The following is a 114,258-nucleotide window of genomic DNA, read 5'->3' on the forward strand; positions in this document are numbered from 1 at the left end:
CTGATCTGGACGCTGATCTGGAGACGGATCTGGACGCTGACCCGTGGGCGATCTGCGCACCGCTGATTCCGCTGACATAGGGTTGCAGCAGAGAACCCGCGCAGCCGAATGCGCTGCCCGCCCGAACCAGAGGAGCCCCATGATCAGAATTCTGCTCGTCCGCCATGGAGAGACCGATTGGAACAAGGCCCACCGGCTCCAGGGACATTCGGACATCTCGCTCGCCGAGTCCGGGAAGCTGCAGGCGCGCACCACCGGGGCCTTCATCCGCGCGCAGAACCCGGCACAGGCGCATGTCTCCAGCCTGGTGCGCACCCAGCAGACCTTCGCCGAGTTCGGACTGGACCTCCAGCCCCGGATCTGGGACGAGCTGCGTGAGCAGAACCTGGGGGAGTGGGAGGGCGCCTACGCCGCCGATATCCGCGACGCCGAGCCGGAGAACTTCGAGGGCTGGCGCGCCGGCAGCTACACCCCCGCCGCGGGAGAGGCGCACGCGGATCTGCAGGCGCGGATGACGGGCGCCTTCAGTGACATCGTGCGCGGCACCGCGGAGATCGCTCCCACCGCCTCGGCGGATCTGAGCTTCGAGGTGCGCACCGCCGTCGTCGTCTCACACGGGGCTGCGCTGCGAGTGCTCTTCGAAGGACTCGGGCTGCTGGATCGACGCCAGTTCATCCCGCTGACCCCAGCCGCGGTCACCGTGCTCGACATCCCGCTGACCTCAGGCTCGGTGTCCTCCTCGCTGCCGAACTCCGGGCTGGACGATGAGCACGACGACGACGCCGAGGCCCGCGCGATCCGGGCGCTGAGCAACGAGCAGATCGCCGATCACGCACGGCTGCGGCTGATCAACCTCTCCCCGGAGCTGCTGAACCCCGAGCTGTCCCACCCGGTGGCGGAGACCCCGGCGATCTGATCCGGAACAACCGGCATAAAAAACGAGTGTGCAATCTGTGCAGCTTTTCCACCCCGAACGGGGAAGAAACCTGCACAGATTGCACACTCGATGTGTGAGTGGCTGGGCGGAACCCGCCCAGCGCGAAGGATCTAGGCGTTCGACGCCTTGATCAGATCCGCACAACGCTCACCGATCATCATGGTGGTGATGTTCGGGTTCACCGTGGTGAGCTCGGGCATCACCGAGGCATCGGCCACCCGCAGCCCCTGCACGCCCTTGACCCGCAGCTGGGAGTCCACCGGTGACATCGCGTCGTCGTCGGCGCCCATCCGCACGGATCCGGCCGGGTGGTAGACCGTGTTGTGCGTGCGGGTCACGTAGTCCGCCAGCTCCTCATCGGTCTGCGTGTCCTGACCGGGGAACAGCTCGCGTCCGGCCCACTCCGACATCGCCGGCTGCGCCGCGATCTCACGGGCCAGCTTGATGCCCTCCACGGCCACGCGCATGTCATGGCCCTCCGGGTCGGTGAAGTAGCGCGGATCGACCTTGGGCTTGTCCCGGTAGTCCTTCGAGCGCAGCCGCACCGTCCCGCGGGACTTCGCGTGGGTCACGTTCGGGGTCAGGCAGAAGGTGTTGTCCGCGCTCGGGTAGCCCTGGCGCAGCGTGTGCATGTCGAAGGGCACCGAACCGTAGTGCATCATCAGGTCCGGGCGGTCCAGGCCCTCACGGGTGGAGGCGAAGATCCCGATCTCCCACCACTGGTAGGAGTCCTCGGTCATGGGCTGCTTGGCCTCCCAGGCGATGACCGCCTCGGGGTGGTCCTGCAGGTGCTCGCCCACACCGGGGGAGTCCACGCGGGCTTCGATCCCGAACTCCGCCAGGTGCTCGGCGGGTCCGATCCCGGAGAGCATCAGCAGCTTCGGCGAATCGATGGCGCCCGCGGAGAGCACGATCTCCTTGTTCGCGCTGATCCGCCGGGCCCGGCCGAACGCGTTGTCCACAGTGTCCACGCCCACCGCGCGATCGCCGTCGAAGATGATCTCGCGCACCCAGTTGTCCGTGAGGATGCTCAGGTTGGGACGGTCCAGGATCGGGTGCAGGTAGGACACCGAGGAGGAGGAACGGGTGCCGTCTTCCTTGCGGTTGATCTGGAAGAAGTTCGCGCCCTTGAGCACGGTCTCTCCGGTGTTGAACTGCACTCGGGGGATGCCGTTCTCCTCACAGGCGTCCAGCAGCGCCACCCCGCAGGGGTCCTCCGGGGGGATGGTCATCAGGTTCACCGGGCCGCTGCGGCCATGGTGGTCCCCGGGGGCGTCGTTGGTCTCCAGGCGCTTGAACAGCGGGTAGGTGGACTCGGCGTTCCAACCGGTGGCGCCCATCGCCTCCCATTCGTCCATGTCCTCGCGCAGCGCCCAGAAGGCGATACAGGAGTTGTGCGAGGAGCAGCCGCCGAGCACCTTGGCGCGGGCGTGACGCATGAAGGAGTTCCCGTTCTCCTGGGGCTCGATGAGGTAGTCCCAGTCGTAGCCGGATTCCAGCAGCTCCATCCAGCGGTTGAGCTGGAGCACCTCGGGCTTGTCCGCGTCGGTGGGTCCTGCCTCCAGCAGGGCCACCGTGACGTTGGGGTCCTCGGACAGGCGAGCGGCGACGGCGGCGCCGCCCGAGCCGCCGCCGATCACGATGTAGTCGTAGGTGGTGTTCTCCACGGAATCTCCTTATTTCTCCGGCATGCTGAACCAGCCGCTGACGGCGGGCTCGGTGTTCTCGTAGATGTGCTTGGCCTCGCGGTACTCATCCAGACCCATGTGGCCCAGCTCCCGGCCCACGCCGGACTGCTTGAAGCCGCCCCATTCCGCCTGCGGCAGGTAGGGGTGGTAGTCGTTGATCCAGATGGTGCCGTGGCGCAGCCGGGAGGACACCCGGTGCGCGGTGCCGCTGTCCGAGGTCCAGACCGCCCCGGCCAGGCCGTAGATGGTGTCGTTGGCGGTCTCGATCGCCTCGGCCTCGGTGGTGAAGGTCTCCACCGTGATCACCGGGCCGAACCCCTCTTCCTTCACCACGTGCATGCCGCGCTTGACGTCGTCGAGCACGGTGGGGGCGTAGAAGTAGCCGTTGCGGTGCTCCTCGCCGCCGAAGTGGTGTCCGGTGCGCAGCGTGGCGCCCTCTTCGATGCCGCGCTGGGTGTAGTCATAGACCTTCTGGCGGTGCTCCGCGGAGATCAGCGGCCCGGTCTCGGCGGCCTCCTCGAAGGGCCCGCCCATCCGGATGTTCTCGGCACGGCGGACCAGCTCGGTGACGAACTTCTCCTTGATGGACTCCTCGATGATCAGCCGGGTGCCTGCGGAGCAGACCAGGCCGGAGTCCACGAAGCCGGCGTTGAGCGCGTTGTCCACGGCGGCGTCGAAGTCGGCGTCGGCGAAGACCACGTTGGGGTTCTTACCGCCGAGCTCCAGGGCGACCTTCTTCACCGTCTCCGCGGCCGTGGCGGCGATCTTGCGACCGGTGACCACGCCTCCGGTGAAGGAGACCATGTCCACATCCGGGTGGGAGGACAGCGGAGCGCCGGCGGTGGCGCCGGGCCCGGTGATCAGGTTCGCCACACCGGCGGGCAGACCCAGGGAGTCATAGACGTCCATGATCAGCATGCCGGTGTGCGGGGTCAGCTCCGCGGGCTTGAGGATGAAGCTGTTGCCCGCGGCCAGGGCCGGTGCCATCTTCCAGGCGGCCTGCAGCAGCGGGTAGTTCCACGGGGTGATCATCCCGCAGACCCCGACCGGTTCGTAGACGACCCGGGAGATCACGGTGGGGTCCCCGGCGTCGACCAGGCGGCCGGCCTCGACGTCGGCGAGCTTCCCGAAGTGCCGGTAGCAGCCGATGATGTCGTCCATGTCGATCTGGGCCTCGACGAAGCGCTTGCCGGTGTCCAGCGCCTCGGCGCGGGCGAACTCATCCTTGCGCGCCTCGATGGCGTCGGCCACCGCGAGCACGAACGCGCCGCGCTCCGCGGCGGGGGTGTCCGCCCAGACGTGGGAGTCGAAGGCTTTGCGTGCGGCGGCGATCGCGGCGAGGGTGTCGGCCTCGCCGGCTTCGGAGACCACACCCACTTCGGAGCCGTCCGCGGGACAGTGGATGGTGCGCGTCTCACCGGACTGGGCGGGGACCCATTTGCCGTCGATGAAAAGCGTGGAGACCTGTTCTGCTGTGCTCATTGATGCTCCTCAGCTTCCGTTGGTGCGGTCGTGATCCCAGTCATCTGGGATGTTGCTTCCGGCGTGCAGCGAGCCGGACTGGCCACCTTCCTCACTCATGGTGAGGAAGGTCAGGTGACGCTCGTAGGAGTCCAGGACATCGGCGATGACCTGCTCCCGGGTGTAGCCCATGAGGTCGTGTCCCTCGGAACCGGTGGCGGAGAACGTCTCCACACGGTAGTAGGTCTCCTCGGTGGGACGCATGCTGCGTGCAAAGCTCGGCACGGAGTAGGCGACCGGGTAGACCTGGTACTTGAACTCGGTCTGCTCGCCGAAGTAGACGTGCAGATCGATGTGCGGGATGTCGGTGTCCGGCACCAGGCCGCGCTCGCAGCTGACCTCGGCGCCCTGTTCCTTGAGCTCCGTGGCGACGTCCTCCACCGCAGGGGCTGCCACCGTCTCGATGAACTCGGTGGCCTGCTTCGCGGAGGGGAAGTGCATGCCCCGGGCCAGACGACGGCGCCAGCTCATGCCGCCGCGGTCGCCGGAGCCCTGGCTGCGTTCGGAGACCATCCAGGGCAGGGTGGCCTCCCGGGAGTCCCGGTTGTAGCGCTCCATGCGCAGCGCCCGCCAGACCCCGATCATCAGCAGGTACATCACCACCGAGAACGGCAGACCGATGATGACCGTGGCCATCTGCAGGGTGTAGACCCCGTCGAGCATCAGCACCGCCAGGGTGAGCGCGCCGGTGGCGAGTGCCCAGAAGACGCGCAGCCAGGGGGCGCCGTCGTCGGAGGCGCTGAGGGACTTGGAGGTGAAGTTGGACATCACCAGGGCACCGGAGTCCGCGGAGGTGATGTAGAAGAGCAGCCCGGTGAGCACCGAGAGCCCGATGGTGAAGGTGGCGCCGGGGTACTGCTCCAGCAGCAGGTAGTAGCTGGCCTCCGGGCTCTCCACCGCGTTGGTGATGAAGTCGGTGTTCCCGCTGAGGAACTCCCAGATGGCGCCGTTGCCGAAGATCGAGATCCACAGCAGGATGAAGCCGAACGGGATGATCAGGGTGCCGACGACGAACTGGCGCAGCGTGCGGCCGCGGGAGATCCGGGCCAGGAAGAGACCCACGAAGGGGGCCCAGGCGATCCACCATGCCCAGAAGAACAGCGTCCACCATTCCAGCCACTGGCCTTCGGGCGGGTTGTAGGCGAAGGTATCGAAGAGCATGGACGGGAAGAAGGCGGCGAAGTCGCCGACGTTCTTCACCAGCGCGTTGAGCAGGTAGGTGGTCTCCCCGGCGATCAGCACGTAGAGCAGCAGGACCACGGCGAAGACCACGTTGAGCTCCGCCAGGCGACGGATGCCCTTGTCCACCCCGGAGACCGAGGAGAAGATCACGACGATCACCGCGAGCACGATCAGCCCGATCTGGGCGCCGGTGCCCTGTTCGATCCCGAAGAGCCATTCCAGGCCGTAGTTCAGGAAGACCACGCCGATGCCCAGGCTGGTGGCGATCCCGAAGATGGTGCCGATGACGGCGGCGATCTCGATGCCGTCGCCGGTGGCGCCCTGGGCGCGCTTGCCGATGATCGGGTAGAGCGCGCTGCGGATGCTCAGCGGCAGGTGGTAGCGGTAGGCGAAGAGGCCGAAGGCCATGCCCATCAGGGCGTACATCGCCCAGCCGGGGATGCCGTAGTGGAACAGGGTCCAGAGCACGGCCATCTCGGTGGCGCCGGAGGAGCCCGCCTCATTGCCCGGTGCGGTGGTGAGGTTGGTGGCGGGTCCGGAGATGGCGAAGAACATCAGGTCCACGCCGATGCCGGCGGCGAAGAGCATCGCCGTCCAGGTGAAGAGGTTGTACTTCGGGGTGGAGTGATCCGGTCCCATCTTGGTCCGGCCCACCCGGGAGAAGGCCACGATCAGGACGAAGACCACCACGGTGCCGGCGGTCAGGATGTAATACCAGCCGAGGTTCGCGCCGATCCAGAGGAAGACGGATTCCAGGGTGGTGTAGGCGGTGTCTGGCGCGAGCCAGGCCCACAGGGTGAAGGCGATGATGATGATCGCGGAGCCGATGAAGACCGGCAGATTCACTTTTGAGCGTGCAGGAGTGCCTGACGAGCCGTCCCCCTGGACATCGCTCGGGACGTCGCTCGGGACGTCTTGAGTGGCCGATGCCATGAAATTATGTTCCTTCCGGTGCTGTGTCAGTTCGCTTGAGTATCAGTGTTCGGCGAGTGATGAAGCCTCAGGCATCCTAGGCACGTGTTCATCGTGTTCAGGATGCGAGGAGGCACGGTATGTGAGTCGGATCTCCTGGAACCTAGAAGAACCGTTCCACATAGTGAACGGAGCCTCATTCTACGGCGAAACACGGAAGGGTCCTAAGGCCCTCGGAAGTCGCCGGAGAGTCCGTCGGGGCGGTAGGTTAGGTGACCGTGGCTTTGACTATCGGAATCGTAGGACTTCCCAATGTGGGCAAGTCGACCCTGTTCAACGCGCTGACTCGTCAGTCGATCTTGGCGGCGAACTATCCGTTCGCCACCATCGAGCCCAATGTGGGGATCGTGAATCTCCCGGATGAGCGGCTGGACGCGCTGGCGAAGATCTTCGGCTCGCAGCGGATCCTCCCGGCGACGGTGTCCTTCGTGGACATCGCCGGGATCGTCAAGGGCGCCTCCGAGGGGGAGGGGCTGGGCAACCAGTTCCTGGCGAACATCCGTGAGGCCCATGCGATCGCCCAGGTGGTCCGCGTGTTCGAGGACGAAAACGTCATCCACGTGGACGGCAAGGTGGACCCGACCTCGGACATGGAGACCATCAACACCGAACTGGTGCTGGCGGATCTGCAGACCCTGGAGAACGCGGTGCCCAAGCTGGAGAAGCAGGTCAAGGGGCGCAAGGCCGAGCAGGCCACGCTGGACGCCTACCTGGTGGCTCAGAAGACCCTGGAGCGCGGGGACACCATCTTCAGCTCCATCGAGAAGGACAAGCTGGACATGGAGCAGCTGGCCCAGCTGAACCTGCTCACCGCCAAGCCCTTCATCTACGTGTTCAACGCCGACGAGGGCGTGCTGAACTCGCCCGAGAAGCAGGCCGAGCTGGCCGAGCTGGTCGCCCCGGCCGACGCCGTGTTCCTCGACGCCAAGCTCGAAGCCGACCTGGTGGAGCTCTCCGAGGAGGAAGCCCGCGAGATGCTGGAGCTCAACGGCCAGGAAGAGTCCGGGATGGACCAGCTGGCCCGCGTCGGCTTCTCCACCCTCGGGCTGCAGACCTACCTGACCGCAGGGCCGAAAGAGACCCGCGCCTGGACAGTGAACCAGGGGGCGACGGCGCCCGAGGCGGCCGGCGTGATCCACACCGACTTCCAGCGCGGCTTCATCAAGGCCGAGATCGTCTCCTTCGATGACCTGGTGGCCGCCGGGTCGATGGCCGACGCGAAGTCCGCGGGCAAGGTGCGGATCGAGGGCAAGGACTACATCATGAAAGACGGCGACGTGGTGGAGTTCCGCTTCAACGTCTAGTACGAGCCCCTGACCTCAGCACGATAAGTGCCTGACCTCCGGGGTCAGGTGAGGGACGTGACTTCATAGGTATGGCCTGCCGCGCGCAGCCGCTCAACCAGAACGTCACCGAGGGCGGTCGCCGGGGTCAGTGATCCTGTGGCGGGCGGCAGACGGTCCCCGTCGAGGGCAAGTGAGAGCGCTGTCTCCCCGGCCATCACGGCGGTGGCGGCGTATCCCGGATCGCCGGGCCCGGCTGCGATGGCGCGATAGCGCCGGCCGCTCTCCGTGGAGGCCGTCACCTGGGAATGGAACCAGCCTGAGCGCCGGGCGGCCTCGCTCGGGCCCGCGCCGGGCGAGGGGAGGACACGGTCCAGCAATTTCCTCGTGGGTGGTAGAGCCAGTGCGGCTCCGAACACCCGCAGGCCAAGCGCCGTCGCCCCGGCGGTGACGGCGCCGACGGGCCCTCGCCCCATGCCCATCACTTCGCCGTACCGCAGGGACCTGCCGTAGGCCCAACCCTGCAGGGCATTGCTGCGACGCACGATCCGCGTGTTCGCCGACGCCATGATGAACGGCGCGGCCCATGGGCCGTCATCTGCACGGCTGACCCACCCCAGATCCGGAGGCTGCGGGGTCTCGGGCTCCGCCGTCCGGTCTGGACTGAGGGAGTAGGGATCGCCCGCAAGCGATCGCAGCACCGGGTCCGTGCGGATGCCGTCGAGCTGCCCACGCATGGAGTCGATGGTGCCGCCGCTGACACCGCCCTTCGCCGTGGCGACGAGCTGCACCTCGGTCAGTCCGCCCGCGCCATCAGCCTGCGCGGCCTGGTGCAGGAGCAGCACCGCTAGGTCCGACGGGACGGAGTCGTAGCCGCACGCATGGACGATCCGTGCAGCTGTAGTCCTCGCCAGGGCATCGCAGCGGTCGATAGCTTCACGGACGAAGGACACCTCTCCCGTCAGGTCCCCGTAGTGGGTGCCGGCGCGGGCACACGCCTCGACAACAGGCAGCCCATATTTCGCGTAGGGGCCCACCGTGGTGAAGAGAACTCTGGTCCCCGTGGCCAATGCCTCGAGCGAGTCAGGGCGCTCCGTATCGGCCTCAATGATGGCCCAGTCATGAGCGGCGACAGGCAGTCTGGACCGTACGGCTTCGAGCTTCGCCCTCGACCTCCCCGCGAGGCCGACCCGCAGGTCCGGCGGAGCGTGGTGCGCAAGGTATCCAGCGATCAGTTCCCCGACGAAGCCGGTCGCACCAAAGAGGACGATGTCGTGTTTGCGCGTGGGAGCCTCCATGCCGGCAGTCTTCCACAGCAGAGGCTATTCGGTGACGCAACGTGGTGGAGTTCCGATTCAATGACTGATTCCGCGGGTTCTCCGCCCGTCCTGGCTCCGACTTGTACGGCGTGGCCTGTCGCCGGTGATCTAGGGTCTACCCATGACTGATCTTCAGGGTGCGGTTGTTCTGGTCGTCGGCGCCACCGGCGGGCTCGGCTCGCGGATCGCCGAGCAGCTGGAGGATGAGGGTGCCATCGTGGCCCGGTCCTCGAAGTCGGCGGGGCATGATCTGCGGGAACCTGCTGCGATCGCGGAGGTGCTGGAGGGTGTGCAGGCGGAGCACGGGCGTCTCGACGGGCTGGTGGTTGCCTCCGGAGTCGTCGCCTTCGGTGCGGCTTCCGAACTTGAGGCCGCCACTGTGGAGGAACTGTTCGCGGTGAACACCACCAGCCCTATCCAGCTCATCACTCAGAGCCAGTCCTACCTCGCGGCCTCGGCAGCTGACGGGCGGGAGCCCTTCGTGGTGACACTGAGCGGCGTCGTCGCTGAAACACCCGTCGCGGGACTGGCCGCCTATTCGGCGTCGAAAGCCGGGCTCGCGGCCTTCATCGTTGCAGCCGCGCGCGAGTATCGCCGCGCAGGGATCCGACTGGTCGATGCCCGCCCGGGTCACACCGGCACCTCGCTGTCCGAGCACCCGATCGCCGGGTCGGCGCCGCGATTCGGAGAGCCGCTGGATCCCGACCGGGTGACAGCTCGGATCATCACGGCGATCACCGACGGCGAGAAGGACCTGCCCAGCACCGCGTTCTAGGCTCAGCAAGACGGCGGTGAATAGCCAGCCTGTGACCTCGGCGCGAGGGTGAAAGGGTTGGGCGCGGCTACTATGAGAAGCATGGAAAAACTCTTTGACTCCATTCGTGGCATCGGTTACCGGCGTGGACCTGGACGCGTAGTTGCAGGCATCGGGGGAAGCCTCGCCGCGAAGTTCGGACTCAACGTGTGGTTGGTCCGCCTGCTGATCTTCGTGTCCTTCTTGCTTCCAGTGTTGGGAGTCGGTGTGTACCTGTTGGTATGGGTTCTCACACCCTGGCAGGACGGCCGCATCCCGTTGGAGCGGGCATTAGAAGGCCGACGCTAGAGCTCAGCCTGACGACGTGACGACGCTGAGGCGTTGTCCGGATGTCTCGAAGCGAGCCTGTCTCAGGAGACCTAGGTTTCTGAGACGGCCGGACATGTGTCTGCCGTTTTGGGGCAATTGAGGGATGCGGTCAGGACTTGAGCGTGGTTGCCTCCGCTCGAGCCCAGCTCTCGGAGTCTGCAAGTGAGGCGAGCGTGAGTTCGCCTGGGGCATCGTGGACCTCCACGACGCGCTGCACGATCTCGACGATGCTGAGAAAGCTAATGGCGCGATCATGGAAGGCGTGGACGGCGACCTCATTTGCCGCGTTGTAGACGGCCGGGTAGGTCGCCCCCGCTTTGCCGACCTGCTTGGCGAGCTCTACCGCGGGGAACAGTTCATTATCGAGTGGTTCAAACGTCCAAGAACTCGACGTCGTCCAGTCCAGCATCGGGGTGACCGGTTGCATTCTCCGGTTCGGGTCAAGACCTAGCGCGATTGCAAGCCTCATATCTGGCACCGAAGCCTGCGCGATCGTTGAGCCGTCGATGAACTCGACCATCGAGTGCACAATCGACTGCGGGTGGACGACGACGTCGATGGCGTCATAGTCGATGTCAAAGAGTAGATGCGCCTCGATCACCTCGAGCCCCTCGTTGACGAGCGTGGCGGAGTTCGTGGTGATGACCTGCCCCATGTTCCAGGTCGGGTGGGCCAGCGCGTCGGCGGGCATGACTTCGCCCAGCGAATCGCGGGTGCGTCCGCGGAACGGGCCTCCGGAGGCGGTGACGATGAGTCGGCGTACCTCGTCGTGGGTACCCGCGCGCAGAGCCTGAAGGATCGCGCAATGCTCTGAATCGACCGGCTGGAGCTGCCCTGGTCGCACTTTTTCACGCACTAGGGCGCCGCCGACGACGAGCGATTCTTTGTTGGCCAGTGCTAGCCGGGCGGGGGTGTCGAGCGCAGCGAGCGTCGCGGAGAGCCCTACCGAACCGGTGATCGCGTTGAGGATGACGTCCGCGGCAACGTCGTGGATCAGGTCGATTGCACCATCGATGCCGAGGGCGGTGCGGGCCGCAGGGAACCGTGCCGACTGCTGCGCGAGCAATGCGCGGTTTGACCCTGCCGTGCCACCTCGCCCTGATACAGCTCAGCGGCCCAGTGAGTCCAGTGCCGCTGAGGTGATCGTTCCGGCGTCGATGCCGTGCAGGGCATGGGCCTCCGGCAGGGAGGAAGACTGCCCATACTCGGTCACCCCAAGCGTCCTGGTGCGGTCTCCGCGCACGCCGGCGAGGAAGGACAGTGCATGCGGGTGACCGTCTAGCACCGTGATCAGTGGAGCGGGGTGCGCTGTGGGAAAAAGCTGCTCCAGGATCGCGGTCCCTGGACCCGGTTCAAGGGAGTCCCGGGCACGCATCGCTTGGAAGAGCCGGGAAGGGCTGGTGACGTTGACGATGCCGGCCTTGACACCGTGGATGTCCAGGGTCTCTGCGGCCTCGCAGAGGTTGGGCATCACCGCTCCCGCACCGACGAGCACCACATCATCCTTCTCCGCTGGGTGGGTGCTGATCCGGTAGCCCCCGGCCAGGGCTTGGCGGCGCCGTCGTTCCCAAAGGGCCGGGTCTTCGGGGAGCGCAGCGAGGGACTGTTCTACCGGACGGGTGGAGAGCCGGAAGTAGGCGGACCGCCCGCCGGGCCGACCCAGGTGGGAGATGGCCTCGAGCAGGCTCCACTCCAGGTCCTGGGCGAAAGCCGGCTCCCAATAGTCCAACCCAGGCGTGGAGATTCCGAGGGAGGGCGTGTTCATCGACTGGTGAGCGCCGCCCTCTGGGGCCAGGCTGACCCCAGACGGGGTTCCGACGAGGATCGACTGGCCACCGGCATAGGTGCCGAACATCCATGGCTCCAGGGCCCGCGGGACGAAGGGGTCATAGAGGACCCCGATGGGGGCGAGGGGCTCGCCCCATCGGGACCAGGTGGCGCCCAGCTCGCCGATGAGGCTGACCAGGTTGACCTCGGAGATCCCCAGCTCGATGTGCTGACCGTGCGGGTTCTCCTGCCAGTGCAGCACGGTCTCGTCGTCGTCGGAGAACCAGTCTCGGCGTTCGCTCAGTGACCACACGCCGGTCTTATTGATCCACCCGCCCAGGTTGGTGGAGGAGGCGACATCCGGGCTGACGGTGACGATGCGGCGGGCGTTCGCGGGGTCGGCGCGCTTCAGGTCGGAGAGCAGCCGGCCCAGCGTGGCCTGGGTGGAGGTCAGTTGTTTGTGCTTCCACTTCAGCTCCTTGGGCACCGGAATGCCGCTGGTCTGCGGCACCGGAGTCCGGCTCAGCCGTCCCGCGGTCTCGGAGCAGAGCGCAGCCTCCTCCGTCCCCTCGGGGAATCGCCCCCAGGGGGAGTCGAGGTCTGTCCCGGAGAGCGCGGCAAGCTCACGCATCTGTTCCTCGGTCAGCTGCGCGGCGTGGTTGCTGGGGTGGCCTTCGGTGGCCAGGCCGCGGCCCTTGATGGTGTAGGCGAAGATGACGGTGGGCCGGGTGTCGTCGATCTTCTGGTAGGTGGCCAGAAGCTCCTGGATGTCGTGACCTCCGAGGTCCCGCAAGGCCTCTGCCAGGTCACGGGGCTCCAGGCTGGAGACCAGCTCGGCCAGCTGTGGGTCCGGTCCGTCTCCGAGCAGCCTGGCCGCGGCCTCGTCCGGGTGGGAGCGCAACAGTCGCTGGTACTCCTGGTTAGGCATCTCTTCGAGCCGGCGCCGCAGCAGCTCCCCGCCGGGCTGGCTGAAGAGCCGTTGCAGGCGCCTGCCCCAGGTGCAGGTCAACACCTGCCAGTTGGCGGCTGCGAACATCCCCTGCAGGCGCTGAATCTGCACGTCGGGGATCACCCGGTCCAGCGACTGCCGGTTCAGATCGACGATCCAGACCACATCTCCGAGCTGGCGGACCTCGGGATCGATGATGGCTTCCCAGACGGCCCCCTCGTCCATCTCGGCATCGCCCAGCAGGCTGTAGAACCGGCCGCCCTCCGGGAGCTGGAAATGGTCCTGCAGATAGCGCCGCGACAGTGCCGCCCACACCGGCGCCGTGGCGCCGATCCCGACGGATCCGGTGGAGAAGTCCACCGTGTCCGGGTCCTTGGAACGGCTCGGATAGGACTGCAGCCCACCCTTGGCACGCAGGGTGGGCAGATACTCCTCGTCCAGGTCTCCCAGCAGATAGTTGATCGCATGCAGCACCGGGGATGCATGAGGCTTCACCGACACGCGGTCCTTCGAGCCCAGCTCGGCGAACCACAGGGCCGTCATGATGCCCACCATCGACGCTGAGGAGGACTGATGGCCCCCGACCTTGATGCCACCGGGAGTCTCGCGGCCCCGATTCGCGGCGTCGATGATCGCGGTGGAGAGCCACAGCACCCGCTGGGCCACGGCGTCGAGAGTGGACCCGCTGAAGGAGGAAGCCGCGGAGAGCGGACGCTCATTCACGCTCGGTGCGGGATGGCGCTGAACGCTGGTCTCGAACTGGCGGTCTTCCTCGTCGACGCCGCTAGGGCCCTGCCTGTCGGGATTCTGCATGGTGGGTCACTCCTCAGATGATTCCGGAATACGCATTCAGGGCAGGCTGCCCGCCCAGATGGGCGTAGAGCACGTTGGAGTCAGGGCCGATCTCGCCCTCGCGCACCAAGTCGATCAGCCCCGCCATCGACTTGCCTTCATAGACGGGGTCGATGATCATCCCTTCCAGCTGAGCGGTGGTCCGCATGGCCTCCAGCGTTGACTTCACCGGAATCCCATAGAGGTCTCCGGCCCAGCCCTCGAGCACAGTGATCTCATCATCACCCAGACTCCGGTCCAGCCCGATGAGCTCGGCGGTATGTCGTGCGATCTTCGCCACCTGGCCCCTTGTCTTCTCGATGGTGGCTGAGGCGTCGATCCCGAGCACCCGGCGAGGCCGGTCCTGTCCAGCGAACCCGGCGATCATCCCCGCGTGGGTGGAGCCGGTCACCGTGCAGACCACAATGGTGTCGAAGAAGACCCCTAGCTCTTGTTCCTGCTGTTCGACCTCATAGGCCCAGTTGGCGAAACCCAGTCCGCCGTATTTATGCTCGGAGGCCCCCGCCGGGATCGGATAAGGAATGCCTCCGGCCTCCTCGACCTCGGAGATGGCCTCCTGCCAGCTCGACCGTATGCCGATGTCGAATCCCGCGGGACTGAGCGTCACTTCGGCGCCCATCAATCGGGAGAGCAGGATGTTGCCGACCTTGTCATTGACGGCGTCGGGCCAGTCGACCCACTTCTCCTGGACCAGCCGGGCCTTCAGGCCGAGCTTCGCGGCCAGGGCGGCCACCTGGCGGGTGTGGTTGGACTGGTAGCCCCCGATGCTGACCAAGGTGTCCGCGCCCGAGGCAATGATGTCCGGAGCGATGTACTCCAGCTTCCGGGTCTTGTTTCCCCCGTAGGCAAGGCCCGAGTTCACGTCCTCGCGTTTAGCCCAGATCTGCGCTCCGCCCAGATGCTGCGTCAGCCGCTCCAGACGGTGTACGGGGCTGGGGCCAAAGGTCAGCGGATAGCGTTCAAAGTCGGACAAGGCCATGGCGGCCTCCTTAGCTTGTTGGTATCAGTGGCTGCCACCGGTCTACTCACTCGTTCCCGGGTTGCAATATATTGCATATTGCGGAGTGTGGGATGTCAACGGGTCGCATAGGATTTCTCTATGCCAGTACCCAACACCAGCCCCGTGCGACGCCGCTCCCTCTTGCGTGAGGACGTCTACCGGGCCATCCGCGACGCCATCGTTCGGGGTCAGATCGCGCCGGGGGAGAAGCTGGTGGACGGTGAGCTGCAGGAGTGGTTGGGAGTCTCCCGGACCCCGATTCGCGAGGCGCTTCTGCGTTTGGAGCGCACTGGTCTGGTCACCGCTGTGCCGGGCAGGTCGACCATGGCTACGCCCTATGAGCCGGAGGCTGTCGAGCAGGCGCGGGTAGTCGCCGCTGAACTGCATGCTCTGGCGGTGAAGCTCGCGGTGCCGAGCCTGTTGCCCGCGGACCTGGAGGCCTTGCGTGAGGCGAACTCGTCCCTCTCCCGTGGCGGGCAGGCGCCGAGTTCGGAGGACTGCGTCGCCGCCGATGACGCCTTCCACCAGGTCTTCATCGACCGCAGCGACAACAAGGTGCTTGCCGCTCAGCTGGAGCAGGTGATGCCGGTACTGCGCCGTGCCGAGCATCTGCATTTCGACTCCGCCCAGGCGGAGGCGTCTGTGCTCCAGCATGAGGAGATCATCGCGGCGGCTGGCTCGGGGGACGCAGAAGGCACTGCCGCCTTGGCCAGAAGGAACTGGCTCGCATTGGGCGCTCGCTGAAGGTCAGATTTCAGGCGCAGACAAGCACCTACGGACGGTCATGCGGAGCTGCACCGCGCACGCACTGGTGCAGCGCTCAGAACAGCGGCCAGGGGACCGGGGACATCCCACCGGCGGGAGCTGGGAACCGTCCCGCCTCGCGCAGCTCGGCGCAGCGCGCAGCGAGCGCCGCGATCTCCTCCGCGCTGAGCAGATCTGCCAGGTCTCGGCCCAAGTCATTCTGCAGTCCATCGGCGACGCGATCGACGCCGGCGAGTTCCTCGTCGGTCAACGCGTCTCCCAGCCATCCCCAGAGCACCGTGCGCAGCTTCGGCTCATGGTGGAAGGTCAGTCCGTGGTCCACGCCGTGCCGGTGTCCGTCAGCCATGGCAAGCACGTGGTCGCCCTTGCGGTCGGCGTTGTTCACCAGCACATCGAAGACCGCCATGCGCCGCAGGGCCGCTGAGTCTTCGTGGATGAGCGTGACGATTCGTCCGTCTGCGTCCCGTCCCTCCAGCACGTGCATCCAGCCTGTCTCCGGCACGTCGTCTGCTGCCACGAGGTCCACGGCTGTCTGATCCTCGTCTTGGTCCTGCCAGCGCTGGACCATGCCCTCGCCCAGAGGGCCATCGCGCAGCCAGGTGTGTGGGACCACGCCCCAGCCCAGGGCCTCCGAGACCAGGTAGGCGGCCACCTCGCGGTGGGCCAGGGTGCCGTCGGGGAAATCCCAGAGCGGACTCTCCCCAGCCATCGGCTTATAGACCACGGAGACATCGCCGATGCTGCCCAGGAACGTCGCGTTCGACGCCGTCGTGATGCGTCCGGTGAGCGTGAGTTCTGCGGTCACCAGGTCCGTGGCCGACATCAGCCCTCGGCAGCGGTGCAGGTATGCCCGTCGGCGTCGATGGGGTAACCACAGAGTGGGCAGGCCGGTCGCCCGGCGCCCACGATCTCCCGGGTGCGCTTGGCGAATGCCCGGGCGGTGCCCACCGGCATGCGCACCAGCAGCATCTCGGTGTCCTGGGAGTCGTCCTCCTCAGGCGAAGCCTCGTCATCCTCGTCATCGGGCAGAGAGTAGGCCTCGATGATCACCTGGGCCGTGGCCGGGTCCCAGCCCAGGCTCATGGCGCCGGTGCGGAAACGCTCCTGGACCGTCTCCAGCTGGTCCTCATCGTCCAGCTCCGGGGGAATGCTGGTGGGAACGCTGAAGGGATTGCCCTCCACGGTGATCAGCTGGTCCAGGATCTCGTCGATCTTCTCGGCGAGCAGGGCCGACTGCTGCTTCTCCAGGGCGATGCTCACGAGGTCTTTGCCGGAGCGCACCTGCAGGTAGAACGTGCGCGCCCCCGGAACCCCGATGGTGCCGATGACGGCCCGGTCCGGCCAGTCAAACTCGTGAACACGTGTAGGCATGTCAGTATTCTAGGCGCTTGCGGTTCATGGCGTCTGGTGTCCTGCCCCGCCGCCCACCGCCGCATCCCCAGATTGGATGCCCTTCGCGAGCCAGGAGAGATCCCCGGCGTCGGTGTTGGTCGCGTGGACACTGGTGCGGCCTGCGCCGTAGCGCACGATCGAGACCGAGGCCGGGCCCGCATTTATGCGCTGGAACAGGTCGAGGTGCATTCCGAGCGCGTCGGCGAGGATCGACTTGATGACGTCACCATGACTCACCGCCGCCCACACCGCCTCGGGTCCATGCTCGGCCTCCACGCCGGCATCGTGGCGCCGAATCGCCGCCACCGAGCGCGCTTGCATGGCGGCCATGGACTCCCCGCCGGGAAAGACGACGGCGGAGGGTTGGGACTGCACCAGCGGCCACAGGTCTTCCTTGGCGAGGTCGGTGAGCATGCGCCCCTGCCACTCTCCGTAGTCGGCCTCGGTGAGTTCGGGGTCGATCGGCGCGCGTGGCGCGCCGGTCTGGCGATCAAGGATGTGCTGGGCGGTCTGCTGGCAGCGCTCCAGCGGGCTGGAGACCACCGAGACCAAGGGAACGGCCGCGAGCCGGTCTCCTGTGAGGGCCGCCTGGTCACGCCCGGTCTGGTCCAGGGTGACCCCGGCGGCCCTGCCGGCCAGCTGACCGGTGGCATTTGCTGTGGTGCGGCCGTGCCGCACAAGAAGAACTGTCGCCATCCGCTCAGCCTAACCATCCCGGCGGGGAGGGCGTGCGCGCAGGCTCTCAGGCACCTCGAGATGCGAGTGTCGCAGCCTCAGCGCAGCAAGGTGCTCTGCAGGGTGCGCGTGAGCCAGTCGCTGTACTGCTCATCGGTCCATCCGCGGTCGGTGGTGAGTTGAAAATAGACCTCCGGGGATCCGATGCTCCACATCGCGTCGGCTGCGTGGGCCACATCCAGGCGTGGGTCCAGGTCTCCCGTCGCCGCCACCGCCTCGATGATCCGGGTGAAGTCGGCCAGCCGTTCTCGGCCCGCCACATCGGCGATCTTCTGCAGCTCGGGCTCACCGGCTCGCCCGGCGACCAGCACGCTCGCCAGGAGCGGGCCGATGCGCATCAGGATGCGGGTGGAAGCCACCACGAAGGCATCGATGATCCGGTCGCCCGCCCCTTCGTGCAGGGCCGCCTGCATATCGGGGCGCTCGATCAGGGCCACCTGCTCGTCGTCCCCTGAGACCGCGGCGCCCAGGGCCTGCCGGACGAGTTCGGGCTTGTTCTTGAACGCCTTATACACCGTCTCGACGGAGACGCCCGCCGTCCTGGCCACCTCAGCCAGGGTCATGGAACTGTATCCCTGCTCGACCAGGAGCCGTGCGGTGGCGTCCAGCACGCTCCTGCGATTGGCCGCCGCCTGCGCCGCTCGATTCGAATTGTCATACGACCGAGCATTGACCTTCGGTGCCGCTTTGATTACAGTCTCCTTGTATTCGATACAGTCTGTTGGTCACCAATACTAGGGGATGATTCAGATGACCACGAGCACTGATGCAGATGTCGCCGTCGCCTCGCTGCACGCCATGGGGTCAGGCACCAAGGCGGACTTTCGTCCGCTCTATACCGAGGATGCAGTCAACCGGGAGGCTCTGGCGGAGCCACCGGAGGCCCGTGGGACGGGGCCAGCTGCCCTGTTCGCCTCCGCCTTGTGGCTGCGGGCCGCCTTCAGCGACCTGGCGTGGGAGATCCATGAGGTCGTCCACGACGGCGAGCTTGTAGTCATCCACAGCACGATGTCCGGGCGCCAGACAGGTCTCTTCGTCAGCTACGGGCCGGATGCCAAGGTCGCCGCTGCGTTCCCGCCACGGGGCCGGTCGTTCGCGGTCACTCAGACGCATTGGTTGCGCATGAGGGACGGCAGGGTCGCAGAGCACTGGGCCAACCGTGACGATCTCGGTATGGGTCAGCAACTTGGGTGGACCCCGCCCACGCCGCTGTATCTGGGGCGCATGCTTCTCGCGACCCGCCGCGAACGGTCGAAGGCGGCCGCCTAGCTCCAGGGCCAGGCCCCAGGTGTTCAGGCACCCAGGCACCCAGGCGCCCAGGCACCCAGGCACGCTGGCCCCAGCTGCTCAGGCACCGGGTGCTCAGGTGCGTCCGCGAGCCGTCTTGGTTCAGGACACGCTCTAGAGTCAAGGGATGGACCCCACGCCCGTGACTCTCTCCGAGGCAGCGCGTAGCAGAACCGTGTCCGCCTGGGTGAGTGCGCTCGGCGGGTCTCCTCAAGACATCGCCAAGAACGAGTGGCTATTCGTTGAGCGGGCAGACCTTTCGGCAGTTGTCGCCGCGCAGGTTGACGGGTTTGGTGTCCTCGCGGCACCGGGAGCGGCCCTGGACCTGATCCGCGACGCCCCTCCAAGAACACTGCTGGATGCGGACGCGCTGGCGAGCCTGCTCCCCGCAGGCGCCGACCCGATCGGCAGCGCGGACCTGCTCTTCGCCGAACACGGTCCTCGACTGGGTCCGCTCCACGCCGCGGCCGCCGGCCCGGGGGATGCCGCGGCGGTGCGCACCCAGGTGAGGCCCGCGGAGTGGGAGGAGAGCGGCGTCGATCAGGCGAAGCGCCTCTGGACCGCATTGACCCCGGAGGGCACTCCTGCCGCCGTCGCCGGCTTCCAGCCGTGGCACTCCGAGCTTGCTCAGATGGCGGTCCTCGCCGGGCGAGGGCACCGGGGGTCGGGCTTTGCCTACGCCGCGGCAGCGCTGGCCATACAGGAGGCGCTCGCGGAGGGCCTGGTCGCGCAATGGCGAAGCCGTCAGGGCAACGAAGCCTCTCTCGGGCTCGCTGGGAGATTGGGATTCACTCAGCTCGGTGTCCAGGCCGCGGTGCGGCTGAGGAGTTGAAAGGTCACTGACCGCCGGTCCCGAAGTCTCGCGGTCCCGGTGGAACTCGAGGCTCCCCGCCTGGCGGCGAGGTCAGCAGGGCTTTTGCGACCAGCCCCACCCCCAAGAGGGCAACCGCCAGCAACACGAACAGCAGGGCGGTCTCGGCGGAAGTGGCAGGACAGGCGGTGGAACTGTCATCGATCTCTGGGCAGCTCTTCCACGGTTGCAGCAGCATGACCAGGCCTCCGACCGCACCCACCAGTCCCAGAGCGAATCCCCAACCCATGAGCAGGGTTCTCTTCCGAGCAGCCATATCGATTCCTCTCACCTGATCCCAGGCCCCGCGTGGGCCCCGGCGACTCTGCTGAAGCCTAGTGGTACGTGGCAGGCTTGACCCTGACACAGTGTCAGACGGTGAGGTGGGGACGTGCTATCCATTGGAGGCTTCGCGCAGATCGGCCAGGTGACCCACCGCATGCTGCGGCACTGGGACCGGACCGGTCTCCTGGTGCCCGCACACACCGACCCCTTCAACGGCTACCGCTCCTACGATCCTGAGCAGCTGCAACGGCTGCATCGGATCGTGGCGCTGCGGCAGCTAGGTTTCAGCATCGAGGAGACCTCGTCGCTGCTGCGAGACGGCATCGATGCGGAGCAGCTGACCATCATGCTGCAGCGGCGCCGGGCCGAAGTGGAGAAGGAACGACGGACCGCGGCCGCCAGGCTGGCCGACGTCGAGCGGAGGCTTCAGCTCATCGAAGGGAAGACGACCGTGTCAACAATAGAAATCGTCCAGAAGCCGCTGCCGGCGGTCCAGCTCGCCGCGATCACGGTGCGCGTGAACGAACAGCCAGAACTCGCCGGCGTCGTCGGTCCCAGCTTCGACGCCGTGGCGGAGATCATCGGGGGAGTCCGCGGCGCGCTGGACACGCCAATCGCTGCCTACACCGCGCACCAGGAAGGCATCGAGGCCAGCATCGGCTACGCGTATGACGGAGCCGAGCAGGCGGGCTTCGAACTGGTGAAGCTGCCCGCCGCGGAGGACGCCTTCGCCGCGGTTCACCTCGGCGAGATCAACGGCATCCGCACCAGCTGGCAAGCCCTGCATCAGGAGATCATCGCCCGCGGCTTCGAGCCGGCTGGGCCGTGCCGGGAGCTCTATCTCCGGGCGGATGAATCAGGGCGCACCGACGAGTTCGTCGTCGAGCTGCAGCAACCGGTCCGGGAGACCACCGCGAGCCCGGGCCCGAGTCAGTAGCCGCGCGGCGGCGGGGCACGCGACGTCGGCGCGGGAAGACCAGGCTCACCGTCGCGTCGCGCGCCGCGGCGTCGACCCAGGCTCATAGCTCGCCAGCATCCCCGCCACTGTCTACAGTGAACCCATGATGCGCCGCCAAGGTCACCCAGCTGCTAATGGAACACGTCGATGACCGGTGAGCTGCTGGTCAACATCGCCCTCGTGCTGGTGTTCGTCCTGATCGGAGGGGTGTTCGCGGCGACCGAGATGGCGCTGGTCACGCTGCGCAGCAGCCAGGTCAACGCGATCGCCCAGCGCGGGCGACGCGGAGCCAAGGTCGCCGCCCTGGCGCGGAACCCCAACCGCTTCCTCTCCGCGGTGCAGATCGGGGTGACGGTGGCCGGGTTCGCCTCGGCGGCCTACGGCGCGTCCTCGATCGCGCCCTCGCTGGTGCCCTGGCTCTCCTCCTGGGGGCTGGGTGCGCAGGCCTCGCTGACCGTGGCCACTATCCTGCTCACGCTGATCATCGCCTACCTCTCACTCGTCCTGGGCGAGCTGGCGCCGAAGCGGCTGGCGATCCAGCGCAACGCCCAGTTCGCCTACGCGGTGGCGCCGGTGCTCAACGGCTTCGCGCGGCTCATGCAACCGGTGATCTGGTTGCTCTCGGTCTCGACCAATGCGGTGGTGCGGGTCCTGGGCGGGGATCCGAACCGTGCCGCGGAGGAGCTCTCCGAGGAGGAGCTGCGGGACATCGTCACCACACACGAAGGCCTCCCGGCCGATGAGCGCCGGATCCTGGACGACGTGCTCTCGCTGCGCAACCGGCAGCTCAGCGAGGTGATGCGCCCTCGGCCCGAGGTCATGGCGCTCCCCGGCGGGAGCACCGTGGCGGAGGCAGTGGCTCACATCCAGCAGCTGCCCTTCTCCCGCTACCCGGTGGTGGACCAGTCCATCGATGACATCACCGGCTTCGTGCACGTTCGGGACCTCTACGACGCGGCCGCGAAGGATCCCGGCACGGCGCTGGAGAAGGTCATGCGACCGATACCGTACCTGCCCTCCACCGCCAGAGTGCTGCCCACCCTGACCAACCTTCGGGCAAGCAACTCCCATATCGCGGTGGTGGTGGATGAGTACGGCGGCACGGACGGGATCGTCACCCTGGAGGACCTGGTGGAAGAGGTCGTCGGGGAGATCTTCGACGAGCGTGACACCGATGAGGCCCCACCAGTGCTCACCGAGGGAGGCGGGGTCGTCGACGGTCGGCTGAACCTGCAGGACTTCACCGAGGCCACCGGGATCGAGCTGCCCAGAGGGACCTGGGACACCGTGGCCGGGTTCGTGCTGGAGCGCCTCGGGCGACTGGCTCGGGAAGGCGACACCGTCGACGTCGACGGCGCCACCTTGCAGGTGACCCGGATCGATCGCCGCCGGATCGCTGAACTCCTGGTCAGACCGACGCCGCCGGCAGCCGACCCGGAAGACGACTGACCGCCAGATCTCGCGTTCAGTCCTCCAGCTGCTCGTAGTGGCGCGACATCGTGGGGTAGTAGTCCTTCCAGGCCACCTGATCCGGGTCCCGGTCGGCGAGGACCGCGGCGAGCCGGTCCAGGTAGTACTCCCAGCCTGGACCGATGCTGCCCAACGGCTCATCCCCGGTCCGCTGGGCGAAGAGCAGGGTCGTGGTGCCCTCGGCGTGATCAAGCGCCAGGCGCAGATGCCAGATGTTCTGCCCGGAACTGGTCTCCAGGGTGAGGCTTCTGGGCGGGGTGCAGTCGAGGATCCTGCATTCCTCCGCAGGAGCGTCCTGACCCTCTGCGGTCATCAAGAACGTGACCCGGCCGCTGGCAGGATCACCCTCCCAGCGGCCGATCCACCGCTGAAGCTGAGCGGAGTCAGTCAGGGCCGCCCAGATGGTCTCGGGAGGTCCCGGGAAGCGACGCCGGAGCTGAAGCTCGGTGCCGTGGGAGCTGTGGCCGATGGTCCCGGTGGGTTCTGGGGTGTGCGCCATCTTCAAGTCCTCCCTTATTTCAGGCCGTCCGAGCGTGCGGGTAGCCCGGCTCACGGTGCTGGAAGCTCAGGATCTTGGGGTTCTGGATCACGCCGTCGTGGATCTCGATGGCACGCGAGATGATCGGATTTTTCGACCACGCGGCCGGGCCCTCCATCACGGTGCGCAGGAAGGGCAGGAGTGCCGCGCTGACCTCCCAGGTCGCGGAGTTCCAGAGGTAGGAGGGGGTGTGGTCCACGGCGTAGTAGTTCACGTTCTCCCCGACGGTGAACATGGGCTCCTCGAACGTGGTGGTCTCCGCCCATTCGAAGCCCATCCCCGGGTCGCAGGAGACGTCGATGATCAGGCTTCCGCCGCTGAAGCGCTCCAGGTCCTTGGTTCGCAGGTAGGTCAGCGGTGCGGTGACGTCTTGGAGCGTGCAGTTGACCACGATGTCGTGTGAGGCCAGGAACTCCGGCAGCGGGACGTCCCCGGCGGAGGTGATCACCTCGCTCTCCGGCGTGGTCCCGGCCGCGGTCTTGAGCTGCGTGATGTGCGCGGTGTGAATCGGGGAGCCCACGGCGGTGGCGCCGCGCTGGGTGAGCACTTGGATGTCGTGGATTCCCTGCGCCTTCAGCGCGGTCACCGCACCTCGAGCCGTGGCGCCGAACCCGATCACCACGGCGCTGCGCCGGGGCCCGTAGTCGCCGGTGGATCCGATCAGGCTCAGCGCGTGCAGCACCGAGCAGTAGCCGGCAAGCTCGTTGTTCTTGTGGAACACGTGCAGGCTGAAATCCCCGTGACGGGTCCAGTGGTTCATCGCCTCGAAGGCGATCAGCGTCAGCCGGTGATCGATGGCGGTCTGCGTCAACCCGCCGTCCTGGACACAGTGCGGCCAGCCCCAGAGCACCCCGCCCTGGGGGACCGCCGCCACGTCTGCGGCCTGCGGCTTGGGCAGGAGCAGCACATCGGCGGACGCCATGACCTCGGCGCGCTCGGCGACCCGGCCCACCCGGGACTCGATGTAGCCGGCGTCGAGCTGGAAGTCAGACCCGTAGCCACGTTCCACGATCATCCGAGCCCGGAGGGCCGGGTCGATCTCATCGAGGTGATGGGGGTGGATCGGCAGCCGCCGCTCGTTCTCCATCGAGGAGTTCGCGAGCAGCCCGAGGCTCAGCAGCGTGCTGCTCGAGGCGGAAGTGTCAGAGAGCTCGGCTGGATCAGCGGAGAAGGAGGTGGTGCTGGACATCGATATTCCCATCATGAGGGAACCATGGTCGGCTCCTGTCCTGACTGTACGCCGCCCCACCAAGCAGGATCACCGGTTGCTGGCCTCAGTCCAGACAGCGTCGTCCGCGACTTGCCTTGATCCCATCGCACTCACGCCCGCCCCGGGCGTCGACGGCGGTGTTTGCCACTGGGCGGCTCGGATGCGCCATTGCGGGGCCTCTGGAGCGGCGTCTCAGAGCCACTGCGAAACGGGCTCATCCCAATCGGGGGTGTAGGAGTTGGGGTCTGAAGCCGCCGGTCTCGAGCAGGCTTCGGGCGATGTAGTTGGTCAGGTTGCGGAACCCGAGTGCGGAGCCGCGCAGGTGTTCGAGCCGTCCGTTGAGTGCCTCGGTCGGCCCGTTGCTGGTGCCGGGTCGTTCGAAGTAGGCGAGCACGTCGGCGGCTCGCTTCTTCAGGGTCCGGCCCAGGGTGGTGAGCTCGGTGAGCACCTTGGGGACGCCGGCGCTGAGGTCGGTGATCAGCTTCTCCATGAGCTCGCGGCCACGTTGCCGGTCCTCGTGGCGATAGGCGGCGATCATCCGCTGGTAGACACCCCAGGTCGCCTCGACCTCGACGTGAGCGTCATCAACGAACAGCGCGCGTAGCCTGTCGCTCTGCTTGTCGGTGAGCAGGTCCGCGCCGGTGTGCAGCGTGCGCCGCGACTTGTAGAGCGGATCGTCCCTGAACCCACGGTGCCCGTGGATCGCGAGTTGGACCCGGCGCCGGCACCTGTCGAGGGCGTCACCGGTCAGGCGCACGACGTGGAAGGGATCCATCACCGTGACCGCGTCCGGGATCTCCTCCGCAGCGGCGGTCTTGAACCCGGTGAAGCCGTCCATCGCGACCACCTCGACCGCGTCACGGAAGGCGTCGTCGCGGTCGGCGAGCCAGGTCTTGAACGCCGCCTTCGACCGGCCCTCGACCATGTCCAGCAGCCTTGCTGGGCCGGCGCCATCGCGGACCGGGGTGAGGTCGATGATCACGGTGACGTACTTGTCGCCACGCCTGGTGTGGCGCCAGACGTGCTCATCGACGCCAATGACCTTCACGCCCTCGAACCGAGTGGGGTCGTTGATCAGCAGCCGCTTGCCTTCGGCCAGGACCGCGTTGTTGGCGGTGTCCCACGCGACCCCGAGTCCCTCGGCGACACGGGCGACGGTGAGGTGTGCGACCACGATCCCTTCCAGCGCCCACCGCAGCCCGGTGCGCGAGAGCTTCGCGCGTGGCTCCGCCGCGGCGCTGCTGTCTTGGCGCCACACGTGTCCGCAGTCGGCACAGCGGTAGCGGCGCACTACAACTTCCAGCACGGTCGGTCGCCAGCCCAGCGGCTCGTGGGTCAACCGCCGGATCACGGTGTCACGAGCGGCGCCTTCGCTGCCGCACCGTCGGCACCACTGATCTGGTTCCACCACGCGGCACGCGAGGACCGCACGATCCGGTTCAAGTCGTTGCCCGATCACGCTCAGACCGAGGCCGTCGAGTCGAGCGAAGGCGGTTAGGTCAGGGCGGCCGAAGCCGGCCGGCGGGGTAGCGTCGGACACGTCGAGGTCTCTCGGATGGATGGCGTAGGAACCTCCATCGTCGGGAGACCTCGACGTCTATCTGCGGACCGACTCGGCGGGGCGCGATCGTCTCGTGCGTTGGCGGACTACGGGAGCTTGGACGCGAGGACGTCGGCCGCCAGGATCTCGGGTGCTGCGCCGAGGAGGTGCTGGTTGGCCATCAGGGCTGCGACGATGGCGCCGTTGGCGTGGGCGTCGCGAGCGGCCTCGTCGGGGAATGCATCGAAGATCCAGAAGGTGTCGGCGTGGGTCCTAGCCGCGAACCAGACAATCGTTCCTACTTCTTCGTTGGCGAGTGCGACAGCGCCGGCGAGCAGATCGGCGAGCGCGTCGTGCTGTCCATCGGCCGCGACGATCTTGGCGACGAAGGCATACGGAAGTGATGCGGGTGTGGACATGAGGGGTTCTCCTTGAAGTCGGGGTTCTTCGTGGGGCGAGTTCAGCATATGACGAGCGAGGGCCGATGGGGAGTGGCGTATACGGCAGTATTGCTATTATTCACGCCATGCGTATCGGACTGATCGCGATCGACGGCTGCTTCGGTTCGGCGGTCGCGTCGGTCATCGACATCGTGCGGGTGGCCGACGGAGCCCGCGGCGATGTCGACCCGCGGATCGACCCGATCGAACTCGCCATCCTCGGACCGAAACGGCGAGTGACCACGACGGCATCGATGACCCTGTCGGTGGACCACCCGCTGGCGGAGTCCGGAGAGTTCGACGTGGTCGTCGTCCCCGCGCTTGGAACCCTCACGGCCGCCGCGACCCACGACGCCCTCCAGAGCCGAGATGCTCGTTCGGTCATCGCCTCACTCGGGCGCCTCGACGACGCGACCACCCGGATCGCCGCGGCGTGCACCGGCGTGTTCGCCGTCGCCGAGACCGGACGGATGCATCATCGGCGGGCGACGACCAGCTGGTTCCTGGGGCCGGAGTTCCTGAAGCGCTATCCGACCGTCGCCCTCGATCTCGACACCATGGTCGTCGTGGACGGGAACCTCGTCACCGCCGGCGCCGCCTTCGCCCACATCGACCTCGCGCTCTCACTCGTGCGATCGATCAGCCCCGACCTGGCCCAACATGTCGCCAAGCTCCTCATCATCGACGAGCGCCCGTCGCAGGCGGCCTTCGTCGCCTACGAACATCTCCGGCACGAGGACCCGATCGTCGTCGAGTTCGAACGCTTCGTGCGCGCCCGCCTGGACGAACCGTTCAACGTCGCCTTCGTCGCGCAGTCGCTCGGCACCAGCCGGCGCACCCTCGAACGACGAGTCCGTGCGGCGCTCAACCTCACTCCGCTCGGCTTCGTCCAACGGCTTCGCATCGAACGAGCTCGGCACCTCTCAGCAACCACGGACCTCACCTCCGCCGAGATCGCGCTACGGGTCGGCTACGCGAACGCCGAGACTCTGCGCTCCCTCCTGCGCAGGGAGCGACGCCGTTCCTGACCTATCGCCATGCCTGTAGCCGGTGTCCTAGCGCCCGGTTGGAACCACCTCTCAGCACGTCGCGTCGACGCTCCTGCGTCGCCCCTGGACGACCCACTCGACACGCCCGAAGCACAGGCCATGGGACGTGCCCCGGCTTCCCGGACGGTCGGGGTTGGGTGGCTGTGATGTCGCTGCGTTCTCGTCGAGAGGGTCAGCAGACCCGATCAGGGTCGATTGGGATGAGACGCGAAGGCGGTCAGGTCAGGGCGGCCGAAGCCGGCCGGCGGGGTAGCGTCGGACACGTCGAGGTCTTTCGGATGGATGGCGTAGGAACCTCCATCGTCGGGAGACCTCGACGTCTATCTGCGGACCGACGCGCCCGGCCGACCTACACTCTCATCTGGGAAGAGCCGCGAAACGTCATATATGTATCCTTTACCGGAGAACCTCAACGTGCTAGCGAATGGCGCCAATTGTGAGCGGTAAAAAAGAGACCGATCCGGAGAAGACTCTCGAAAGTGGATTCGATTCTCCCGTCGAACCTTTCAGTGGTGCCGCTCCATCAGAGGAAGAACCTGAACCCGGGCTGCGTGCGACCATGGACGATCAGAATAGAGAGGCCGAGCAGTTTGCAATTGATTTTCTCAAGGCAGTGCTGCGCCTTCGTGGTGTTCGCATCGGTAGGCGGCAGTTTCTCCGGTCTGAGTTTCGTCGAAGAGGCTTAGATGACGCTTTGATAGATGACGCTTTGGCTTCGAATCCTGCCGCTGCCGGTATTTCATTGGCGACATTGGACGAGATCGCGCGGGGTGCAATCGAGTTTGAGACCCGAAAGTCCACTGCTCTCTCTTTTGCCGCGGGCTTACCAGGGGGCTTCGCCATGCTGGGAACCGTCCCTGCGGACATCACACAGTTCTACGTGCATGCCTTCAGAGTCATGCAGAAGATCGCCTACCTGTACGGCTGGCAGTCTTTCCTGGAAGATCTCGAAGACATCGATGACGAGTCTCTCGGCAAGCTCGCGGCGTTTTTGGGTGTCATGATGGGAGTGGGAGGCGCATCTGCGTCCGTAAGTGCTTTCGCCGTTCAGGTTGCTCGCCCTGCGGTCCAGAAGAAGATAGCCAGTGTCGCTCTGACCAAGTCTGCCTGGTATGTGCCGATGAAGCAGACGCTCCGCGTCATCGGCGTCCAGGTCACCAAACAGAGTTTCGCGAAGACGGTGACAAAAGTGGTTCCGGTTGTGGGGGGAGTCGTGTCGGGAGGTCTCACCTTCGTCACTCTTCGTATTCAATCGAAGCGACTTATGACGCACCTCAGGGAGCTGCCCCCGCCCAACACTGATGCCGAGACCTACCTTGCTGACGTTCGAAGAGCAGACGAAGCGAGTTCGAGTGGTTCTAGATCTCCGTTGATTTCAGGGGCGCGCGATTTGGGTGATTCGATGGCGACGAAAGCCAGCCTAGTGGGTTCCAACGTGACCGGTTTCTTGCGACCGCGAAAGAAGTAGTCAGAATCTGCGCGTCGCGACGAATCCCGCGGATCAGTCACCATTTCACCGGGTTTTGTTCCACGAGGCCATTAGATCGGGGCTGAGTTCCCGCGGCGTGATGAGGGAGCCCCTACGCGATCCGTCGGATTGCGAAGTTCTGACTATGGGGCAACAGCGCATCGAGATGCCGTGGCGGGTGCATGCGATGAGGAGACCGTGAAGTGTCGGTCCCGAGCCCGCCGCTGAAGGCGATGGTATGCGCCGACGGGTTGCTGGCCTCAGTCCAGACCGGGCCGTCGTCGGTTCTGCTTGATCTCCGCTCGCTCTCGCTTGCCCTGGAGGCGCCGACGGTGTGAACATCGGGTCGCTCGGGTGGGGCGCCGCGGGACCGGGGGAGCGATCGACTCGCGTAGCAGCTCGGCGAGGCGCTCCCGGGCCGCGGTCCGATTCCGGCGCTGGGAACGGTGCTCGGCCGCGTTGATGGTGAGCACCGTGCCGGCCAACCGAGTCTGCAGCCGCTCCAGAGCCAGGCGTCGCTGAACCTCGGTGAGCGACGTCGTCGTCGCCAGGTCCAGACTCAGCTGCACCCGGGAGTCGGTGGTGTTGACCCCCTGGCCGCCGGGCCCGGAGGCGTGGGAGAACTGTTCGCGCAGCTCACCTGCCGGGATGAGCAGCCCATGGGGTGCCCCAGGGCCCGGGGGTACGCGCAGATTCTCCACGCCCCTAGTCTGCCGCACCGCCACCCGGCCGCACGGTCGCCCTGCCACAGAGCCACCTGGCCGCGCAGCCGTTGACCGCAGTCTTGTCGCCCGGCCAGGGGTCCGGCCAGGGGTCCAGTCGGGGGTCCGGTCAGACCAGTCCTTCCACGATCCGCACTGCGGTCCCGGCGCCGTCCTCCTGCGCCATGGATCCGGCCGCCGCCTGCACCGCAGCGCGATAGTCTCCCGCGCTGCTCAAGGCGGAGCTGAGCCCGGCCGCAGTGAGTCGCCGCTGCGGAATTGGTTCTGGAGCCAGCCCCTTCTCGCGCAGCCGTGCACCCCAGAACGGCTGATCGGCGATGAACGGCACCAGCACTGAGACGGTGCCGGCCGCCGTCGCTGCGTGCACCGTGCCAATCCCGCCATGGTGCACCGCGGCCGCCGCTTTCGGCAGCACCGCGTTGTGCCCCACCGAACGGGTCACCAGCAGGTCCTTCCCGCGCAGCTCCTGCGGAACCTCCAGCCCGCCGAGGCCCGTCGCCAACAGCGCCCTGAACCCGGCGCCGCGAATCCCGGCGAGGACCTCGCGGGCCCGCGCCACCGAATCTCCTGAGGCCATCGACCCGAACCCGGCAAAGACGAAGTCCCCGGCCTCGATGAATGCCGCCACCTCGGCGGGAACCGCCTCCGAGGCGTCGCCGGGCCCCGAGCCGGCACTGGTCCAAGCGCCGGTCAGGTGCACCGAGTCGCCCCAGTCCGCGGGACGGTGCAGCAGCGCCGGGCTGATCGGCAGCAGGGTGGCCGCCGGCGGGGGTGTGCGGCGGCTGAAGCTGCCGACCAGCCGGGAGACCTCCCGGAGGTCCCGGCGGAACATCGCCTCACCACCACTGGCCAGGCGGTAGGTTACCCGGTTCAGCGCACCGAGATCCCGGGTGAGCGTCCCGGCGGCGGGGAAGCTGCTGGTGGGGGTCACGGCCGGCACGATCTCGACCAGCACATGCGGGATCCCGAGCGCCTCGGCCACCAACCCCGCAGAGAGAATCTTCGGATGCGCCAGCAGCACATCGGGTGCGAACTCCATCGCCGCCCGCGCAGACTCCAGGAGCACCGCGCGCATCAGCGGCTGGATGACCGAACGGTAGGACCGCAGCGCCGCCGCCACGGAGACCCCCTGCTGGGTGATCAGCGCCGTGTAGTCCACACCCATGCTTGCGACGTCGATGCCGGTCAGGTCCACCCCGGAGTTCTCCGGCACCACCAGGCGCACCTCGTGTCCGACGGCGGCTGCCCGGCGCGCCAGCGCGGCGAAGGGGGCCACGTCCCCGCGAGATCCCGCGGTCACCAGCAATATCCGCATCCTGCTCACCTGCTCCCTCTCCGATCCAGCGCCGCCCGTTGGGTCGCCTCGCCCGCCGAGTCACCCGGCCTGTTCGGACCCGACCCGCCGCGACTCCCGGCGCGGTCCGCGCTGCGGGGTGGTGAACACCGTGGTCACCTCCGAGGCGTAGAGCACCGAGTCCGGGGCCCGCTCGGCGAGCCCGGGGAAGCCGGCGGCGCCCAGCAGCCCGTCCTGCAGGTGCACCAGCTCGGCCTGCTGCAGGGGCCAGGGCTCGTGGCTGTTCCGGCAGTAGAGGGTGCGCCCCCAGTGCTGTTCGTGGAACCCCCAGCGTGCGGTCAGGAACTCCGCCAGCGGGTCATGCTTCAAGGCCGCGTCGGCTGCGTCGTCGTGGCCCGGACGCACGCGCAGCGTGGAGGAGGCAGCGCGCTGCCCGTGCCGTCGGGTGGTGTACTCCACCTCGCCGTCGTGCTGCTGGATCCGCATCGACGCCCACTGATAGCGCAGCCCGAACACCGCCCGCGCCACCAGCACCGGGATCAGGTGCGAGGCCTCCAGACTGCGGAAGACCACCCCGCGGCGACCCTGCTCGTCCACCGAGTAGAGCCGGACGTTGACCTCCGGGAAGTCCCCGAGCCAGGGCACCGCGGGCCCGCCGAAGAAGGAGCTCTTCGACATCTGGAATCCGATCAGGCCCACCCAGGAGCTGCCGTCGAAGACATCCGGGGAGCAGCCCGGGGGCATATAAGGGGTGACGACGCTGGGGTCGACCCGCCAATGCAGGAAGGACACCTCACTCCACCGCTGCCGCAGGACGGCCGGACCGCCCAGCGGCGGGGCCTCGGGGGAGAGCGCATGCACAGCCATCAGGACACCTCGTCGTCGCGGCAGGAAGCTCGGCGCTCCGCAGAGCGGCGGCCGTTGATCAGCATCATATCCAGCCCGGATCACCCCGGGCGCCGGTGTCGCGCGTCTGCGCAGAAGACGGCGTAGATTGATCCAGTAGTGCAGGGGGTCGACAAGCTGACGTCCCCGAACAGGCGGCGATGGTGTCAGAACAAGGCGAGGTGGTTTCCCGATGAGCGGTGAGAACGCGAACCCGAGCGAGCCTGCCAAGCCCATCACCGTCTCAGTGGTCATCCCGGTCAAGGATGACAGCGCCGCACTGACGGTCTGCCTCGCCGCCCTGGCCGCGCAGACCCGGACCGCAGAGGAGATCATCGTGGTGGACAACGCCTGCACCGACGACTCGGCCGCAGTGGCGCTCGCCGCGGGCGCCACGGTATGCAGCTGTCTGCAGCCGGGGATCCCCGCCGCCAGCGCCACCGGCTACGACGCCGCCACCGGTGACCTGATCCTGCGGCTCGACGCTGACTGCGTGCCGGGACCTGAGTGGATCCACGATGTCATCGCCGCCTTCGAGGAGCAGCCAGAGGCCGGGGCGCTCACCGGAGACGCGGAGTTCATTGACGGGCCGGCCCTGCTGCGACGACCGCTGGTGCGGGCCTATCTCTTCGCGTACATGAACTTCTGCATCCCGGCGCTGGGTCACCGGCCGCTGTTCGGCTCCAACCTGGCCATGCGCCGGGAAGCATGGGACACGGTCCGGCTCTCGGTGCACCGCGATGACCCCGAGGTCCACGACGACCTCGACCTCTCCTTCCATCTCGGCGAGCACTATCGGCTGGGCGCCATCCGCGGCGAGCCGATGGGCATCTCGATGCGTCCGTTCTCCGACGCCCGAGCCTTCCGACGCCGGATCAGGCGCGGATTCCGTTCGGTGACCGTGCATTGGCCGCGCGACCTTCCACCCCGGAGATTCTCACGCCTCGCCCGACGCCGCTCCGCTCAGAGCGGCCAAGCGCGTCCACCCGGGCCTCAGGAGACTCACCCATGACCCCAGAGCAGGCAGGCGCGCCCATGGACTCCGCCGGCTCGCCGGGATTCGGCGTGGGGGCCCAGGACTCCAGGCTCCGCTCGGAGTCCGCGCTGATCGGGCCCGTGCCCGCGCCGGGACTGCATGTGATGAGCTGGAACATCCGCCGGCGAAGCTTCGCGCTGCATCCGCGCCGAGCGGATCGGTGGCGGCGCCGCGCCCCAGGGGTGCGCAGCCTGCTGAAGACCGAGCGTCCGGCTCTGCTCGGGGTCCAGGAGGCCCTCGCGGACCAAGCAGGTTTCGTCGCCGAGTCGCTCGGGGGCGGACACCGGTTCGTCGGGCACGGCCGGGGCCCGCGCGGGCACGGCGAGGCCTCACCGATCTACTACGACACCGAGCGACTGGAGCTCCTCGACTGGGAGCAGCGTGCCCTCTCCGACACCCCGCACCACCCGGGATCCCGGTCCTGGGGGAACCTGATCCCGCGCATCATGGTCGTCGCGAGATTCCGGGACCGCGCCACCGCCACGACCTTTCTCGCCGTGAACACCCATCTGGACCATCTTTCGCTGAGCTCCAGGTTGAGCTCGGTGGAGAGCATCCGGGAACTCATCACCGGCAGTGAGCTGCCGGGGGTGGTCCTGGGGGATATGAATGCCGGTCCCCGCAGCGCCCCGATCCGGGAGCTGCTGCGCGGGCAGGCGCTGGTCGATGCCTGGGCGGTCGCCGAGCGTCGCGAGAGCCCGGAGTGGGGAACCTTCGCGAACTACCAGGAGCCGCGCCGCGACCGAGCCCGGATCGACTGGATCATGGCCACACCTCAGGTGCGCGTGGGCCGCGCCGTGATCAACACACGGCGCGGCCCACGCGGCTGGGCCTCGGATCATCTCCCGGTCCAGGCCGTGCTGCACCTCGACGAGGCCGGTGGTGCCCGGTGATGGAGAACTTCCTGCGAGCCCCGCAGAGCATCGCCGAGGTCGCCGCCGACGTGCTGCGCGTAATCGGTCTGTTCAGCGTGATCCTGGCGGCGATGTTCCTCGCCCCCACCGATGCCGGCATCCTCGCGTTCGCGCTGCCCGGACTGGTGGCGCCGCGCTTCCTGGGCCTCCCCGCCGCGGCGGACATCACGGTCTCAGCGACGCTGCTGATTGCCGCCTGGAGCAACGTCTTCGACCTCTACACCCTGATCCCCAACTGGGACCTGCTGGTGCATTTCTTCTGCACCGCAGTCCTCGCCGCGGGACTCTACGTCATGCTGCTGCGCTCCCAGACCGTGGCGGATCCCCGCTCGCACCGACGTGCCGCATGGATCGGGGTGCTGCTCACCGCCACGCTGGGGCTCGCACTGAGCGCGGTCTGGGAGATGGTGGAGTGGCTGGGCTTCAACTTCGTCACCCCCGACATCTTCGTGACCTACACCGACACGATCTCAGACATGGCCGCCGGCGGGCTCGGATCGCTGGCAGCTGGCGTCATCATCGTGCGTCACCTGCGTTCGAACCGACGCGTGTCCCAGGCCCCGCCTAGACTGAGCCACACGCGACGGGATGGAGATTCATGGACACCGACGTCATAGTCATCGGCGCAGGGCTCGCCGGACTGCAGTGCGCGCGCCGGCTGCAGCGCAACGGACACCGGGTCATCGTGCTCGAGGCCGCCGACGCCGTGGGCGGGCGGGTGCGCACCGACCTGATCGACGGATTCCGGTGTGACCGCGGCTTCCAGGTGTTGAACCCGGCCTATCCGGCTGTGCGGGACTGGATCGACCTCGACGCACTCGGGCTGCAGAAGTTCGGGGTCGGAGCGGTGATCCGCACCTCCAGATCCACCACCACGCTGGCGCACCCGCTGCGGCACCCGCAGCACGCGCTGGCCACACTGGGCAGCCGACACACCCCGCTGCAGGACCTGCTCGGCCTGGCGCGCTGGATCGCCCCGAGCCTGCGGCAGCCGCCCACCGGTCCACGACCGCAGCAGGACCAGACGCTGAGCGCCTCCTTCGACGCGGCGGGATTCACCGGCAGGCTGCGCCGAGATGTGCTGGAGACCTTCCTCGCCGGGGTCCTGGCGGACAGCAGCGGGCAGAGTTCGGCGAATTATGTGCGCCTGCTGGTCCGCTACTTCGCGCTGGGCACCCCGGGGCTGCCCCGGGAAGGCATGCAGGCGCTTCCCGAGCAGATGGCGCAGTGGCTGCACGACCCGGTGCGGCTGCACACCCCCGCCCGGGAGATCACGCACACCGCCGACGGGGTGCAGGTCGGCACGGATGCTGGGGCGCTGCGGGCCCGGGCCGCCGTCGTCGCCGTGGCGCCACAGCAGCTGCACGAGCTCACCGAGGCCCCAGCGCTGCCCACCCACGGGCTGACCACCTGGTGGTTCCGCGCCCCGGAGCTGCCACAGCCCGGAGAGTTCCTGATGCTCGACGCGACGCGGCGCGGGGGAGGCCCGGCCGGACCGATCTGGAACACCGCAGTGGTCTCCCAGGCCGCGCCCTCCTATGCGCCCGAGGGGCAGCACCTGGTGCAGGCCACCACCTTGCTGGACCGGCCCGACGGGCTGGCCGAGGAGGCCGTGGTGCGCCGAGACCTGGAGCGGCTCTACCAGGTGTCCACCGCGGACTGGGAGCTGCTCACCCACCACATCGTGGAACATACGCTCCCGGTCCAGCCGCCGCCGCTGCGCGAGGCCAGCCCGCAACAGGTGGGGGAGCGGGTGCTGATCGCCGGGGACCATCGCGATCACGGCTCCCTTCAGGGTGCGCTGGTCTCCGGTGACCAGGCGGCGCAGTCGGTGACCCGACTGCTCACCGGCTGAGCCCATGGCCACTTCTCCTGCGCTGCGGCTGGTGCTGCCGCATCAGCTCTTCGAAGAACACCTCGACGCCGACCCGCAGACCGGGTTCGTGCTGATCGAACACGACCTGCTCTTCCGGCAGTACCAGTTCCACGCCCAGAAGCTGGTGCTGCACCGGGCATCGATGGATCGCTTCGCGCGCCGCCTGCGCTCCCGCGGCCACCAGGTCTCGGTGCTGCGCAGCCAGGCCGACCGCAGCTCGGCCGCCGCGCTGAGCGAGCTGATCCGTGACCTCGCCCCGGCCGAGGTCACTCTCTTCGACGTCGTCGACGACTGGTTGGAACAGGACCTGCGCGCCGCCCTGGAGGAAGGCGGCTACTGGCTGCGTGCCCAGGACGTGCTGGAGACCCCGAACTTCCTGACCAGCCGCACCCACGTCGATGACTGGTTCGCCTCCCATGACGCCCGGATGCATGAGTTCTATGTCTGGCAGCGCCGCCGGTTCGGTCTGTTGCTCGACGCTGACGGGGAGCCGGTCGGTGGGAAATGGTCCTTCGACGCCGAGAACCGCAAGAAGCTCCCGCGCGGCTACACGCCTGCCACGGTGCGGCGCTTCGCGAGCCACCCGGTGCTGCAGCAGGAAGCGATGTTCGACCTCGACGCGCTCGGCGGCGGGGACAGTGCCGGCAGCGAGGCCGGTACCGGGGGAGGTGAGAGTGGCGCGGCCGGTGGTGATCGCGGTGACGCCGTTGAAGCGCGCACGGGTGAGGCCGGCGCGGCCGACGTGGAGCGGGCCATCGCCTGGGTCCGCGAGGAGTTCCCCGAGGCGCCGGGCGACCCGGGGTTGTTCGCCTGGCCCACCAGTGCCGAGGAGGCCCGCGAGCACCTTCGTGAATTCGTCCGGGAGCGACTCAACGACTTCGGCCCCTATGAAGATGCGATCTCCGCGGAACACCCCTTCATCGCACACGGTCTGCTGACCCCTGCGCTGAACATCGGACTGCTGAACCCCCGCGAGGTGGTGGACGCCGTGCTGGAGGCCGCCGATGAGGACACTCCGTTGGCCTCGGTGGAGGGGTTCATCCGGCAGGTCATCGGTTGGCGGGAGTACATGCGCGCCACCTACCGGACCCGGGGGCGTCAGCTGCGCACCGCGAACCGGCTGGAGCACCGGAACGCGCTGGGAGCGGGCTGGTGGGATGCCAGCACTGGACTTGCCCCGGTGGACCTGGTGATCTCCCGCGTGCTGGCCACGGGATACACCCACCACATCGAGCGTCTGATGGTGCTGGGCAACGTGATGTCGCTGCTGCGGATCCACCCGGACGCGGTCTACGAGTGGTTCATGGAGCTCTTCATCGACGCCTACGACTGGGTGATGGTGCCCAACGTCTACGCGATGAGCCAGTTCGCGGCGGGCGAGGCCATCACCACCAAGCCCTATGTCTCTGGCAGCAACTACCTGCGCAAGATGTCGGATCTGCCCAAGGGCGACTGGGCCGAGGAGTGGGACGCGCTGTACTGGACGTTCATCCGGGATCACCGCGAAGTCTTCGAAGCCAACCCGCGGGCCCGGATGGTGGTCTCACTCCTGGAGAAGATGGACCAGCAGAAACGCCGGGGCCATCACGATCGCGCGCAGCGGCTGCTGGAGCCCGGGCCGGAGAGCCGGCTGCTTTTGAAGCAGCGGTGAGCCCTGCTCAGCTGGCGTCGGATCCGGCCGTGCCCGGCTCGACCCCGTCCTGCTGCAGAGCGGCGTTCCAACTGCCGTAGCTGTTGCGGATGCTCGGCCCTGAGGGCAGATCGCTGCGTCCACTCTGCTGTTCGCGCTTCCGCCAGTCCACGTAGCTCTGGTAGCTGGTGGTGAAACCGGCCCGACCGCCGTTGGCGGTGAAGTCCCGCAGCGCTGCCCGAAACTGCTCCTCGGTGAACCGTGCGCTGCCGAAGCCGGAGGGCCTGGCACGGCTCGAGGCCGCCAGTCCTGCCTTCTGCAGCGCCGCACTCCAGGAGCCGGAGGCGCGTTTGAGGATCGTGCTGGCACCCACGGGCCAGACGTTCCTGCCCCGGCCAGGCGCCGTCCCCTGGGCGTCCAGGAACTGGGCGCGCAGCTGCGCGTACTTCTGCGCCGAGAGGCTCAGAGACGGATCCGCGGCGACGGCGTCCCGGCCTGCCTGCACGGCCTCGAGGGCCTGCGGGATCTTCTCCGCCGCGCCCTGGTCCTGCAACATCTGGGTGACGCTGTCCAGCAGCTCGAGGGCTAGCGGCGCGGACTGCGGGTCGCGGTTTCGCCCGAGCCCGATCGCGAAGAGCAGGCTGGCGGTGATCGCGCTGTCACTCACCGAAGGTGCGGCCATGGGCTTCACACGTCACTTTCATCGGTCATCAGGTATCAGTCATCGGTCGTTGGCGATTGTTCATTCAAGTCTTGGTCACCGAGCCGGGCCGCTACGGTGTCAGTGGGCCGGCGAGGACTGCGGCGGCTGCCCGCGCATCACCGCTGACGGTGAGCCCGGTTTCCTCCAGACGGCCCCAGAGCAGCAGGGCGAGCTCGTCGTCGCAGGCTCTGATCACCGCGGCCGGTTCAGCGGAAGACCCGGCGGGGACCCGCCACTGCCTGCCCGAGCTCTCCGAGATCAGCAGCAGGGAATCCTGGGGATCTTCCGCGCGGCCCAGGCCTAGCTGCCGGGGATGAAGCACCTCCACCACCTCCGCCACACAGTCCTCCCAGACTGCCGACTGGACCTCGGGCATCGCAGATCCCAGCGCCTGAGACAGGTCCCAGAGGTGGATCAGCGTCTCGTGGATCTGTCGTCGCTGCCAGAACGACGCCGGCCCCAAGCCGGTGAACGTCTGACATGGCTGATCAGTGGGCACCGAGGACAGCGTGGTGCGCAGCAGCTCCGCGTCTGCCCGGTAGCGGGATGCCAGCGAACGGTCGTCCGAGGCGCCGTCGCGGGCAGCCGCAGCACCGGGACGTTCCAGCCTCTCGCCGAGCACCTTGCCAGCGGCCCAGACGTGCACCGACCCCAGGTGCTCCGCCAGCTCCCGCACGGACCATCTGCCGCAGCTCGGCACCGGGGACTCCGGGTCGGCACCTGCCAGCGCAGACTCGAAGGCGCGCTGCAGCTCGGCAAGCTGCGCCAATGGCAGTCCCGGGGAGGCGGTGGGCTCGTCGTCGACCATTCGCGGAGTCTATAGGCTGGGCCGATGGTGGAGATGGAGGCGCTGAGCTGGGTGCTGCTGGGGGCGGGCGCCCTGGTCGTGGGACTCTCCAAGACGGCGCTTCCCGGGGCTGGCACGCTCGCCGTCGTCCTCTTCGCCATGGCCCTGCCGGCCCGCGAGTCCACCGCGGCGCTGCTGGTGCTGCTGCTCGTCGGCGATCTCTTCGCGATCTCGATGTACCGCAAGACTGTGGACTGGGCGATTCTGCGCCGACTGATCTGGCCGGTGCTGCTCGGCGTGGCGGTGGGCACGGTGTTCCTCGGGATCGCCTCCGATTCCGCGGTGCGCCGCGTGATCGGCGTGATCCTGCTGGGACTGCTGGTCTTCACGCTGCTGCGGCGCCGCGGTGCGACAGACCCGCGGTCAAGCCGGCAGACCCCGACGCGGCAGCCCTCGACGAGCCCGCGCCGTGCAGCCCGCGCGGCCGGGTTCGGCTACGGCTGGCTGGGCGGGTTCACCACGATGGTGGCCAATGCCGGGGGACCGGTGATGAGCATGTATCTGCTGGCCATGCGCCTGGACGTCAAGACGTTCCTGGGCACCGCCGCCTACTTCTTCTTCGCGGTGAACCTGCTGAAGGTGCCGTTCCAGATCGGTCTGGGGCTGCTGAACACCCAGATCCTGAGCATCGTGCTGGTGCTGGTGCCGCTGGTCGTGGTGGCGGCGTTCCTCGGCCGTTGGATCGCCGGACGAATCTCCCAGACCGTGTTCGAGCGTCTGGTTCTGGGGCTCACGGCCGTCGGTGCCGTGAACCTGCTGCTCTGACCTGGGACGACTCTGTCGGGCTGAACAGGCCCTGGAAGGTTGCGTTTGTCGACGATCTGGGTGCCCGGTAGGTTGCGAGAATGCATCTTTCCCGTCGCAAACTGATCACGGCAGCGGCCACGGGCGCGACCGCCGCAGGCGTCACCCTCGTGTCCGCCCTGCCGGCCTCAGCGGCGCCCCGCCGCCGGTACCGCACCCGGCCGAGCCCGCGGATGCGGCGCCAGCCCACCGAATATGACCGGTCGCGGAAGCAGCAGAACCCCGCCAACAGCCTCGGCTGCCCGCTGGGGAGGGGATTCTGATCTCCGCGTCAGAGCAGCACGGCCCCAGGAACACCCTGGGAGCCAGCGAGATCGAGGTCTCCGGCCTGTGCCTGGGTGCGAACACCTTCGGCTGGACCAGTGACCGAGAGGCTTCCTTCGAGGTCCTTGATGCCTACCTCGCAGGTGGCGGGAACTTCGTGGACACCGCCGACAGCTATTCGGTCTGGGTGCAGGGCAACAGCGGAGGCGAGTCCGAGACGATCATCGGGCAGTGGCTGGCCGCCCGAGGCAACCGGGACGAGGTCGTCCTGGCCACCAAGGTGAGTCAGCACCCCGACTTCAAGGGGCTCGCCGGTGCAAACGTCGTCGCAGCCGCCGAGGCCTCGCTGCGACGGTTGGGGACCGAGCACATCGACCTCTACTACGCGCACTTCGACGACGAGCAGACGCCGCTGGAGGAGACCGTCGAAGCCTTCGAGACCCTCGTGGCGGCAGGAAAAGTCCGCGCGATCGGACTCTCGAACTACACACCGGAACGGATCCGTCAGTGGTTCGAGATCGCTCGTGCCACCGGGGCGAGCCTGCCCGTGGCGCTGCAGCCGCATTACAACCTGGTCCACCGGGGTGACTATGAGACCGGCAAGAGCGCGATCGCGCAGGAGAAAGGACTGGCCGTGATGCCCTACTTCGCTCTGGCCTCTGGCTTCCTGTCCGGAAAGTACCGTCGCAGAGAAGACCTCGAGGGTGCAGCTCGCGCCGGAATGGCCGGGAAGCATCTCTCCGAGTCCGGGCTCAAGGTCTTGGAAACCGTGGAGGAGATCGCGCAGCGCCTCGAGGTCGGCATGCCTGCTGTGGCGCTGGCCTGGCTGCGGACCCGCCCGCAGGTGCTGGCTCCGATCGCCAGCGCCCGCACCACCGAGCAGCTCCCGGCCCTGCTTGCCGGAGCTCAGCTTGAACTCTCTCCGCAGGATGCGCAGGCGCTCACCGCCGTCTCACAGGAAATGGAGCACTGACCCGTGTCTCAGAACGTCATCTGGAAGACCTCACCGAACTTCAGCACCGGCCGGGGTGGCACCGCGGTGGACCGCATTGTCATCCACTACATCGTCGGGACCCTGGCCGCCTGTGACGCCACCTTCCTGAACCCCGCCTCCCAGGTCAGCGCGCACTACGGGATCGGCGAGGGCCGGATCCACCAGTACGTGAGCGTGCACAACACCGCCTGGCACTCCGGAAACTTCGCGTTCAATCAGCGCAGCATCGGCATCGAGCACTCCGCCGACCCGAATCGGGCGCCCACCACGCAGACGCTGAACATGTCGATCGAACGTTGCGTGACCCTGTGCCGGCAGTTCAACCTGAACCCGCTCACCGCCATCGTCCCGCATGAATCCGTGGTCCCCACCGCCTGTCCGGGCACCGTGGACTGGGAGTACATCCGGGACCGCACCGCAGCCCGGATGTGATCCCACACCGGGCGGAGCTCCAACGAGGAGTTCACCCGGTGAAGGTGTCCGGGTGGCCGCCGCGGCGGCCCTCCTCGCCCTTATCCAGAGTGGCGATGGCCGCCATGTCCTGCTCGCTGAGTTCGAAGCCGTAGATGTCTCGGTTCGTCGCGACCCGCTGCGCCGAGTTGGTCTTCGGGATCGCGACCACTCCGCGCTGCAGGTGCCAGCGCAGCATGACTTGGGCCGGGGTGACCCCGACGCGCCGGGCCAGCTCGGTGAGCACTGGATCCTCGAACTGATCGGTGCGCGCCAGCGGGCTCCAGGCCTGCACCACGATCCCGCGCTCCTGAGCGAACAGGCGCGCCTGATCATTGGCGAAATACGGGTGCATCTCGATCTGGTTCACCGCCGGGGCCAGCCCGGTGGCCTCGATCAGACGCTGAAGCTGGGCGGGCTGAAAGTTCGAGACGCCGACGGCGCGCGCCCGCCCGTCCTGGGTGAGCTCCAACATCGCCTTGTAGGTGTCCACGTAGTCGACCTCGAGCATGGGCATCGGCCAGTGCATCAGGAACAGGTCCACGTCGTCGAAGCCCAGCGTCTGCAGGGACTGCGCGAAGGTCTCCCGGACCGCCTGCGGATCATGGTTGCCGTTGTTCAGCTTCGTGGTGAGAAAGACCTCGGCGCGGTCCACCCCGGAGCGTCTGACCGCCTCGCCGACCTCTGCCTCGTTGCCGTACATCTGCGCGGTGTCCAGGAGGCGATACCCGGCGTGCAGCGCAGCCACCACCGCCTCGGTGGTGGTGCCGCCGGTGCCGAAACCGATCTCCGGCATCTGATGTCCTGTGTTGAGCTCGATCATGGGGCGATCCTACGCGCAGTGTCCGTGCGCACCTGATACTTCTGCCGTGGGATCCCTGCGACGCCGGGGATCATCACCGGGAAGGAATAGAAGGTGCTCATCGCAGGGTTGCCATGACCATGCGTGCAATGAGCTATTCCGAATACGGCGACCCTCAGACCCTCGAACTGACCGACCTCCCGCTGCCCAAGGTGGCGCCCGGAGCGGTCCTGATCAAGATCGAACGCGCCTCGGTGAACCCCGTGGACTGGAAGCTGATGTCCGGCGGGCTTGACGGGCTCATGGACGTCGTCTTCCCTGTGATCCCCGGCTGGGACGTCTCCGGGGTCATCGAGACCACCGGCCCCGATGTCCCGGAGTTCTCTGCCGGTGACCGTGTGGCCTCCTATGCCCGGAAGGACTTCGTCCACGGCGGGACCTACGCCGAGTACGTCTCGGTGCCCGCGGCCTCTGTGGCCCGGATCCCCGATGGTGTGGATTTCGACTCTGCGGCCGGGCTTCCCCTGGCCGGACTGACAGCGCTGCGCTCCCTGGAGACCCTGGAGCTCACCGCGGAAGACACACTGCTGATCCATGCCGCCTCCGGAGGGGTGGGCCATCTGGCCGCACAGCTGGCGGTGGAGCGCGGTGCCACGGTGCTTGGCACCGCCTCTGAGAAGAACCACGCGAAGCTGCGCGAACTCGGCGTGACCCCGCTGACCTACGGAGAGGGACTCACCGACCGGGTCCGCGAAGCCGCTCCCGGCGGTGTCACCGCGGTCGCCGACTTCGTGGGCGAGGTGCTCCAGTACACGCTGGCAGTGCTCAACGAGGGTGGCCGGCACATCTCCGTGGCCGATCCCTCGGTGGAGGAGCACGGCGGGCACTGGATCTGGGTCCGCCCGGACGGGGAGCGGCTGCAGACGCTGCTGGAGAAGGTCGCAGCGGACACCCTGCGGGTCTCCGTGGACCAGATCTTCCCGCTCGAGGAGTCTGCCGCCGCGATGCAGGCCAACCAGTCAGGCTCCAACGGCAAGATCCTCATCGATACCACCCGCTGAGAGCAGGTGCTCGACAGCCCGCGTTCCGTGCTGGCTGTCGATCACTTGCCAGCGGGACTAACCTGATCACGTGCGGTCTCATCTCAGGGGGAGAGGACCACAAGGTTCTTCTGTGACACCGACTCTGGTCGAACACCACAGAGAAGAGTTGCGATGAATGACATCCACATCCCCGGCGCACCGCAGGCCGAGCCCCCCACCGAGGGTCAGCCGGTTCAGCCGCGTCGGCGACTCCCACCGAAACAGGACCAGCGCGCCGCAGCCCCGGTGAGCCCGACCGGCGCCGAGGTGCCCGGAAGCGACACCGGGCGGGTGCAGCAGGGCGAATACCTCACCACCGCCCAGGGCGCCCGCGTCCGCGACACCGATCACTCGCTGAAGGCCGGCAGCCGAGGGCCGGTGCTGCTGCAGGACCATCACCTGCGCGAGAAGATCATGCACTTCGATCACGAGCGCATCCCGGAGCGGGTGGTCCACGCCCGCGGCGCCGCCGCGCACGGGGTCTTCGAGTCCTACGGCACCGCGGGTCACCTCACCCAGGCCAAGTTCCTGGCCGAGAAGACCACCACCGAAGTGTTCACCCGGTTCTCCACGGTCCTGGGCAGCCGGGGCTCGGCGGACACGGTCCGCGACACCCGAGGCTTCTCCACGAAGTTCTACACCGAAGAGGGCAACTACGACCTCGTCGGGAACAACATCCCGGTGTTCTTCATCCAGGACGCGATCAAGTTCCCCGACGTCATCCACGCCGGAAAACCCCACCCGGACCGGGAGATCCCGCAGGCCCAGAGCGCCCACGACACCTTCTGGGACTTCGTCTCGCTGCACACCGAGGCCCAGCACCACACCATCTGGAACATGTCTGACCGCGGGATCCCGCGCTCGCTGCGCATGATGGAGGGCTTCGGGGTCCATACCTTCCGGCTGATCAACGCCGAGGGTGGATCCTCCCTGGTGAAGTTCCACTGGAAGCCCAAGCTCGGCGTGCACTCGATCACCTGGGAAGAGGCGCTGATGACCAACGGGGTGGATCCTGACTTCCACCGCCGGGACCTCGCCGACGCCATCGAGGCCGGCGCCTACCCGGAGTGGGAGCTCGGCGTCCAGGTGTTCCCGGACACCGAGGATCAGATGTTCCACGGCATCGATCTGCTGGATCCCACCAAGATCATCCCCGAGGAGCTCGCCGAGGTGCAGCTGCTGGGCAAGATGACCCTGAATGCGAACCCGCAGAACTACTTCGCGGAGACCGAGCAGGTGGCCTTCCATCCCGGACACCTGGTCCCGGGCATCGAGGTCACCAACGACCCGCTGCTCCAGGGCCGGCTGTTCTCCTACCTGGACACCCAGATCACCCGCCTGGGCGGACCCAACTTCGCGCAGATCCCGATCAACCGGCCGCGCGCCGAGGTCAATGACATGCTGCGCGACGGCTACCACCAGACCGCGGACCACGCCGGCGTCGCGCCGTACCACCCGAACTCCTTCGACGGGGGAAACCCCTACCCGGTCAAGGACACCTCGGCGGACTCCCAGGCCCCCAGTGCGCTGATCGACTTCCCGGAGCCGGTCTCCGAGAGCGTGAAGGTGCGGGCCAGCCCGCAGAGCTTCGATGACCACTACACCCAGGTCACCATGTTCTACCGCAGCCTCAGCCGCACCGAGCAGCTGCATGTGATCCAGGCGTACACCTTCGAGCTGGCCAAGTGCTACGAGCCGGCGATCAAGGAGCGCCAGTTGCAGCAGCTGACCCACATCGACGCTGACCTCGCAGCAGGGGTCGCCGAGGGGCTCGGCCTCCCGGTGCCCGAGCCGCTGCAGGCCCCGGTGGAGCCCGAGCTGCTCAGCCCCACGCTCTCCCAGATCGGCGGCACCTGGCCGATCGAGGGCCGGCTGGTCGGCGTCGTCGTCGATGAGTCCAGTGACATCGACGCGATCCAGAAGCTTCGCAAGGCCATCGACGCCCAGGACATGGTGCCGCTGGTGGTCGCCCCCACCGGGGCGCCGCTCTCCGACGGCACTCCGGCCCAGCGGACCTACCTGACCGCACGGTCCATCGAGTTCGACGCGATCGTGTTCCTCACCGCCTCTGCTGAAGGAGCCGCCGGGGACTCTCCCGATGGCGATCACAAGCTGGGCGATCCCACCGGGGACCCGAAGGTCGATCCGCGACTGACGCTGATGGCCGCGGAGGCCTACCGGCACGGCAAGGCAGTGGTGTTCCCCGAGGGCACCCCGCTGCTGAGCGCCAGCGGCGTCTCTCCCACGGCCCCTGGGGTCCTGGTGGGTGCCCCGGAGAAGCTCACCGAGGACCTGTTCACCCTGATGGGCGCCCACCGCGCCTGGGAGCGCTTCGCCTGATCGCACGCAGGCCCGGCTGACCCCCGTGACACCGGGGCAGCCGGAGCCGTGCCGGATCAGCTTCTCGGCCCCTGCCTGGGACGTCACCGGTGTGTGAGCACCGGCGTCTCGGTCAGGGGCCGAGCTGTGCGCGGAGGCGTTCGGGTCCTGACCCGCGGCGCAGTAGTCTGCTGGGATGAGGAGAATCGAGCTGCCCGCCGCCGGGCTCTCCGCCTCCCAGCTGGTGCTGGGGATGATGCGGATCAAGGACAAGACCGACCAGCAGATCCGCGAGCTCTACGACCTCGCCCGTGCCGCCGGGGTGGACTTCCTCGACCACGCCGACATCTACGGTGCCACCCCGCACCAGTGCGAACGGCGCTTCGCCGAGGCGGTCAAGCTCTCCAGCACCGAACGTGAGGGGGTGCTGATCCAGTCCAAGGTCGGCATCGTCACGGACGGTCCCTTCTACGACTTCTCCTATGAGCACATCATCACCGAGGTGGAGGAGTCGCTGCGGTCGCTGCAGACCGACTACCTGGACCTTCTGCTGCTGCACCGGCCCGATCCGCTGGTCGAGCCAGCCGAGGTCGCCTGGGCCTTCGACGAGCTCCAGGCCGCCGGGAAGGTCCGCCACTTCGGGGTCTCCAATCACACGGTGGGGCAGATCGAGCTGCTGCGCACCGCGGTGACCCAGCCGCTGGTGGTCAACCAGATGCAGCTCTCCCTGGTGCACGCCCCGATCCTCACCGAAGGTGCCCAGGCCAACACTCTGGGCCAGGCCGGCCCGGTGACTCCTGGGGGAGGCGACATCGTGGAATACTGTCGCCGGCACGGGATCACGCTGCAGGCCTGGTCCCCGTATCAGTCGCCGACCGGGGTGTTCCTGGACAACCCGGACTACCCCGAGCTCAACACGGTGCTGACCCGGCTGGCCCGGGAGCATGAGGTGACCCCGGTCGGGATCGCCACCGCCTGGCTCACCCGGCACCCTGCCGAGCTCCAGGTGGTGCTGGGCACCACCCAGGGCAGCCGGGTGGAAGAGGCGGCCGCCGGGTCCCAGGTCAGGCTCTCGCGCCGGGAATGGTACGAACTCCTGCGCGCCGCAGGACACCGGCTGCCCTGAGACCAGGGCAGCCGCAGCGGCGACTCAGGCGCGGTAGCGTCCGGGCCGATGGTTCAGCGCCAGCACCAGGTTCAGCAGCACCGCGCCCAGCGCCGAGTAGAGCACGTTCACCGGTTCCACGACGGTGAGCGCCAACAGGATCACCACCACGTCCAGGCTCATCTGCACATACCCGGCGCGCAGTCCCAGACGTTCCTGCGCCACCAGTGCCACGATGTTGAACCCGCCCAGGCTGGCCCCATGGCGGAAGATCGCCAGCAGCCCCATGCCGATCAAGATGTTGCCTGCCGGCACCCCGTAGAGCGGGTTGAGCTCACCCAGGGCGAGCACCGGTGAATGAAGCAGCGCGTAGCCCGAGACGATCGCCACCGCGGCGATGGTCTTGAGCGTGAAGCTCCAGCCCTTCTTCCAGATCGCCAGCGCGAAGAAGGGCACGTTCACCAGCAGGAACAGCCAGGAGAAGTTCAGCGGCGTGGCGTAGGTCAGCAGCAGCGCCAGCCCTGCGGTGCCGCCGGTCACTGCCTCGGACTGCTGGAGCACATAGAGCCCCAGCGAGGCGAGGAAGGTGCCGATCAGCACGCCGAAGACATCCTCGGCCGGGGAATGCGGGATGGTGGTGTCCTCTGGCCAGGGAGGAACGTTCTGGGATCCGGACATGAGCGTCAGCCTATAGTCGCTCGGCACCTCTTCCGTGCCCGGATGCGCGGGAAGTGAGCACTGTCACGGCGGCGCTGGGCCATCCTGCTCAGGTCATCTCTGGAGGGCGCGTGCCGTCGGGGGCGTAGGCTGAGCACCTACGATGTCAACGGCGAATCGAGGACAGTCCCATGGACCCTGTAACACCTGCACACGCGGCCCAGTACGGTGAGAACGGCGCGGAGGATCTCTCCTATGATCCAGAGTTCTGCGGACGCGTGGTCTGCGCACGCGAGGTCATCCGAGCGGCGCCCCAGGTGGTCTTCGAGTTCCTCGCCGATCCCGCCCTGCAGGTCGAGTTCGATGGCAATGAGAACCTCGCCCAGGCCGAGCCCGGCCAGCGGGTGCACGGGGTCGGAGATGTGTTCCGGATGAAGCTCACCAACGGCCACGTCCGGGAGAACCACGTGGTGGAGTTCCACGAGGGCGAGCTGATCGCCTGGAAGCCCTCCACCATCGGTGAGGCACCGGCCGGTCACCTGTGGCGCTGGTCCCTGGCGGCCACCGCCGAGGGCGGCACCGAGGTCACCCACACCTATGACTGGTCCCAGCTCCGCGACGAGCAGCGACTGGCCCGTGCGAAGTCCACCAGCTCCGCGATGTTGGCGCGATCCGTCGCGCGCCTGAAGACTGTGGTGGAGACCTCCGCCTAAGCTTGGGCGCCATGGAGAGCCAGACCGCCACGGAGTTCGACCAGACCCGCAGCCAGGCCCCCGGAGCCGCCCGCCAGGCCACCAAGACCGTGGTCGCGGCGGCGCTGCTGCGCAGGCGTCCGGGCCACGAGGTCGAGCTGTTCATCGCCCGCAGAACCTCCCCGGCATCGGTCGCCGGGATGTGGGAGTTCCCCGGTGGGAAGCTCGAGGCTGGGGAGACCCTGCACCAGGGGCTGCACCGCGAGCTGCGCGAGGAGCTCGGCGTCGACGTCGCCCTGTATGCCGAGGTCACCGGGCAGGGGAGCAAGAGTTACGCGTCCGAGGCGGGCTGGTGGTTGAAGGAGACCACGGCGATGCGACTCTTCCGCGGGGAGATCCTCGACGGCGAGCCGTTCCCGCTCCAGGACCATGACCGCGTGGACTGGGCGCCGCTCACGCCGCAGCTGCTGGACTACCCCTGGATTCCGGCGGATCGCCCGATCGTGGAACAGCTCCTGAAGGACTCGAAGTCCTGAAGCGCGGCCGCGAGGCGGGCTTCTGAGCAACGCGATCCACCGTCCGGGACGGGATCGCCTGTGGGGGAGATGCGCGCAGAAGCAGTGAGGAGGGCTTCTGCGCGCATCGCGCTTCCCATCGCGCAAATGCTATTAGAACACCTATTCTATGGGCCTGCAAGCGTCCAGGTTGAACTGTCGAATCTGTGTTCTACCGGAGGTTTCTGTGAGTAACCTGTCAGAACGCAGGTTCGATGGGGTCACGATGCTCTGCATGCCGCGCCTGGTTGACCCGCCGCGCCCGTTCCAGCCGGGGAAGCAGCCGCAGCGCCAGGATCACCGCCCCGGGCAGGGTGGAGGCCAGTGCCAGCAGCCCATAGCTGATGGACGCGGTGACGCCGAGATGCGGGGCGAACCCAGCCAGGGAGAATGCCCACGCGGCGGCGGCCTCGCGGGGTCCCCAGCCTCCGAAGCCCAGCGGGACCGACATGCCGGCGATCGCCACGGCGGCCAGTCCCGGGGCCCAGGCCAGCGAGACGGTGGGGGTCACCGCGAGGATCGTGAGGCCGAAGAGCGAGGCGAAGGCTGCCCAGCCGGTGGCGGAGAGCAGCACCACCTGGAGGATGTCAGCACCGGAGAGCGGCTTCAGCCAGCGCCAGGCCACCAGGACCGCGACGGTCGCGACCCCCAGGGCAGCGATTCCGGGCAGCGGCGCCAGCACCAGCAGGGTCAGACCGGCGGCGGTGAACGCCACCGCGGTGCCCATCAGGCGCTCGGCAGCCATGGCCGCGAAGGCTCGGCGCAGCGCGCTGCCACCGGCGTCGACCGCCGCGTCGCTGCTGTCATCGGCGGCCCGCAGCGCGTCACCGGCCAGACCTCCGGGCAGCACCCCGTTGAGGAACGCCGCCTGCCAGCAGCGCGCCACCGCAGGTCCGACCCCGATGCTGATCTGGTGGTGCCGGGCGATCACGCGCCAGCGCAGCGCCTGGGTCAGCACGCCGACCCCGCCCAGCAGCGCGGCGGCGGGGAAGATCCACAGCGGGAGCAGCCGGAACGCGTCCATGAAGGGGGTCATGCCCCATTGCGAGGCGAGGAAGCTGAAGATGGCCACCGTGATCGCGACCTGCAGGAGCGCGAAGAGCAGTGTGTGTCCCCGGCGGGAGGTTGCGGAACGCTGGTCGAGGCTCATCGGGTCACCGGGTGGAGGTGCCTGGCAGGCTCAGCAGGTCGAGGTGGCCCACGGTGACTTCCAGCTCGCCACGGTCCAGCTGCTCCTCGCGGGCAGCGAGCCACTGCTGGGCGGTGCCGGCGAGCGAGGGGTGATGCTCCACGGCCACATCGGCGCGGTCGCTGAGATAGCGCCGGATCAAGGCGGCGTCGCCGGTATCCAGCGTCCAGTCGGTGCTGATCAGGGTGACCTCTGCGCCGCGCTCGCGCAGCAGCTGCGCCACGGTGCCGGCCGCGTCGGGCCCAAGCAGGCCGTCGCGCCGCTGGTGGGCGTCGAAGGCCTGGGTGATGACGGAGTCACCGGGGTGGCCGGGGCTGATCTCCACCGCTCCGGTGACGGTGAGGCTGAGCAGCGCCGCGACATGGCCCACTCCGGAGCCGGCGATCGAGTCGGCCAGCAGCTCGGCCTCTCGGGGGCTGAGCAGATCCAGCAGCGCCGAGCAGGTGACCAGCTGTACTGCCTCGCCTTGAGTCATTCCCGGAAGGTCCTCGATGGTGCCCAGCACCCGGGTGGTCTGGATCGGGCCGGCGGCCGCGGGGTCCTCGGCGGCGACCTCGAGCAGATCTGCGTCATGGTCCAGCAGCGTCCAGTGTTGCGGGAGGGCCAGGCGTGGCGCGAGCCAGGCCTGGTTGGAACCGGTGCCGGCCCCCACATCGATGACATGCACAGATGCGGAGGCTGGGTCCGAGTCGGCGGCGGGGAGCAGGGTATGCAGTCGGTCCAGCAGTGTCTCCAGCAGCGGGGCCGCCTTCTCGCGTGCCTGGTGGTCCGCCCGGCGGCGCTGCCCCAGCCAGTCCGCGGGCACCGGCCGGGTCACCATTCGATCGCCGTTCTGAGATCCTGCGCTGCGTGCGTCCATGACCGCAGTCTAGCCCGGTGAGCCTGCGCCGCGGTGCTCCACGTCTGCCGCAGCGACACATCGCTGAGCCAGTCCCGGAGCACCTCTGACCAGGCGTGGGAGTCTTCGGGATCCACTGCGGCGCCGGGGATCGAGAGCCCGTCGCGCGGACCTTCCGGGTCCCCGGAGAGGGCGGCCTGGGCACCGGTGCCGGAGCCGACCATGGCGGGGATGCCGCGGGACAGCGCCTCGGTGACCACCATGCCGTAGGTCTCGGCCACGGAGGGAAGCACCAGCAGGTCCGTCTGCTCCCACAACTGCTGCAGGTCTCGACCCTGCGCCGGGCCGAGGACGACGGCGCGCCCGGCAGGCAGTGCCTGGGCTGCGGCGCGGACTTCTGCCGCATAGTCAGGATCCTGCGCCTGCGGACCGGCGATGACCAGGGTCCAGGGCAGCGCGGTGAGCCGCTGCAGGGCCTGGAGCAGGCTCAACGGGTTCTTCCGCGGCGTCACGGCACCGAGGAAGAGCAGCCGCGCCGGGGTGCTGCCGCTGGCCAGGGGGGCCGGGTCCACGCCGGGCTCCGCCACGGCCACGGCGTCCAGGCCGTAGCGCGCCTGCAGATCTGCCTGAGCCCAGGCGCTGGTGCAGACCACGGTGTATCCGGCGCCGACCGTGGCGCGCTCGCTGGCGGTGAGCCGCTGCGCATCCTCGAAACTCAGGCCGGATTCCGCCGGCAGCGGCAGATGTACCAGCACCGAGATCTCGGTGCCCGAGGCGGCCGCCTGCGCCAGCTCGTCCGGAGCGGCGGAGGCGATGATTCCATCGATGAGCACCCGCCGGTGGGCTGAGGCCAGCCGGGTCAGCGTCTCTCGGTCCGCAGGGGAGGCCTCAGGCCACCGGCCCGACACTGCAATCTCCTCGACGTCGAGTCCGGCAGCGCGCCACTGGGCCAGCACGCGCCGGTTATAGGTCAGTCCGCCGCTGGGTCCGGGGAGGTCCGCGGGCACGAGGAAGGCATGGCGGGCCATCAGCGCACCGGCTCCTCGGTGCCCTGCCGCTCCAGCCGGATGGCGTCCCGGGTGAAGGAGATCACCAGCAGCGCCAGCGCGATCGCGGTGACGGCGGTGGCGAAGAGCACCGGCGTGAAGGGCAGCAGCGCGACCCAGAGCACCGAGGCTTGGATGGCTGCCACGGTCCGCCGGAACAGGCTGTAGGCCAGGTCCCCGCGCAGGGCCGGCCGGAATCTGGCGGCTGCCACGAAGAGATAGCGCGTGGCACCGATCGCCACGACCCACCAGCCCACCGTGACTGCTGCGATGCAGGAGACCACGAGCAGCGCGGCGGCGTCGGACTCCATATCCAGCCGGGCGCCGGAGGCGCTGGAGCTCTTGGTGTGCCGAGCCACCCAGCCGTCCACCGCGTCCAGCAGCAGCGCCACCCCGGCGAGCGCCGCGAGCGTCCAGCTGCGCGCCGGGATCGCCTCGACAAGGATCAGCACCCCTGCCGCGGTGAGCACCCCGATCAGCCCCACGCGCAGCAGGGTCACCCGGTCAGCGGTGCTCACCACCAGGGGGCGACGGCGCAGCACCGAGACCGCCGCGAGGACCGGGGCCAGCAGCGCGGCGGGGATCAGCGCCAGTGCGATCCCCGGGCCGGGTGCGAGCGTGAGTCCCAGGACCACGGCGAGCGCGGCGGGGAGAAGGATCAACAGGGTGGCGTCGTGGATCACCCGACGCCGGTCTGCGGCGCTGACAGGCGGTGAGTCCCCGTGGGAGGTGGCGCCGCGACCTGATGTTTCCATGCCAGATAATCTAGCCGGGTTGACCGTCCTGAGCGGAACATTCCGGCTCAGTCCTCCGCGCTGCGGTGCAGCGCCTGATCCTTGATCCGGTCTATGGCGAGGCGGACCGCTCCACGCCGGACGGCCTGCGCCCCGAGCGTGGAGGCATCGATCTCCAGCCAGGGCGCGTAGAGGTACTGCGCCAGCTTCTGCTTCGCGCGCGCCGCGACACCGCGCAGCGCCGGGGCGATGGCTCCGGAGACCAGGATGCGGTCCAGGTCGAGCAGCCCGGCGAGCACCACGCAGATCCGCGCGAGTCGATCCGCGAGCTGGTCCATGATCTCTTCGGCGAGCGGGTCTCCCTGGGCCGCGGCCGCGAAGACATGCTCGGAGGTCACCTCCTCGATGGGCCTGGCACCCAGCGGGCCCGGATGTTCCGGGGTCTGGCGCAGCGCCTCGCGGGCCAGGTGCCGGGCCCACCAGCCCATGCCGTTGGAGGACCCCACGCCGTCGACCAGGTCCAGCATGCCCAGTTCCCCGATGCCGCCGCGCCGCTGGTGCAGCAGGCGTCCCTCCAGGACGATCCCGGCTCCCAGGCGTTCCCCGGAGAGGATCACGGCGAAGGAGTCCCGCTCGGTGGTCTGCTGCAGGTCCAACTCCGCCAGGGCCGCGAGGTTGGCGTCGTTGTCCACCGCGCAGTCCCAGCCGTGTTCGGACCCGAGCGAGATCAGGTCCGGGTTCATCAGGCCCCAGAAGGGATTCAGTCCCTGGGGGGAATGTCCTGCCGCGTCCACCGGAGCGGGCACGGCGATCACCAGGGAGGCGACGTCGCCGTGGGTGAGCCCGGCTTCGGCCAGGGCGGCGTCGATCGTGTCCAGAATCGTGCGTCGTCGTTCTGCTGGGGGCTGCAGGGGAGCGTCGGAGCCCTGCGGATTCGAGGGCCGGGTGGCACGGCCGACCTCGACGCCGCGCAGGTTCGCCACCGCCGCCGTGACCTGATGCAGACCGGCGTCCACGCCGATGACATGGCAGGCGTCCTCCCGAAAGGCGTAGCGCAGCGCCGGTCGGCCCTTGGTGTACTGACCGGCCTGCCGGGAGTTCTCGGAGACCTTCAGCCAGCCCTGTTCGGTGAGATCGCGGCACAGCGTGAGGATCGTGGCGCGGGTGAGCCCGGTGGCATGCATCAGTTCCGTGGCGGTGCTGGGTTCCCGGCCCCACATGCACTGCAGCACACGCTGCGCATTGAGCTGCCGGATCAGCTGGGAGGAGCCGGTGGAGGCAGGCGGAGACGACGGGGTCACGGCGGGTCGGCCTCCGATCAGCGGCTGAGGAATCTTGTCCACATTATTGCATTGCTTATATTAAGCCTCTATATTTAAGCGGGACATCAACTTTTAGTGTTCCAGATCACAGAAGGGGGGATCCGGTGGGTCACGTTTCACCTACACCCTCACGACGGGCGTTCCTCGGCGGACTGGCCGGAGTGGCGCTCGCGGCAGGACTCAGCGGCTGCGCCACCGGCCGCGGCGGGCAGGAGGTCTCCTTCCACCAGTCCAAGCCCGAGGCCATCCCCTACTTCGGTGACCTGGTGCGGGACTTCAACCAGCGGACCTCGGGGGTGCGCGCGGTCCACGACACCTCCTCCGGGCTCTCCGCTGGATTCGCGCGCGGCAACCCGCCGGATCTGGGCTGCCTGAACTACAACTACGAGATCGTCCGTTTCCAGGAGCGCGGCGCCTTCTCCGACCTCGCGGACCTCGCCGAGGAGGCGCGGATCGCTCCGAGCATCCAGGACCTGATCGACCAGTACCCGACCTATCCCGGGCGCACCAGTGTGATCCCGTACTCGATGATGGCGGCCGCGGTGCTCTACAACCAGGAGATCTTCGCCGAGCACGACCTGCAGGTCCCCACCACCTACTCGGAGTTCCTCGAGGTCTGCGGCGCGCTTCAAGACGCCGGGGTCACCCCGATCTATTCGACCTACGCGGATCCCTGGACCGTGTCGCAGGGCCTGGTGGACTACAGCGTGGGCGGCAGGCTCGACGTCGCCGAGTTCTTCGAGGCGCTGCGCGCTCAGGGCGCCGACGCCGGCCCCGATGCGCCGGTCTCCTTCTCGCGCACCCTGCGTGAGCCCCTGGAGCAGATGCTCGAGATCGCGGCGTTCTCCCAGCCCGGCGCCGCGAGCCGGGGCTACGGTGACGGCAACGTCGCCTTCGCCCGAGGCGAGGCCGCGATGTACCTCCAGGGCCCCTGGGCGCTGGGGGAGATCGCCACCATCAACCCCGATGCGCAGATCGGGATCTTCCCGCTGCCGATGACCGAGGACCCCGAGGACCTGAAGGTCCGGGTCAACCTGGACCTCGCGCTCTGGGTGCCTGAGGCCTCCAACGCCCAGGAACCTGCGCGGGAGCTGCTGCGCTACCTGATCACCCCCGAGATCGCCGATGCCTACAACCAGGACAACCTCGCCTTCGGGGTCCGCGAGGACGCCCCCGCGGTGACCGACCAGCGGCTGAAGGACCTGCAGGGCTTCGTGGACCGCGCCGCCTTCTACCAGGGGGTGTCCCAGGCCATCCCGCGCACCATCCCGTTCGAGAACTACGCCCAGGGAATAGTCACCGGTCAGAGTCTGGAAGCCACGCTGCGGACGCTGGACGAGGACTGGGCCCGACTGGCTCGACGCTCAGAGACCGAGGCCTGACATGACCACTGCCACCACCTCATCGCGGACCGCGGACACCCCCACCGGGGCCACCACCCGGTCTCGACCCGCCCCTCGACGTAAGCCCCGCGCGGATCGCGTCTATCTCTGGTTCCTGCTGCCCACCCTGGTGCTGTTCACGCTGAGCATCACCATGCCCGCCGTGATGGGGATCTTCTACAGCTTCACCGACTCGGTGGGCTTCGGGGAGTTCAACTTCGTGGGACTGAACAACTACCTGGTGATGTTCAGCGATCCGGCGATCCTCTCCTCCTATGGGTTCACCATCGGAGTGGCGCTGTGCACGGTGATCCTGGTCAACGTGGTCGCCCTGACCCTGGCCATCGGGCTCACCTCGAAGATCCGGGCGAAGACCGCGCTGCGCACGATCTTCGTGATGCCGATGGTGGTCTCCGGGATCATCATCGCCTTCGTCTTCCAGTTCATCTTCGCCAACACGGTCCCCGCCGCCGCCCAGGCGCTGCAGCTCGGGGTGCTGGAGGAGTCGATCCTCGCGGATCCGGATCTGGCCTGGATCTCGATCGTGCTGGTGACCGCCTGGCAGGCGGTCCCGCAGGCCATGCTGATCTACATCGCCGGGCTCATGACCGTGCCGCGGGACGTCTACGAGGCCTCCGCCATCGACGGCGCCTCCGCCTGGAAGCAGCTGCGCAGCATCACCCTGCCGCTGATCTCCGGTTTCGTGCTGATCAACGTGATCATCGGGTTCAAGGACTTCCTGGGCACCTACGAGATCATCGTGGGCCTGACCGACGGCGGACCCGGCACCTCCACCCGCTCGGTGGCGATGACGATCTTCTCCGGCTTCGACAACGGCGACTATGCCTACCAGATGGCGAACTCCACGATCTTCTTCCTGATCACGCTGGCCATCGCACTCATCCAGCTGCGCCTGACCCGAGGAAACGCGAGGATCTGATGACCCTGCCCACCACCACCATCCCCGGCGGCGCCGCCAGCACCACCCCGCGCCGCTCCTCGGAGGACTCTAGGCGCGCCGCGCTGCCGACCTCGCGCCGCTCCGACCGGCACCGCTGGGGCACCACGGTGCTGCTGATGCTCGGCGCACTCACCGTGATCCTGCCCTTCTACGTGACCATCTCGATGGCGTTCAAGACCGGGGAGCAGGCCGTGGAAGGCGAGGCCTTCGCCCTGCCGGCCCCGTTCAGCGTGGAGGGCTTCTCCACCGCCTGGGCGCTGACCGACTTCCCCCGCGCCTTCACGATCTCGATCCTGATCACCCTGGCGACAGTGATCGGCACCATCCTGCTCAGCGCGATGGCCTCCTACGCGATCTCCCGGAACTGGGAGAAGAAGGCCTACCGCTGGGCCTTCTACTACCTGCTGGCCGCGATGTTCCTGCCCTTCCCGGTGCTCGCGCTCTCCCAGGTCAAGCTCACCGGCATGGTGGAACTCGCGAACCCGCTGGGAGTGGCGCTGCTGCACATCATGTTCCAGATCTCGTTCAGCACGCTGCTCTTCACCGCGTTCCTGCGCTCGCTGCCCGCGGAGCTGGAGGAATCCGCCCGAATGGACGGCGCCTCCACCGCAGGGGCCTTCTGGCGGATCGTCTTCCCGCTGATGGCACCGATGAGCGCCACCGTCGGGATCTTCGCCTTCCTGAAATCCTGGAACGACTTCATGATGCCTTCACTGATCATCGCGGACCCCACGCTGCAGACGCTGCCGGTGATCCAGGAGATCTTCCAGACCCAGTTCAGCAACAACTACCACGTCTCCTTCGCCTCCTACCTGATGGCGATGGCCCCGGCGATCATCGCCTACGTGATCTCCCAGCGCTGGGTGCTCTCCGGACTCACCCAGGGCGCCGTCAAATGATCCCCTCGGACCTGGAAGCAGGTTCCGAGACGCACGAACCCGAGACCCACCCGCAACAGCGAAAGGACGAGAGTCCCTTGTCATTCACCTCCACCGCAGCAGCACCGAGAACGACCACCGCAGAGGGCACCGACCCCCAGTGGTGGCGCCAGGCAGCGGTCTACCAGATCTACCCGCGCTCCTTCGCCGACGCCGACGGCAACGGCATCGGCGACCTGCGCGGCATCACCTCGCGGGTGGGGTATCTGCAGGACCTCGGGGTCGACGCCGTCTGGCTCAGCCCCTTCTACCCCTCCGCCCTGGCCGACGGCGGCTACGACGTGGACGACTACCGCGACGTCGACCTCAAGATCGGCACGCTGGACGACTTCGACGTCATGATCTCAGGCCTGCACAGCGCCGGGATCCGGCTGATCGTGGACATCGTGCCCAATCACACCTCCGACCGGCACGAATGGTTCCTCGAGGCGCTGCAGGCGCCCAAGGGCTCCCCAGCCCGGGATCGCTACATCTTCCGCGACGGGCTGGGGGAGACGGGCGAGCAGCCGCCCTCGGACTGGACCTCGATCTTCGGCGGACCCGCCTGGACCCGGATCACCGAACCCGACGGCACACCGGGGCAGTGGTTCCTGCACAGCTTCGCCAAGGAACAGCCCGATCTGAACTGGCGCAACCGAGAAGTCCATGAGGACTTCCTGCGCACCCTGCGGTTCTGGTCCGACCGCGGCGTGGACGGGTTCCGGGTCGACGTCGCGCACGGTCTCTCCAAAGATCTGCCGGCGAACCTGCCGAGTCAGGCCGAGCTCGACGCCACGCCCAAGGACGGGGCCCACCCGATCTGGGACCGCGATGAGGTCCACGAGATCTACCGGGAATGGCGCGAGGTCTTCAACGAGTACAACCCGCCTAAGATCGGGGTGGCCGAGGCGTGGGTGGATTCAGCGCGGCGTCCGAAGTACGCCTCCGCCGAGGGCCTGGGCCAGGCGTTCAACTTCGACCTGCTCGAGGCGAGCTTCGAGGCCGAGGCGTTCCGCGAGACGGTGGCGTTCAACCTGGAGCTGGCCGCGAAGTCCGGATCCTCCAGCACCTGGGTGCTCTCGAACCACGATGTGGTGCGCCACGCCACCCGCTATGGGCTCCCGCCCAAGGCCGACGGTGAGGAGAAGGCTGGCACCAACTGGCTGCTCAACGGGGGCGCTTCCCCGGAGCTGCAGGCCGAGACCGGTCTGCGCCGAGCCCGTGCCGCCTCGCTGTTCGAGCTCGCCCTGCCCGGCAGCGCCTACCTCTACCAGGGGGAGGAGCTGGGCCTGCATGAGGTCGCGGAGATCCCCGACGCCGACCGTCAGGATCCAACGTTCTTCCGCAGCCCGGGGTCCAGCGTCGGCCGCGACGGCTGCCGGGTCCCGCTGCCCTGGTCCAGCGAGGGTGCGAGCTTCGGGTTCGGCCCGGAGCACGCCCATCTGCCGCAGCCGGACTGGTTCTCCGGGCACAGCGTGCAGGCCCAGGACACGGCCGAGGATTCGACCCTGAACATGTACCGGCGTGCGCTGCAGCTGCGCCGCGAGCTGCAGGGCGAGGACACCCTGGAGTGGATCGAGCTGCCCGGAGCCGAGGGTTCCTCCACCGAGGTGTTGGCCTTCCGCCGTCCCGGAGGGTGGATCTGCGTGACCAACTTCGGGGAGCAGGCCGTTCCGCTGCCGGCGGGGGAGGTCCTGGTCAGCTCGCAGCCGCTGCGCTCCGAGGTGCTGCCGGGGGAGACCACGGTCTGGCTGCGCGAGCACTGACCGGTCCCTGAGAGGGCCGGGCCGGGGCGGCCCGGCCCGGCCCGACCCATGGGAGCCTCCCCGCGGCATCTGTCGCATGTCTATGCCATGTCCCATCGGTATTTCGGCCCAAAGCCATGGGACATGGCATAGCGATGCGACGAACGGGGGGCGATGAACGTGGGTCCTGCGATGAACCTGAGCGGCCCTGGGGCTACCTGTGCGGGGGTCCGGATTCGCACTCGATTCCTGGGCGCACGTCGTGCACCGGTAGCGTGAAACTCATGGACCTCTCCGCCCCGACCTCCCAGACCCTGCGCCCGGGGCTCCTGCTCAGCGCCATGTTCCTCGCCGTGACCCTGCCCGCCTGCGGTTCCAGCGCGGCCTCCGAGGATGCCACCGCCGAGCAGCCCAGCGCCGCCCCGGAGGCCGAGGCCGGCGCGGGGAGTGACGGGAACGAGGCCGAGGCCGAGGCCGAGAGTGACTCGAACGACGACGCCGCGGATTCCGCTGCGCAGGGCGAGGACCCCGAAGGTTCAGAGGGTCCCGAAGGTGCAGAGGATCCCGAAGGTTCAGCTGACGGGGATGAACCCGAAGCCGAGCCGGTCGAGCTGCCGGGCGGAGGCGACACGCTCTTCCCGGACCGGCGCTTCGTCGCCGCCTATGGCGCTCCCGGCATTCCGGCGCTGGGGGTCATGGGGGAGGGCACCCCTGAGGATGCTGCGGAGCGGGTGAAGTTCTACGCCGAGCAGTACCAGGAGCACTCCGAGGAACCGGTTCAGCCGGCCTTCGAGATCATCACCTCCATCGCGATCTCCGAGCCCGGGGTGGACGGGAACTACACCAACGCACTGGACCCTGAGGTCATCGAGCCCTGGGTGGAGTTGGCGGCCGAGGAAGAGATCTACGTAGTGCTCGATCTACAGCCTGGCCACGCCAGCTTCCTGGACCAGGCGCAGGACTACGAGGAACTCCTGGCCCAGCCCCACGTCGGGCTGGCGCTGGATCCGGAGTGGCGGCTCAGTGAGGGTCAGCGGCACATGGAACAGATCGGTTCGGTGACCGCCGAGGAGATCAACCAGGTCTCCGACTGGTTGGCCGGACTCACCGAAGAGCATGAGCTGCCACAGAAGCTGCTGGTGCTGCACCAGTTCAAGCACGCCATGATCACCGACCGCGAGGACATCGACACCTCCCATGAGGAGCTGGCCATCCTGCTCCACGCCGACGGCCACGGAACACCTTCGATGAAGACTGAGACCTACGAGAGCCTGCAGCGGGACCTCAGCGAGGACATCTGGCTGGGCTGGAAGAACTTCTACGACGAGGACTCCCCGACCTTCACCTCGGCGCAGACCTTCGCCCTGGACCCCACACTGTGGTTCGTCTCCTACCAGTGACCCGCATAAACTGACCGGGATTGTTTCCACCCACCTGACCCGGGAGCAGAATGTCCACGCCCGAAACACCGCATCCGCTGGATGAAGCCGCCATCGAGAATGCTGTCCAGCAGGCCGTCGACGCCTTCGCCGCCGCCGGCGATCTCGAGGAGCTCAAGACCGCCCGCCTGGCGCACACCGGAGACAAGGCGCCGCTGGTGCTGGCCAACCGTGCGATCGGGTCGCTGGAGAAGACCGAGAAGGCCGCCGCGGGCAAGCTGCTCGGCGGCGCTCGCGGGAAGATGCAGAAGGCCCTGGCCGCGCGCACCGCGGTGCTCGAGGCTGAGCACGCGGAGCGGATCCTGGTGGAGGAGACGGTGGACGTCACCGCGGCGCCCCGGCGTCGTCCGCTCGGTGCCCGGCACCCGCTCTCAGTGCTGCAGGAGCGGGTCTCCGACGTCTTCATCGCCATGGGCTGGGAGATCGCCGAGGGCCCGGAGGTGGAGTCCGAGTGGTTCAACTTCGACGCGCTGAACATCGCCCCGGACCACCCCTCCCGGGAGATGCAGGACACCTTCTTCGTGGAGCCCCCGGAGGCGCACCTGGTCCTGCGCACGCACACCTCCCCGGTGCAGATCCGCTCGCTGCTGAGCCGCGAGCTGCCGGTCTACGTGCTCTGCCCCGGAAAGACCTTCCGCACCGATGAGCTCGACGCCACCCACACCCCGGTGTTCCACCAGTTCGAGGGCCTCGCGGTGGACAAGGGACTGACCATGGCTGACCTGAAGGGCACGCTGGAGCACTTCGCCCGGCAGATGTTCGGCCCCGACGCCGCCATCCGGCTGCGCCCGAGCTACTTCCCCTTCACCGAACCCTCCGCCGAGCTCGACGTCTGGCACGCCCAGGCCAAGGGTGGCCCGCGCTGGGTGGAATGGGGCGGCTGCGGCATGATCAACCCCGCCGTGCTGCGCGCCGCCGGGGTGGACCCAGAGGTCTACACCGGCTTCGCGTTCGGCATGGGCATTGAGCGCACCCTGATGTTCCGCAACGGGGTCCCGGACATGCGCGACATGATCGAAGGCGACATCCGCTTCAGCCAGCACTTCGGAATGGAGGTCTGAGACATGCGCATTCCGCTTTCTTGGATTCGTGAATACACCCAGTTCCCCGAATCGGGCACCGCAGAAGATCTGATGGCCGAGCTGGTCAAGGTCGGGCTTGAGGAAGAGGACGTGCACCGTCCCACCGATTCGCTCAGCGGCCCGATCGTCGTCGGCGAGGTGCTGGAGAAGATCCCCGAGCCGCAATCCAACGGCAAGACCATCAACTGGTGCCAGGTCCGAGTGGTGCCCGAGGGTGCCGCGCAGACCCTGACTCAGGAGGGCATCGACCCCTCGGGAGTCCAGGGCGTGGTCTGCGGCGCGCACAACTTCGAGGTCGGGGACAAGGTCGTGGTCACCCTCCCCGGTGCGGTGCTCCCCGGAGACTTCCGGATCGCCGCGCGCAAGACCTACGGCCACGTCTCCGCCGGCATGATCGCCTCGGTGCGCGAGCTCGGCATCGGCGAGGACTACGACGGGATCCTGGTGCTCTCGCGGCTGGGACTCGACCCGGAACCGGGCACCGACGCCATGGAGCTGCTGGGCCTCTATGACTCCGCCGCGGAGATCAACGTGACCCCCGACCGCGGCTACGCCTTCTCCATCCGCGGGATCGCCCGGGAGTACTCCCACGCCACGTCCACCCCGTTTACCGACCCGGCAGCCCAGATCAGCACCACCAAAGACGACGACGCCCGGCCCGGTCACGAAGTCACGCTCACCGATGACACCCCCATCTACGGAGTGCACGGCTGCACCCGGTTCGTCACGCACACGGTCACCGGGATCAACCCGGCCGCGCCCACCCCGCCCTGGATGGCCTCCCGGCTTCGCCTGGCCGGGATGCGCTCGATCAACATCGCCGTGGACGTCTCAAACTACGTGATGCTCGAACTGGGTCAGCCCAACCACTGCTACGACGCAGCCAAGCTCGACGGCGGCATCGAGGTCCGCCGTGCCGCGGCCGGTGAGAAGCTCACCACCCTGGATGAGAAGGTCCGCACGCTGAACCCGGAGGACCTGGTGATCGCGGATCAGTCCGGTCCCATCGGCATCGCCGGGGTGATGGGCGGGGCGCGCACCGAGGTGGACGCCAGCACCTCGAGCATCGTCGTGGAGGCCGCGCACTTCGATCCGATCAGCATCAGCCGCAGCAAGCGCCGGCACAAGCTGCCCTCGGAGGCCTCCAAGCGCTTCGAGCGCGGCGTCGACCCGCTGCTGGCCCCGCTCGCCGCGCAGCGCGTGGTGGACCTGTTAGTCCAGCTGGCCGGGGGTACCGACTCTCGCGAGGTCACCGACGCCGGAGCACCTGTGCTGCCGCAGCCGATCCGGCTGGAGTCCACGCTTCCGGAGCAGCTCACCGGGGTGGCCTACACCCCGGAGCAGATCCGCTCCACACTGGAGGCCATCGGCGCCGAGCTGGGTCAGGACGGGGAGCACCTGCTGGTGACCCCGCCGAGCTGGCGCCCGGACCTGACCATCCCCGCCGCCCTGGTGGAGGAGATCGCCCGGCTCGTCGGCTATGACCAGATCCCTTCCAGGCTTCCGGTGCCGCCGGCTGGCCGTGGACTCACCACTTCCCAGCAGCGCCGCCGCGGCGTCTACGCTGGCATGGCCGCGGCAGGCTTCACCGAGGTGCTCAGCTACCCGTTCTTCTCCGAGGCCGCCAACACCCGGTTCGGGCAGGCCGAGGACACCGGGAAGCCGATGCCGATGCTGCGTCTGGCCAATCCGATCGCGAGCCAGTACCCCGCGCTGCGCACCACCGTGCTCCCGGGGCTGCTGGAGGCGCTGCGCCGCAACGTCTCCCGCGGCTTCACCGATGTGGCACTCTTCGAGGCCGGCACGGTCTTCCACCCGAAGTCCCAGCTGGGTTCGGCGAGCATCCCGGACCTCGGGGCCTACCCCGGGGAAGAGGTGCTGGCAGGGCTCGACGCCGGGATCCCGGATCAGCCGCTGCACCTCGCGGCTGCGCTCAGCGGCGCCGAGACGGCCGAGCTGCCAGGTGTCCCCGGACGGCGTCGTGACTGGGCCGATGCGGTGGACGCCGCGCAGAAGGTCGCTGAGCTGCTGCGCGTGCGCCTCGAGGTGGTCCAGGGCCGGCACCAGGCCTTCCACCCCGGGCGCACCGCCGAGCTGCGGTTCAACGGAGTGAGGGTCGGTCACGCCGGTGAGCTGCACCCCAAGGTCATCGAAGAACTCGACCTGCCCGCCCGCACCTCGGTGATGGAGCTGGATCTCTCCGCGCTCATCGACGGGTCCCCGGAGCAGATCAGCGCCGAGCCGATCTCGACCTTCCCGCCGACCACCCAGGATGTCTCTCTGATCGTCGCCGAGCAGCTTCCGGCCGGGGAGCTGGAGGCCAGCCTGATCGAGGGTGCCGGGGAGCTGTTGGAGAGCATCGAGCTCTTCGACGTGTACTCCGGTGAGCACATCGAGGCCGGACACAAGTCGCTGGCCTTCGCGCTGCGCTTCCGGGCCGCGGACCGCACGCTCACTGCCGAGGAGGCCTCCGAGGCCCGCGCCGGCGCCGTCGCCCTAGCCCAGCAGCGCCACGGGGCTGTGCAGCGGTAAGCGCAGCATCACGTGCAGCGGTGACAACGCGGGGCTGACCCAGCCCCCCACGGTTCACTGCTGAGGACTCAGGTGGTCCGGCAGACGCTCAGTCTGCCGGGCCATCGGTCTGTGAGGCACCCGAGGACCGCTGATCCAGCCAGCGCCCGCGGTACATCACCCGGCGCACCTGCCATTCCGGGTCCAGCAGCACCAGGTCGGCACGGCCACCGGGGAGCAGCCTGCCGACGTTCTCGAGTCCGATCATGGCCGCAGGGTTCGCGGTGGCGGCCATGAGAGCCTGCGCCGGCTCAATGCCGGCGCGAAGTATGCTCTCCCGCACGGCAGCGGAGAGGGTCAGCGTTGAACCCGCTATCGCACCGAGGCTGCCGTCTGAGGTCACGCGTCTGGCCACGCCCCCGAGAACCTCGACCTCTACCGCTCCAAGTCTGTAGCGGCCGTCCGGGGAGGCAGCCCCGGGCATGGCGTCTGAGACCAGCACCGGACGCTGGGGCCCGCCATTGCGTCTTGCGGAGTCCCAGACGAAGCGGATCATCTCGGCGTCGAGATGGACCCCGTCGCTGATCAGTTCGAGGAAGGACGTCGGCTCCTCCAGCAGTGCCAGAGCCGCGCCTGGGTCCCGGTGGTGCAGGCCCTTCATGGCATTGAACAGGTGCGTGGCCGCGCTGGCCCCGGCGGCGATCGCTTCACGCGTCTGCGCGCAGCTGGCCCCGGTGTGACCGACGCCCACGGTCAGTCCCGCCGCGCGCAGCCGGGCAGCGGCCTCCAGGGCGCCGGGCAGCTCCGGAGCGAGGGTGACATAGCGCAGCAGCTGCCCCGCCGGCTGCTCGAGCACCGCCGAGACCGCCTCCGGGGTGGGGTCGCTGAGCAGCGACGCCTGATGGGCCCCGCAGTGCCAGGGACTCAGCCACGGCCCCTCGAGGTGGATCCCGGCGAGATCGCCGGTCTCCACCAGGGCCCGGAGCTGCTTCGCCTGCTCCAGCAGCTCCGGGACCGATGCGCTGACCAGGGAGGCGAGCATGCTCGTGGTGCCGCGCCGACGATGTGCCGCCAACACGGTCCGGCCTGCCTCGGCGCCGTCGGTGAACGCCGCGCCGCCGCCGCCGTGGGCGTGCACATCGACGAACCCAGGGGCCAGCACGCCCTCGGTGAGGTGCAGATCCGGCGTCTGGGGTGGGTGACCATGCCCGGCGTCGAGGATGCGTCCCTGCTCCAGGCGTAGCCAATACCGCCCGAGGGCCCCCTCCGGGGTCAGCGCCGCCTCAGCGAGGATCAGCTGTGTCACAGGAGACGGGCCCGACTCGGCATGGTGGCTGCTTCTCAGGGACGCAGCAGCAGCTTGCCGGTGGTCCGGCGGTTCTCCAGGTCATCGTGGGCTCGTCCCGCCTCGGCGAGCGGGTAGCTGGCTCCGATGCTGAGCTTGAGGTCCCCGCTGGTCAAGGCGCTGAAGAGCTCGGCGTAGCGCCAGCTGCGCTCCTCGGCGTTGCGCAGGTACCAGTGCGTGGCCGGTCGGGTGACATAGAGCCCGCCTCGGCGGTTGAGCTCCTGCGGGTCCAGCGGGGGCACCTGCCCGGAGGCGCCGCCGTAGAGCACGAACAACCCACGGATCGCCAGGGAGTCCAGAGAACCGACATAGGTGTCCTTGCCGACGCCGTCGAAGACCGCCGCCACACCCTCACCCTTGGTGATCTCACGGACCCGCTCGGCGAAGTCCTCATAGCCCAGCACATAGTCCGCTCCGGCAGCCTGCGCGATCTGGGCCTTCTCCTCGGTGGAGCAGGTGGTGATCACCCGCACCCCCTTGGCCTTGAGCAGCTGAGTCAGGATCTGACCCACCCCGCCGGCGCCGGCGTGGGTCAGCACGGTCTCGCCGGGGGAGACCCGGTAGGTGGAGTTGACCAGGTAGTGGGCGGTGATGCCCTGCAGCGGCAGCGCGGCGGCCTGCTCATCGGTGACCTCATCCGGGACGCGGACGGCTTTGCCGGCGTCGACCAGGAAGTGGCTGGCGTAGGTGCCGGTGGAAGCCTCCAGGGTGGTGATGCGCTGGCCCACCGAGAGGGACTCTACGGACTCTCCCACGGCCAGGATGCGGCCAGTGGCTTCGGTGCCGGGAACGAAGGGGTGCTCCACGGGGTAGACGCCGCTGCGCTGGTAGGTCTCGATGAAGTTGACCCCGGTCGCGGCGGTCTCCACGAGTACCTGGTTCGGCCCCGGCTCGGGCAGCGGCACCTGAGTCTCGATGAGCACCTCGGTCCCACCTGCCTGCTCGGCATGCACCACACGGGCTCTGTCGGGCAGGTCCTCCGGGAAAACGCTCTGTTCATTCATGGCCGCAAGCGTACCCAACGCAGGCCCGCGGCGGCGAAGTTCCCGGACACCAGTAATGCATAATTATTGGTGATGACGCATATATCGGCCTAGACTGCTGGGTATGACCTATTCGATCGCTGTCTCCGGAGCCTCAGGCTACGCCGGGGGAGAAGTCCTGCGACTGCTGGCCGGCCACCCCGAGGTTCACATCGGCGCCGTCACCGCCCATTCCAGCGCAGGGGAGCGCCTGGGCAGCGTGCAGCCGCACCTGCTCTCCCTGGCAGACCGGGTATTGGTGGAGACCACCGCGGAGAACCTGGCCGGACACGACGTCGTCTTCCTGGCCCTGCCGCACGGAGCTTCGGCGGAGATCGCCGACCAGCTCGGCGAGGACACCATCGTGATCGACGCCGCCGCCGACCACCGGCTGGAATCCGCCGCCGACTGGGAGAAGTTCTACGGCTCCGCCCACCAGGGGACCTGGCCCTACGGGCTGCCCGAGCTGCCCGGAGCCCGCGCCACACTCACCGGCGCCCGACGCATCGCGGTGCCCGGCTGCTATCCCACCACCATCATGCTCGGTCTGGCCCCTGGCCTGGCGGCGGGACTGCTGGCCCCCGATGACATCGTGATCGTCGCGGCCACCGGCACCTCAGGTGCAGGCAAGGCGCTGAAGCCCCACCTGCTCAGCGCAGAGGTCATCGGCGGGATGAGCCCCTACGGGGTCGGCGGAGTGCACCGGCACACCCCGGAGATCGAACAGGGCCTCAGCGGCGCGGCCGGTACCCCGGTCCAGGTCAGCTTCACCCCCACCCTGGCCCCGATGCCGCGCGGCATCCTGGCCACCTCCACCGCCAAGCTCGCCCCCGGCACCACCGAGGCAGGACTGCGCGCGGCCTACCGCGAACACTACGACGCCGAGGCCTTCGTCCACCTGCTCCCAGAGGGCCAGTGGCCGGCCACCAAGCAGGTGGTGGGCTCCAACCACGTCACCATCCAGCTGGCCGTGGACGAGCACGCCGGGCGCGCCGTCGTCGTCTCGGCCGCAGACAACCTGACCAAGGGCACCGCCGGCGGCGCCGTGCAGTCCATGAACATCGCCCTCGGTCTCGAAGAGACCACCGGGCTCAACCTGCTGGGAGTCTCCCCATGAGTGTCACCGCCGCGAAAGGATTCAGCGCCGCAGGCGTCGCCGCCGGACTGAAGTCCGCCGACGCCCAGGGCAACCCGCCGCGCGACGTCGCGCTGGTGCTCAACCACGGACCGGACAAGCACGCCGCCGCCGTGTTCACCACCAACCGGGTCGCTGCGGCACCGGTGCTCTGGTCCCAGCAGGCGATCATCGATGGCCGCGCCGACGCTGTGGTGCTGAACTCCGGCGGGGCCAATGCGTGCACCGGACCGCAGGGCTTCGCCGACACCCACCAGACCGCCGAGGTCGTGGCCGAGCAGCTGCAGTCCACCGGGGCCGACGTCTCCGCCGGGGACGTGCTGGTCTGTTCCACCGGGCTGATCGGGGTCCGCCTGGACATGCCCGCGCTGCTGCAGGGGATCGACGCCGCCGTGGCGCAGCTGGAACCCGCCGAGGCCGCCGGAGCGCGCGCGGCGCAGGCCATCATGACCACCGACTCGGTCATGAAGGTCTCCACCGCGACGAGCGCGGAGTTCACCATTGGCGGCATGGCCAAGGGCGCCGGCATGCTCGCCCCCGGGATGGCCACGATGCTCTCGGTGCTCACCACCGACGCGGTGATCGCCCAGCCCGACCTCGACGCCGCGCTGCGCGAGGCCGTCCGGCTGAGCTTCAACCGCGCCGACTCCGACGGTTGCATGTCCACCAACGACACCGTGATCGCGATGGCCTCCGGGGCGCACCCGCAGGCCGACCCCTCCGGAGTGGACCTCTCCGAATTCCAGGCCGCGCTGAACCAGGTGTGCCAGGATCTGGCCACCCAGCTGATCGCCGATGCCGAGGGCGCCCACCACGAGATCGCGATCTCCACGATCAACGCCGCCACCGAGGAACAGGCCGAGACCGCCGGACGCGCCGTGGCCCGGTCCAACCTGTTCAAGACCGCGATCTTCGGACAGGACCCCAACTGGGGCCGGATCCTCTCCGCGGTGGGCACCACCGACGTCGACTTCGACCCCTCCACCATCGACGTCAGCGTCAACGGGGTGTGGATCTGCCGCGCCGGGGGGATCGGGGAGGACCGAGACCTGGTGGACCTGCGCGGGCGCCACGTGAAGGTGGTCATCGATCTGAAGTCCGGCGACGCCGAGGCCACGATCCTCACCAATGACCTGACCCACGACTACGTGCATGAGAACTCTGCCTACTCCAGCTGATCAAGGACCCCGATGACCTCCAGCATGAAACCCCGCGACGCCGGGAGCCTGAGCTCCGCCGGTGCCAAGGCCTCCGTCCTGGTCGAGGCGCTGCCTTGGATCCAGAAGTTCGCCGGCGAGACGATCGTGATCAAATACGGCGGCAACGCCATGATCAATGACGAGCTGCGCCGCGCCTTCGCCGAGGACGTGGTCTTCCTGCGCCACGTCGGAGTCAACCCGGTGGTGGTCCACGGCGGAGGCCCGCAGATCAACGCGATGCTTCAGACCCTCGGGATCGAATCCGAGTTCCGCGCCGGGCAGCGAGTCACCACCCCGGAGGCCATGGAGGTGGTCCGGATGGTGCTCACCGGTCAGGTCGGCCGCGAGCTGATTGGACTGATCAACAGCCACGGCCCCTACGCCGTGGGTCTCTCCGGTGAGGACGCAGCCCTGCTGCGCGCCACCCGCAGCACCGTGGAGATCGACGGCGAGACCGTCGACCTCGGACTGGTCGGCGAGGTCAGCGGAGTCAACCCCGATGCGATCACCGACCTGCTCGACGCCGGACGGATCCCGGTGATCTCCACCATCGCCCCGGAATTCGACTCCACCGCCGAGAACGCCGCGCCCACCGGCGAGGTGCTCAACGTCAACGCCGACCTCGCCGCGGCCGCCGTCGCCTCCGCGCTCGGGGCGGCCAAGCTGGTGATGCTCACCGATGTGGAAGGCCTCTACGCGAACTGGCCGGACAAGTCCTCGCTGATCTCCTCACTGAGCACCACCGACCTGCGCGCGATGCTGCCCAGCCTGGAATCGGGCATGATCCCGAAGATGACCGCGGCGCTGAAGGCCGTGGAGGCGGGGGTCCCGAGGGCCCACGTGGTCGATGGCCGGGCGCCGCACTCGATGCTCCTGGAGATCGTCACCACCGAGGGCGTGGGCACCCAGATCGTTCCCGACGAGGAGGCGGCATGAGCCCGCAGACCCAGCAGAGCCCGCAGACCCAGCAGAACCCGCCGGAGGCGCGTGCCGCGGAGCCCACGAGTGCTGATCTCACCAGTGCGACGCTCGCGGTGGAGCCCGGGGAGCAGCTCCTGGCCCGCTACACCGAATCGCTGCTCGGGGTCTTCGGCACCCCGCAGCGCGTGCTGGTCCGCGGCTCCGGCGCCACGGTGTGGGACGCCGACGGCCGGGAGTACCTGGACCTGCTGGGCGGGATCGCGGTCAACGCACTGGGTCACGCCCACCCGCTGATCACCAGCGTGGTCTCCTCGCAGCTGAGCACCCTGGGGCACATCTCGAACTTCTTCACCAGCCCCACCCAGATCGCACTCGCCGAGAAGCTGCTGCAGCTCGCCCAGGCACCGGAAGGCTCCAAGGCGTTCTTCACCAACTCCGGCACCGAGGCCAATGAGGCCGCGTTCAAACTCGCGCGTCGCCATGGTGGAACCGACCGGCCCCGGATCATCGCCCTGGAGCACGGCTTCCACGGCCGCACCATGGGCGCATTGGCGATGACGCACAAGCCCAGCTACCGGGAACCCTTCGAACCGCTGCCCGGCGGGGTGGAATGGGTGCCCGCCGGGGACGCCGAGGCGCTGCGCGCGGCGGTGGATGAGACCGTGGCCGCTGTGATCATCGAACCCGTCCAGGGCGAGGCCGGTGTCCACGGTCACCCGGCCGGATACCTGAAGGCCGCCCGGGAGATCACCCGGGCCGCCGGGGCGCTGCTGATCTTCGATGAGGTGCAGACCGGGATCGGCCGCACCGGCTCCTGGTTCGCCTCTGCGCCCTCCGACTCTGCGCCCTCCGACTCTGCGCCGGCAGACCCCGCGCCGTCAGACTCCGCGCTCTCCGACTCCGCCCCGGCGGATTCTGACCCGGTGCTCCCGGACGCGATGACCCTGGCCAAGGGTCTCGGCGGTGGGTTCCCGATCGGGGCGATGCTCACCTTCGGGGAACATGCCAGCACGCTGCTGAACCCCGGCCAGCACGGCACCACCTTCGGCGGCAACCCCGCCGCCACGGCGGCTGCCCTGGCCACGCTGCACGTGATCGAGTCCACCGACCTGCTGCGCAAGGTCCAGCAGGTCAGCGAGCACACGGCCCGCGGCCTCGTCGGCCTGGACTTCGTCACCGAGGTCCGCGCCCACGGACTGCTGATCGGCTTCGACCTCGCCGCCGAGGACGCCGAGGCGCTTGCCCCGGCCATGGTCGCCGCCGCGCTGGAGGCGGGTTTCATCATCAACGCCACGGGTCCGAAGACGCTGCGCCTTGCTCCGCCGCTGATCATCAGCGTGGAGCAGATCCAGCAGTTCATCGACGCCCTTCCCGAGATCCACCGCAGGAGCACCTCATGACCGTCCGCCACTTCCTCACCGACCTAGACCTCAGCCCCGCCGAGCTGGATCAGGTGCTCACCCTCGCCGCGCATATGAAGGCCCACCCGTATGAGATCAAGGCCCTGACCGGGCCGCAGACCGCCGCGGTGTTCTTCGACAAGACCTCCACCCGGACCCGGTTCTCCTTCGCCGCCGGGATCTCCGCGCTCGGCGGATCCCCGCTGGTGGTCAACCCCGGCGAGTCCCAGCTCGGGCATAAGGAGACCATCGCAGACACCGCCCGGGTGCTCGATCGGATGGTCAGCCTGATCATCTGGCGCACCTACGCCCAGTCCGGGCTGGAAGAGATGGCTGCGCACAGCGCGGTCCCGGTGATCAACGCGCTCTCCGATGACTACCACCCCTGCCAGCTGCTCGCGGACCTGCTGACCCTGCGCGAACACCTCGGCGCCACGCAGGGCCGCTCGCTGGCCTATCTGGGGGACGCGGCGAACAACATGGCGAACTCCTACCTGCTCGCAGGGGTCAACGCCGGCATGGATGTGCGCATCGCCGGTCCCGCCGGTCACCTGCCCGAGCAGCGGATCATCGACGCTGCCCAGGCCCGCGCCGAGCAGACCGGTGCCAAGCTGCTGATCACCACGGATCCGGTCCAGGCGCTGACCGGGGCCGATTCGGTGGCCACCGACACCTGGGTCTCGATGGGCCAGGAGGAGGAGAAGCAGCAGCGGCTCCAGCTCTTCGGGGACTACCGGGTCGACGCCGCCGCCATGGCACATGCCGCACCGGGCGCCGTCGTCCTGCACTGCCTGCCGGCCTACCGCGGCGTGGAGATCAGCGCCGAGGTCATCGACGGTCCGCAGTCGGTGGTCTTCGACGAGGCGGAGAACCGGCTGCACGCACAGAAGGCCCTGATGGCCTGGCTGCTGGTGCGCTCCGGGCTTGCCGACGAGCACACCGAGGCGCTGGTCCGCGCGGGGGAGCGCTGAGATGGCGCCCACCACCAAGACCGCCCGGCACGCGAAGATCCGCGAGCTGATCACCCGCTCCCAGGTCCGCTCGCAGGCCGAGCTGGCCGAACGCCTCGCCGACGCCGGGGTCACCGTGACCCAGGGGACGCTCTCTCGGGATCTGGTGGAGATCGGCGCCGCCCGGGTGCGCGGAGCCCAGGGAGCGCTGATCTACGCGGTGCCCTCCGACGGACATGACCGTGAGCTGCAGGCCGATCAGACCGACGCGACGACGACGGCGCGGCTGATCGCGCTGTGCAAGGACCTTCTGGTCTCCGCGGAACCCAGCGCGAACCTGGTCCTCCTGCGCACCCCTCCCGGGGCGGCGCAGTTCCTGGCCAGCGCGGTGGACCATGCCGGGATCTCCGAGGTCCTGGGATGCATCGCCGGGGACGACACCATCATGGTGGTCACCACCGCCCCTGACGGAGGAGCCGCGGTGGCCCAGCGCTTCACCGATTTCGCCGAAGGTCGCGGCTGAACCAGCCCGGGAACGCGATGCGGCCCGAGGAGGCGAGTCAGCCCGGGCGTGCGGGCAAGCCGGAGCGCGTGTCCCAGTCTGAGTCGACGATTCAGCCCTGGTGGGAGTCAAGGATCGCGCGCATCGCGTCCAGGCCGAAGATCTCGGCCACGGCATAGGCGCTCTGGCGGCCCAGGCGTGGATCGGCGCCGGCGGCGAGCAGCGCCTTCGTGGCCACCTCGTTCTGCCGGAACACCGCGCAGCCCAGCGCGGTCTGGCCCTGATCGTTGACCCGGTCCACGTCGGCCTCGCGCGCCAGCAGGCTCTGGGCCTGCTCGGTGTGATCGTTGTAGACCGAGAGGATCAGCAGCGTGTCACCCTTCTCATTGCTCAGGTTCACCGGTACACCGCGGTCCACAAGGTCAAGCAGCTCCTCGGTCTTGCCCGCTCGGGCGAGGCCGAACATCGAGGCCAGGAACTCCATCTGTTCCTCGGTCAGCTCCGGCGCGCCGCCTGCGGGAGGCTGCTGGTTCTCTGAGTGATCTGCAGCGTGCTGGAAGTCCTGTGACATGGCCGCAAGTCTATCGGAGACCGGCCCAGGCACCCGGATCCCCAGGGGTAGCGAAGGCGATAACCTGACGGGGACCCCGAACCTCACCAAGACGCTTTATGCAGACCTGTGAATAATTATGTAGTCTGTATCCGAGCCAAAGTTCCGTTCCCCAAGGAGATTCGTTGTGACTGATCGTATTGTTCTCGCCTATTCCGGCGGCCTCGACACCTCTGTGGCCATCGGCTGGATCGCCGAGGCCACCGGCCAGGAGGTCGTGGCTGTCGCCGTCGACGTCGGCCAGGGCGGAGAGTCACTGGAGACGGTGCGTCAGCGGGCACTGGACTGCGGCGCCGTGGAGGCCTACGTGGCCGATGCGCGCGATGAGTTCGCCGATCAGTACTGCATGCCCACGCTGAAGGCCAACGGCCTCTACATGGACTCCTACCCGCTGGTCTCCGCGATCTCCCGCCCGGTGATCACCAAGCACCTGGTCGCCGCCGCCCAGCAGTTCGGCGCGACCACGGTCGCTCACGGCTGCACAGGCAAGGGCAACGATCAGGTCCGCTTCGAGGTCGGCATCCAGACCCTGGGCCCGGAGCTCAAATGCATCGCCCCGGTCCGCGACCTGGCGCTGACCCGTGAGCTCGCCATCGAATACGCCGAGAAGCACAACCTGCCGATCGAGACGACCAAGAAGAACCCCTTCTCCATCGACCAGAACGTCTGGGGTCGCGCCGTGGAGACCGGCTTCCTCGAGGACATCTGGAACGGCCCCACCAAGGACGTCTACGACTACACCGAGGACCCCTCCTTCCCGCCCTCACCCGATGTCGTCACCATCACCTTCGACCAGGGCGTGCCGGTGGCACTGGATGGGCAGACCGTGACCGCGCTGGAGGCCATCGAGCAGCTTAACCGCCGCGCCGGCGCCCAGGGTGTGGGTCGGATCGACATCGTCGAGGACCGCCTGGTGGGCATCAAGTCCCGCGAGATCTACGAGGCTCCCGGCGCCATGGCGCTGATCGCCGCGCACCGCGAACTGGAGAACATCACCCTGGAGCGCGAGCAGGCCCGGTTCAAGAAGACCGTGGACCAGCGCTGGACCGAGCTGGTCTACGACGGCCAGTGGTTCTCCCCGCTCAAGCGCAACCTCGACGCCTTCATCGACGAGACCCAGAAGTACGTCTCCGGTGAGATCCGGCTTGAGCTGCACGGCGGGCGCGCCACCGTGCAGGGCCGGCGCTCCGAGACCAGCCTGTATGACTTCAACCTCGCCACCTACGACGCCGGCGACGCCTTCGATCAGTCCAGCGCCCGCGGATTCATCGACATCTTCGGCCTCTCCTCCAAGGTGGCCTCCCAGCGCGAGCAGCGCATCCACGGCAAGCCGGACTTCTCCGGCCTCGGCAGCCTGGACCGCTGAGCATGAACCCGGAGGGCATGAACCCGCAGGGCGCGAGCCCGGATCAGCAGGATTCGCAGAGCAGACACGGCACCAACGAGGGCGCGCTCTGGGGCGGCCGGTTCGCCTCGGGGCCCGCCGATGCACTGGCGGCGCTGAGCAAGTCCACGCACTTCGACTTCCGGCTGGCCCGCTATGACATCGCCGGATCCCGGGCGCATGCCCGTGTGCTGCACCGCACCGGGCTGCTCGAGGATGCTGAGCTGACCGGGATGCTGGCTGCGCTGGATCAGCTCGAGGCCGACGTGCTCTCCGGGGACTTCACCCCGGCGGCCAGTGATGAAGATGTCCACGGAGCGCTGGAGCGCGGACTGCTCCAGCGCGCGGGTGAGGATCTGGGCGGAAAGCTGCGCGCCGGACGCTCGCGCAACGACCAGATCGCCACCATGGGGCGGATGTTCCTGCGCGATCACGCCCGGGTCATCGGTGCCGGGGTGCTCGGCACCATCGAGGCGCTGATCACCCAGGCCGAGGCGCACCCCAACGCGCCCATGCCGGGCCGCACGCACCTCCAGCATGCCCAGCCGGTGCTGCTGAGCCACCACCTGCTCGCCCATGCCTGGGCGCTGCTGCGCGACCTGCAGCGCCTCCTGGACTGGGACCGCCGGGCGGCCACCTCGCCGTATGGCTCCGGCGCGTTGGCCGGGTCTTCGCTGGGCCTGGATCCGCAGCGGGTGGCCGAGGAGCTCGGCTTCTCCCAGGCGGCCTGGAACTCCATTGACGGCACCGCGGCACGCGATGTCTACGCCGAGTTCTCCTGGGTCAGCGCCATGATCGGCGTGGATCTGTCCCGGATCAGCGAGGAGATCATCTTCTGGGCCACCAAGGAGGCCGGCTTCGTCACCCTCGACGACGCCTTCTCCACGGGCAGCTCGATCATGCCGCAGAAGAAGAACCCCGACGTCGCCGAGCTGGCCCGCGGAAAGTCCGGTCGCCTGATCGGGGACCTGACCGGTCTGCTGGCCACGCTCAAGGGCCTGCCGCTGGCGTATAACCGGGACCTGCAGGAGGACAAGGAGCCGCTCTTCGACGCGGTGGACACCCTGGAGCTGCTGCTGCCGGCAGTCTCCGGGATGATCGCCACCCTGGTCTTCCACACCGAGCGGATGGCCGAGCTGGCACCGCGCGGCTTTGCCCTGGCCACCGACATCGCCGAGTGGCTGGTCCGGCAGGGAGTGCCCTTCCGAGTGGCCCACGAACTCTCCGGTGAGGCCGTGCGGGTGGCAGAGGCCCGCGACGTCGAACTCTGGGACCTCACCGATGCGGAGCTCACCGGCATCTCTGAGCAGCTGACCCCCGCCGTCCGGGAGGTGCTGACCACCTTCGGTTCGCTGAACTCCCGGTCTTCCCGCGGCGGCACCGCGCCCTCGGCGGTGGCTGAGCAGCTCGAGGAGCTCAAGCTGCAGCTGGGCCCGATCCAGGAGTTCATCACCTCGGCAGGCAGCAACGTCGGCCCGGACCAGATCAGCTGAGACCGACTCGGAACCGGCAGCCCAGGGATGCCGCATCCCGGTGCTGCAATGATCCCCGCATGACGCAGATTCAGGCGCCGCAGCGCAGAACCGCCCCGACCGAGCTGGTCGGGGCGGTTCTCGCGGTGTGCGCGGCCCTGGTGCTCAGCGGCTGCGCCGAGCCACGGCAGGAACCGGCACCTGACTACCCCAGTGCCCCTGATCAGCGACTTCCGGAAGCCGCCGCCCCTGCCGCGGAGCCCGAACCGGGTCAGCCGTGGGCGCCGATCGCCGAACTCGCCGATGAGGCCTGGCTCGAGGCAGTCTCGGAGCGCACCGGGATCCCGCCGCGCGCGCTGGCGGCCTACACCGGGGCCGCGCTGCTGGTGTCTGAGACCAGGCCGGAGTGCGGACTGGGCTGGAACACGCTGGCCGGGATCGGCCAGGTCGAGTCTCAGCACGGCACCTATGCCGGGGCGCAGGTGGAATCCGACGGCCAGGTCTCCCCGGCGATCATCGGGCTCCCGCTGGACGGTGCTCCTGGACTGGCGGAGATCCCGGACACCGACGGCGGCACCCTGGACGGGGACCCGGAATGGGACCGCGCCGTCGGGCCGATGCAGTTCATTCCTGCCACCTGGGCGCTCTACGCCCAGGACGGATCCCGCAGCGGCGTCTCCGATCCGCACCAGTTCGACGACGCCGCGCTCACCGCCGCCGTGTACCTGTGCGAGAGCGGGGGAGACCTCACCAGCGATGAGGGCTGGGTGGCCGCCGTCGTCGCCTATAACCAGTCAGCGGTCTACGTCAACGACGTCGCCGGCCACGCCCAGGACTATGTCAGCCCTGGCGAGCCTTCAGCCGCGGATTCTTCTTATTGATCACATAGGTGCGTCCTCGCCGACGCACCACCTGTGAGCCGGGCTTGTTCTTCAAAGCGCGCAGTGACTTCCGAACCTTCATTATGTCCTCCTAGTGAGAATGCGTAGCATTAGCGTTAAGCATAGGGGAGAGAAGCTGCCATGGAGAAGTCAGTCGAAAGGGGCCCGGGATGAGCGCAGGAGAACCCAGAGTCCAGGTGGTCGCCGTGATGGGCGCCTGCGGCCCAGAGCGGAAGGACTACGCCGCAGGTCTCGCCGCGCAGCGGGGATCGATCCTGCTGCCGGCGGATCGCATCGCCGCCGATGACATGGCGCTGGAGTCCTCACTGCGGCTGCTGCAGATCGTGCCCAGCAGCGCCGAGCTGGTCGTGGAGTATCCGTTGGCGAGCGCGATCACCGAGGTGATCGGCTCGCTGACCTCATCGACCCAGGACCCTGGGGTGGGGGCGACGCTTGCGGAGGTGATCTGCGTCGTCGACGCCGCACACTTGCTCGATGACCTGTTCCGGGACGACTACGTGGTCCTCGACGCTGATCAGCGCTGGACGCACCCGGGGGAGCTGGCATATGTCTGCCGTGCCGAGGTGATCGTGAAGCAGATCGAATACGCCTCCACCGTGATGCTGGTGAACTGGCGCCGCGTCGATCCCGAGCAGCTCAGCGTGCTCACCGCGCTGGTGGCCCATCTCAGTCCGCAGGCGCAGGTCCGCTTCGCCGGGGAGCCGGCCGCGTGGACCTCGGGACCACCGGTGCCGGGATACTCCGGGGAGGAGGCCCGCGCCGGCTGGACCTGTCTGCTCAACGCAGACTTCCACCCCCGCCGTCGGCACGCTCGGGTCTCGGCCTTCCGCTATGACCAGCACCGTCCCTTCCACCCGGGACGGCTCAAATCGGTTCTGGACCTTCGCGTGGAGACCGAGGAGTTCGGCCGTGTGATCCGCTCGGCAGGGTTCGCCCGGCTCGCCAGCCGCCCGCACGTGACCGCGCAGTGGGAGCACATCGGAGCGGTCATCTCACTCTCCCCGCTGGCCTTCGATCATCAGCTCCAGTCCCCCGAGGAGCTGCTCGCCTTCGGTCAGGACATCGCCTTCATCGGCATTGACCTCGATGCGCCAGGGCTCACCGCCGCCCTGGACCAGGCCACGCTCACCGATGCCGAACTCTGCGCCGGACCCGGGCTCTGGCGCAGCTTCGGCGACCCCTTCCCGAGCTGGGATTCGGTGACCGAGACCGAGGACTGAACCGGCCAGGGGTTCCAGAGTCGGACTGGGGTTCCAGGGCCGGCCAAGGGGTCCAGTGCCTGTCTGCGATCATTGACGGATGAATTCTGAGACCCTGCATGCCCTCTTCGAGGGCCACGCCACCGTGCTGGCCCCGGCGCTGTTGGGCTGCGAGCTCACCGTGGAGACCGCGGAGGGAACGGTGCTGATCCGGCTCACGGAGGTGGAGGCCTATGGCGACCAGGGAGAAGATCCGGGCGCGCACAGCTTCAACGGCAAGACCGCGCGCAATGCGGCGCTCTTCGGGCCGCCGCGGCACACCTACGTCTACCTCAACTACGGCATCCACCGCTGCCTGAACCTGGCCTGCGGCCCGGAGGGCACGGCGGGCGGGGTGCTGCTGCGCGCCGGGGAGGTCCTGGCGGGCCGCGAGCTGGCGATCCAGCGCCGGGGCGGCCGGGAGACCGGCGCGAAGCTGCTCTCAGGTCCTGGTCGGTTGGGTCAGGGTCTGGGCATCACGCTCTCGATGGACGCTCAGCAGGTCCAGCTGCCTCCGGCGTCTCCGGTGCCTCCGGTGTCTCGGCCGCGCCAGGTGTCTCGGCTGTCCCCGATGCAGCCCCCGGCCCAGCGCTCAGCGGACTCGGATGCCCCGGCTCGGTTCACGCTGACTCCACCGACGGCGCCGGTGGACGCAGAGCGGATTCGCAGCGGACCGCGCGTCGGGGTCTCCGGAGAAGGTGGCAGGAGCGTCTACCCCTGGCGGTACTGGCTCGACGCTGATCCCAGCGTCTCGGCCTACAGGCCCGGGCGCAACGTTCCGGCAGAGGTCAGCCCGTAGTCAGCCCTCGATGACGTCATATTCGTCAGACCCGAATAGAGGTATGATTGATGGTCAGCAAATTTGCGACGGAGAGCTGCGCTGCTTGATGAGTGATTCACAGTCCTCGGCCACAGCCGAGATCATGCCTGAAGACAACGACGTTCCGGTGCCCGGCCTCGAAGCCGGTGTGGAGGAGGAGCGCGAGTACGTCGGGATGCTTTATCACCGGCTCGATGAGCTGCGCGCCGAGAAAGAGGCCCAGCTCGCGAAGGTCCGGCGAGTCGGCTCCCGCGGCACCATGCAGAACGCCTCGGAGCGCGATGCCTTCGCCGCGATGTACGAGGACCGGCTGGCTCAGCTCAACGCGGTGGACGACCGCCTGGTCTTCGGCCGGCTCGACCACGACTCCGGTGAGTGCCGCTACATCGGCCGGATCGGACTGACCTCTGCGAGCCACCAGCGCCTGATGCTGGACTGGCGTGCGCCCGAGGCCGGGGTCTTCTATCAGGCGACCGCCTTCGAACGCCAAGGCGTGCGCCGTCGTCGTCACCTGCTGCTCAAGCGCCGTGAGGTCCACGGGGTGGAAGACGACGTCCTCGACGCCAGCATGTTGGAAGAGGCCAGCCACAACCACGGCGACGGCGCCCTGCTGGCCGCGCTCACCGCGCGCCGCACCGGTCAGATGGGCGACATCGTCGCGACGATCCAGTCCGAGCAGGACCGGATCATCCGCGCCGATCTTCCCGGAGTCATGGTCGTCCAGGGCGGCCCGGGCACCGGCAAGACCGCAGTGGCGCTGCACCGCGCCGCCTACCTGCTCTACAGCCATCGCGACCGGTTGAAGTCTGCCGGAGTGCTGATCGTCGGGCCCAACACCACGTTCATGTCCTACATCGACCGGGTCCTGCCCTCCCTGGGTGAGACCGGCGTGGTGCTCTCCTCGCTCGCGGATCTCTTCCCCGGGGTGCACGGAACCCCGGAGCCGGACTCTCGGGTCGAGGAGATCAAGGGCCGCCTGGACTGGGTGGGAATCATCGGTGCCGCCGTGACCCACCGGCAGCGGACCATTCCCGATGTCCGGGACGTCACGGTGGACGGCACCCGGGTCGGGGTCACCCCGAAGATGGTCAACCGCGCCCTGGAGCGGGCCCGCGCCACCGGCAAGCCCTATAACGAGGCTCGCACCACCTTCGTGAAGGTGCTGGTGAAGGAGATCGCGGAGAAGCTCGAGCGGATCATCGAGAAGCGCTCCGAAGGCAACGACGCCGACCGGTCATACCTTCTCGAAGACGTCCGCAGCGCCCGCGATGTGCGGGTCCTGCTGAACCTGTGCTGGATGCCGCGCAGCCCGCAGGGACTGCTGGAGGACCTCTTCGCCAAGCCGAACTACCTCTCCGACGTGGCGCCGGAGCTCACCGCCGCCGAGCGCGAGCTCTTGCAGCGAACACCCGGAAGCCCCTTCACCAGCGCTGATGTGCCGCTGCTCGATGAGGCCGCAGAGCTGCTCGGGACCCTGGATGAATCCGCCGGACGCGAGGCGGCCCGGCAGAAGGCGGCCGCGGCGCGGTCGCTGGACAACGCTCAGCGCGCCGTGGAGAACGCCAGCCCGCAGCTCGAGGAGATGGGCATCGAAGGGTTCCTCGACGCCCAGGCCGTGGTGGACATGAACGCCGAGTCCGGTCCACGGCTGACCGCGGCGGAATGCGCGCAGGTGGATCGCTCCTGGACCTACGGCCACGTCGTGGTCGACGAGGCCCAGGAGCTCTCCGCCATGCAGTGGCACGTGCTCATGCGTCGCTGCCCGCTGAAGTCCTTCACGATCGTCGGTGACATCGCGCAGGGCTCCTCGCCCTCGGCCGCCGCGAGCTGGCAGCAAGCCATGGCGCCCTTCGTGGGGGAGCGCATGCGCGTGGAGGAGCTCACGGTGAACTACCGCACCCCCGGGACCATCCTCGAGCTTGCCGAACGCGTCGCGGAGGCCAACGGGCTGCACACCACCTCGCTGCGCACCGTGCGGGAGGGGGACTACCCGCCGGTGATCGAACAGGTGCCGGAGGACCAGCTGGTCACCGCCGCCACCGCCGCGGTGCGCGCTGAACATGACCGGGTGGGGGAGGGGCTGGTCGCGGCGATCGTTCCCGAGCGGCTGCGCAGCCTCACTCGCCGATCGCTGGTCGCGGAGTTCGGCGCCCGAGTGGGTCACGGGGCAGGCTCGCTGAGCGAGGACATCCTGGCGCTCTCCGCCGAGGAGGCCAAGGGCCTGGAGTTCGACGCCGTGGTGCTCGTCGAACCCGCCGAGATCCTCGAGGAGACCGCCGGCCGAGTGGGCAGTCTCTATGTGGCCCTGACCCGGCCCACCCACGCCCTGCATCTGATCGCCGCCCGGGAGCTTCCCGCCGGGTTCTGACCGAATCTGAGCCTTCCCAGACGAGAAGATTGGTAACGTACCTGCTGTGACCCAGATGAGCCTCGAATCCACGAACCCGGCGCTGGCCGCCCAGCGCAACGACGCAAGCTTCGAGTCGCTCTGGGAAGAGCTGAACTGGCGCGGGCTGGTCCACGTCTCCACCGACGCAGCCGCCCTGGAGCAGGTGCTCGCGGGAGAACCGATCGTCTACTACTGCGGCTTCGATCCCACCGCCGCCTCGCTGCACCTGGGTCACCTGGTGCAGCTGCTGACCATGCGCCGGATCCAGCTGGCAGGGCACAAGCCGCTGGCCCTGGTGGGCGGATCCACCGGGCTGATCGGGGACCCCCGGCCCTCCAGCGAACGCACCCTGAACACCCCCGAGGTGGTCGCCGGCTGGGTGGACTCGCTGCAGAAGCAGATCAAGCACTACATCTCCTTCGACGGAGAGAGCGCCGCCACCATGGTGAACAACCTGGACTGGACCCAGGGCGTGACTGCGATCGAGTTCCTGCGCGATATCGGCAAGTACTTCCGAGTCGGGACCATGCTGAAGAAGGACATCGTCGCCAAGCGGCTGAACTCCGAGGAGGGCATCTCCTACACCGAGTTCAGCTACCAGATCCTCCAGGGCTTCGACTACCTGCAGCTCTTCCGCCAGTACAGCTGCACGCTGCAGTTCGGCGGTTCCGATCAGTGGGGGAACCTGACATCGGGCACCGAGCTGGTCCGCCGCGCAGAGGGGGCCCAGGTGCACGCACTCGGGACGCCGCTGATCACCAACTCGGATGGGACCAAGTTCGGCAAGTCTGAGGGCAACGCCATCTGGCTCGACGCGCAGCTGTGCTCGCCTTACGCCTTCTACCAGTTCTGGCTCAACCAGTCCGATGCCGATGTGATCGACCGGCTGAAGGTCTTCACGTTCCGCACCCGCGAGGAGATCGCGGAGTTGGAGCGCTCAGTGCAGGACGCCCCCTTCAAGCGCGAAGCCCAGCGGGCACTGGCCTGGGATGTGACCTCACTGGTGCACGGGGAAGCGGCAACGACCAAGGTCATTGAAGCCTCCGGTGCGATCTTCGGCAAGGGTGAGCTCGAGGAGATCGACGAGCCCACGCTGCATGCGGTGGCCTCGGAGCTTCCGCACGCCAGCATCCCCGCACAGGAGGCGACTGCGGTGCGCCTGTTGGTGGACACCGGCCTGGTGAAGTCCAACGGCGAGGCTCGCCGGGCGATCAGCGACGGCGGCGCCTACGTCAACAACCAGAAGATCACCGACCCCGATGCCCTCGTGGCGGACTCGGTCTGGCTGCACGAGAAGTTCCTGCTGGTCCGTCGCGGGAAGAAGAACCTCGCGCTGGTCCATCGGGGCTGAGCTCCTCGAGCTCAGCAAACCCCCAGTTCGCGGGGATCCAGGGGTGTGACCGAGGTCGCAGCGGATCTGGTTTGCGCGCTGGTCTGAGCGTGTGTAAAGTTCTATCTCGTGCTCACGGGGGCACAGCGGAAAGCCGAGAGGCAGACCGGCTGGAACTCGGAGCGGATTTGATAACCACATAGCTTCACCCCCACCAGTGAGTTCCTCGCTTCGGCGGCCTGGGTTTTCGGACCAATCAGGCCCCACGCCAGCGAAGGGAAACCACTGATCAGGGGGTTCTCGTTCTACTGTTTTTATGGTGTTCATCTGGTGTTGACCTCGAGTTGACGCCAGCGAGGATCACGACGTAGAGTTGAGAACCGCGCAGACGACGAGCACCACGGTCTGGCAGACAGCGAATCTTCGCTGCAGCCGCGTGATGCGGATCGAGTCAGTCAACACGGTGGAAACGCCGAATTGACGATGCGGAAGCTTGTTGGTAAGCTTACAAAGTTGCTTCGGAGCGATTCAGGAAAACATAACTCCTGATGGTGCCGGTAGCGGTTGTTGTTTGAGAACTCAATAGTGTGCCAAGTTTGTTGATACCAAATTATTTATTTGGTTATAACAGTGACATTACCACCCCCGTGGTAGTGATCGCAAATTTAGCCAAGGATTCATTAAACAGGTGTCTGTGGCTGGTGATGAACGGATCGTGAGGGCCTTGTTTTTCTGGCAGGGTCTGGTCTGTTTGTTGTTGGTTGTGGATGCTTTCTCTTATTAATTTTTTAATGGAGAGTTTGATCCTGGCTCAGGATGAACGCTGGCGGCGTGCTTAACACATGCAAGTCGAACGATGAAGACCGTGCTTGCACGGTGGGATTAGTGGCGAACGGGTGAGTATCACGTGAGTAACCTTCCCTTAACTCTGGGATAAGCCCGGGAAACTGGGTCTAATACCGGATACGACCAGTCCTCGCATGGGGTGCTGGTGGAAAGATTTATCGGTTTTGGATGGACTCGCGGCCTATCAGCTTGTTGGTGAGGTAATGGCTCACCAAGGCGATGACGGGTAGCCGGCCTGAGAGGGTGACCGGCCACACTGGGACTGAGACACGGCCCAGACTCCTACGGGAGGCAGCAGTGGGGAATATTGCACAATGGGCGAAAGCCTGATGCAGCGACGCCGCGTGCGGGATGACGGCCTTCGGGTTGTAAACCGCTTTCAGCAGGGAAGAAGCGAAAGTGACGGTACCTGCAGAAGAAGCGCCGGCTAACTACGTGCCAGCAGCCGCGGTAATACGTAGGGCGCGAGCGTTATCCGGAATTATTGGGCGTAAAGAGCTCGTAGGCGGTTTGTCACGTCTGCTGTGAAAGCCCGGGGCTCAACCCCGGGTGTGCAGTGGGTACGGGCAGACTAGAGTGCAGTAGGGGAGACTGGAATTCCTGGTGTAGCGGTGAAATGCGCAGATATCAGGAGGAACACCGATGGCGAAGGCAGGTCTCTGGGCTGTTACTGACGCTGAGGAGCGAAAGCATGGGGAGCGAACAGGATTAGATACCCTGGTAGTCCATGCCGTAAACGTTGGGCACTAGGTGTGGGGAACATTCCACGTTTTCCGCGCCGTAGCTAACGCATTAAGTGCCCCGCCTGGGGAGTACGGCCGCAAGGCTAAAACTCAAAGGAATTGACGGGGGCCCGCACAAGCGGCGGAGCATGCGGATTAATTCGATGCAACGCGAAGAACCTTACCAAGGCTTGACATGGACCGGACCGCTGCAGAGATGCAGTTTCCCTTCGGGGTCGGTTCACAGGTGGTGCATGGTTGTCGTCAGCTCGTGTCGTGAGATGTTGGGTTAAGTCCCGCAACGAGCGCAACCCCTATCCTATGTTGCCAGCACGTGATGGTGGGGACTCATGGGAGACTGCCGGGGTCAACTCGGAGGAAGGTGGGGACGACGTCAAATCATCATGCCCCTTATGTCTTGGGCTTCACGCATGCTACAATGGCCGGTACAATGGGTTGCGATACTGTGAGGTGGAGCTAATCCCTAAAAGCCGGTCTCAGTTCGGATCGAAGTCTGCAACTCGACTTCGTGAAGTTGGAGTCGCTAGTAATCGCAGATCAGCAACGCTGCGGTGAATACGTTCCCGGGCCTTGTACACACCGCCCGTCAAGTCACGAAAGTGGGTAACACCCGAAGCCGGTGGCCTAACCCTTGTGGGGGGAGCCGTCGAAGGTGGGACTCGCGATTGGGACTAAGTCGTAACAAGGTAGCCGTACCGGAAGGTGCGGCTGGATCACCTCCTTTCTAAGGAGCTGGACCCGAGTCGGGTCCGCCACTTGATGTCACCGTTCGTGTGACTGGTGGTTTGCTCAAGGGTGGAATATCAACGAATCGTCATCATGGTCTTGGCGCTGGTTGCTCCGGTACGCCTGATCCTCACCTTGTGTGGGGGTCGGGTTGGGAAGAGAGTCAGTGCCTGGTGGTCATGGTGCTTGGCACACTGTTGGGTCCTGAGACAACAATGGTTGTTTCATGATCTGGCCCTCGGCTTCAGGTAGCTGGCCCCCAAAAGTGGGGTTGGTGATGGTGGTGGGGGTTGTTGTTTGGGAACTGCATAGTGGACGCGAGCATCTTTGTTCTTAATTGAACGAAAGTACTCGAATCATGCTGATCACATTGTTTGGTGTGGTCAGTGTTTTTTGTGTCAATTTTTAGTCGAGCACTTATTTTTGTGAGTGTCATCGCAGCTACTGTGATGATGGTCGTAAGTGTTTTAGGGCGCATGGTGAATGCCTTGGTAGTAGGAGCCGATGAAGGACGTGGGAATCTGCGATAAGCCTGGTGGAGTTGATAACCGAGCGTTGATACCAGGATTTCCGAATGGGGAAACCCCGCATGCTGTTGTGGTGTGTGACCACCGGTTGAATGTATAGACCGGTTGGAGGGAACGTCGGGAAGTGAAACATCTCAGTACCGACAGGAAGAGAAAACAATGTAGTGATTCTGTGAGTAGTGGCGAGCGAAAGCGGATGGGGCTAAACCGGTTGCGTGTGATACCTGGTAGGGGTTGCGTGGCCGGGGTTGTGGGACATCTCGTTGAGGATCTACCAGTCCTTGGGGTTGAAGTGCGGGCGTATAGACGAAGAAGGTTGAGTCCTTCGCCGTAGAGGGTGTGAGTCCCGTAGTCGTAATGCGTTCCGCCGGCCTGTAGATGTATCCCGAGTAGCACGAGGCTCGAGGAATCTTGTGTGAATCAGCCAGGACCACCTGGTAAGCCTAAATACTACCTACTAACCGATAGTGAATCAGTACCGTGAGGGAATGGTGAAAAGTACCCCGGGAGGGGAGTGAAATAGTACCTGAAACCATGTGCCTACAATCCGTCAAAGCATCCTTTAGGGGTGTGATGGCGTGCCTTTTGAAGAATGAGCCTGCGAGTTAGTGCTCAGTGGCGAGGTTAACCCGTGTGGGGAAGCCGTAGCGAAAGCGAGTCTGAATAGGGCGTTTTTAGTCGCTGGGTCTAGACCCGAAGCGGAGTGATCTACCCATGGCCAGGTTGAAGCGCGTGTAAGAGCGCGTGGAGGACCGAACCCACCTAGGTTGAAAACTGGGGGGATGAGCTGTGGGTAGGGGTGAAAGGCCAATCAAACTCCGTGATAGCTGGTTCTCCCCGAAATGCATTTAGGTGCAGCGTTGCGTGTTTCTTGCCGGAGGTAGAGCTACTGGATGGCCGATGGGCCCTACAAGGTTACTGACGTCAGCTAAACTCCGAATGCCGGTCAAGTCAGAGCGCAGCAGTGAGACTGTGGGGGATAAGCTTCATGGTCGAGAGGGAAACAGCCCAGACCACCAGTTAAGGTCCCTAAGCGTGTGCTAAGTGGGAAAGGATGTGGAGTTGCTTAGACAACCAGGAGGTTGGCTTAGAAGCAGCCACCCTTGAAAGAGTGCGTAATAGCTCACTGGTCAAGTGATTCCGCGCCGACAATTTAGCGGGGCTCAAGCACACCACCGAAACTGTGGCATTTAGTCCCTTGAGGATTAGATGGGTAGGGGAGCGTCGAACACTGCGGTGAAGCAGCAGCGTAAGCTCGTCTGTGGAGTGTGTTCGAGTGAGAATGCAGGCATGAGTAGCGAAAGACACGTGAGAAACGTGTCCGCCGAATGACTAAGGGTTCCAGGGTCAAGCTAATCTGCCCTGGGTTAGTCGGGACCTAAGGCGAGGCCGACAGGCGTAGTCGATGGACAACGGGTTGATATTCCCGTACCGGTATAAGACCGCCCATGGTGAACTGGTGATACTAACTGCCCGAATCGTGCTAGAGCGGTCCCCTTGTGGGATCGACGTGTACGAGGAGCGCAGGACCTGAACCGGGGAGCCAAGCGTATTAACAGGTGTGACGCAGGAAGGTAGCTGAGCCCAGCGATGGTTGTCTGGGTCTAAGAGTGTAGCCCGAGTCCTAGGCAAATCCGGGACTCGTTATAGGGGTGAGACTTGATGGGACTCCACTTAGTGGGGGATTCAGTGATCCTATGCTGCCAAGAAAAGCATCGGCGCGAGGGCTTGTACCGCCCGTACCCATAACCGACACAGGTGGTCAGGTAGAGAATACTAAGGCGATCGAGAGAACCACGGTTAAGGAACTCGGCAAAATACCCCCGTAACTTCGGGAGAAGGGGGACCACCCTGGTGATCCAGGCTTGCTTTGGTGAGCTGGTGGTGGTCGCAGAGACCAGGGGGAAGCGACTGTTTACTAAAAACACAGGTCCGTGCGAAGTCGTAAGACGATGTATACGGACTGACTCCTGCCCGGTGCTGGAAGGTTAAGAGGAAGGGTTAGTCCTTGTGGCGAAGCTCTGAATTTAAGCCCCAGTAAACGGCGGTGGTAACTATAACCATCCTAAGGTAGCGAAATTCCTTGTCGGGTAAGTTCCGACCTGCACGAATGGAGTAACGACTTCCCCGCTGTCTCAACCGTGGACTCGGCGAAATTGCACTACGAGTAAAGATGCTCGTTACGCGCAGCAGGACGGAAAGACCCCGAGACCTTTACTATAGCTTGGTATTGGTGTTTGACATCACTTGTGTAGGATAGGTGGGAGACTGTGAAGCGGCCACGCTAGTGGTTGTGGAGTCATCGTTGAAATACCACTCTGGTGTTGTTAGGCATCTAACTTCGGGCCCTGATCGGGTCCAGGGACAGTGCCTGGTGGGTAGTTTAACTGGGGCGGTTGCCTCCTAAAGAGTAACGGAGGCGCCCAAAGGTTCCCTCAGCCTGGTTGGCAATCAGGTGTCGAGTGTAAGTGCACAAGGGAGCTTGACTGTGAGAGCGGCAGCTCGAGCAGGAACGAAAGTTGGGACTAGTGATCCGGCGGCACCGTGTGGAAGGGCCGTCGCTCAACGGATAAAAGGTACCTCGGGGATAACAGGCTGATCCTGCCCAAGAGTCCATATCGACGGCATGGTTTGGCACCTCGATGTCGGCTCGTCGCATCCTGGGGCTGGAGTTGGTCCCAAGGGTTGGGCTGTTCGCCCATTAAAGCGGTACGCGAGCTGGGTTTAGAACGTCGTGAGACAGTTCGGTCCCTATCCGCTGCGCGCGCAGGAGATTTGAGAAGGTCTGTCCTTAGTACGAGAGGACCGGGACGGACGAACCTCTGGTGTGTCAGTTGTACTGCCAAGTGCACCGCTGATTAGCTACGTTCGGGATGGATAACCGCTGAAAGCATCTAAGTGGGAAGCCGGCTTCAAGATAAGATCTCCGTCACCTTTTGGTGTGAAGGCTCCCAGCTAGACTACTGGGTTGATAGGCCAGATGTGGAAGCGCAGCAATGCGTGAAGCTGACTGGTACTAATAAGCCGATCACTTACACCACACTTATCAGTGTGCTCGGTGAGTTTCATTGGAACACTGCGTGTTCGCGTCCACTAGGCGGTTCTCTGCCAACAACCCCACAACACCTGTGGCGTCCTCTCTTTTTGGGAGGGGCTGGTGGTGGTGTGGGTCAGGTCAGACCCCCCAGGTGTGCTGTTTCCTCGTGTGATGAGGGGGGCTGGTGGGGGGGGGATAAGTGAAGAGTGTTGTTGTGAGTTTAGGTTTACAGCACCGGTGAGTACCCCACCACAAGAGCTCAGATGTTTGGGTGTGTGGTGGTGTGGGAAAACAGGAGGTGTTGTTCTAGAGTTACGGCGGTCATAGCGTGGGGGAAACGCCCGGTCCCATCCCGAACCCGGAAGCTAAGGCCCACTGCGCCGATGGTACTGCACACTGGAGTGTGTGGGAGAGTAGGTCGCCGCCGGACACTATTTGGTAAAGAGGGTTCAAGCCCGGTCCCCTGCGGGGGTCCGGGCTTGACCTGTATCCGGATACTTTTCCCGGGCACCACACGGCATTGAGCCCGTCTCTCCGGCGCCGGGGCTTCCTGCGGCGCGGTTCACACAGCAACGGTGCCGTCATATCCGCCAGGACTCTCAGCGACACCGAGGCGGTATCCTGAGACGACCCTGCGCACGTCTTCTAAGGAGAACCAGAAAACCCATGCACGAAGAGTCCTACGGCGACCGTCCACGGCCTGCACGCAATCCGCGTGACCTCCGCCGCTCCAACAGCGACGATCGCATGCGGTCTCCCGAGATCGATGAAGATGTCACCGGCAAGGAGCTGGATCGAGCAGCGCTGCTGCAGCTGCGCACCCTGGATGACACGAACCGTCCCTGGGTCGCGAAGCACCTGGTGATGGCCGGCCGGCTCGTCGACATCGCCCCGGAGATCGCGTTTCAGCATGCTCTGGCCGCGTCTCGTCGCGGCGGTCGACTTGGAATCGTCCGGGAGGCTGTGGGCCTGACCGCCTATGCGGCCGGCGACTTCGCGGAGGCGCTGCGGGAGCTGCGCACCTACCGGCGGATCAGCGGGGATCAGACCCACCTGCCCGTCCTGGCCGACTGTGAGCGTGGTCTCGGCCGGCCGGAGAAGGCCATCGAGCTGTCCCAGTCTGAAGAGGTCGCCGCACTCACCGGTCCGGTCCGCGCCGAGATGGCGATGGTCGTCTCTGGTGCCTATTCCGACCTCGGGGATCATGCGTCTGCACTCTCCGCACTGGAGGTCCCGGAGCTGGACATCAACCGCGCCTTCAGCTTCTCACCACGGCTGTTCACCGCCTATGCCGCCGCCCTGGAGACCGTCGGTCGTGAGGAGGAGGCGCAGCGTTGGCGCGAGCAGGCCTTCGCCGCTGAACGCGCGCTGGGCTCCGGCGCCTTCGAGGACCCCGAGATCTTCGACTTCGACGACGAACCGGCAGACCTGCCCAAGGTCAAGGATGTCCTGGGCCAAGGCAAGGGCAGAGGCCAGGGCCGTGAGCAGGGCCGTGACGGTGACCGACGTCGTGGGGGCCGTGCATGAGCGTGAGTCTCCTGGACTCCTACGACGGCGTGCTCTTCGACCTCGACGGGGTCCTGTACGCCGGTCCACACGCCATCCCCGGAGCTGCCCAGGCGGTTGAGGAGCTGGTGCAGCGCGGTGTTCGGCGCGGCTATGTCACCAACAACGCCTCACGCTCCGCCGAGCAGGTGGCGGCACACCTGACCGAGCTCGGCATCCCGGCACGCACCGAAGAGGTCTTCGGGTCTGCCCCCGCCGGGGTCAGCCTGCTCGGTGGCGCACTGCAGCCTGGAGCCACGGTGCTGGTCACCGGCAGCGGGTATCTGCGCACGCTGGTGGAGCAGGCCGGTTTCCGGGTCGTGGACTCGGCAGCCGATGAACCGGCAGCCGTGATCCAGGGCTTCGACCCGGCGCTGGGATGGTCTGACCTTGCCGAGGCGGCCTACGCCGTGAACAACGGCGCCCAGTGGTTCGCCACCAACCTGGACCTCAGCATCCCCCGAGAACACGGCATCGCACCCGGCAACGGAGCTCTGGTGGAAGCCGTGGGACGCGCCACCGGGACGTCCCCGGTTGCCGCAGGAAAGCCCGAGCCGGTCATGTTCACCCAGGCCGCGACCGCCCTGCAGATGCAGCGCCCGCTGGTCATCGGGGACCGCCTGGACACCGATGTGCTCGGTGGCAACCGGGCCGGGTTCGACACCGCACTGGTGCTGACCGGGATCGACACCGAGACCACCGCGCGGAAAGCGGAGGGCTCGATGCGACCGGACTGGATCCTCGCGGACCTGAAACGGCTCTTCGACGGAACTCATCACGCGCTGCAGGAGCACACCGACGCATGAGCGCAGAGCAGCACCGGCAGGGCGCGCTCCCTGAGCCCACTTCAGCCGAAGACACTCCAGTCGAAGACACACCGGCTGGGCATAAGCCGCATCAGCCGAGCTCTGATTCCCCGCAGCTCAGCGTCGCCGAGCTGGAATCCGAGATCGCCCAGGCCGAGACGCTCGTCCAGGAACTCAACCAGCGGCTGAAACGAACCGTTGATGAGTCACGATGAGTGACTCGCTGCGACTGGACAAGGCCATGGTCGCCCGCGGACTGGTCCCCAGTCGCACTCGCGCAGCCCAGCTGATCTCTCAGGGCCAGGTCAGCGTGGAGGGCAAGGTCGTGGTGCGCGCCTCCACGTCCGTGGCACAAGGGCAGCGCATCGTGGTGTCCGGGCAGGACCACTGGGTCAGTCGCTCCGCGCACAAGCTCGATGGTGCCCTGACCTCATCCCCGCAGATCCAGGTCCAAGGGCGACGCTGCCTGGACGCGGGAGCCTCCACCGGGGGGTTCACCCAGGTGCTCCTGGAACGAGGCGCAGACAGCGTGGTCGCCGTCGACGTCGGCCATGACCAGCTGCACCCCTCCCTGGCCGCTGACCCGAGGGTGCACAACCACGAAGGGCTGAACCTGCGCCATCTCCGGTCAGGTGAGCTCGGCGAGCCCTTCGACCTGATCGTCGCGGACCTCTCCTTCATCTCACTGCGCCTGGTGCTGGCACCGCTGGCCGGGCAGGCCGCGGCGGATGCCGATCTGCTGCTCATGGTCAAGCCCCAGTTCGAGGTCGGCCGGGAACGGCTCGGCCGCACCGGCGTGGTCTCCAGCCCGATGCAGCGCCGCGAGGCGGTGGAAGGGGTCCTCCTGGCAGCCCAGGAGCTGCACCTGCACCTGCAGCTGGTCGACGTCCACCGCTCCGGGCTGCCCGGCCAGGACGGGAACGTGGAGTTCTTCCTTCACCTGCGCCGCAGCGAACATGCTCTCTCCACCGACGCCGAAGCAGAGAAGCTCAGGAGCGATAGGCTGGGCTCGGTCGAGTTCGACTGAAGGAGGCTCCATGACCAGAGAGATCCTGCTGCTTGCGCATACGGGTCGGCGTGATGCCGTGGACGCGGCTGTCACCGTGGCACACCGGCTGCACAGCGCCGGGCTGCGCCCCGTGATGCTGGAGCGGGACATCGCCTCCTTGAGCCATGTCATCGGAGAGCGGATGCGCGACATCCCGCTGGGGGTGGCCGAGCGTGACGTCCCGCTGTCCAGGTGCGAGGTCGGGATGGTGCTCGGCGGTGACGGGTCCATCCTGCGCGCCGCGGACCTGGTGCGGGGCGCGGGACTTCCCCTGATGGGGGTCAACCTGGGCCACGTCGGGTTCCTCGCCGAGTCGGAGCGCACCGAGCTCGACGCCTCGGTGCAATGGGTGGTGGATCAGAACTACACCGTGGAGCGCCGCATGGCCCTGGACGTGCAGGTCTGGCACGCCGGACGTCACGTCGGCAGCAGCTGGGCGCTCAACGAGGCCAGCATCGAGAAGCAGTCCCGGGAACGCATGATCGATCTGATCATCGAGATCGACGGCCGGCCCGTCTCCGCCTTCGGCTGCGACGGCGTCGTCATGGCCACCCCGACGGGATCCACCGCCTACGCCTTCTCCGCCGGCGGACCGGTGGTCTGGCCAGAGGTCCAAGCATTGGTGATGGTGCCGATCTCCGCCCACGCCCTCTTCTCCCGGCCGCTGGTCGCGGACCCGGACTCGATCATGGCCGTGGAGGTGCTCCAGCGCGAGGACGAACAGGGCGTGCTCTGGTGCGACGGCCGACGCTTCATGGAGCTGCCCCCGGGCTCCCGGGTGGAGGTCACCCGCTCCGCCGAGCCGGTTCTGCTCGCCCGAGTCCACCAGACTCCCTTCTCGGAACGACTCGTGGACAAGTTCAACCTGCCGACCACCGGTTGGCGCGGACCCGTAGACCCCGCCAACCAGGTCGAGAGCTCCGAGACGGTCCACCAAGGGGAGGCATCACAGCGGTGATCGATTACGTCACCATCAGCGATCTCGGCGTGATCGAACACGCCGAGCTGCCACTGGACGCCGGACTCAACGTGGTCACCGGCGAGACCGGCGCAGGCAAGACCATGGTGGTCACCGCGCTGGGGCTGCTGCTGGGTGCCCGCGCGGAAGCCACGGCGATCCGCTCCGGCGCCCCGCAGGCCGTGGTCGACGCCGGACTCACCGTGCCGGCCGGACACCGCTGCGTGCAGCTGGCCCGGGAGGCCGGGGCCTGGTTGGAGACCCCTGAGACCACGGGCTCGGCGGACCCGGAGCAGGTCGCCGCGGACCCCGACGCCTCCTCCGGCGCAGATCAGCCGCAAGCCACCGCCGCAGATCAGCCGCAAGCCACCGCCGCGGACCAGTCGCAGGCCCCCGGCGCAGACCAGCCGGAAACAGCTGGCGAGGTCGAGGTGCTGCTGGGCCGCACGCTCAGCGCCAAGGGCCGCAGCCGAGCCAGCGTGAGCGGACGCAATGTGCCGATCGCGCTGCTGGGTGAGATCGGCAGCTCCCTGGTCACCGTGCACGGACAGAGTGACCAGCTGCGGCTGCGCTCAGCCACCGCTCAGCGGCGGTCCCTGGACCGCTACGCCGGCGCCGAGTTCGGCGCGCAGCTCGCCGCGTACCGGGAGCAGTTCGCCGGCTACCAGGCCAAGGTCGCCGAGCTCGAGGAGATCACCAGCAACGAACGCGAACGACTCCGGGAAGCCGAGCAGCTCCAGCTCGCCCTGGAGCAGATCGACGCGGTGGAACCCCTGCCGGGGGAGGACCATGAGCTCAAGACGGAGTCCCTGAAGCTGGAGAACGTGGAGTCCCTGCGTGAGGCTGCTCGCGCCGCCCAGCTCGCGCTCTCCGGCCCCGACGCCGCCGAGGCGCTCGGTGACGTTCCGCACGCGGTCGCCCTGGTCGAATCCGCCGCCACCGCGCTCTCCGCCGTGCAGGAGGAGGACCGGGAGCTCGGTGAGATCGCGGAACAGATCTCCTCGGTCTCCAGCCTGCTCAACGACGCCGCCTCAGAACTGGGGATCTACGCGGCGCACCTGGATGAATCCGGCCCGGAGCGTCTGGCCGCGGTGCATCAGCGGCGGGCGGACCTGGAGCGGCTGATCCGGCTCTACGGCCCAGACATCGACGCCGTGCTGGCCTGGGCCGCGGATGCCCGCGCCCGGCTGCACAACCTTCAGTCCGACACCGACCGGATCGAGGAGCTCAGCGCCGAGATCGATCAGCTGCACACCCAGCTGTGGGCCGAGGCCGAAGAGCTGCGTCGTCGTCGTCTTGAGGCGGGGGAGCGGCTCGGTGCCGCCGTCGGGGAGGAGCTCGCCGCACTGGCCATGCCGCGCGCCCGGATGGTCATCGAGGTCACCGCGACCCCCGAGCTGGGGCCCGAGGGTGCCGACACTGTGGCGATGCTGCTGGCCCCGCATCCTGGGTCCGACCCGCTGCCGCTGGGCAAGGGAGCCTCCGGCGGTGAGCTCTCCCGGGTGATGCTGGCTCTGGAGGTGGTCCTCGCCGAAGGCTCGGACACCGAGACCTTCATCTTCGACGAGGTCGACGCCGGGGTCGGTGGCAAGGCCGCCGTGCAGATCGGACGCCGGCTGGCGATGCTGGCCAAACACCGGCAGGTGATCGTGGTCACCCACCTGCCCCAGGTCGCGGCCTACGCGCAGAACCACATCCGGGTGTTCAAAGCCTCGGTGCACGACGATTCCGCCTCCGGAGGCTTCACCGCCTCCGATGTCACCGCTCTGGACCAGGAGCAGCGGGTCAGCGAGCTGGCCCGGATGCTCGCCGGCCAGGAAGACTCAGAATCCGCCCGCGCCCACGCTCGCGAGCTCATCAGCGGCGCGGCTGCGCCGTAGCTCACGTTCAGGGCACTACATCCAGCTCCCGTTCACTGTTAGGATCGAACTCCGTGGTGCAGAGAAACAGTTCCAGGAACCAGAACAGCCTCCCTACTAGTCGACAGATCTTTGTCACAGGGGGTGTGGTCTCCTCCCTCGGCAAGGGTCTGACCGCCTCCTCGCTGGGGCATCTGCTCCGGGCCCGTGGCCTCTCGGTGGTCATGCAGAAGCTGGATCCCTATCTCAATGTGGATCCCGGCACGATGAACCCGTTCCAGCACGGAGAGGTCTTCGTCACCGAAGACGGCGCCGAGACGGACCTGGACATCGGGCACTATGAGCGTTTCCTCGATGAGAACCTCGACGGGCTCAACAATGTGACCACCGGTCAGATCTATTCCACCGTCATCGAGAAGGAACGCCGCGGCGACTACCTCGGTGACACCGTCCAGGTGATCCCGCACATCACCAACGAGATCAAGCGCCGGATGCGGCTGCCTGCCGAGGGCAAGGACGCCCCGGATGTGATCATCACCGAGATCGGCGGCACGGTTGGTGACATCGAGTCCCAGCCCTTCCTGGAGGCGGCGCGCCAGGTCCGCCAGGACATCGGCCGGCAGAACGTGTTCTTCCTCCACGTCTCCCTGGTGCCCTACATCGGGCCCAGCCAGGAGCTGAAGACCAAGCCGACACAGCACTCCGTGGCGGCGCTGCGCTCGATCGGCATCCAGCCCGACGGGATCGTGCTGCGCAGCGACCGGGAGCTGCCCGCCGAGATCCGCGGCAAGATCTCCCGGATGTGCGACGTGGTCGAGGACGCGGTCATCAACTGCGCCGATGCCCCGAGCATCTACGACATCCCCCGGATCCTGCACCGCCAGGCGATCGACGCCTATGTGGTCCAGGCCCTGGACCTGAAGTTCAAGGACGTGGACTGGTCGAAGTGGTCCAAGCTGCTCAACGTGGTCCACCACCCCGATCACGAGGTCGAGGTGGCGCTGGTCGGCAAGTACATCGACCTGCCCGACGCCTACCTCTCGGTCACCGAGGCGCTGCGCGCAGGTGGATTCGCGCACAGCGCCAAGACCAAGATCCGCTGGGTCGCCTCTGACCTATGTGCCTCTGAAGAGGGTGCGGCCAAGGCCCTGGAGGGCGTGGACGCGATCTGCGTCCCCGGCGGCTTCGGCGTGCGCGGACTCGACGGCAAGATCGGCGCGCTGCGCCACGCCCGGGTCCACGGCATCCCCGCGCTGGGCCTGTGCCTGGGTCTGCAGACCATGGTCATCGAATACGCCCGCAACGTGCTGGGCATGAGCGAGGCCAGCTCCACCGAGTTCGATCCGGAGACCGCCTACCCGGTGATCGCCACCATGGCCGAGCAGGAGGCCATCGTGGAAGGCGCCGGGGATCTGGGCGGGACCATGCGCCTGGGCTCCTACGAGGCGAAGCTGACCGAGGGCTCCGTGGTCGCCGAGACCTACGGCAGCACCGAGATCACCGAACGCCACCGGCACCGCTACGAGGTCAACAACACCTACCGGGAACAGCTCACCGAGGCGGGTCTGGTCTTCTCCGGCACCTCCCCGGACGGCACCCTGGTGGAGTTCGTGGAGCTGCCCAGGCAGACGCATCCCTACTACGTCTCCACCCAGGCGCACCCCGAGCTGAAGTCCCGTCCGACCAACGCGCACCCGCTCTTCGCCGGGCTGATCCGCGCCGGGCTGGACCGGCAGCTCGCCCAGGGCGGACGCGGCTAGAGTCATGGCCACCCAGGGCGGCAACCCCGCTCCTGAGCAGGCACGGGAACGGCACCTCCAGCGACGCGCGGAGGTGCCGTCCTCGTCAGTAGGCCCAGAGATCGAGGACTACCTCACCCACCTGCGGATCGAGCGCGGGTCCGCGGCGAACACGCTGAGCTCCTACCGCAACGACCTGCTGCGCTACGGCGCGTTCCTGCTCGAGCGTGGGATCACCGAGCTGCGCACCATCGACGAGACCCTGATCGCAGACTTCCTGCACCGACTGAGCACCGGCGACGACGGCGGCTCGGCCCTGTCCCAGCGGTCGATGGCCCGCGTGCTGGCCTCTGTGCGCGGCGCCCATCGCTACTGGGCGGGGGAGGGCCGGACCACCCATGACCCGGCCAAACATGTGGCCGCCCCCAAGCCCCGCCAGTCCCTGCCCAAGGCGCTCAGCGTGGATGAGGTGCAGCGTCTGCTCGATGCCCCCAGCCGCGACACCGAGCTGGGCCGCCGCGACCGGGCGCTGCTGGAGTTCCTCTACGCCACCGGGGCACGCATCACCGAGGCGGTGAGCCTGGACGTCGACGACATCCACGAGATCCGTGCCGCCCCGGACGGGGACAGTGCGACGACGACGCCGGGCGCAGCCGCGGCGGGACCTGAAGCCGCCGCGGATTCAGACTCATCTGCAGGCTCCAGCGCGGCGGACGGGCTGGTGATCGTGCGGGTGACCGGCAAGGGAAACAAGCAGCGGATGGTCCCGGTGGGGCGCTACGCGCAGCGGGCGATCAACGACTATCTCACCGCCGGCCGGCCGGGCCTTGCCGCGAAGATCGGGCGCCGCGCGCCGTCGCCCGGGCTGTTCTTGAACAAGCTCGGCGGCAGGCTCTCCCGGCAGTCGGCCTGGACCGTGCTGCAGACCCACGCCGCCGCCGCGGAGATCGCCCAGGAGGTCTCCCCGCATACGCTGCGCCACTCCTGCGCGACCCACCTGCTCGAAGGCGGTGCCGGGATCCGGCTGGTCCAAGAGATGCTCGGCCACGCCTCCGTGACCACCACGCAGATCTACACCAAGGTCACCGCGGAGGCGCTGCAGGAGAGCTACGCCATCGCCCACCCGCGCGCCCGCTGAGCGGGCCCTCCTGGGCTCACTCCCGCTGAGTCCGCTCCCGCTGAGCGGTCTCCCACGGGACCGCCGCCATCCGTGGGGCGCAAACGGGTGGAATTCCGGCCGCTGCGTGCGCCATTCCACCTGTCTGCGCCCCACGGATGCGGAGCGGACTCGAAATCCGGCCAAGCCTCAGAGGTGGCGCTCCTCCGGGCCGTTATAGGCGCTCAGCGGGCGGATCAGCGCGTTGTTCGCGCGCTGCTCGGCGATATGCGCCGTCCAGCCCGTGATCCGGGCGGCGATGAACAGCGGGGTGAACATCTCGGTGTCGAAGCCCATCAGGTGATAGGTCGGCCCGGCGGGGTAGTCCAGGTTGGGCAGAATGTTCTTCGCCTCGCCCATCGCGGCCTCGAGGCCGTCGTAGAGGCCCATCAGCTCGCCGCGGCCGTAGTAGTCGACCATCGCGTCCAGGGCCTGCTTCATGGTGGGCACCCGGGAGTCGCCGGACTTATACACCCGGTGTCCGAAGCCCATCACCTTGCGCTTCTCCGCCAGGGCCTGTTCCATCCATGCCTTGGCCCGGGCTGCGGCGTCCTCCCGGGTCTCGGCCGGGTTGATGCCGATCTCCTCGAAGGTATGCATCACCGCCTCATTGGCGCCGCCGTGCAGCGGACCCTTCAGCGCGCCGATCGCGGCGGTGACCGCTGAGTGCAGATCCGCCAGCGTGGAGGTCACCACCCGCGCGGTGAAGGTGGACGCGTTGAAGGAATGCTCGGCGTAGAGCACCATCGAGACCCGGAAGGCGTCGACCACCTCCTCGGGGGCCTCCTCGCCGAAGGTCATCCAGAGGAAGTTCTGCGAGTAGTCCAGATCCTCCCGCGGCTCGACGAGCTGAAGCTGACGACGTCGGCGCTGGTCATAGGCGACCACGGCCGGGAACGCGGCGAAGAGCTCCTTGGCCTTGGTCAGCTCCGCCTCCGGGGAGGAGTCCTCGGAGAGCGGATGGTTCGCACCCAGGACCGAGACCGCGGTGCGTCCCACGTCCATCGGGTGACAGTCCAGGGGCAGCAGGTCGATCGCTGACTTCACCCGAGGATCCAGCGCGCGGTGTGAGCGTTCGAAGGCGCGGAACTCCTCCTTCTGCGCCGCATCGGGGAGCTCCCCGTTCCAGAGCAGCAGCGCCACCTCCTCGAAGGCCAGCTCGGCGGCGAGCTGCTGGACCGGGTATCCCCGGTAGAGCAACGAGTTGGATTCGGGGTTCACCTTCGAGACGGCGGTGTGATCAGCGACCACACCCGCCAGCCCCTTGTGGATCTCTTCGGTCATCAGTGACCTCCTTAGGGTCATTGCAGGGTGTTCAGTGCTTTGTGCCGTGGGCGTCCGGGACGTCGAAGTTGAAGATCCCGGTGTCGAAGGCGTTGTACCCCTCGTAGTCCACCAATTCGTAGAGCCGTGCCCGGGTCATCATCTGATCCACCGCCGCCTGCTGGGAACCTTCAGCGGCCAAGACGTCCAGGGTGCGTTCGATCGCGCCCATCGCGGTGCGCAGCGAGGTCACCGGGTAGATCACCATCGCCACACCGGTCTCGGCCAGCTCGGCCCGGGTGAACAGCGGAGACTTCCCGAACTCGGTCATGTTCGCGAGCACCGGGACATCCACCGCCTCACAGACCGCGGCGAACTCGCTGAGGTCCTTCATGGCCTCCGGGAAGATCGCGTCGGCCCCGGCGTCGACCAGGGCCTTGGCCCGGTCGATCGCAGCGTCGAGACCCTCGACGGCGCGCAGATCGGTGCGCGCCATGATCAGGAAGTTCTGATCGCGGCGTCCGCGGGCGGCAGCGGCCACCCGCTGGGTCGCGGTCTGCAGGTCCACCAGGTTCTTCCCGTCCAGGTGTCCGCAGCGCTTGGGATTGAACTGATCCTCGATGTGGCAGCCCGCCAGCCCGGCGTCCTCAAGCTCCTGGACCGAACGGGCCACGTTCATCGGTTCCCCGAATCCGGTGTCCGCGTCGACCAGGGCCGGGAGGTTCGTGGCGCGGGCGATCTGACCGGCCCGCTGGGCGACCTCGCTGAGCGTGGTCAGCCCGATGTCGGGCAGACCCAGCTCATTGGCCAACACCGCGCCGGAGATGTAGATCCCGTCGAAGCCCTTCTGTTCGATCAGGGGCGCCGAGAGCGGGGTGAAGGTGCCCGGGAACTGGCGCGCCGCCCCGGGGGTGAGCATGGCGCGCAGGTCGATCCGCTTCTGCGCCGGGGTGATGGTGGAGTACAACATGGCCTAGAACAGTCCCTTCGGTCCGGCGGAGGGGTGGATGACCCCGGTGGCCGCGAGGATGTTGAGCTGATCCAGCTCACCCGCGGCGAGCGTCTCGAGGCTCTCCACGGCGCCCAGGAATCGTGCGATCTCGGCCTCGGCGATCACCGGTTCTGCCAGGGTGCGGAACTTGGCGATGTACTGTTCCCGCGCGAAGGGCCGCGCGCCCAGCGGGTGGGCATCGGCGACGGCGATCTCATCGGTGATCACCTCACCGTTGCGCAGTCGGATCTCCACGGATCCGCCGAAGGCCTTCTCCGCGATATCCGTGGAGTGATACCGCCGGGTCCACTCCGGGTCCTCCTCGGTGGTGACCTTGTGCCACAGGGCCACGGTGTCCTCGCGCTGGGCGCGCTCCGGGGTGTAGGAGTCCACGTGGTGCCAGGCGCCGTCCTGCAGCGCGACGGTGAAGATATACGGGATGGAGTGATCCAGCGTCTCCCGCGACGCGGTGGGATCGTATTTCTGCGGGTCGTTCGCTCCGGAGCCGATCACATAGTGCGTGTGGTGGCTGGTGCGGATCAGCACCGACTCCACCTGGGCCGGATCGGTGGCCTCGGGGTGGGCGTTGTGCAGCCGGCGGGCGAGGTCGATCCAGGCCTGCGCCTGGTACTCCGCGGAGTGCTCCTTGGTGTAGGTGTCCAGGATCGCGCGCTTGGACTCCCCGCGCTCGGGCAGCGGGACCTGGTAGGAGGCCTCCGGCCCGTCGAGCAGCCAGGCGATGACCCCGTCCTCGCCCTCGTAGATCGGCACCGGAGAGGTCTGACCGCGCATCGCCCGGTCCACCGCTTCGACCGCCATCTTCGCGGCGAAGGCCGGGGCGTGGGCCTTCCAGGTGGAGATCTCGCCCTTGCGGGACTGCCGGGTGGCGGTGGTGGTGTGCAGCGCCTGGCCCACGGCCTGGAAGATCGTCTCGGCGTCGAGGTTCAGCAGGGTGCCGATGCCGGCGGCGGCGGAGGGCCCGAGGTGGGCGACATGGTCGATCTTGTGCTTGTGCAGCGAGATCGCCTTCACCAGGTCCACCTGGATCTCGTAGCCGGTGGCGATCCCGCGGATCAGCTCCGCACCGGAGGCGCCGGTGTGCTGGGCCACGGCGAGGACGGCGGGGATGTTGTCTCCAGGGTGGGAGTACTCGGCGGCCAGGAAGGTGTCGTGGTAGTCCAGTTCACGGACTGCGACGCCATTGGCCCATGCCGCCCACTCGGGGCTGGACCTGGTCTCGATGCCGAAGATGGAGGCTCCGGAGCCGTTGGCAGAGACCGAGTGGTCCAACGCCTGGGCGCGGGCGGCGATGATCGGGGCGCGGTTCAGCGAGGCCACCGCCACGGAGGCGTTGTCGATGATCCGGTTGATCACCATCTCGGTGACCTCGGGATCGACCTCCACCGGGTCGACGGCGACCCGGGCGATCTTCCAGGCGAGCTGGTCGGCCCGGGAAAGGTTCTCGTCGCTGCGGTAGACCCGGACGTGGTGGGAGATCATGCTGGTGGTTCCTCTCGATTCGGCGTCAGGATTCGGTGCTGCTGGGTGACGGCAGGGGGGCCGTCTCGTGCTGGGCAGTGATGTAGGCAAGGCTGCGGCGCAGGTGGATCAGCATCGCGGCTCCAGCGGTCTCGGCATCCCCCGAGGCGATGGCGGCGCAGACCTCCAGGTGCTCGCGGGCTGAGGCGGCGAGCCGCTCGGGCTCGTGCTGGGCCAGCCGGCGGGCGCGGACCAGATGGGCGCGCATGCTGCGCAGGGTGTGGCTCAGATAGGGATTGTCCACAGCCTCAGAGACTGCCTCATCGAGCTCCTCGGTGAGCTCATAGTAGAGCTTGTCCTCCTCGGTGTGATCCCGGTCTCGGGGGCGCGCGCGCAGGTCCTTCTCTGCGGCGGCGAAGCGTTCCGCGAGGGCGGTGAAGCGCGCCGGGTCCCCGCGCTCGGCGGCGAGGCGGGCAGATTGGACCTCCAGCGGGAGGCGCAGCTCGAAGAGCAGATCCACGTCGGTCGTGGAGATCGAGCTGACCACCGTGCCGCGCCCTTTGGCCTGGTCAGCGAGCCCGTCCGCGATCAGCCGGGACAGCGCCTCGCGCAGCGGCGTACGGGAGAGGCCCAGCCGTTCGGCCTGATCGACCTCACCGAGCAGGGTCCCCGGGGTCAGCTCCCCGTCAAGGATCTCCTGCCGCAGAGTGTTGTAGGCACGATCGCTGGCACGCATAACTCGAGTGTATACAGCAGAGGGACTTCTGTGCAGTCATCTGCCGGAAAATCAGGAAAGTTCCACGATTCTGTATACAGAGGGGTTTACCTGTTGTGATTCAGCTCATACCCTGGAACTTGTCACGCATCCCCGCCGATGAGCAGGAGCACTCCCATGACCGGTCCGTCCTACCGCGAGCTGCACGCACGTTCATTGGCTCAGCGTGAAGAGTTCTGGCTCGCCGCCGCAGAGCAGGTCCATTGGGACCGGGAGCCCCTGCGAGCGGTCGATGACTCAGCGGCACCGATCTACCGCTGGTTCCCCGAGGCAGAGCTGAACCTGAGCTACAACTGTCTGGACCGCCATGTGCAGGCCGGGCGTGGTGATCAGACCGCGCTGATCTATGACTCCGCAGTCACCGGAACCGTGCGCAGCTACAGCTACACCGAGCTGACCCACGAGGTGGCCCAGTGCGCCGGGATGCTCCGCGAGCTGGGGGTGGCGGCGGGGGACCGGGTCATCATCTACCTGCCGATGATCCCGCAGGCACCCATTGCGATGCTCGCCTGCGCGCGGATCGGGGCGGTGCACTCAGTGGTCTTCGGCGGATTCGCTGCGAAGGAGCTGGCCTCCCGGATCGACGACGCCTCACCCGACGTCGTGCTGACCGCCACCGGAGGGATCGAGCCCACCCGCAAGGTGGAGTACCTGCCCACCGTGGACGAGGCGCTGCGCCTGGCCTCCCATCAGGTCCGGCACGTGGTGGTGCAGGCCCGCGAGGGCTTCGCCCACAGCCGCGAGGAGTTCGCGGCCGGCTCGAACGCGAGCGCAAGCGCCATCTCGAACACCGGCTCGAACACCGACCCGAACACCGACGCCAGCGTCACTTCTCCGGCGGACTGGCACGACTGGGCCGGGCTGTCCGCCCGGGCCGAGCCCGCCGCGCCGGTCGTGGTGCGCGCCACCGACCCGCTCTACATCCTCTACACCTCCGGGACCACCGGGCGGCCCAAGGGCGTGGTCCGGGATCAGGGAGGCACCGCCGTCGCGCTGACCTGGTCGATGCAGGCCATCTACGACGTCGGCCCGGGGGAGACCATGCTCACCGCCTCCGACGTCGGATGGGTGGTCGGGCACTCGTTCATCGTCTATGGGCCGCTGCTGGTCGGGGCCACCACGGTGCTCTACGAGGGCAAGCCGGTGGGCACCCCCGATGCCGGCGCGTTCTGGCGGATGATCCAGCAGCACCGGATCACCGCGCTGTTCACCGCTCCCACCGCCCTGCGCGCGATCCGCAAGACCGACCCGGAGGCGGCCCTGGTGGCTGACTATGACATCTCCTCGCTGCGTCATCTCTATGCTGCGGGGGAGCGGCTGGACCCGGTCACCCAGCGCTGGATCACCGATGCGCTGGGAGTCCCGGTGATCGACAACTGGTGGCAGACCGAGACCGGCTGGCCGATCGCGGCGAATCCGGTCGGGATCGAGGCGCTCCCGGTGAAGGAAGGCTCCGCCACGGTCCCGATGGCCGGCTACGACGTGGTGATCCTCGACGCCGCCGGGGAGGAGCTCCCGGCGGGGCAGGAGGGCAACATCGCGCTACGCCTGCCCATGCCCCCGGGCACCCTGCCCACCCTGTGGGGAGATGACCAGCGCTACATCGACTCCTACCTCGCAGCCTTTCCCGGTTTCTACACCACCGGGGACTCCGGGTACCTGGATGCAGACGGCTATCTCTTCGTCATGGGTCGCACCGATGACGTGATCAACGTGGCTGGACACCGGCTCTCGGCCGGGGCCATCGAAGCGGTCGTCGCTTCCCATCCCGCGGTGGCCGAATGCGCGGTGATCGGGCTGCAGGACGAGCTCAAGGGGCAGCGCGCCTCCGGGTTCGTGGTGCTCAAGTCCGGCCGCACCGATGACCCCAAGACGCTGCAGTCCGAGCTGACCGAGCTGGTGCGCCGAGACATCGGCCCGGTGGCCGATTTCAAAACGGTGGCGGTGGTCGCCGCGCTGCCGAAGACCCGTTCGGGCAAGATCCTGCGCAAGACGATGCGCCAGATCGCCGACGGCGAGCAGGCGCGGGTGCCTTCCACCATCGAGGACGCCTCGGTGCTTGAGGACCTGATCCCGGTGCTGCGCCCCCGGCGGTAGGCTTGTCCGCGGCGCTCGATCGTGCGTCGAAGAAGTCCCGCCGCGCTCGAGCGCCGCGGACCTGTCACGCGCAGCCGCTCACCGGCTGGCGCAGGGGGAGAGTATGGACCTCGCGCTGTTGGCTGTGGAGCTGCTGGGCACCTTCGCCTTCGCCGTCTCCGGTGCGCTGCTCGCTGCTCGCAAGGGATTCGACGTGGTCGGCTCGCTGCTGCTGGCCTCGATGGCGGGCCTGGGCGGGGGTGTGACCCGGGACATCATCATCGGGGAGGGCACCCCGGCCGCGTTCTCACAGCCGATCTACCTGGCCCCGGTGCTGGTGGCGGTGGTCCTGGTGCTCACCGGGCTGCTCCATGAGACCCGACTCCGGCGGACGCTGCTGGTCTTCGACGCCGTAGGACTCTCGCTGTTCTGCCTCACCGGCACAGTGATCGCGTATAATGCCGGGCTCAACGAGATCGCCTGCGTGCTGCTCGGGGTCACCACCGCCGTGGGTGGCGGGGCGATGCGCGACGTGGTGGCCAACGAGACCCCGCAGATCTTCAACCCGCGCGGTGTGTATGCGGTGCCTGCGATGTTCGGTGCCGGGCTGATGGTCATCGTGCTCAGCTACGAGCTGCCGCTGATCTGGGCCGGCCTGGTGGTCTCCAGCCTGGTCTTCGCACTGCGCATGATCTCGCTCAAGCGTGGCTGGCGGGTGCCGCTGGCCGGGCGCCGGTCCGGCCGCGCCGCCACCGGCGACGGCGGGACCTGAGTCCCCAAGCAGGTGCGCGTGACTCCGCAGACGGGTGCGCCTGAGTCCCGAAGCGGGGCGTCTGAACGGTTCAGCTGCGCGGCCGTCGCCCACCCGCCCGGGGCCGGCGCGAACCTTCGAGTGCTACTTGGCCTGCGCATCTTGCCTCGATGATCACACGGGGTAACCTGGATAAGTTGCTGTCCGCAGGAGGAAGTTGAGGAATCACGTGATCGAGCCGGGTGCCCGGATGGGCGAAACGCCTGACCGGGAAGGCAGCGAGTCGAGCAGCGAGCAGCCGACCGAACTCTTCACCATCTACGGCGACGCGATCATGGGCCCCACGGGCCGGCCCAAGCATGAGTTCGCCGATCCGGCTCCGCTGAGCAGCCACGGCCCCGCTCGCGTGATCGCCATGGTCAACCAGAAGGGCGGAGTGGGCAAGACCACCTCCGCGATCAACCTCGGCGCCGCGCTCGCCGAATACGGCCGCCGCGTGCTGATGGTGGACTTCGACCCGCAGGGTGCGCTCTCCGCGGGATTCGGCACCAGCCCCCATGAGCTGGAGACCACCGTCTACAACGTGCTCATGGAGCGCGAGGTCACGACCCGCGACGCGATCGTCTCCACCCATGTGGAGAACGTCGATCTGCTCCCCGCCAACATCGACCTCTCCGCCGCAGAGGTCCAGCTGGTCAACGAGGTGGCCCGGGAGCAGGTCCTGGACCGCGCGCTGCGCCAGGTCCGCAACGACTACGACGTCATCATCATCGACTGCCAGCCCTCGCTGGGGCTGCTCACGGTCAACGCCCTGACCGCGGCGCACGGCGTGGTGATCCCGCTGGAGGCGGAGTACTTCGCGCTGCGCGCCGTCGCGCTGCTGGTGGACACCATCGAGAAGGTCCAGGACCGGCTGAACCCGGACCTGGAGATCGACGGCGTGGTGGTCACCATGGTGGACCTGCGCACCCTGCATGCCCGCGAGGTGATCGCCAGGATCGTCGAGGCCTTCGGTGAGAAGGTCTTCGAAACGGTGATCAAACGCTCCGTGAAGTTCCCCGACGCCACCGTCGCCGCCGAACCGATCACCGCCTACGCCCGCAAGCACGAGGGCGCCAAGGCCTACCGGCAGCTGGCCCGTGAGCTGATCCTCCGAGGTGGTTCGCCCTAGTGGCGGACCCGGCAGCAGGCGCCGCGGCGCTCATCGATGCCGAAGCAGCCGCGGGTCCGGAGGGCGCCGCGGCAGATGCCGGGCCTGAGGCCAGCGCCACGGGGTTCACGGTCTCCCTGGAGAACTTCGACGGACCCTTCGACCTGCTGCTCGGGCTGATCGCCAAGCGCGAGATGGACGTCACCGCGGTCGCGATCTCCGCGGTCACCGATGAGTTCATCAGCTATGTGCGGGGACTCTCGCATCACCAGGCGCTGGATGAGTCCTCGAACTTCATCCTGGTGGCGGCCACCTTATTGGACCTCAAGGCCGCCCAGCTGCTGCCCGGCGGGGAGGTCGAGTCCGAGGAGGACATCGCCGCCCTGGAGGCCCGTGACCTGCTCTTCGCAAGGCTGCTGCAATACCGGGCGTTCAAGCACATCGCCGGGCATATCGCCGAGCAGATCCAGACGCACTCGGACCGGTTCCCCCGTCAGCCCGGCACCCACCCGGAACTGACCCGGCTGCTCCCGGAGCTGGTCTTCAAGACCACCCCGGAGGATCTGAAGGTCATCGCCGAGCATGCCTTCGCCCGGCCGGAGATGGAACCGGACCACATCCGGTTCGAGCATCTGCACTCCCACGCGGTGGACATCCGAGCTGAGATGGCGGTCATGACCGCCCTGCTGCGCGAGGCCGGCGAACTGAGCTTCACCGAGCTGATCCGTGAGGCCGAGAGCCGGCTCGTCGTCGTCGTCCGGTTCCTGGGTCTGCTGGAGCTCTACCGCGACCGCGACGTCAGCTTCGAGCAGGAGGCGCCGCTGGGGGAGCTGCGCGTGATCTGGTCCGGGCCCGCCACCGGAAGCATCGCGGCGCTGGATCGGGCCGCGGCGGAATGGGCAGAGCCAGAGAAGGAGAACCCCGAGAGTGGCTGAGCCGATCAGCGAGGACCTGCTCGCCGCCGCCGAGGCGGTGCTGATGATCACCGAGGAGCCGGTCTCCGCGGTGGAACTCGCACAAGTGCTCGAGATCCCCGAACACCAGGTCATCGCGGTGCTCGACGCGCTGCGACTGGACATCGACGGGATCAGCGAGGGATCCCGGCGTCGCGGCTATGAGCTGCGCGAGATCGCCGGAGGGTACCGCTACTACTCGCGGGCCGACTACGCCGAGCAGGTCTCCGCCTTCGTCCTGGGCGGGGCCACCACCCGGCTCTCCCAGGCCGCGCTGGAGACTCTGGCGGTGATCGCCTACCGGCAGCCGGTGGCACGTTCCCAGGTGGCCGCGATCCGCGGCGTCAACGTTGATTCGGTCGTGCGCACCCTGGTCACCCGCGGTCTGGTGGACACCGCAGGCACCGATCCGCTCACCGGCGCCACGCTGTATGTGACCACCGCTGACCTGCTGGAAAGGCTCGGGATCAACTCCGTGCAGGAGCTTCCGCAGCTCTCCCCGCACCTGCCGGGGATCGAGGCAGCAGGGGAGCTCGAGGGCGAAAGCTGAGTGGCGTTCCGGATTGGACACTCCCCATAGAATGGAGACCATGAAATCTTCGGGCCCAGACCGCCGCGCGCGCGAGGCGCAGCGGCGCGAGCCGCGTGCAGCCACCGCAGCCCGCACCCCGAAGGCCGGTCAGACCGGGGGACCGTTCTCCTCCGAGGACCCGCAGCGGATGATCTCCACCGGTCCTCGCCGCGCCAAGCCGCGCCGGGACGAGGCCGAGGAGAACTTCGCCGAAGTCCACGACCCCGAGGGCGTGCGGCTGCAGAAGGTCCTCGCCCAGGCAGGGGTCGCCTCCCGCCGGGTCTGCGAGGCGCTGATCTCCGAGGGCCGGGTCGCCGTGGACGGCAAGGTCATCATCGAACCCGGCATCCGGGTGCAGCCCGAGAAGGTCGCCATCCACGTGGACGGCGTGCGGATACAGCTCAGCGTGGAACATCAGTATGTGATGTTCAACAAGCCCGCAGGCGTGGTCACCACCATGTCGGATCCCCACGGCCGCCCCTGCATCAATGACTACCTCACCGAGGAGATGAAGGCCGCCCGGCTCTTCCACGTCGGCCGGCTCGACGCCGAGACCGAAGGACTGCTGCTGCTCACCAACGACGGCGAGCTGGCCAACAGGCTCACCCACCCCTCCTACGAGGTGCCCAAGACCTACGTGGTCGAGGTCGCCGGGCCGGTGTTCAAAGAGGTCGGCAAGAAGCTGCGCGCCGGGATCGAGCTCGAGGACGGGCCGATCGCGGTGGATGACTACCGGCAGCTGGGCAGCGACGGCCGGCGCACCATGATCCAGGTGACCCTGCACTCCGGGCGCAACCGGATCGTGCGCCGGATCTTCGACCACGTCGGCCACCCGGTGCTGCGCTTGGTGCGCACCGCCCTGGGCGAGATCACCATCGGAGACCAGCAGCAGGGCACCGTGCGCCCGCTGGGCCGACTCGAGCTGGGCCACCTGCTCGAGCTGACCAGCCGGGATGTGCCCGGCAGCTCCGGCGACGACTCCCGCCACGGTGATGTCGGCGGCTCCCGCCACGGTGATGTCGGCGGCTCCCGCCACGGTGAGGGCGGTCCGCGATGAACCTGCTCGCCGCCACCCCGGCCAGCGTGCGCCAGACCCCGACCGTGCTGATCCGCGGCACCGGTCTGCTCGGGGCCAGCATCGGGCTGGGCCTGCGCGCCGATGGGCACAAGGTGCTGCTCTCTGACCCCTCACCCACCGCCCAGGCCATCGCCGCGGACATCGGTGCCGGCACGTTGCTCGAGCGGACCTCCGCGCAGACCACCCCGGAGATCGTCATCGTCGCGGCGCCCCCGGAGGCCACCGCCGGGGAGGTCGCGGCCGCCCTGGTGCGTTTCCCAGAGGCCGTGGTGCTCGACATCGCCTCCACCAAGGCCGAGATCCTGAACCATCTGCTGCTCCTGGCCCAGGACGAGGACGCCGCGCTCACCCGCGCCGACCTGACCCGCTACGTGGGCACCCACCCGATGGCGGGCCGCGAGAAGTCCGGGCCGGTGGCCGCGCGCGGTGAGCTCTTCACCTCCATGCCCTGGGTGATCTGTCCTGCGACGGACCCCAGCTCTGGGGACCAGCTCTCCGCCCCGGCGGCCGTGGAATGGGCCGAGGAGATCGGACGTCGACTCGGGGCGACCGTGCACCGGATGGATCCGGTGCGACACGACGAGTCGGTGGCGCTGATCTCGCACCTGCCGCAGATCGCTGCCTCACTGGTGGCCTCGCGGCTCCAGGACGCGCCGGTCTCCGCGCTGGCGCTGGCCGGCAACGGTCTGCGCGACGTCACCCGGATCGCCGCCTCGGACCCGGGACTCTGGGTGCAGATCCTCTCCTCCAACGCGCGCCCGGTGGTGGAGATCCTCTACGGCCTGCGCGAGGACATGGAACGGCTGATCGGTACGCTGGAGGACCCGCGTGCCGCCGGTGGTCAGGCCGACATCGCGCAGCTGATCGCCGAGGGCAACTCCGGGGTCACCCGGGTGCCTGGCAAGCACGGCGCCCCGCCGCAGTCCTTCGCGGTGCTCACCGTGATCGTCGACGACAAGCCAGGCCAGATCGCGGCTGTGCTCAACGATGTGGCCAGCATCGGGGTCAACGTGGAAGACCTGCGCATGGAACACTCCGCCGGCCACCAGGTCGGCATGGTGGAGCTCTCGGTGCTCCCCGGACGGCGAGACGAGCTCGCCGAAGCCATGACTGAACTTGGATGGAAGGTAGTGCTCTCGTGAGTCAAGAACAGCGCCTGATCATCGCGGTGGACGGACCCTCAGGGTCCGGAAAGTCCAGCGTCTGCCGCGCCGTGGCTCGACAGCTCGGCGCCGCCTATCTGGACACCGGGGCGATGTACCGCGCCGCCACCTGGTACTGCCTGGCCCAGGGGGTGGACCTCGACGACGAGCAGGCCGTCGCCGTCGCCGTGGAGGAGGTGCCGCTGACCATCTCCACCGACCCCGAGCACCAGGTCATCACCGTGGGACAGAGCGACGTCACCGCCGCGATCCGGGAGACCCGGATCTCGGAGCGGGTCTCCGAGATCGCGACCAACCGGCCTGCCCGGGCGCTGCTGATCGCCGCCCAGCGTCGGATCATCGACGACGCCGGCTTCATCGTCGCCGAGGGCCGAGACATCACCACCGTGGTGGCCCCCGACGCGCAGGTGCGCGTGCTGCTCACCGCCTCCGCCGAGGCACGGCTGCGCCGCCGCGGCCTCCAGCTGGGCGGCACCGAGACCGCCGAGGCGCTGCGCCGCCAGGTGATCGACCGCGACACCCGCGACTCCACCGCATCGAACTTCACCGAGGCAGCCGACGGCGTCGCCGTGCTGGACTCCTCGGACCTGACCTTTCAGGAGACCATCGACGCGCTGATCCAGCGTGTGGAACAGGTCTCCGATGAACCCCTCTCGATCCCATCTGCAGGAGCATCCCGTGGCGAATCACGCTGAGAACAATCCCTCCGACTCCCCGGAATACATTCCGAGCGTGGAGGACGATCGACTGGCCGAACGTCTGGCCTCGATCACCGAGGAGGAGGCCGAGGCGCGTGCCGCGGCGCTGCGCGCCGGGCTCTCCGACTACGAGCTGGCCGAAGAAGACGCCGCCGTCCTGGAGTTCGACGAGGACGATGAGGACTACGAGCCCTATGTCGCGGCTCCACCGGCGCTGGCCGTGATCGGTCGCCCCAACGTGGGCAAGTCCACGCTGGTCAACCGGATCACCCGCTCCAAGGAGGCCGTGGTCGAAGACGTGCCCGGGGTGACCCGGGACCGGGTTTCCTACGAGGCGGAGTGGAACGGCAAGGACTTCACCCTGGTCGACACCGGCGGCTGGGAGCAGGACGCCCGCGGCATGCACAAGCGGGTGGCCGAACAGGCCGAGATGGCCGTGGACGAGGCCGACGCGGTGATCTTCGTCGTCGACGGACTGGTCGGGGCCACCGCCGTGGACGAGGCCGTGGTGCGGATGCTACGGCGCAAGAAGAAGCCGGTGCTGCTGGTGGCGAACAAGGTCGATGCCCCGGCGCATATGAGCGAGGTCTACGGTCTGTGGAACCTCGGACTCGGGGAGCCCTACCCGGTCTCCGCGCTGCACGGCACCGGAACCGGTGACCTGCTCGACGCCGCCGTGAAGGCGCTGCCTGAGTTCGCCGAGCACGGCGGCATGATCCCGGCTGGCGGACCGCGCCGGGTGGCACTGGTGGGACGGCCCAATGTGGGCAAGTCCTCGCTGCTGAACAAGCTGGCCGGATCCGAGCGTGTGGTCGTGGACTCCGTGGCCGGCACCACCATGGACCCCGTGGATGAGTTCATCGAGCTCGGCGGGGAGACCTGGCGCTTCGTGGACACCGCGGGCATCCGACGTCGCCAGCATATGGCCTCGGGCTCCGAGTACTACGCGATGCTGCGCACCCAGCGGGCGCTGGACAAGGCCGAGGTCGCCGTGGTCCTGCTCTCAGTGGAGGAGCCGGTCTCGGAACAGGATGTTCGCATCATCCAGATGGCGGTGGACTCCGGCCGGGCCCTGGTCGTGGCGTACAACAAGTGGGACCTGATGGATGAGGAGCGCCGCTACTACCTGGAGCGCGAAGTCACCCGAGACCTGGCGCACATCTCCTGGGCCCCGCGGGTCAACGTCTCCGCGCTGACCGGTTGGCACAAGGACAAGCTCGCCCCCGCCCTGGACACCGCGCTGACCAGCTGGGGACGGCGGATCTCCACGGGTCGGCTCAACGCGTTCCTCGGCGAGCTCGTGGCGGCCCACCCGCACCCGGTCCGCGGCGGCAAGCAGCCCAGGATCCTCTTCGCCACCCAGCCCTCCACCAAGCCCCCGCGCTTCGTGCTCTTCACCACCGGGTTCCTGGACCCGGGCTACCGGCGCTACATCACGCGTCGGCTGCGTGAGACCTTCGACTTCACCGGCTCCCCGATCGAGGTCTCCATGCGGGTGCGCGAGAAGCGCAAGCGCAAGTAGGCCGCAACGGCTCACCGGGACGGGCCGGACTGGTCCGGCACGCCCCGGCGGTCCGGCACGGCCCGGGCCTGCCCGTTCCGGGGCGCGGCGCTGGTCATTCCTTGCTGGCGGTTCAGTACAGGGCGGCCTCGATGTCGCGAGTGATGGCGCTGATCGCGTTCCAGTCTGAGCCCTCGGACATGATGCTCAGCACGTAGGTGCCCTGCGGGTGGCGCACGATCGCGGTGTCGTTGAGGTAGCCGTCGATGAAGCCGACCTTGTTCAGCACCGAGCCGGCGCTTCCCGCGCCGATGCCCTCGCGGAAGATGTTGGACTCCAGAGCCCCGAGCAGACGCGAGCGGCTCTCCGGGCTGAGGTTCAGCGCACCAGACTCCAGAGCGGTCATGAACGCGGTGAGGTCATTGGCGGAGGTGCGCGCGTAGGCCGGGATGAAGTCCGTGGCCGGGCCGCCGGTCTCGGCGGCGATATCGCGCAGCCCCTCCCAGCCGATCTCCTCACGGAAGACGTCTGCGCAGGGGTTGTCGCTGACCGAGATCATCTCGTTCAGGCAGGTGGCGCGATCGCGTCCGCCGTCGATCGGGTCGTCCCAGTCCATCTCTGAAGATTCCACCCGGCTGAGGATCCCGTAGGCGACGAAGACCTTATAGGTGCTGGCGCTGACCCGAGATTCTGCACCCGCCGCGGAACCTGTCCGGGCCTGACCGCCGAGCTCCGCCACGCTGATCGAGATGTCCCCGGGGTGGTGCTCGGCGAGCTGCTCCAGGTAATGGTCGAGGTCCCCGGCGAAGACGGGAGCGTCCGAGGAGGTCCCAGGCCGCGTCTGCTCGGGCTCCTGCGGGGCCGGCTCCTCAGGGATCGGAGCGTCCGGGGCGGGGGTGTCCTCGGTGGGCGCTTCGGCTTCGGAATCCTCCTCGCGCTCGGCGGCTGCTTCCTCCTCGGCCTGGGCCGCCTCCTCGGCGGCCTGGTCTTCAAGGCGCTGCCGCTCGAGCTCGGCCTCCGCCTGGGCCTGCTCCTGCTCGAGTCGTTCCTCTTCGGCGGCGAGCTGCGCCAGATGTTCCTGGTGGGCGGCTTCCAGGTCGGAGGCGCCTTCGGCCACCGCCTCGCGTTGGGTCTCCCGGACGTTGCTCACCTCCGCCGCCAGTGCAGGCAGGGGTGCGACGGCGTCATCCTCCCCGGGTCCACCGGTGTTCTGTTCTGCCCCGCCCTGTTCTCGCTCAGCTGTTATGGCCTGGCCGTTGTTCGTCGCGAAGGCGGGCGCAGCGTGGGACTCGCCGTTGCCCGCCGGGGCGGGATGAAAGACGGCAGGGCTGCAAGCGGTCATCAGCAGCGCGGCAGCCGCAAGCCCCAGGACTCGGAACGCGTGCTTGCGCCGAGGGGGCGTGCCTGCCGAGCCGCGAGGGGGAAGGTGTTCGCGGGGAAGCATGGGGTAGATCGTAACCAGGCATGGCCATCTGATCTGGGATTTCCGTGGTCAGGCTCAGGTCACGATTGGGCAAACTGTCGTTGACCGGGTCCCTGCGCACAGCACCTGCGCCTCGGAGCCGGAGCCCGGTCGCCTCGGGTCAGGCCCCGCGGAAGGGTGATTGATCTTGGTGTGCCGCCGCCTGTTCGCGCTGCTGGGTGCTCAGCCGCAGCAGCCGGTGGGCCTCGGTGTCGAAGAAGGCCAGCTGCGTCTCGGCGATCACGCAGCGGGTTCCGTCCACGCCGTCGCGGATCTCGTAGGCCAGGGTCAGACCGGCGCCCTTGAGCTGGGTCACCCAGACATCGATCTGCGCCGGGACATCGCGGTACTCGAGGCTCGCGAGGTAGCGCACCCGATGTTCGATCACCAGCGCCTGCGCGTGGCGGGGCAGCTCGTTGAACAGCGGAGCCAAGGGTTCCCCGACGGGGCTGCCGGTATGCGCCGGGGCCCCGAAGGCCCGGATCCGGGCCTCTTCGAGCAGGCGCAGCACCTCGACGTTGTTGATATGCCCGTAGGCGTCCATATCACCCCAGCGCAGCGGCACCTGGGTCCGCAGCCGCACACCGCTCGGGTCAGCCCGGGCGCCGGCGGGTTCCGGAGGTGCGTTGGTGGTCAGCGGAGACTTCGCCATGCAGACCAGCCTAACCGAGCGTTTTACCGGAGGTTATGTGGTCTACCGGGCTCTCGGCAGCGCTGGTGAACCACGGAGCGCCCGGTAAAACGCGAGTGGGGGGAGGGGGCGCAGGGCTCAGCCCCGGGAGACGCGACCGAGAAGCGCCCCGAAGGCCAGGGTGAAGCTCAGCGTCCCGACGATCGCGATCGCCAGCAGCCCGGGCCAGAGATCCGCCCAGATCCAGCCCTCGGAGAGCAGTGAGCGCAGCGTGGCCAGCAGAGACGTGATCGGGTTGTAGTCCGCGATCGCGGCCAGCCACCCGGTCAGCGCCTCCAACGGGAGGAAGGACGTGGTCAGGAAGGCGAAGGGGAAGAACAGCAGGAACGAGGAGTTCACCGCAGCGGGGCTTCCGGTGCGCAGCGCGATGGCGTAGGGGAAACCCGTGAAGGCCAGGCCCCAGAGCCCGCCGATGAGCACGAATGCCAAGGCGCCGGTGAGTCCCGTGGCGAACTCGACCCCGACCAGGAAGCCGAGGATCAGCACCGGCACGCACAGCGCCATCACCAGGACCAGGTCGGCGACCATGAGCCCCAGCAGCAGTGCCGAGCGGCTCATCGGGGTCAGCAGCAGCCGGTCGAAGTAGCCGCTGCTGATGTCGTTGACCAGGTCGCTGGCTCGGGAGACGCCGGTGACCGCGAAGACGATCGCCACCGGCAGCTGGAAGGCCC

At 67.6% G+C, this 114,258-nt stretch carries 99 protein-coding genes, 3 rRNA genes and 1 pseudogene (2 of these 103 only partly in view); 65 read left to right on the forward strand and 38 right to left on the reverse strand.

Going from position 1 to position 114,258, the window contains the following annotated elements:
• Positions 1-80, forward strand: partial view of a hypothetical protein gene (locus HNR24_RS01040; protein WP_182494742.1) — the end only. The gene continues 127 nt to the left of window position 1, outside the view; 80 of the gene's 207 nt are visible here — the last part of the coding sequence; its start codon lies off the left edge, out of view; the stop codon is at positions 78-80.
• 59 nt (positions 81-139) lie between these two features.
• Positions 140-916, forward strand: a complete 777-nt coding sequence (locus HNR24_RS01045) for a histidine phosphatase family protein (protein WP_058887222.1) — start codon at positions 140-142, stop codon at positions 914-916.
• A gap of 131 nt (positions 917-1,047) precedes the next feature.
• Here HNR24_RS01045 and HNR24_RS01050 read toward each other — a convergent pair whose 3' ends face one another.
• Genes HNR24_RS01050 through betT form a run of 3 tightly spaced genes read right to left on the reverse strand, consistent with a single transcriptional unit; the run spans position 1,048 to position 6,261 of the window.
• Positions 1,048-2,604 carry a GMC family oxidoreductase gene (locus HNR24_RS01050; RefSeq protein ID WP_058887221.1) on the reverse strand — a complete coding sequence of 519 codons (1,557 nt, stop codon included), beginning with the start codon at positions 2,602-2,604 and terminating at the stop codon, positions 1,048-1,050.
• Positions 2,605-2,613: 9 nt separating this feature from the next.
• Positions 2,614-4,107, reverse strand: coding sequence for an aldehyde dehydrogenase family protein (locus HNR24_RS01055; protein ID WP_058887220.1), 1,494 nt, complete (start codon positions 4,105-4,107; stop codon positions 2,614-2,616).
• A gap of 9 nt (positions 4,108-4,116) precedes the next feature.
• A complete protein-coding gene (gene betT / locus HNR24_RS01060) occupies positions 4,117-6,261 on the reverse strand; it encodes a choline BCCT transporter BetT (protein WP_182494743.1) in 2,145 nt (714 codons plus the stop codon).
• A 257-nt stretch (positions 6,262-6,518) separates the two neighbouring features.
• On the opposite strand from betT, the gene ychF reads away from it, so the two are divergent.
• Complete coding sequence (gene ychF / locus HNR24_RS01065) at positions 6,519-7,604, forward strand: redox-regulated ATPase YchF (RefSeq protein WP_182494744.1); 1,086 nt, start codon at positions 6,519-6,521, stop codon at positions 7,602-7,604.
• Positions 7,605-7,648: 44 nt separating this feature from the next.
• On the opposite strand, the gene HNR24_RS01070 is transcribed toward ychF, so the two are convergent.
• A complete protein-coding gene (locus HNR24_RS01070) occupies positions 7,649-8,881 on the reverse strand; it encodes a saccharopine dehydrogenase family protein (RefSeq protein ID WP_182494745.1) in 1,233 nt (410 codons plus the stop codon).
• Between the two features lie 142 nt (positions 8,882-9,023).
• Here HNR24_RS01070 and HNR24_RS01075 point away from each other — a divergent pair, with 142 nt between their 5' ends.
• On the forward strand, positions 9,024-9,677 hold the full coding sequence (locus HNR24_RS01075) for an SDR family NAD(P)-dependent oxidoreductase (protein ID WP_058887217.1): 654 nt from the start codon (positions 9,024-9,026) through the stop codon (positions 9,675-9,677).
• A gap of 81 nt (positions 9,678-9,758) precedes the next feature.
• A complete protein-coding gene (locus tag HNR24_RS01080; RefSeq protein WP_058887216.1) occupies positions 9,759-10,004 on the forward strand; it encodes a PspC domain-containing protein in 246 nt (81 codons plus the stop codon).
• A gap of 130 nt (positions 10,005-10,134) precedes the next feature.
• On the opposite strand, the pseudogene HNR24_RS01085 reads toward HNR24_RS01080, so the two are convergent.
• The 3 genes and pseudogenes from HNR24_RS01085 to HNR24_RS01095 form a co-directional block, all read right to left on the reverse strand.
• Positions 10,135-11,118 (reverse strand): annotated as a pseudogene (locus tag HNR24_RS01085) (1-deoxy-D-xylulose-5-phosphate reductoisomerase); the annotation flags it as partial.
• Positions 11,119-11,133: 15 nt separating this feature from the next.
• The gene (locus HNR24_RS01090) at positions 11,134-13,554 is read right to left on the reverse strand and encodes a thiamine pyrophosphate-binding protein (RefSeq protein WP_083504517.1); all 2,421 of its coding nucleotides are present in this window, start codon (positions 13,552-13,554) and stop codon (positions 11,134-11,136) included.
• Between the two features lie 13 nt (positions 13,555-13,567).
• Entirely contained in the window at positions 13,568-14,572 is a 1,005-nt protein-coding gene (locus tag HNR24_RS01095) for a 1-aminocyclopropane-1-carboxylate deaminase (protein WP_182494746.1), read from the reverse strand.
• 120 nt (positions 14,573-14,692) lie between these two features.
• Here HNR24_RS01095 and HNR24_RS01100 point away from each other — a divergent pair, with 120 nt between their 5' ends.
• Positions 14,693-15,337 (forward strand): GntR family transcriptional regulator, encoded by a 645-nt coding sequence (locus tag HNR24_RS01100; RefSeq protein WP_058887213.1) that lies wholly within the window; start codon positions 14,693-14,695, stop codon positions 15,335-15,337.
• 76 nt (positions 15,338-15,413) lie between these two features.
• Here the strand turns inward: HNR24_RS01100 and HNR24_RS01105 are convergent, their stop codons facing one another.
• From HNR24_RS01105 to HNR24_RS01120, 4 genes are all read right to left on the reverse strand, one after another.
• A complete protein-coding gene (locus HNR24_RS01105) occupies positions 15,414-16,181 on the reverse strand; it encodes an Rv2133c family protein (RefSeq protein WP_182494747.1) in 768 nt (255 codons plus the stop codon).
• Complete coding sequence (locus HNR24_RS01110; RefSeq protein WP_182494748.1) at positions 16,181-16,729, reverse strand: Rv2134c family protein; 549 nt, start codon at positions 16,727-16,729, stop codon at positions 16,181-16,183. The genes HNR24_RS01105 and HNR24_RS01110 overlap by 1 nt, the downstream gene beginning before the upstream one ends.
• 24 nt (positions 16,730-16,753) lie before the next feature.
• A complete protein-coding gene (locus HNR24_RS01115) occupies positions 16,754-17,446 on the reverse strand; it encodes a histidine phosphatase family protein (protein ID WP_058887210.1) in 693 nt (230 codons plus the stop codon).
• 77 nt (positions 17,447-17,523) lie between these two features.
• Complete coding sequence (locus HNR24_RS01120; RefSeq protein WP_058887209.1) at positions 17,524-18,096, reverse strand: TetR/AcrR family transcriptional regulator; 573 nt, start codon at positions 18,094-18,096, stop codon at positions 17,524-17,526.
• Between the two features lie 139 nt (positions 18,097-18,235).
• Here HNR24_RS01120 and HNR24_RS01125 point away from each other — a divergent pair, with 139 nt between their 5' ends.
• The 4 genes from HNR24_RS01125 (at position 18,236) to HNR24_RS01140 (ending at position 22,314) form a co-directional block, all read left to right on the forward strand.
• Positions 18,236-18,754 (forward strand): ester cyclase, encoded by a 519-nt coding sequence (locus HNR24_RS01125; RefSeq protein ID WP_182494749.1) that lies wholly within the window; start codon positions 18,236-18,238, stop codon positions 18,752-18,754.
• 145 nt (positions 18,755-18,899) lie between these two features.
• Positions 18,900-19,604 (forward strand): GNAT family N-acetyltransferase, encoded by a 705-nt coding sequence (locus HNR24_RS01130; protein WP_182494750.1) that lies wholly within the window; start codon positions 18,900-18,902, stop codon positions 19,602-19,604.
• Positions 19,605-20,013: 409 nt separating this feature from the next.
• Positions 20,014-20,844 carry a MerR family transcriptional regulator gene (locus HNR24_RS01135; protein WP_182494751.1) on the forward strand — a complete coding sequence of 277 codons (831 nt, stop codon included), beginning with the start codon at positions 20,014-20,016 and terminating at the stop codon, positions 20,842-20,844.
• A gap of 168 nt (positions 20,845-21,012) precedes the next feature.
• Positions 21,013-22,314, forward strand: a complete 1,302-nt coding sequence (locus tag HNR24_RS01140) for a hemolysin family protein (protein ID WP_182494752.1) — start codon at positions 21,013-21,015, stop codon at positions 22,312-22,314.
• Positions 22,315-22,330: 16 nt separating this feature from the next.
• Here HNR24_RS01140 and HNR24_RS01145 read toward each other — a convergent pair whose 3' ends face one another.
• The 4 genes from HNR24_RS01145 to HNR24_RS01160 all read right to left on the reverse strand — a co-directional run bounded on the left by HNR24_RS01145 (position 22,331) and on the right by HNR24_RS01160 (position 26,042).
• Positions 22,331-22,834, reverse strand: coding sequence for an SRPBCC family protein (locus tag HNR24_RS01145; RefSeq protein ID WP_182494753.1), 504 nt, complete (start codon positions 22,832-22,834; stop codon positions 22,331-22,333).
• Between the two features lie 19 nt (positions 22,835-22,853).
• Entirely contained in the window at positions 22,854-23,960 is a 1,107-nt protein-coding gene (locus HNR24_RS01150) for a N(5)-(carboxyethyl)ornithine synthase (protein ID WP_259392479.1), read from the reverse strand.
• A gap of 337 nt (positions 23,961-24,297) precedes the next feature.
• Positions 24,298-25,623, reverse strand: a complete 1,326-nt coding sequence (locus HNR24_RS01155) for an ISL3-like element ISPfr2 family transposase (protein WP_182494755.1) — start codon at positions 25,621-25,623, stop codon at positions 24,298-24,300.
• A gap of 107 nt (positions 25,624-25,730) precedes the next feature.
• On the reverse strand, positions 25,731-26,042 hold the full coding sequence (locus tag HNR24_RS01160; RefSeq protein WP_006247389.1) for a putative quinol monooxygenase: 312 nt from the start codon (positions 26,040-26,042) through the stop codon (positions 25,731-25,733).
• Positions 26,043-26,149: 107 nt separating this feature from the next.
• On the opposite strand from HNR24_RS01160, the gene HNR24_RS01165 reads away from it, so the two are divergent.
• Both HNR24_RS01165 and HNR24_RS01170 read left to right on the forward strand, forming a co-directional pair.
• Positions 26,150-27,091 (forward strand): GlxA family transcriptional regulator, encoded by a 942-nt coding sequence (locus tag HNR24_RS01165; protein WP_182494756.1) that lies wholly within the window; start codon positions 26,150-26,152, stop codon positions 27,089-27,091.
• 457 nt (positions 27,092-27,548) lie between these two features.
• The gene (locus HNR24_RS01170) at positions 27,549-28,580 is read left to right on the forward strand and encodes an EcsC family protein (RefSeq protein WP_220477138.1); all 1,032 of its coding nucleotides are present in this window, start codon (positions 27,549-27,551) and stop codon (positions 28,578-28,580) included.
• 260 nt (positions 28,581-28,840) lie between these two features.
• Here HNR24_RS01170 and arfB read toward each other — a convergent pair whose 3' ends face one another.
• The 3 genes from arfB to HNR24_RS01185 all read right to left on the reverse strand — a co-directional run bounded on the left by arfB (position 28,841) and on the right by HNR24_RS01185 (position 31,463).
• Positions 28,841-29,281 carry an alternative ribosome rescue aminoacyl-tRNA hydrolase ArfB gene (gene arfB, locus HNR24_RS01175; RefSeq protein WP_182494758.1) on the reverse strand — a complete coding sequence of 147 codons (441 nt, stop codon included), beginning with the start codon at positions 29,279-29,281 and terminating at the stop codon, positions 28,841-28,843.
• 130 nt (positions 29,282-29,411) lie between these two features.
• Complete coding sequence (locus HNR24_RS01180) at positions 29,412-30,602, reverse strand: glycosyltransferase (protein ID WP_182494759.1); 1,191 nt, start codon at positions 30,600-30,602, stop codon at positions 29,412-29,414.
• A 75-nt stretch (positions 30,603-30,677) separates the two neighbouring features.
• Complete coding sequence (locus tag HNR24_RS01185; RefSeq protein WP_182494760.1) at positions 30,678-31,463, reverse strand: YqjF family protein; 786 nt, start codon at positions 31,461-31,463, stop codon at positions 30,678-30,680.
• A gap of 211 nt (positions 31,464-31,674) precedes the next feature.
• Between HNR24_RS01185 and HNR24_RS01190 the strand changes: the two genes are divergently transcribed.
• The 5 genes from HNR24_RS01190 to HNR24_RS01210 are packed head-to-tail and all read left to right on the forward strand — an operon-like array spanning position 31,675 to position 36,958.
• Positions 31,675-32,493 (forward strand): glycosyltransferase family 2 protein, encoded by an 819-nt coding sequence (locus tag HNR24_RS01190; protein ID WP_058887198.1) that lies wholly within the window; start codon positions 31,675-31,677, stop codon positions 32,491-32,493.
• Positions 32,490-33,410 carry an endonuclease/exonuclease/phosphatase family protein gene (locus HNR24_RS01195; RefSeq protein ID WP_259392384.1) on the forward strand — a complete coding sequence of 307 codons (921 nt, stop codon included), beginning with the start codon at positions 32,490-32,492 and terminating at the stop codon, positions 33,408-33,410. Before HNR24_RS01190 ends, HNR24_RS01195 begins: the two co-directional genes overlap by 4 nt.
• Complete coding sequence (locus HNR24_RS01200) at positions 33,410-34,048, forward strand: DUF2238 domain-containing protein (RefSeq protein WP_182494761.1); 639 nt, start codon at positions 33,410-33,412, stop codon at positions 34,046-34,048. The genes HNR24_RS01195 and HNR24_RS01200 overlap by 1 nt, the downstream gene beginning before the upstream one ends.
• Entirely contained in the window at positions 34,030-35,286 is a 1,257-nt protein-coding gene (locus HNR24_RS01205) for a flavin monoamine oxidase family protein (protein WP_182494762.1), read from the forward strand. The genes HNR24_RS01200 and HNR24_RS01205 overlap by 19 nt, the downstream gene beginning before the upstream one ends.
• Before the next feature lie 4 nt (positions 35,287-35,290).
• The gene (locus HNR24_RS01210) at positions 35,291-36,958 is read left to right on the forward strand and encodes a cryptochrome/photolyase family protein (protein WP_182494763.1); all 1,668 of its coding nucleotides are present in this window, start codon (positions 35,291-35,293) and stop codon (positions 36,956-36,958) included.
• 7 nt (positions 36,959-36,965) lie between these two features.
• Here the strand turns inward: HNR24_RS01210 and HNR24_RS01215 are convergent, their stop codons facing one another.
• Both HNR24_RS01215 and HNR24_RS01220 read right to left on the reverse strand, forming a co-directional pair.
• Positions 36,966-37,619 (reverse strand): hypothetical protein, encoded by a 654-nt coding sequence (locus HNR24_RS01215; protein WP_182494764.1) that lies wholly within the window; start codon positions 37,617-37,619, stop codon positions 36,966-36,968.
• A gap of 91 nt (positions 37,620-37,710) precedes the next feature.
• Positions 37,711-38,448, reverse strand: a complete 738-nt coding sequence (locus tag HNR24_RS01220; protein ID WP_182494765.1) for a maleylpyruvate isomerase family mycothiol-dependent enzyme — start codon at positions 38,446-38,448, stop codon at positions 37,711-37,713.
• A 24-nt stretch (positions 38,449-38,472) separates the two neighbouring features.
• Between HNR24_RS01220 and HNR24_RS01225 the strand changes: the two genes are divergently transcribed.
• The 3 genes from HNR24_RS01225 to HNR24_RS01235 all read left to right on the forward strand — a co-directional run bounded on the left by HNR24_RS01225 (position 38,473) and on the right by HNR24_RS01235 (position 40,981).
• Complete coding sequence (locus tag HNR24_RS01225) at positions 38,473-39,252, forward strand: sulfite exporter TauE/SafE family protein (protein WP_182494766.1); 780 nt, start codon at positions 38,473-38,475, stop codon at positions 39,250-39,252.
• A gap of 337 nt (positions 39,253-39,589) precedes the next feature.
• Positions 39,590-40,528, forward strand: a complete 939-nt coding sequence (locus HNR24_RS01230; protein WP_182496045.1) for an aldo/keto reductase — start codon at positions 39,590-39,592, stop codon at positions 40,526-40,528.
• A 3-nt stretch (positions 40,529-40,531) separates the two neighbouring features.
• Entirely contained in the window at positions 40,532-40,981 is a 450-nt protein-coding gene (locus HNR24_RS01235; RefSeq protein WP_058887189.1) for an N-acetylmuramoyl-L-alanine amidase, read from the forward strand.
• 31 nt (positions 40,982-41,012) lie between these two features.
• Here HNR24_RS01235 and HNR24_RS01240 read toward each other — a convergent pair whose 3' ends face one another.
• On the reverse strand, positions 41,013-41,822 hold the full coding sequence (locus tag HNR24_RS01240; RefSeq protein ID WP_182494767.1) for an aldo/keto reductase: 810 nt from the start codon (positions 41,820-41,822) through the stop codon (positions 41,013-41,015).
• A gap of 128 nt (positions 41,823-41,950) precedes the next feature.
• On the opposite strand from HNR24_RS01240, the gene HNR24_RS01245 reads away from it, so the two are divergent.
• The 3 genes from HNR24_RS01245 to HNR24_RS01255 all read left to right on the forward strand — a co-directional run bounded on the left by HNR24_RS01245 (position 41,951) and on the right by HNR24_RS01255 (position 46,328).
• Complete coding sequence (locus HNR24_RS01245; protein WP_310735359.1) at positions 41,951-42,862, forward strand: NADP-dependent oxidoreductase; 912 nt, start codon at positions 41,951-41,953, stop codon at positions 42,860-42,862.
• Positions 42,863-43,015: 153 nt separating this feature from the next.
• Positions 43,016-45,223, forward strand: a complete 2,208-nt coding sequence (locus tag HNR24_RS01250; RefSeq protein WP_182494768.1) for a catalase — start codon at positions 43,016-43,018, stop codon at positions 45,221-45,223.
• A 175-nt stretch (positions 45,224-45,398) separates the two neighbouring features.
• Positions 45,399-46,328, forward strand: coding sequence for an aldo/keto reductase (locus HNR24_RS01255; protein ID WP_058887186.1), 930 nt, complete (start codon positions 45,399-45,401; stop codon positions 46,326-46,328).
• Between the two features lie 24 nt (positions 46,329-46,352).
• Here the strand turns inward: HNR24_RS01255 and HNR24_RS01260 are convergent, their stop codons facing one another.
• Complete coding sequence (locus HNR24_RS01260) at positions 46,353-46,985, reverse strand: YitT family protein (protein WP_058887185.1); 633 nt, start codon at positions 46,983-46,985, stop codon at positions 46,353-46,355.
• 170 nt (positions 46,986-47,155) lie between these two features.
• Here HNR24_RS01260 and HNR24_RS01265 point away from each other — a divergent pair, with 170 nt between their 5' ends.
• Both HNR24_RS01265 and HNR24_RS01270 read left to right on the forward strand, forming a co-directional pair.
• A complete protein-coding gene (locus HNR24_RS01265) occupies positions 47,156-47,677 on the forward strand; it encodes an SRPBCC family protein (protein ID WP_220477139.1) in 522 nt (173 codons plus the stop codon).
• An 11-nt stretch (positions 47,678-47,688) separates the two neighbouring features.
• Complete coding sequence (locus tag HNR24_RS01270; RefSeq protein WP_182494769.1) at positions 47,689-48,192, forward strand: (deoxy)nucleoside triphosphate pyrophosphohydrolase; 504 nt, start codon at positions 47,689-47,691, stop codon at positions 48,190-48,192.
• Between the two features lie 217 nt (positions 48,193-48,409).
• Here the strand turns inward: HNR24_RS01270 and HNR24_RS01275 are convergent, their stop codons facing one another.
• Genes HNR24_RS01275 through HNR24_RS01295 form a run of 5 tightly spaced genes read right to left on the reverse strand, consistent with a single transcriptional unit; the run spans position 48,410 to position 53,360 of the window.
• The gene (locus HNR24_RS01275) at positions 48,410-49,360 is read right to left on the reverse strand and encodes a lysylphosphatidylglycerol synthase transmembrane domain-containing protein (protein ID WP_182494770.1); all 951 of its coding nucleotides are present in this window, start codon (positions 49,358-49,360) and stop codon (positions 48,410-48,412) included.
• Positions 49,361-49,364: 4 nt separating this feature from the next.
• Complete coding sequence (locus HNR24_RS01280; protein ID WP_083504510.1) at positions 49,365-50,258, reverse strand: class I SAM-dependent methyltransferase; 894 nt, start codon at positions 50,256-50,258, stop codon at positions 49,365-49,367.
• Positions 50,213-51,265 (reverse strand): glycosyltransferase family 4 protein, encoded by a 1,053-nt coding sequence (locus HNR24_RS01285; protein ID WP_182494771.1) that lies wholly within the window; start codon positions 51,263-51,265, stop codon positions 50,213-50,215. Before HNR24_RS01285 ends, HNR24_RS01280 begins: the two co-directional genes overlap by 46 nt.
• Complete coding sequence (locus tag HNR24_RS01290) at positions 51,265-52,038, reverse strand: CDP-alcohol phosphatidyltransferase family protein (RefSeq protein WP_182494772.1); 774 nt, start codon at positions 52,036-52,038, stop codon at positions 51,265-51,267. Before HNR24_RS01290 ends, HNR24_RS01285 begins: the two co-directional genes overlap by 1 nt.
• Before the next feature lie 47 nt (positions 52,039-52,085).
• Positions 52,086-53,360, reverse strand: coding sequence for an ROK family protein (locus tag HNR24_RS01295; protein WP_310735360.1), 1,275 nt, complete (start codon positions 53,358-53,360; stop codon positions 52,086-52,088).
• A gap of 83 nt (positions 53,361-53,443) precedes the next feature.
• Between HNR24_RS01295 and HNR24_RS01300 the strand changes: the two genes are divergently transcribed.
• The 7 genes from HNR24_RS01300 to pheT all read left to right on the forward strand — a co-directional run bounded on the left by HNR24_RS01300 (position 53,444) and on the right by pheT (position 63,397).
• Complete coding sequence (locus tag HNR24_RS01300; RefSeq protein ID WP_182494773.1) at positions 53,444-54,721, forward strand: ABC transporter substrate-binding protein; 1,278 nt, start codon at positions 53,444-53,446, stop codon at positions 54,719-54,721.
• 1 nt (position 54,722) lies between these two features.
• Complete coding sequence (locus tag HNR24_RS01305; protein ID WP_182494774.1) at positions 54,723-55,661, forward strand: carbohydrate ABC transporter permease; 939 nt, start codon at positions 54,723-54,725, stop codon at positions 55,659-55,661.
• A complete protein-coding gene (locus tag HNR24_RS01310; RefSeq protein WP_058887179.1) occupies positions 55,661-56,581 on the forward strand; it encodes a carbohydrate ABC transporter permease in 921 nt (306 codons plus the stop codon). The genes HNR24_RS01305 and HNR24_RS01310 overlap by 1 nt, the downstream gene beginning before the upstream one ends.
• A 77-nt stretch (positions 56,582-56,658) precedes the next feature.
• Positions 56,659-58,365 carry a glycoside hydrolase family 13 protein gene (locus HNR24_RS01315; protein ID WP_259392385.1) on the forward strand — a complete coding sequence of 569 codons (1,707 nt, stop codon included), beginning with the start codon at positions 56,659-56,661 and terminating at the stop codon, positions 58,363-58,365.
• Between the two features lie 263 nt (positions 58,366-58,628).
• Complete coding sequence (locus tag HNR24_RS01320) at positions 58,629-59,744, forward strand: ICP22 family protein (protein ID WP_182494776.1); 1,116 nt, start codon at positions 58,629-58,631, stop codon at positions 59,742-59,744.
• Positions 59,745-59,794: 50 nt separating this feature from the next.
• Entirely contained in the window at positions 59,795-60,844 is a 1,050-nt protein-coding gene (gene pheS, locus HNR24_RS01325; protein ID WP_182494777.1) for a phenylalanine--tRNA ligase subunit alpha, read from the forward strand.
• A gap of 3 nt (positions 60,845-60,847) precedes the next feature.
• Positions 60,848-63,397, forward strand: coding sequence for a phenylalanine--tRNA ligase subunit beta (gene pheT / locus HNR24_RS01330; protein ID WP_182494778.1), 2,550 nt, complete (start codon positions 60,848-60,850; stop codon positions 63,395-63,397).
• Positions 63,398-63,485: 88 nt separating this feature from the next.
• On the opposite strand, the gene HNR24_RS01335 is transcribed toward pheT, so the two are convergent.
• Together HNR24_RS01335 and HNR24_RS01340 are read right to left on the reverse strand one after the other, a co-directional pair.
• The gene (locus HNR24_RS01335) at positions 63,486-64,682 is read right to left on the reverse strand and encodes an N-acetylglucosamine-6-phosphate deacetylase (protein WP_310735361.1); all 1,197 of its coding nucleotides are present in this window, start codon (positions 64,680-64,682) and stop codon (positions 63,486-63,488) included.
• A 35-nt stretch (positions 64,683-64,717) separates the two neighbouring features.
• Positions 64,718-65,725: a quinone oxidoreductase family protein gene (locus HNR24_RS01340; RefSeq protein ID WP_182494779.1), complete on the reverse strand. Its 1,008-nt coding sequence runs from the start codon at positions 65,723-65,725 to the stop codon at positions 64,718-64,720.
• Between the two features lie 103 nt (positions 65,726-65,828).
• Between HNR24_RS01340 and argC the strand changes: the two genes are divergently transcribed.
• Genes argC through HNR24_RS01370 form a run of 6 tightly spaced genes read left to right on the forward strand, consistent with a single transcriptional unit; the run spans position 65,829 to position 71,871 of the window.
• The gene (gene argC, locus HNR24_RS01345) at positions 65,829-66,860 is read left to right on the forward strand and encodes an N-acetyl-gamma-glutamyl-phosphate reductase (protein WP_182494780.1); all 1,032 of its coding nucleotides are present in this window, start codon (positions 65,829-65,831) and stop codon (positions 66,858-66,860) included.
• On the forward strand, positions 66,857-68,056 hold the full coding sequence (gene argJ, locus HNR24_RS01350; RefSeq protein ID WP_182494781.1) for a bifunctional glutamate N-acetyltransferase/amino-acid acetyltransferase ArgJ: 1,200 nt from the start codon (positions 66,857-66,859) through the stop codon (positions 68,054-68,056). Before argC ends, argJ begins: the two co-directional genes overlap by 4 nt.
• Before the next feature lie 12 nt (positions 68,057-68,068).
• Positions 68,069-69,013 carry an acetylglutamate kinase gene (argB, locus tag HNR24_RS01355; RefSeq protein ID WP_179442709.1) on the forward strand — a complete coding sequence of 315 codons (945 nt, stop codon included), beginning with the start codon at positions 68,069-68,071 and terminating at the stop codon, positions 69,011-69,013.
• A complete protein-coding gene (locus HNR24_RS01360; RefSeq protein WP_182494782.1) occupies positions 69,010-70,398 on the forward strand; it encodes an acetylornithine transaminase in 1,389 nt (462 codons plus the stop codon). Before argB ends, HNR24_RS01360 begins: the two co-directional genes overlap by 4 nt.
• Positions 70,395-71,369: an ornithine carbamoyltransferase gene (gene argF, locus HNR24_RS01365; RefSeq protein ID WP_182494783.1), complete on the forward strand. Its 975-nt coding sequence runs from the start codon at positions 70,395-70,397 to the stop codon at positions 71,367-71,369. Before HNR24_RS01360 ends, argF begins: the two co-directional genes overlap by 4 nt.
• A 1-nt stretch (position 71,370) precedes the next feature.
• A complete protein-coding gene (locus tag HNR24_RS01370; protein ID WP_058887170.1) occupies positions 71,371-71,871 on the forward strand; it encodes an arginine repressor in 501 nt (166 codons plus the stop codon).
• A 91-nt stretch (positions 71,872-71,962) separates the two neighbouring features.
• On the opposite strand, the gene HNR24_RS01375 is transcribed toward HNR24_RS01370, so the two are convergent.
• A complete protein-coding gene (locus HNR24_RS01375) occupies positions 71,963-72,421 on the reverse strand; it encodes an ankyrin repeat domain-containing protein (RefSeq protein WP_182494784.1) in 459 nt (152 codons plus the stop codon).
• A 166-nt stretch (positions 72,422-72,587) separates the two neighbouring features.
• Here HNR24_RS01375 and HNR24_RS01380 point away from each other — a divergent pair, with 166 nt between their 5' ends.
• Genes HNR24_RS01380 through HNR24_RS01390 form a run of 3 tightly spaced genes read left to right on the forward strand, consistent with a single transcriptional unit; the run spans position 72,588 to position 76,197 of the window.
• Positions 72,588-73,826, forward strand: coding sequence for an argininosuccinate synthase (locus tag HNR24_RS01380; protein WP_058887169.1), 1,239 nt, complete (start codon positions 72,588-72,590; stop codon positions 73,824-73,826).
• A gap of 17 nt (positions 73,827-73,843) precedes the next feature.
• Positions 73,844-75,337: an argininosuccinate lyase gene (gene argH, locus HNR24_RS01385; RefSeq protein WP_375139285.1), complete on the forward strand. Its 1,494-nt coding sequence runs from the start codon at positions 73,844-73,846 to the stop codon at positions 75,335-75,337.
• Between the two features lie 59 nt (positions 75,338-75,396).
• Positions 75,397-76,197, forward strand: a complete 801-nt coding sequence (locus tag HNR24_RS01390) for a lytic transglycosylase domain-containing protein (RefSeq protein ID WP_058887167.1) — start codon at positions 75,397-75,399, stop codon at positions 76,195-76,197.
• Here the strand turns inward: HNR24_RS01390 and ykgO are convergent.
• Entirely contained in the window at positions 76,157-76,279 is a 123-nt protein-coding gene (ykgO, locus tag HNR24_RS01395; protein ID WP_083504506.1) for a type B 50S ribosomal protein L36, read from the reverse strand. The two genes, HNR24_RS01390 and ykgO, sit on opposite strands and share 41 nt — an antisense overlap.
• A gap of 88 nt (positions 76,280-76,367) precedes the next feature.
• Between ykgO and HNR24_RS01400 the strand changes: the two genes are divergently transcribed.
• The 15 genes from HNR24_RS01400 (at position 76,368) to HNR24_RS14200 (ending at position 96,967) form a co-directional block, all read left to right on the forward strand.
• Positions 76,368-77,438, forward strand: a complete 1,071-nt coding sequence (locus tag HNR24_RS01400) for a GTP-binding protein (RefSeq protein ID WP_058887166.1) — start codon at positions 76,368-76,370, stop codon at positions 77,436-77,438.
• Positions 77,439-77,517: 79 nt separating this feature from the next.
• Positions 77,518-78,255 carry a DNA-3-methyladenine glycosylase gene (locus tag HNR24_RS01405; RefSeq protein ID WP_058887165.1) on the forward strand — a complete coding sequence of 246 codons (738 nt, stop codon included), beginning with the start codon at positions 77,518-77,520 and terminating at the stop codon, positions 78,253-78,255.
• Positions 78,256-78,379: 124 nt separating this feature from the next.
• Entirely contained in the window at positions 78,380-80,644 is a 2,265-nt protein-coding gene (locus tag HNR24_RS01410; protein WP_259392481.1) for a HelD family protein, read from the forward strand.
• A gap of 55 nt (positions 80,645-80,699) precedes the next feature.
• Positions 80,700-82,016: a tyrosine--tRNA ligase gene (gene tyrS / locus HNR24_RS01415; protein WP_182496048.1), complete on the forward strand. Its 1,317-nt coding sequence runs from the start codon at positions 80,700-80,702 to the stop codon at positions 82,014-82,016.
• 767 nt (positions 82,017-82,783) lie between these two features.
• Positions 82,784-84,308: ribosomal RNA gene (locus HNR24_RS01420) — 16S ribosomal RNA — on the forward strand.
• Between the two features lie 458 nt (positions 84,309-84,766).
• A 23S ribosomal RNA gene (locus HNR24_RS01425) occupies positions 84,767-87,877 on the forward strand.
• Between the two features lie 310 nt (positions 87,878-88,187).
• Positions 88,188-88,304 (forward strand): 5S ribosomal RNA (rrf, locus tag HNR24_RS01430).
• Together the 16S, 23S and 5S rRNA genes form the textbook arrangement of a ribosomal RNA operon.
• A 236-nt stretch (positions 88,305-88,540) precedes the next feature.
• On the forward strand, positions 88,541-89,401 hold the full coding sequence (locus HNR24_RS01435; protein WP_182494786.1) for a tetratricopeptide repeat protein: 861 nt from the start codon (positions 88,541-88,543) through the stop codon (positions 89,399-89,401).
• The gene (locus HNR24_RS01440; RefSeq protein WP_182494787.1) at positions 89,398-90,225 is read left to right on the forward strand and encodes an HAD-IIA family hydrolase; all 828 of its coding nucleotides are present in this window, start codon (positions 89,398-89,400) and stop codon (positions 90,223-90,225) included. Before HNR24_RS01435 ends, HNR24_RS01440 begins: the two co-directional genes overlap by 4 nt.
• Entirely contained in the window at positions 90,222-90,440 is a 219-nt protein-coding gene (locus HNR24_RS01445) for a hypothetical protein (protein ID WP_182494788.1), read from the forward strand. Before HNR24_RS01440 ends, HNR24_RS01445 begins: the two co-directional genes overlap by 4 nt.
• Positions 90,437-91,252 (forward strand): TlyA family RNA methyltransferase, encoded by an 816-nt coding sequence (locus HNR24_RS01450; RefSeq protein ID WP_182494789.1) that lies wholly within the window; start codon positions 90,437-90,439, stop codon positions 91,250-91,252. The genes HNR24_RS01445 and HNR24_RS01450 overlap by 4 nt, the downstream gene beginning before the upstream one ends.
• 10 nt (positions 91,253-91,262) lie before the next feature.
• The gene (locus HNR24_RS01455) at positions 91,263-92,231 is read left to right on the forward strand and encodes an NAD kinase (RefSeq protein ID WP_083504887.1); all 969 of its coding nucleotides are present in this window, start codon (positions 91,263-91,265) and stop codon (positions 92,229-92,231) included.
• The gene (gene recN, locus HNR24_RS01460; RefSeq protein ID WP_310735362.1) at positions 92,228-94,111 is read left to right on the forward strand and encodes a DNA repair protein RecN; all 1,884 of its coding nucleotides are present in this window, start codon (positions 92,228-92,230) and stop codon (positions 94,109-94,111) included. Before HNR24_RS01455 ends, recN begins: the two co-directional genes overlap by 4 nt.
• A 35-nt stretch (positions 94,112-94,146) precedes the next feature.
• A complete protein-coding gene (gene pyrG, locus HNR24_RS01465; RefSeq protein ID WP_058888901.1) occupies positions 94,147-95,850 on the forward strand; it encodes a CTP synthase in 1,704 nt (567 codons plus the stop codon).
• A 4-nt stretch (positions 95,851-95,854) separates the two neighbouring features.
• Positions 95,855-96,967, forward strand: a complete 1,113-nt coding sequence (locus HNR24_RS14200; RefSeq protein WP_058888902.1) for a site-specific tyrosine recombinase XerD — start codon at positions 95,855-95,857, stop codon at positions 96,965-96,967.
• A gap of 168 nt (positions 96,968-97,135) precedes the next feature.
• Here HNR24_RS14200 and HNR24_RS01475 read toward each other — a convergent pair whose 3' ends face one another.
• Genes HNR24_RS01475 through HNR24_RS01490 form a run of 4 tightly spaced genes read right to left on the reverse strand, consistent with a single transcriptional unit; the run spans position 97,136 to position 101,454 of the window.
• Positions 97,136-98,269, reverse strand: coding sequence for a bifunctional 2-methylcitrate synthase/citrate synthase (locus HNR24_RS01475; RefSeq protein ID WP_182494790.1), 1,134 nt, complete (start codon positions 98,267-98,269; stop codon positions 97,136-97,138).
• Positions 98,270-98,300: 31 nt separating this feature from the next.
• Positions 98,301-99,218, reverse strand: a complete 918-nt coding sequence (prpB, locus tag HNR24_RS01480; protein ID WP_182494791.1) for a methylisocitrate lyase — start codon at positions 99,216-99,218, stop codon at positions 98,301-98,303.
• Positions 99,219-99,221: 3 nt separating this feature from the next.
• Positions 99,222-100,739: an MmgE/PrpD family protein gene (locus tag HNR24_RS01485; RefSeq protein WP_182494792.1), complete on the reverse strand. Its 1,518-nt coding sequence runs from the start codon at positions 100,737-100,739 to the stop codon at positions 99,222-99,224.
• 25 nt (positions 100,740-100,764) lie between these two features.
• Entirely contained in the window at positions 100,765-101,454 is a 690-nt protein-coding gene (locus HNR24_RS01490; RefSeq protein ID WP_182494793.1) for a GntR family transcriptional regulator, read from the reverse strand.
• A gap of 156 nt (positions 101,455-101,610) precedes the next feature.
• Between HNR24_RS01490 and HNR24_RS01495 the strand changes: the two genes are divergently transcribed.
• The 9 genes from HNR24_RS01495 to der all read left to right on the forward strand — a co-directional run bounded on the left by HNR24_RS01495 (position 101,611) and on the right by der (position 111,455).
• Positions 101,611-103,590 carry an AMP-binding protein gene (locus tag HNR24_RS01495; RefSeq protein WP_182494794.1) on the forward strand — a complete coding sequence of 660 codons (1,980 nt, stop codon included), beginning with the start codon at positions 101,611-101,613 and terminating at the stop codon, positions 103,588-103,590.
• 103 nt (positions 103,591-103,693) lie between these two features.
• Positions 103,694-104,341: a trimeric intracellular cation channel family protein gene (locus HNR24_RS01500; protein ID WP_182494795.1), complete on the forward strand. Its 648-nt coding sequence runs from the start codon at positions 103,694-103,696 to the stop codon at positions 104,339-104,341.
• Between the two features lie 313 nt (positions 104,342-104,654).
• Positions 104,655-105,491 carry a ParA family protein gene (locus HNR24_RS01505; protein WP_246310681.1) on the forward strand — a complete coding sequence of 279 codons (837 nt, stop codon included), beginning with the start codon at positions 104,655-104,657 and terminating at the stop codon, positions 105,489-105,491.
• Entirely contained in the window at positions 105,491-106,405 is a 915-nt protein-coding gene (locus HNR24_RS01510; RefSeq protein WP_310735363.1) for a segregation and condensation protein A, read from the forward strand. Before HNR24_RS01505 ends, HNR24_RS01510 begins: the two co-directional genes overlap by 1 nt.
• Positions 106,398-106,973 carry an SMC-Scp complex subunit ScpB gene (gene scpB / locus HNR24_RS01515; protein WP_182494796.1) on the forward strand — a complete coding sequence of 192 codons (576 nt, stop codon included), beginning with the start codon at positions 106,398-106,400 and terminating at the stop codon, positions 106,971-106,973. The genes HNR24_RS01510 and scpB overlap by 8 nt, the downstream gene beginning before the upstream one ends.
• Before the next feature lie 40 nt (positions 106,974-107,013).
• Positions 107,014-108,051 (forward strand): pseudouridine synthase, encoded by a 1,038-nt coding sequence (locus HNR24_RS01520; protein WP_259392386.1) that lies wholly within the window; start codon positions 107,014-107,016, stop codon positions 108,049-108,051.
• On the forward strand, positions 108,048-109,214 hold the full coding sequence (locus tag HNR24_RS01525; protein WP_058888911.1) for a prephenate dehydrogenase: 1,167 nt from the start codon (positions 108,048-108,050) through the stop codon (positions 109,212-109,214). The genes HNR24_RS01520 and HNR24_RS01525 overlap by 4 nt, the downstream gene beginning before the upstream one ends.
• Positions 109,193-109,930, forward strand: a complete 738-nt coding sequence (cmk, locus tag HNR24_RS01530) for a (d)CMP kinase (protein ID WP_182494798.1) — start codon at positions 109,193-109,195, stop codon at positions 109,928-109,930. The genes HNR24_RS01525 and cmk overlap by 22 nt, the downstream gene beginning before the upstream one ends.
• A 28-nt stretch (positions 109,931-109,958) precedes the next feature.
• Positions 109,959-111,455: a ribosome biogenesis GTPase Der gene (der, locus tag HNR24_RS01535; protein ID WP_375139286.1), complete on the forward strand. Its 1,497-nt coding sequence runs from the start codon at positions 109,959-109,961 to the stop codon at positions 111,453-111,455.
• Between the two features lie 112 nt (positions 111,456-111,567).
• Here the strand turns inward: der and HNR24_RS01540 are convergent, their stop codons facing one another.
• The 3 genes from HNR24_RS01540 to HNR24_RS01550 all read right to left on the reverse strand — a co-directional run.
• On the reverse strand, positions 111,568-112,878 hold the full coding sequence (locus HNR24_RS01540; protein ID WP_182494799.1) for a serine hydrolase: 1,311 nt from the start codon (positions 112,876-112,878) through the stop codon (positions 111,568-111,570).
• A 139-nt stretch (positions 112,879-113,017) separates the two neighbouring features.
• Positions 113,018-113,548: an acyl-CoA thioesterase gene (locus tag HNR24_RS01545; RefSeq protein ID WP_182494800.1), complete on the reverse strand. Its 531-nt coding sequence runs from the start codon at positions 113,546-113,548 to the stop codon at positions 113,018-113,020.
• A gap of 117 nt (positions 113,549-113,665) precedes the next feature.
• On the reverse strand, positions 113,666-114,258 hold the 3' portion of the coding sequence (locus HNR24_RS01550) for an ABC transporter permease (RefSeq protein WP_182494801.1). 223 nt of this gene lie beyond the right edge of the window; only the last 593 of its 816 coding nucleotides appear in the window; its start codon lies beyond the right edge, outside the window; its stop codon occupies positions 113,666-113,668.

Origin of the sequence: Nesterenkonia sandarakina (assembly GCF_014138825.1) — a bacterium.
GTDB classification, from domain to species: Bacteria; Actinomycetota; Actinomycetes; order Actinomycetales; family Micrococcaceae; genus Nesterenkonia; species Nesterenkonia sandarakina.

What these genes read in the sequence shown, in the direction of transcription:
- HNR24_RS01090 (WP_083504517.1), bottom strand. Translation starts at nt 13,554, where the DNA reads ATGCAGAATCCCGACAGGCAGGGCCCTAGCGGCGTCGACGAGGAAGAC.
- HNR24_RS01440 (WP_182494787.1), top strand. Translation starts at nt 89,398, where the DNA reads ATGAGCGTGAGTCTCCTGGACTCCTACGACGGCGTGCTCTTCGACCTC.
- HNR24_RS01500 (WP_182494795.1), top strand. Translation starts at nt 103,694, where the DNA reads ATGGACCTCGCGCTGTTGGCTGTGGAGCTGCTGGGCACCTTCGCCTTC.
- HNR24_RS01255 (WP_058887186.1), top strand. Translation starts at nt 45,399, where the DNA reads ATGAGGAGAATCGAGCTGCCCGCCGCCGGGCTCTCCGCCTCCCAGCTG.
- HNR24_RS01145 (WP_182494753.1), bottom strand. Translation starts at nt 22,834, where the DNA reads ATGGCGCACACCCCAGAACCCACCGGGACCATCGGCCACAGCTCCCAC.
- HNR24_RS01410 (WP_259392481.1), top strand. Translation starts at nt 78,380, where the DNA reads ATGCCTGAAGACAACGACGTTCCGGTGCCCGGCCTCGAAGCCGGTGTG.
- HNR24_RS01405 (WP_058887165.1), top strand. Translation starts at nt 77,518, where the DNA reads ATGAATTCTGAGACCCTGCATGCCCTCTTCGAGGGCCACGCCACCGTG.
- HNR24_RS01215 (WP_182494764.1), bottom strand. Translation starts at nt 37,619, where the DNA reads ATGGCCGCACCTTCGGTGAGTGACAGCGCGATCACCGCCAGCCTGCTC.
- HNR24_RS01450 (WP_182494789.1), top strand. Translation starts at nt 90,437, where the DNA reads ATGAGTGACTCGCTGCGACTGGACAAGGCCATGGTCGCCCGCGGACTG.
- prpB (WP_182494791.1), bottom strand. Translation starts at nt 99,218, where the DNA reads ATGTTGTACTCCACCATCACCCCGGCGCAGAAGCGGATCGACCTGCGC.
- HNR24_RS01140 (WP_182494752.1), top strand. Translation starts at nt 21,013, where the DNA reads ATGACCGGTGAGCTGCTGGTCAACATCGCCCTCGTGCTGGTGTTCGTC.
- HNR24_RS01370 (WP_058887170.1), top strand. Translation starts at nt 71,371, where the DNA reads ATGGCGCCCACCACCAAGACCGCCCGGCACGCGAAGATCCGCGAGCTG.
- HNR24_RS01195 (WP_259392384.1), top strand. Translation starts at nt 32,490, where the DNA reads ATGACCCCAGAGCAGGCAGGCGCGCCCATGGACTCCGCCGGCTCGCCG.
- HNR24_RS01475 (WP_182494790.1), bottom strand. Translation starts at nt 98,269, where the DNA reads ATGACCGAAGAGATCCACAAGGGGCTGGCGGGTGTGGTCGCTGATCAC.
- cmk (WP_182494798.1), top strand. Translation starts at nt 109,193, where the DNA reads ATGGAAGGTAGTGCTCTCGTGAGTCAAGAACAGCGCCTGATCATCGCG.
- HNR24_RS01240 (WP_182494767.1), bottom strand. Translation starts at nt 41,822, where the DNA reads ATGATCGAGCTCAACACAGGACATCAGATGCCGGAGATCGGTTTCGGC.
- HNR24_RS01545 (WP_182494800.1), bottom strand. Translation starts at nt 113,548, where the DNA reads ATGGCGAAGTCTCCGCTGACCACCAACGCACCTCCGGAACCCGCCGGC.
- HNR24_RS01165 (WP_182494756.1), top strand. Translation starts at nt 26,150, where the DNA reads ATGCGTATCGGACTGATCGCGATCGACGGCTGCTTCGGTTCGGCGGTC.
- HNR24_RS01540 (WP_182494799.1), bottom strand. Translation starts at nt 112,878, where the DNA reads ATGCTTCCCCGCGAACACCTTCCCCCTCGCGGCTCGGCAGGCACGCCC.
- HNR24_RS01190 (WP_058887198.1), top strand. Translation starts at nt 31,675, where the DNA reads ATGAGCGGTGAGAACGCGAACCCGAGCGAGCCTGCCAAGCCCATCACC.
- HNR24_RS01150 (WP_259392479.1), bottom strand. Translation starts at nt 23,960, where the DNA reads ATGGAGAACGAGCGGCGGCTGCCGATCCACCCCCATCACCTCGATGAG.
- HNR24_RS01095 (WP_182494746.1), bottom strand. Translation starts at nt 14,572, where the DNA reads ATGGCCTTGTCCGACTTTGAACGCTATCCGCTGACCTTTGGCCCCAGC.
- HNR24_RS01070 (WP_182494745.1), bottom strand. Translation starts at nt 8,881, where the DNA reads ATGGAGGCTCCCACGCGCAAACACGACATCGTCCTCTTTGGTGCGACC.
- HNR24_RS01495 (WP_182494794.1), top strand. Translation starts at nt 101,611, where the DNA reads ATGACCGGTCCGTCCTACCGCGAGCTGCACGCACGTTCATTGGCTCAG.
- HNR24_RS01045 (WP_058887222.1), top strand. Translation starts at nt 140, where the DNA reads ATGATCAGAATTCTGCTCGTCCGCCATGGAGAGACCGATTGGAACAAG.
- ykgO (WP_083504506.1), bottom strand. Translation starts at nt 76,279, where the DNA reads ATGAAGGTTCGGAAGTCACTGCGCGCTTTGAAGAACAAGCCCGGCTCA.
- HNR24_RS01280 (WP_083504510.1), bottom strand. Translation starts at nt 50,258, where the DNA reads ATGGACGCACGCAGCGCAGGATCTCAGAACGGCGATCGAATGGTGACC.
- HNR24_RS01525 (WP_058888911.1), top strand. Translation starts at nt 108,048, where the DNA reads ATGAACCTGCTCGCCGCCACCCCGGCCAGCGTGCGCCAGACCCCGACC.
- HNR24_RS01400 (WP_058887166.1), top strand. Translation starts at nt 76,368, where the DNA reads ATGAGCGCAGGAGAACCCAGAGTCCAGGTGGTCGCCGTGATGGGCGCC.
- HNR24_RS01125 (WP_182494749.1), top strand. Translation starts at nt 18,236, where the DNA reads ATGACCACGAGCACTGATGCAGATGTCGCCGTCGCCTCGCTGCACGCC.
- HNR24_RS01110 (WP_182494748.1), bottom strand. Translation starts at nt 16,729, where the DNA reads ATGCCTACACGTGTTCACGAGTTTGACTGGCCGGACCGGGCCGTCATC.
- HNR24_RS14200 (WP_058888902.1), top strand. Translation starts at nt 95,855, where the DNA reads ATGGCCACCCAGGGCGGCAACCCCGCTCCTGAGCAGGCACGGGAACGG.
- HNR24_RS01200 (WP_182494761.1), top strand. Translation starts at nt 33,410, where the DNA reads ATGGAGAACTTCCTGCGAGCCCCGCAGAGCATCGCCGAGGTCGCCGCC.
- HNR24_RS01390 (WP_058887167.1), top strand. Translation starts at nt 75,397, where the DNA reads ATGACGCAGATTCAGGCGCCGCAGCGCAGAACCGCCCCGACCGAGCTG.
- argJ (WP_182494781.1), top strand. Translation starts at nt 66,857, where the DNA reads ATGAGTGTCACCGCCGCGAAAGGATTCAGCGCCGCAGGCGTCGCCGCC.
- HNR24_RS01210 (WP_182494763.1), top strand. Translation starts at nt 35,291, where the DNA reads ATGGCCACTTCTCCTGCGCTGCGGCTGGTGCTGCCGCATCAGCTCTTC.
- HNR24_RS01275 (WP_182494770.1), bottom strand. Translation starts at nt 49,360, where the DNA reads ATGAGCCTCGACCAGCGTTCCGCAACCTCCCGCCGGGGACACACACTG.
- HNR24_RS01115 (WP_058887210.1), bottom strand. Translation starts at nt 17,446, where the DNA reads ATGGCGACAGTTCTTCTTGTGCGGCACGGCCGCACCACAGCAAATGCC.
- pheS (WP_182494777.1), top strand. Translation starts at nt 59,795, where the DNA reads ATGTCCACGCCCGAAACACCGCATCCGCTGGATGAAGCCGCCATCGAG.
- HNR24_RS01340 (WP_182494779.1), bottom strand. Translation starts at nt 65,725, where the DNA reads ATGAATGAACAGAGCGTTTTCCCGGAGGACCTGCCCGACAGAGCCCGT.
- HNR24_RS01445 (WP_182494788.1), top strand. Translation starts at nt 90,222, where the DNA reads ATGAGCGCAGAGCAGCACCGGCAGGGCGCGCTCCCTGAGCCCACTTCA.
- tyrS (WP_182496048.1), top strand. Translation starts at nt 80,700, where the DNA reads ATGAGCCTCGAATCCACGAACCCGGCGCTGGCCGCCCAGCGCAACGAC.
- argH (WP_375139285.1), top strand. Translation starts at nt 73,844, where the DNA reads ATGAACCCGCAGGGCGCGAGCCCGGATCAGCAGGATTCGCAGAGCAGA.
- HNR24_RS01205 (WP_182494762.1), top strand. Translation starts at nt 34,030, where the DNA reads ATGGACACCGACGTCATAGTCATCGGCGCAGGGCTCGCCGGACTGCAG.
- HNR24_RS01245 (WP_310735359.1), top strand. Translation starts at nt 41,951, where the DNA reads ATGAGCTATTCCGAATACGGCGACCCTCAGACCCTCGAACTGACCGAC.
- argB (WP_179442709.1), top strand. Translation starts at nt 68,069, where the DNA reads ATGACCTCCAGCATGAAACCCCGCGACGCCGGGAGCCTGAGCTCCGCC.
- HNR24_RS01490 (WP_182494793.1), bottom strand. Translation starts at nt 101,454, where the DNA reads ATGCGTGCCAGCGATCGTGCCTACAACACTCTGCGGCAGGAGATCCTT.
- HNR24_RS01290 (WP_182494772.1), bottom strand. Translation starts at nt 52,038, where the DNA reads ATGGAAACATCAGGTCGCGGCGCCACCTCCCACGGGGACTCACCGCCT.
- HNR24_RS01485 (WP_182494792.1), bottom strand. Translation starts at nt 100,739, where the DNA reads ATGATCTCCCACCACGTCCGGGTCTACCGCAGCGACGAGAACCTTTCC.
- HNR24_RS01100 (WP_058887213.1), top strand. Translation starts at nt 14,693, where the DNA reads ATGCCAGTACCCAACACCAGCCCCGTGCGACGCCGCTCCCTCTTGCGT.
- HNR24_RS01160 (WP_006247389.1), bottom strand. Translation starts at nt 26,042, where the DNA reads ATGTCCACACCCGCATCACTTCCGTATGCCTTCGTCGCCAAGATCGTC.
- HNR24_RS01375 (WP_182494784.1), bottom strand. Translation starts at nt 72,421, where the DNA reads ATGTCACAGGACTTCCAGCACGCTGCAGATCACTCAGAGAACCAGCAG.
- HNR24_RS01055 (WP_058887220.1), bottom strand. Translation starts at nt 4,107, where the DNA reads ATGAGCACAGCAGAACAGGTCTCCACGCTTTTCATCGACGGCAAATGG.
- HNR24_RS01310 (WP_058887179.1), top strand. Translation starts at nt 55,661, where the DNA reads ATGACCCTGCCCACCACCACCATCCCCGGCGGCGCCGCCAGCACCACC.
- HNR24_RS01435 (WP_182494786.1), top strand. Translation starts at nt 88,541, where the DNA reads ATGCACGAAGAGTCCTACGGCGACCGTCCACGGCCTGCACGCAATCCG.
- HNR24_RS01185 (WP_182494760.1), bottom strand. Translation starts at nt 31,463, where the DNA reads ATGGCTGTGCATGCGCTCTCCCCCGAGGCCCCGCCGCTGGGCGGTCCG.
- HNR24_RS01455 (WP_083504887.1), top strand. Translation starts at nt 91,263, where the DNA reads ATGACCAGAGAGATCCTGCTGCTTGCGCATACGGGTCGGCGTGATGCC.
- HNR24_RS01080 (WP_058887216.1), top strand. Translation starts at nt 9,759, where the DNA reads ATGGAAAAACTCTTTGACTCCATTCGTGGCATCGGTTACCGGCGTGGA.
- pheT (WP_182494778.1), top strand. Translation starts at nt 60,848, where the DNA reads ATGCGCATTCCGCTTTCTTGGATTCGTGAATACACCCAGTTCCCCGAA.
- HNR24_RS01360 (WP_182494782.1), top strand. Translation starts at nt 69,010, where the DNA reads ATGAGCCCGCAGACCCAGCAGAGCCCGCAGACCCAGCAGAACCCGCCG.
- HNR24_RS01520 (WP_259392386.1), top strand. Translation starts at nt 107,014, where the DNA reads ATGAAATCTTCGGGCCCAGACCGCCGCGCGCGCGAGGCGCAGCGGCGC.
- argF (WP_182494783.1), top strand. Translation starts at nt 70,395, where the DNA reads ATGACCGTCCGCCACTTCCTCACCGACCTAGACCTCAGCCCCGCCGAG.
- HNR24_RS01265 (WP_220477139.1), top strand. Translation starts at nt 47,156, where the DNA reads ATGGACCCTGTAACACCTGCACACGCGGCCCAGTACGGTGAGAACGGC.
- HNR24_RS01505 (WP_246310681.1), top strand. Translation starts at nt 104,655, where the DNA reads ATGGGCCCCACGGGCCGGCCCAAGCATGAGTTCGCCGATCCGGCTCCG.
- HNR24_RS01130 (WP_182494750.1), top strand. Translation starts at nt 18,900, where the DNA reads ATGGACCCCACGCCCGTGACTCTCTCCGAGGCAGCGCGTAGCAGAACC.
- HNR24_RS01105 (WP_182494747.1), bottom strand. Translation starts at nt 16,181, where the DNA reads ATGTCGGCCACGGACCTGGTGACCGCAGAACTCACGCTCACCGGACGC.
- HNR24_RS01320 (WP_182494776.1), top strand. Translation starts at nt 58,629, where the DNA reads ATGGACCTCTCCGCCCCGACCTCCCAGACCCTGCGCCCGGGGCTCCTG.
- argC (WP_182494780.1), top strand. Translation starts at nt 65,829, where the DNA reads ATGACCTATTCGATCGCTGTCTCCGGAGCCTCAGGCTACGCCGGGGGA.
- HNR24_RS01260 (WP_058887185.1), bottom strand. Translation starts at nt 46,985, where the DNA reads ATGTCCGGATCCCAGAACGTTCCTCCCTGGCCAGAGGACACCACCATC.
- HNR24_RS01250 (WP_182494768.1), top strand. Translation starts at nt 43,016, where the DNA reads ATGAATGACATCCACATCCCCGGCGCACCGCAGGCCGAGCCCCCCACC.
- HNR24_RS01305 (WP_182494774.1), top strand. Translation starts at nt 54,723, where the DNA reads ATGACCACTGCCACCACCTCATCGCGGACCGCGGACACCCCCACCGGG.
- HNR24_RS01270 (WP_182494769.1), top strand. Translation starts at nt 47,689, where the DNA reads ATGGAGAGCCAGACCGCCACGGAGTTCGACCAGACCCGCAGCCAGGCC.
- HNR24_RS01225 (WP_182494766.1), top strand. Translation starts at nt 38,473, where the DNA reads ATGGTGGAGATGGAGGCGCTGAGCTGGGTGCTGCTGGGGGCGGGCGCC.
- HNR24_RS01220 (WP_182494765.1), bottom strand. Translation starts at nt 38,448, where the DNA reads ATGGTCGACGACGAGCCCACCGCCTCCCCGGGACTGCCATTGGCGCAG.
- HNR24_RS01075 (WP_058887217.1), top strand. Translation starts at nt 9,024, where the DNA reads ATGACTGATCTTCAGGGTGCGGTTGTTCTGGTCGTCGGCGCCACCGGC.
- HNR24_RS01285 (WP_182494771.1), bottom strand. Translation starts at nt 51,265, where the DNA reads ATGGCCCGCCATGCCTTCCTCGTGCCCGCGGACCTCCCCGGACCCAGC.
- betT (WP_182494743.1), bottom strand. Translation starts at nt 6,261, where the DNA reads ATGGCATCGGCCACTCAAGACGTCCCGAGCGACGTCCCGAGCGATGTC.